The organism is Peribacillus sp. Bi134 (genome assembly GCF_918698065.1).
GTDB lineage: Bacteria > Bacillota > Bacilli > Bacillales > DSM-1321 > Peribacillus.
In genome coordinates this window covers 115,344-230,686 of sequence record NZ_CAKKLN010000003.1, presented here as the reverse complement: position 1 = coordinate 230,686, position 115,343 = coordinate 115,344, and the positions used below count along the sequence as shown (strand labels likewise).

Annotated in this window: 110 protein-coding genes and 2 pseudogenes (2 of these 112 cut by a window edge); 91 read left to right on the top strand and 21 right to left on the bottom strand. The window is 40.4% G+C overall.

Annotation, left to right across the window (positions count from 1 at the left end; translation table 11 throughout):
- The 7 genes from acnA to LQ188_RS06980 form a co-directional block, all read left to right on the top strand.
- Nucleotides 1-1,716, top strand: partial view of an aconitate hydratase AcnA gene (gene acnA / locus LQ188_RS07010; protein WP_101221896.1) — the 3' portion only. It extends 996 nt beyond the left edge of the window; 1,716 of the gene's 2,712 nt are visible here — the last part of the coding sequence; its start codon lies beyond the left edge, outside the window; it ends in the stop codon at nucleotides 1,714-1,716.
- A gap of 206 nt (nucleotides 1,717-1,922) precedes the next feature.
- Nucleotides 1,923-2,456, top strand: a complete 534-nt coding sequence (locus LQ188_RS07005; RefSeq protein WP_230176397.1) for a TlpA disulfide reductase family protein — start codon at nucleotides 1,923-1,925, stop codon at nucleotides 2,454-2,456.
- Between the two features lie 816 nt (nucleotides 2,457-3,272).
- Nucleotides 3,273-3,401 carry an FbpB family small basic protein gene (locus tag LQ188_RS07000; protein WP_072272906.1) on the top strand — a complete coding sequence of 43 codons (129 nt, stop codon included), beginning with the start codon at nucleotides 3,273-3,275 and terminating at the stop codon, nucleotides 3,399-3,401.
- Between the two features lie 142 nt (nucleotides 3,402-3,543).
- On the top strand, nucleotides 3,544-3,687 hold the full coding sequence (locus tag LQ188_RS06995; RefSeq protein WP_057275900.1) for an acid-soluble spore protein N: 144 nt from the start codon (nucleotides 3,544-3,546) through the stop codon (nucleotides 3,685-3,687).
- Nucleotides 3,688-3,749: 62 nt separating this feature from the next.
- A complete protein-coding gene (tlp, locus tag LQ188_RS06990) occupies nucleotides 3,750-3,995 on the top strand; it encodes a small acid-soluble spore protein Tlp (protein ID WP_230176396.1) in 246 nt (81 codons plus the stop codon).
- 158 nt (nucleotides 3,996-4,153) lie between these two features.
- Complete coding sequence (locus LQ188_RS06985) at nucleotides 4,154-4,585, top strand: thioesterase family protein (RefSeq protein WP_230176395.1); 432 nt, start codon at nucleotides 4,154-4,156, stop codon at nucleotides 4,583-4,585.
- Between the two features lie 25 nt (nucleotides 4,586-4,610).
- Complete coding sequence (locus LQ188_RS06980; protein WP_101221898.1) at nucleotides 4,611-4,904, top strand: hypothetical protein; 294 nt, start codon at nucleotides 4,611-4,613, stop codon at nucleotides 4,902-4,904.
- A 54-nt stretch (nucleotides 4,905-4,958) separates the two neighbouring features.
- Here the strand turns inward: LQ188_RS06980 and LQ188_RS06975 are convergent, their stop codons facing one another.
- The gene (locus LQ188_RS06975) at nucleotides 4,959-5,255 is read right to left on the bottom strand and encodes a HesB/YadR/YfhF family protein (protein WP_101221899.1); all 297 of its coding nucleotides are present in this window, start codon (nucleotides 5,253-5,255) and stop codon (nucleotides 4,959-4,961) included.
- Nucleotides 5,256-5,346: 91 nt separating this feature from the next.
- Between LQ188_RS06975 and LQ188_RS06970 the strand changes: the two genes are divergently transcribed.
- Nucleotides 5,347-5,832, top strand: a complete 486-nt coding sequence (locus tag LQ188_RS06970) for an NUDIX domain-containing protein (RefSeq protein WP_230176394.1) — start codon at nucleotides 5,347-5,349, stop codon at nucleotides 5,830-5,832.
- 162 nt (nucleotides 5,833-5,994) lie between these two features.
- Complete coding sequence (locus LQ188_RS06965) at nucleotides 5,995-6,111, top strand: helix-turn-helix transcriptional regulator (RefSeq protein WP_230176393.1); 117 nt, start codon at nucleotides 5,995-5,997, stop codon at nucleotides 6,109-6,111.
- 82 nt (nucleotides 6,112-6,193) lie between these two features.
- Here the strand turns inward: LQ188_RS06965 and LQ188_RS06960 are convergent, their stop codons facing one another.
- The gene (locus LQ188_RS06960; RefSeq protein ID WP_065310839.1) at nucleotides 6,194-6,343 is read right to left on the bottom strand and encodes a YycC family protein; all 150 of its coding nucleotides are present in this window, start codon (nucleotides 6,341-6,343) and stop codon (nucleotides 6,194-6,196) included.
- Between the two features lie 326 nt (nucleotides 6,344-6,669).
- Here LQ188_RS06960 and LQ188_RS26825 point away from each other — a divergent pair, with 326 nt between their 5' ends.
- Entirely contained in the window at nucleotides 6,670-7,968 is a 1,299-nt protein-coding gene (locus tag LQ188_RS26825; protein WP_290370102.1) for a globin-coupled sensor protein, read from the top strand.
- 44 nt (nucleotides 7,969-8,012) lie between these two features.
- On the opposite strand, the gene plsY is transcribed toward LQ188_RS26825, so the two are convergent.
- Nucleotides 8,013-8,600, bottom strand: a complete 588-nt coding sequence (gene plsY / locus LQ188_RS06945) for a glycerol-3-phosphate 1-O-acyltransferase PlsY (protein ID WP_230176392.1) — start codon at nucleotides 8,598-8,600, stop codon at nucleotides 8,013-8,015.
- Nucleotides 8,601-9,082: 482 nt separating this feature from the next.
- Between plsY and LQ188_RS06940 the strand changes: the two genes are divergently transcribed.
- The 26 genes and pseudogenes from LQ188_RS06940 to LQ188_RS26820 all read left to right on the top strand — a co-directional run bounded on the left by LQ188_RS06940 (nucleotide 9,083) and on the right by LQ188_RS26820 (nucleotide 39,134).
- The gene (locus LQ188_RS06940) at nucleotides 9,083-9,493 is read left to right on the top strand and encodes a CoA-binding protein (protein ID WP_230176391.1); all 411 of its coding nucleotides are present in this window, start codon (nucleotides 9,083-9,085) and stop codon (nucleotides 9,491-9,493) included.
- A 364-nt stretch (nucleotides 9,494-9,857) separates the two neighbouring features.
- Nucleotides 9,858-11,843 (top strand): DNA topoisomerase IV subunit B, encoded by a 1,986-nt coding sequence (parE, locus tag LQ188_RS06935; protein WP_101221904.1) that lies wholly within the window; start codon nucleotides 9,858-9,860, stop codon nucleotides 11,841-11,843.
- A complete protein-coding gene (gene parC, locus LQ188_RS06930; protein WP_101221905.1) occupies nucleotides 11,833-14,277 on the top strand; it encodes a DNA topoisomerase IV subunit A in 2,445 nt (814 codons plus the stop codon). Before parE ends, parC begins: the two co-directional genes overlap by 11 nt.
- Before the next feature lie 314 nt (nucleotides 14,278-14,591).
- On the top strand, nucleotides 14,592-16,193 hold the full coding sequence (locus LQ188_RS06925) for a long-chain fatty acid--CoA ligase (protein ID WP_230176390.1): 1,602 nt from the start codon (nucleotides 14,592-14,594) through the stop codon (nucleotides 16,191-16,193).
- 39 nt (nucleotides 16,194-16,232) lie between these two features.
- Nucleotides 16,233-17,384 (top strand): acyl-CoA dehydrogenase family protein, encoded by a 1,152-nt coding sequence (locus LQ188_RS06920; RefSeq protein WP_063233560.1) that lies wholly within the window; start codon nucleotides 16,233-16,235, stop codon nucleotides 17,382-17,384.
- Nucleotides 17,385-17,410: 26 nt separating this feature from the next.
- Nucleotides 17,411-18,586: an acyl-CoA dehydrogenase family protein gene (locus LQ188_RS06915; protein WP_057277806.1), complete on the top strand. Its 1,176-nt coding sequence runs from the start codon at nucleotides 17,411-17,413 to the stop codon at nucleotides 18,584-18,586.
- Between the two features lie 20 nt (nucleotides 18,587-18,606).
- Entirely contained in the window at nucleotides 18,607-19,371 is a 765-nt protein-coding gene (locus LQ188_RS06910) for an SDR family NAD(P)-dependent oxidoreductase (protein ID WP_230176389.1), read from the top strand.
- An 18-nt stretch (nucleotides 19,372-19,389) separates the two neighbouring features.
- Nucleotides 19,390-19,842: a MaoC family dehydratase N-terminal domain-containing protein gene (locus LQ188_RS06905; protein WP_101221909.1), complete on the top strand. Its 453-nt coding sequence runs from the start codon at nucleotides 19,390-19,392 to the stop codon at nucleotides 19,840-19,842.
- Entirely contained in the window at nucleotides 19,839-20,240 is a 402-nt protein-coding gene (locus tag LQ188_RS06900) for a MaoC/PaaZ C-terminal domain-containing protein (protein ID WP_057914834.1), read from the top strand. Before LQ188_RS06905 ends, LQ188_RS06900 begins: the two co-directional genes overlap by 4 nt.
- Nucleotides 20,241-20,368: 128 nt before the next feature.
- Nucleotides 20,369-22,066, top strand: coding sequence for a sigma 54-interacting transcriptional regulator (locus LQ188_RS06895; RefSeq protein WP_230176388.1), 1,698 nt, complete (start codon nucleotides 20,369-20,371; stop codon nucleotides 22,064-22,066).
- 793 nt (nucleotides 22,067-22,859) lie between these two features.
- Nucleotides 22,860-23,723 (top strand): branched-chain amino acid ABC transporter permease, encoded by an 864-nt coding sequence (locus tag LQ188_RS06890; RefSeq protein WP_230176387.1) that lies wholly within the window; start codon nucleotides 22,860-22,862, stop codon nucleotides 23,721-23,723.
- Between the two features lie 28 nt (nucleotides 23,724-23,751).
- Entirely contained in the window at nucleotides 23,752-24,720 is a 969-nt protein-coding gene (locus LQ188_RS06885; protein WP_230176578.1) for a branched-chain amino acid ABC transporter permease, read from the top strand.
- Between the two features lie 2 nt (nucleotides 24,721-24,722).
- Nucleotides 24,723-25,487: an ABC transporter ATP-binding protein gene (locus LQ188_RS06880; RefSeq protein ID WP_230176386.1), complete on the top strand. Its 765-nt coding sequence runs from the start codon at nucleotides 24,723-24,725 to the stop codon at nucleotides 25,485-25,487.
- Nucleotides 25,480-26,187 (top strand): ABC transporter ATP-binding protein, encoded by a 708-nt coding sequence (locus tag LQ188_RS06875; protein WP_101221913.1) that lies wholly within the window; start codon nucleotides 25,480-25,482, stop codon nucleotides 26,185-26,187. Before LQ188_RS06880 ends, LQ188_RS06875 begins: the two co-directional genes overlap by 8 nt.
- A 22-nt stretch (nucleotides 26,188-26,209) precedes the next feature.
- Nucleotides 26,210-27,391, top strand: coding sequence for an ABC transporter substrate-binding protein (locus LQ188_RS06870; RefSeq protein ID WP_101222243.1), 1,182 nt, complete (start codon nucleotides 26,210-26,212; stop codon nucleotides 27,389-27,391).
- Between the two features lie 272 nt (nucleotides 27,392-27,663).
- Complete coding sequence (gene murQ, locus LQ188_RS06865) at nucleotides 27,664-28,572, top strand: N-acetylmuramic acid 6-phosphate etherase (protein ID WP_230176577.1); 909 nt, start codon at nucleotides 27,664-27,666, stop codon at nucleotides 28,570-28,572.
- 11 nt (nucleotides 28,573-28,583) lie between these two features.
- Nucleotides 28,584-29,441, top strand: coding sequence for a MurR/RpiR family transcriptional regulator (locus LQ188_RS06860; protein ID WP_230176385.1), 858 nt, complete (start codon nucleotides 28,584-28,586; stop codon nucleotides 29,439-29,441).
- A 32-nt stretch (nucleotides 29,442-29,473) separates the two neighbouring features.
- The gene (locus LQ188_RS06855) at nucleotides 29,474-30,844 is read left to right on the top strand and encodes a PTS transporter subunit EIIC (protein WP_230176384.1); all 1,371 of its coding nucleotides are present in this window, start codon (nucleotides 29,474-29,476) and stop codon (nucleotides 30,842-30,844) included.
- Nucleotides 30,841-31,497 (top strand): annotated as a pseudogene (locus tag LQ188_RS06850) (MupG family TIM beta-alpha barrel fold protein); the annotation flags it as partial. The gene LQ188_RS06855 and the pseudogene LQ188_RS06850, both read left to right, overlap by 4 nt.
- Complete coding sequence (locus tag LQ188_RS06845) at nucleotides 31,495-31,851, top strand: DUF871 domain-containing protein (protein ID WP_290370111.1); 357 nt, start codon at nucleotides 31,495-31,497, stop codon at nucleotides 31,849-31,851. The pseudogene LQ188_RS06850 and the gene LQ188_RS06845, both read left to right, overlap by 3 nt.
- Before the next feature lie 211 nt (nucleotides 31,852-32,062).
- Nucleotides 32,063-34,003 carry a glycoside hydrolase family 3 protein gene (locus LQ188_RS06840; protein WP_290370101.1) on the top strand — a complete coding sequence of 647 codons (1,941 nt, stop codon included), beginning with the start codon at nucleotides 32,063-32,065 and terminating at the stop codon, nucleotides 34,001-34,003.
- 22 nt (nucleotides 34,004-34,025) lie between these two features.
- Nucleotides 34,026-35,255 carry a DUF1343 domain-containing protein gene (locus tag LQ188_RS06835; RefSeq protein ID WP_101222244.1) on the top strand — a complete coding sequence of 410 codons (1,230 nt, stop codon included), beginning with the start codon at nucleotides 34,026-34,028 and terminating at the stop codon, nucleotides 35,253-35,255.
- Nucleotides 35,256-35,445: 190 nt separating this feature from the next.
- Nucleotides 35,446-36,921: an N-acetylglucosamine-specific PTS transporter subunit IIBC gene (gene nagE, locus LQ188_RS06830; RefSeq protein ID WP_230176383.1), complete on the top strand. Its 1,476-nt coding sequence runs from the start codon at nucleotides 35,446-35,448 to the stop codon at nucleotides 36,919-36,921.
- A 337-nt stretch (nucleotides 36,922-37,258) separates the two neighbouring features.
- Nucleotides 37,259-37,687 (top strand): DUF1801 domain-containing protein, encoded by a 429-nt coding sequence (locus LQ188_RS06825; protein ID WP_230176382.1) that lies wholly within the window; start codon nucleotides 37,259-37,261, stop codon nucleotides 37,685-37,687.
- Nucleotides 37,688-37,732: 45 nt separating this feature from the next.
- Nucleotides 37,733-38,776 (top strand): oxidoreductase, encoded by a 1,044-nt coding sequence (locus LQ188_RS06820; RefSeq protein ID WP_230176381.1) that lies wholly within the window; start codon nucleotides 37,733-37,735, stop codon nucleotides 38,774-38,776.
- Nucleotides 38,777-39,002: 226 nt separating this feature from the next.
- Complete coding sequence (locus LQ188_RS26820) at nucleotides 39,003-39,134, top strand: hypothetical protein (protein ID WP_260357528.1); 132 nt, start codon at nucleotides 39,003-39,005, stop codon at nucleotides 39,132-39,134.
- A gap of 129 nt (nucleotides 39,135-39,263) precedes the next feature.
- Here LQ188_RS26820 and LQ188_RS06815 read toward each other — a convergent pair whose 3' ends face one another.
- Complete coding sequence (locus tag LQ188_RS06815; protein ID WP_230176380.1) at nucleotides 39,264-40,451, bottom strand: MFS transporter; 1,188 nt, start codon at nucleotides 40,449-40,451, stop codon at nucleotides 39,264-39,266.
- A gap of 122 nt (nucleotides 40,452-40,573) precedes the next feature.
- On the opposite strand from LQ188_RS06815, the gene LQ188_RS06810 reads away from it, so the two are divergent.
- From LQ188_RS06810 to LQ188_RS06775, 8 genes are all read left to right on the top strand, one after another.
- Nucleotides 40,574-41,020, top strand: coding sequence for a MarR family transcriptional regulator (locus tag LQ188_RS06810; protein WP_101221922.1), 447 nt, complete (start codon nucleotides 40,574-40,576; stop codon nucleotides 41,018-41,020).
- Nucleotides 41,021-41,311: 291 nt separating this feature from the next.
- Nucleotides 41,312-42,901 carry a long-chain-fatty-acid--CoA ligase gene (locus tag LQ188_RS06805; protein ID WP_230176379.1) on the top strand — a complete coding sequence of 530 codons (1,590 nt, stop codon included), beginning with the start codon at nucleotides 41,312-41,314 and terminating at the stop codon, nucleotides 42,899-42,901.
- A 914-nt stretch (nucleotides 42,902-43,815) separates the two neighbouring features.
- Complete coding sequence (locus LQ188_RS06800; protein ID WP_230176378.1) at nucleotides 43,816-44,919, top strand: amidohydrolase/deacetylase family metallohydrolase; 1,104 nt, start codon at nucleotides 43,816-43,818, stop codon at nucleotides 44,917-44,919.
- Nucleotides 44,897-46,006, top strand: a complete 1,110-nt coding sequence (locus tag LQ188_RS06795) for a DgaE family pyridoxal phosphate-dependent ammonia lyase (RefSeq protein WP_230176377.1) — start codon at nucleotides 44,897-44,899, stop codon at nucleotides 46,004-46,006. Before LQ188_RS06800 ends, LQ188_RS06795 begins: the two co-directional genes overlap by 23 nt.
- On the top strand, nucleotides 46,003-46,758 hold the full coding sequence (locus LQ188_RS06790; protein ID WP_101221925.1) for a KDGP aldolase family protein: 756 nt from the start codon (nucleotides 46,003-46,005) through the stop codon (nucleotides 46,756-46,758). The genes LQ188_RS06795 and LQ188_RS06790 overlap by 4 nt, the downstream gene beginning before the upstream one ends.
- The gene (locus LQ188_RS06785) at nucleotides 46,751-47,764 is read left to right on the top strand and encodes a sugar kinase (protein ID WP_230176376.1); all 1,014 of its coding nucleotides are present in this window, start codon (nucleotides 46,751-46,753) and stop codon (nucleotides 47,762-47,764) included. Before LQ188_RS06790 ends, LQ188_RS06785 begins: the two co-directional genes overlap by 8 nt.
- Before the next feature lie 16 nt (nucleotides 47,765-47,780).
- Nucleotides 47,781-48,503 (top strand): GntR family transcriptional regulator, encoded by a 723-nt coding sequence (locus LQ188_RS06780; RefSeq protein ID WP_101221927.1) that lies wholly within the window; start codon nucleotides 47,781-47,783, stop codon nucleotides 48,501-48,503.
- 60 nt (nucleotides 48,504-48,563) lie between these two features.
- A complete protein-coding gene (locus tag LQ188_RS06775; RefSeq protein WP_101221928.1) occupies nucleotides 48,564-49,889 on the top strand; it encodes a gluconate:H+ symporter in 1,326 nt (441 codons plus the stop codon).
- Between the two features lie 213 nt (nucleotides 49,890-50,102).
- On the opposite strand, the gene yppF is transcribed toward LQ188_RS06775, so the two are convergent.
- A complete protein-coding gene (gene yppF, locus LQ188_RS26970; RefSeq protein ID WP_101221929.1) occupies nucleotides 50,103-50,285 on the bottom strand; it encodes a YppF family protein in 183 nt (60 codons plus the stop codon).
- A 259-nt stretch (nucleotides 50,286-50,544) separates the two neighbouring features.
- Nucleotides 50,545-51,837, bottom strand: coding sequence for an MFS transporter (locus LQ188_RS06770; protein WP_230176375.1), 1,293 nt, complete (start codon nucleotides 51,835-51,837; stop codon nucleotides 50,545-50,547).
- 1,159 nt (nucleotides 51,838-52,996) lie between these two features.
- Here LQ188_RS06770 and LQ188_RS06765 point away from each other — a divergent pair.
- The 11 genes from LQ188_RS06765 to LQ188_RS06715 all read left to right on the top strand — a co-directional run bounded on the left by LQ188_RS06765 (nucleotide 52,997) and on the right by LQ188_RS06715 (nucleotide 64,256).
- Complete coding sequence (locus tag LQ188_RS06765) at nucleotides 52,997-53,812, top strand: IclR family transcriptional regulator (RefSeq protein WP_101221931.1); 816 nt, start codon at nucleotides 52,997-52,999, stop codon at nucleotides 53,810-53,812.
- A 274-nt stretch (nucleotides 53,813-54,086) separates the two neighbouring features.
- A complete protein-coding gene (locus LQ188_RS06760) occupies nucleotides 54,087-54,620 on the top strand; it encodes a cupin domain-containing protein (RefSeq protein WP_230176374.1) in 534 nt (177 codons plus the stop codon).
- Between the two features lie 122 nt (nucleotides 54,621-54,742).
- Nucleotides 54,743-55,681: a VOC family protein gene (locus LQ188_RS06755; RefSeq protein ID WP_101221932.1), complete on the top strand. Its 939-nt coding sequence runs from the start codon at nucleotides 54,743-54,745 to the stop codon at nucleotides 55,679-55,681.
- A gap of 101 nt (nucleotides 55,682-55,782) precedes the next feature.
- The gene (locus tag LQ188_RS06750) at nucleotides 55,783-56,574 is read left to right on the top strand and encodes an SDR family oxidoreductase (protein ID WP_101221933.1); all 792 of its coding nucleotides are present in this window, start codon (nucleotides 55,783-55,785) and stop codon (nucleotides 56,572-56,574) included.
- Nucleotides 56,575-56,604: 30 nt separating this feature from the next.
- Nucleotides 56,605-58,293: a thiamine pyrophosphate-binding protein gene (locus LQ188_RS06745; RefSeq protein WP_230176373.1), complete on the top strand. Its 1,689-nt coding sequence runs from the start codon at nucleotides 56,605-56,607 to the stop codon at nucleotides 58,291-58,293.
- A gap of 12 nt (nucleotides 58,294-58,305) precedes the next feature.
- Nucleotides 58,306-59,751, top strand: a complete 1,446-nt coding sequence (locus tag LQ188_RS06740; RefSeq protein WP_230176372.1) for an aldehyde dehydrogenase family protein — start codon at nucleotides 58,306-58,308, stop codon at nucleotides 59,749-59,751.
- Nucleotides 59,752-59,767: 16 nt separating this feature from the next.
- A complete protein-coding gene (gene nadX, locus LQ188_RS06735; protein WP_101221936.1) occupies nucleotides 59,768-60,553 on the top strand; it encodes an aspartate dehydrogenase in 786 nt (261 codons plus the stop codon).
- Nucleotides 60,554-60,591: 38 nt separating this feature from the next.
- The gene (locus LQ188_RS06730; protein WP_230176371.1) at nucleotides 60,592-61,893 is read left to right on the top strand and encodes an aromatic ring-hydroxylating dioxygenase subunit alpha; all 1,302 of its coding nucleotides are present in this window, start codon (nucleotides 60,592-60,594) and stop codon (nucleotides 61,891-61,893) included.
- Nucleotides 61,894-61,915: 22 nt separating this feature from the next.
- Nucleotides 61,916-62,425 carry an aromatic-ring-hydroxylating dioxygenase subunit beta gene (locus LQ188_RS06725; protein WP_076371322.1) on the top strand — a complete coding sequence of 170 codons (510 nt, stop codon included), beginning with the start codon at nucleotides 61,916-61,918 and terminating at the stop codon, nucleotides 62,423-62,425.
- Nucleotides 62,426-62,467: 42 nt separating this feature from the next.
- Nucleotides 62,468-63,256 (top strand): SDR family NAD(P)-dependent oxidoreductase, encoded by a 789-nt coding sequence (locus LQ188_RS06720; RefSeq protein ID WP_230176370.1) that lies wholly within the window; start codon nucleotides 62,468-62,470, stop codon nucleotides 63,254-63,256.
- A 40-nt stretch (nucleotides 63,257-63,296) separates the two neighbouring features.
- A complete protein-coding gene (locus tag LQ188_RS06715) occupies nucleotides 63,297-64,256 on the top strand; it encodes a VOC family protein (RefSeq protein WP_230176369.1) in 960 nt (319 codons plus the stop codon).
- A gap of 279 nt (nucleotides 64,257-64,535) precedes the next feature.
- Here LQ188_RS06715 and LQ188_RS26965 read toward each other — a convergent pair whose 3' ends face one another.
- The 3 genes from LQ188_RS26965 to LQ188_RS26960 are packed head-to-tail and all read right to left on the bottom strand — an operon-like array spanning nucleotide 64,536 to nucleotide 65,160.
- Entirely contained in the window at nucleotides 64,536-64,940 is a 405-nt protein-coding gene (locus tag LQ188_RS26965) for an FCD domain-containing protein (protein WP_363320583.1), read from the bottom strand.
- A 14-nt stretch (nucleotides 64,941-64,954) separates the two neighbouring features.
- A complete protein-coding gene (locus tag LQ188_RS26815) occupies nucleotides 64,955-65,077 on the bottom strand; it encodes a hypothetical protein (RefSeq protein WP_290370100.1) in 123 nt (40 codons plus the stop codon).
- On the bottom strand, nucleotides 65,050-65,160 hold the full coding sequence (locus LQ188_RS26960) for a GntR family transcriptional regulator (protein WP_363320572.1): 111 nt from the start codon (nucleotides 65,158-65,160) through the stop codon (nucleotides 65,050-65,052). The genes LQ188_RS26815 and LQ188_RS26960 overlap by 28 nt, the downstream gene beginning before the upstream one ends.
- 594 nt (nucleotides 65,161-65,754) lie before the next feature.
- Between LQ188_RS26960 and LQ188_RS06710 the strand changes: the two genes are divergently transcribed.
- Nucleotides 65,755-66,750 carry a D-cysteine desulfhydrase gene (locus LQ188_RS06710; RefSeq protein ID WP_230176368.1) on the top strand — a complete coding sequence of 332 codons (996 nt, stop codon included), beginning with the start codon at nucleotides 65,755-65,757 and terminating at the stop codon, nucleotides 66,748-66,750.
- Between the two features lie 158 nt (nucleotides 66,751-66,908).
- On the opposite strand, the gene LQ188_RS06705 is transcribed toward LQ188_RS06710, so the two are convergent.
- Complete coding sequence (locus LQ188_RS06705; RefSeq protein ID WP_363320571.1) at nucleotides 66,909-67,217, bottom strand: amidohydrolase family protein; 309 nt, start codon at nucleotides 67,215-67,217, stop codon at nucleotides 66,909-66,911.
- Nucleotides 67,218-67,538: 321 nt separating this feature from the next.
- On the opposite strand from LQ188_RS06705, the gene LQ188_RS06700 reads away from it, so the two are divergent.
- On the top strand, nucleotides 67,539-68,042 hold the full coding sequence (locus LQ188_RS06700) for a DinB family protein (protein ID WP_230176367.1): 504 nt from the start codon (nucleotides 67,539-67,541) through the stop codon (nucleotides 68,040-68,042).
- A gap of 629 nt (nucleotides 68,043-68,671) precedes the next feature.
- Nucleotides 68,672-69,319, top strand: coding sequence for an RNA polymerase sporulation sigma factor SigH (gene sigH, locus LQ188_RS06695; RefSeq protein WP_230176366.1), 648 nt, complete (start codon nucleotides 68,672-68,674; stop codon nucleotides 69,317-69,319).
- 245 nt (nucleotides 69,320-69,564) lie between these two features.
- On the opposite strand, the gene LQ188_RS06690 is transcribed toward sigH, so the two are convergent.
- Together LQ188_RS06690 and LQ188_RS06685 are read right to left on the bottom strand one after the other, a co-directional pair.
- Nucleotides 69,565-69,879: an iron-sulfur cluster biosynthesis family protein gene (locus LQ188_RS06690; protein ID WP_230176365.1), complete on the bottom strand. Its 315-nt coding sequence runs from the start codon at nucleotides 69,877-69,879 to the stop codon at nucleotides 69,565-69,567.
- Between the two features lie 309 nt (nucleotides 69,880-70,188).
- Nucleotides 70,189-71,097 carry a LysR family transcriptional regulator gene (locus LQ188_RS06685; protein WP_101221955.1) on the bottom strand — a complete coding sequence of 303 codons (909 nt, stop codon included), beginning with the start codon at nucleotides 71,095-71,097 and terminating at the stop codon, nucleotides 70,189-70,191.
- A 324-nt stretch (nucleotides 71,098-71,421) separates the two neighbouring features.
- On the opposite strand from LQ188_RS06685, the gene LQ188_RS06680 reads away from it, so the two are divergent.
- Together LQ188_RS06680 and cysI are read left to right on the top strand one after the other, a co-directional pair.
- Nucleotides 71,422-73,236, top strand: coding sequence for an assimilatory sulfite reductase (NADPH) flavoprotein subunit (locus tag LQ188_RS06680; RefSeq protein ID WP_101221956.1), 1,815 nt, complete (start codon nucleotides 71,422-71,424; stop codon nucleotides 73,234-73,236).
- 26 nt (nucleotides 73,237-73,262) lie between these two features.
- A complete protein-coding gene (cysI, locus tag LQ188_RS06675) occupies nucleotides 73,263-74,981 on the top strand; it encodes an assimilatory sulfite reductase (NADPH) hemoprotein subunit (RefSeq protein WP_101221957.1) in 1,719 nt (572 codons plus the stop codon).
- A gap of 501 nt (nucleotides 74,982-75,482) precedes the next feature.
- Here the strand turns inward: cysI and LQ188_RS06670 are convergent.
- The 4 genes from LQ188_RS06670 to LQ188_RS06655 form a co-directional block, all read right to left on the bottom strand.
- Nucleotides 75,483-76,034 (bottom strand): Rid family hydrolase, encoded by a 552-nt coding sequence (locus LQ188_RS06670; protein ID WP_230176364.1) that lies wholly within the window; start codon nucleotides 76,032-76,034, stop codon nucleotides 75,483-75,485.
- Between the two features lie 223 nt (nucleotides 76,035-76,257).
- Complete coding sequence (locus tag LQ188_RS06665) at nucleotides 76,258-77,343, bottom strand: Ger(x)C family spore germination protein (protein ID WP_230176363.1); 1,086 nt, start codon at nucleotides 77,341-77,343, stop codon at nucleotides 76,258-76,260.
- Nucleotides 77,340-78,431, bottom strand: coding sequence for a GerAB/ArcD/ProY family transporter (locus tag LQ188_RS06660; protein ID WP_101221960.1), 1,092 nt, complete (start codon nucleotides 78,429-78,431; stop codon nucleotides 77,340-77,342). Before LQ188_RS06660 ends, LQ188_RS06665 begins: the two co-directional genes overlap by 4 nt.
- Before the next feature lie 18 nt (nucleotides 78,432-78,449).
- The gene (locus LQ188_RS06655; protein WP_230176362.1) at nucleotides 78,450-79,976 is read right to left on the bottom strand and encodes a spore germination protein; all 1,527 of its coding nucleotides are present in this window, start codon (nucleotides 79,974-79,976) and stop codon (nucleotides 78,450-78,452) included.
- A 208-nt stretch (nucleotides 79,977-80,184) separates the two neighbouring features.
- On the opposite strand from LQ188_RS06655, the gene LQ188_RS06650 reads away from it, so the two are divergent.
- The 3 genes from LQ188_RS06650 to LQ188_RS06640 are packed head-to-tail and all read left to right on the top strand — an operon-like array spanning nucleotide 80,185 to nucleotide 83,814.
- Nucleotides 80,185-81,639 carry a spore germination protein gene (locus tag LQ188_RS06650; protein ID WP_230176361.1) on the top strand — a complete coding sequence of 485 codons (1,455 nt, stop codon included), beginning with the start codon at nucleotides 80,185-80,187 and terminating at the stop codon, nucleotides 81,637-81,639.
- Complete coding sequence (locus LQ188_RS06645; protein ID WP_101221963.1) at nucleotides 81,611-82,705, top strand: GerAB/ArcD/ProY family transporter; 1,095 nt, start codon at nucleotides 81,611-81,613, stop codon at nucleotides 82,703-82,705. Before LQ188_RS06650 ends, LQ188_RS06645 begins: the two co-directional genes overlap by 29 nt.
- On the top strand, nucleotides 82,702-83,814 hold the full coding sequence (locus LQ188_RS06640; RefSeq protein WP_230176360.1) for a Ger(x)C family spore germination protein: 1,113 nt from the start codon (nucleotides 82,702-82,704) through the stop codon (nucleotides 83,812-83,814). Before LQ188_RS06645 ends, LQ188_RS06640 begins: the two co-directional genes overlap by 4 nt.
- Nucleotides 83,815-83,906: 92 nt before the next feature.
- Here LQ188_RS06640 and LQ188_RS06635 read toward each other — a convergent pair whose 3' ends face one another.
- Nucleotides 83,907-85,355 carry a flavin monoamine oxidase family protein gene (locus tag LQ188_RS06635; RefSeq protein ID WP_230176574.1) on the bottom strand — a complete coding sequence of 483 codons (1,449 nt, stop codon included), beginning with the start codon at nucleotides 85,353-85,355 and terminating at the stop codon, nucleotides 83,907-83,909.
- A gap of 364 nt (nucleotides 85,356-85,719) precedes the next feature.
- Here LQ188_RS06635 and LQ188_RS06630 point away from each other — a divergent pair, with 364 nt between their 5' ends.
- The 17 genes from LQ188_RS06630 to LQ188_RS06550 all read left to right on the top strand — a co-directional run bounded on the left by LQ188_RS06630 (nucleotide 85,720) and on the right by LQ188_RS06550 (nucleotide 103,316).
- Complete coding sequence (locus tag LQ188_RS06630) at nucleotides 85,720-87,081, top strand: cytochrome ubiquinol oxidase subunit I (protein ID WP_101221965.1); 1,362 nt, start codon at nucleotides 85,720-85,722, stop codon at nucleotides 87,079-87,081.
- Between the two features lie 15 nt (nucleotides 87,082-87,096).
- The gene (locus LQ188_RS06625) at nucleotides 87,097-88,143 is read left to right on the top strand and encodes a cytochrome d ubiquinol oxidase subunit II (RefSeq protein ID WP_230176359.1); all 1,047 of its coding nucleotides are present in this window, start codon (nucleotides 87,097-87,099) and stop codon (nucleotides 88,141-88,143) included.
- 28 nt (nucleotides 88,144-88,171) lie between these two features.
- Nucleotides 88,172-88,927 (top strand): hypothetical protein, encoded by a 756-nt coding sequence (locus LQ188_RS06620; RefSeq protein WP_101221967.1) that lies wholly within the window; start codon nucleotides 88,172-88,174, stop codon nucleotides 88,925-88,927.
- A gap of 210 nt (nucleotides 88,928-89,137) precedes the next feature.
- Nucleotides 89,138-89,749 carry a TetR/AcrR family transcriptional regulator gene (locus LQ188_RS06615; protein WP_290370110.1) on the top strand — a complete coding sequence of 204 codons (612 nt, stop codon included), beginning with the start codon at nucleotides 89,138-89,140 and terminating at the stop codon, nucleotides 89,747-89,749.
- 60 nt (nucleotides 89,750-89,809) lie between these two features.
- Entirely contained in the window at nucleotides 89,810-90,952 is a 1,143-nt protein-coding gene (locus LQ188_RS06610) for an acyl-CoA dehydrogenase (protein WP_230176357.1), read from the top strand.
- Nucleotides 90,953-91,076: 124 nt separating this feature from the next.
- Nucleotides 91,077-92,714 (top strand): AMP-binding protein, encoded by a 1,638-nt coding sequence (locus tag LQ188_RS06605; protein WP_101222250.1) that lies wholly within the window; start codon nucleotides 91,077-91,079, stop codon nucleotides 92,712-92,714.
- 12 nt (nucleotides 92,715-92,726) lie between these two features.
- The gene (locus LQ188_RS06600) at nucleotides 92,727-94,076 is read left to right on the top strand and encodes an acetyl-CoA carboxylase biotin carboxylase subunit (RefSeq protein ID WP_230176356.1); all 1,350 of its coding nucleotides are present in this window, start codon (nucleotides 92,727-92,729) and stop codon (nucleotides 94,074-94,076) included.
- Nucleotides 94,077-94,106: 30 nt separating this feature from the next.
- Complete coding sequence (locus LQ188_RS06595; protein ID WP_101221971.1) at nucleotides 94,107-94,319, top strand: acetyl-CoA carboxylase biotin carboxyl carrier protein subunit; 213 nt, start codon at nucleotides 94,107-94,109, stop codon at nucleotides 94,317-94,319.
- 17 nt (nucleotides 94,320-94,336) lie between these two features.
- A complete protein-coding gene (locus LQ188_RS06590; RefSeq protein WP_230176355.1) occupies nucleotides 94,337-95,236 on the top strand; it encodes a hydroxymethylglutaryl-CoA lyase in 900 nt (299 codons plus the stop codon).
- 19 nt (nucleotides 95,237-95,255) lie between these two features.
- Nucleotides 95,256-96,038, top strand: a complete 783-nt coding sequence (locus LQ188_RS06585; protein WP_230176354.1) for an enoyl-CoA hydratase — start codon at nucleotides 95,256-95,258, stop codon at nucleotides 96,036-96,038.
- 23 nt (nucleotides 96,039-96,061) lie between these two features.
- Complete coding sequence (locus LQ188_RS06580; protein ID WP_230176353.1) at nucleotides 96,062-97,591, top strand: acyl-CoA carboxylase subunit beta; 1,530 nt, start codon at nucleotides 96,062-96,064, stop codon at nucleotides 97,589-97,591.
- 193 nt (nucleotides 97,592-97,784) lie between these two features.
- On the top strand, nucleotides 97,785-98,549 hold the full coding sequence (locus tag LQ188_RS06575) for an NUDIX domain-containing protein (RefSeq protein WP_230176352.1): 765 nt from the start codon (nucleotides 97,785-97,787) through the stop codon (nucleotides 98,547-98,549).
- A 15-nt stretch (nucleotides 98,550-98,564) separates the two neighbouring features.
- Nucleotides 98,565-99,116: a cysteine hydrolase family protein gene (locus LQ188_RS06570; RefSeq protein ID WP_230176351.1), complete on the top strand. Its 552-nt coding sequence runs from the start codon at nucleotides 98,565-98,567 to the stop codon at nucleotides 99,114-99,116.
- A gap of 60 nt (nucleotides 99,117-99,176) precedes the next feature.
- Complete coding sequence (locus LQ188_RS06565; RefSeq protein WP_230176350.1) at nucleotides 99,177-100,646, top strand: nicotinate phosphoribosyltransferase; 1,470 nt, start codon at nucleotides 99,177-99,179, stop codon at nucleotides 100,644-100,646.
- 34 nt (nucleotides 100,647-100,680) lie between these two features.
- Entirely contained in the window at nucleotides 100,681-101,511 is an 831-nt protein-coding gene (gene nadE / locus LQ188_RS06560) for an ammonia-dependent NAD(+) synthetase (RefSeq protein WP_230176349.1), read from the top strand.
- 127 nt (nucleotides 101,512-101,638) lie between these two features.
- Nucleotides 101,639-102,664: a serine hydrolase gene (locus LQ188_RS06555; RefSeq protein WP_230176348.1), complete on the top strand. Its 1,026-nt coding sequence runs from the start codon at nucleotides 101,639-101,641 to the stop codon at nucleotides 102,662-102,664.
- Nucleotides 102,665-103,022: 358 nt separating this feature from the next.
- Nucleotides 103,023-103,316: a hypothetical protein gene (locus LQ188_RS06550; RefSeq protein WP_063593415.1), complete on the top strand. Its 294-nt coding sequence runs from the start codon at nucleotides 103,023-103,025 to the stop codon at nucleotides 103,314-103,316.
- A gap of 150 nt (nucleotides 103,317-103,466) precedes the next feature.
- Here LQ188_RS06550 and LQ188_RS06545 read toward each other — a convergent pair whose 3' ends face one another.
- Complete coding sequence (locus LQ188_RS06545; protein ID WP_101221979.1) at nucleotides 103,467-103,871, bottom strand: hypothetical protein; 405 nt, start codon at nucleotides 103,869-103,871, stop codon at nucleotides 103,467-103,469.
- Between the two features lie 363 nt (nucleotides 103,872-104,234).
- On the opposite strand from LQ188_RS06545, the gene LQ188_RS06540 reads away from it, so the two are divergent.
- The 9 genes and pseudogenes from LQ188_RS06540 to LQ188_RS06500 all read left to right on the top strand — a co-directional run bounded on the left by LQ188_RS06540 (nucleotide 104,235) and on the right by LQ188_RS06500 (nucleotide 110,879).
- Nucleotides 104,235-104,483, top strand: coding sequence for a hypothetical protein (locus tag LQ188_RS06540; protein ID WP_101221980.1), 249 nt, complete (start codon nucleotides 104,235-104,237; stop codon nucleotides 104,481-104,483).
- Nucleotides 104,484-104,722: 239 nt separating this feature from the next.
- Nucleotides 104,723-105,151: a DUF5082 family protein gene (locus LQ188_RS06535; protein ID WP_101221981.1), complete on the top strand. Its 429-nt coding sequence runs from the start codon at nucleotides 104,723-104,725 to the stop codon at nucleotides 105,149-105,151.
- A complete protein-coding gene (locus LQ188_RS06530) occupies nucleotides 105,151-105,441 on the top strand; it encodes a YwqI/YxiC family protein (protein WP_101221982.1) in 291 nt (96 codons plus the stop codon). Before LQ188_RS06535 ends, LQ188_RS06530 begins: the two co-directional genes overlap by 1 nt.
- Nucleotides 105,438-107,363, top strand: a complete 1,926-nt coding sequence (locus LQ188_RS06525) for a T7SS effector LXG polymorphic toxin (protein WP_101221983.1) — start codon at nucleotides 105,438-105,440, stop codon at nucleotides 107,361-107,363. Before LQ188_RS06530 ends, LQ188_RS06525 begins: the two co-directional genes overlap by 4 nt.
- A complete protein-coding gene (locus LQ188_RS06520; RefSeq protein ID WP_101221984.1) occupies nucleotides 107,363-107,971 on the top strand; it encodes a hypothetical protein in 609 nt (202 codons plus the stop codon). Before LQ188_RS06525 ends, LQ188_RS06520 begins: the two co-directional genes overlap by 1 nt.
- A 438-nt stretch (nucleotides 107,972-108,409) precedes the next feature.
- Nucleotides 108,410-109,210, top strand: a complete 801-nt coding sequence (locus LQ188_RS06515; protein WP_230176347.1) for a DNA/RNA non-specific endonuclease — start codon at nucleotides 108,410-108,412, stop codon at nucleotides 109,208-109,210.
- Nucleotides 109,211-109,621, top strand: a complete 411-nt coding sequence (locus LQ188_RS06510; RefSeq protein WP_101221985.1) for an immunity protein YezG family protein — start codon at nucleotides 109,211-109,213, stop codon at nucleotides 109,619-109,621.
- Between the two features lie 534 nt (nucleotides 109,622-110,155).
- Nucleotides 110,156-110,562, top strand: a pseudogene (locus LQ188_RS06505) (RNase A-like domain-containing protein); the annotation flags it as partial.
- 17 nt (nucleotides 110,563-110,579) lie between these two features.
- Entirely contained in the window at nucleotides 110,580-110,879 is a 300-nt protein-coding gene (locus LQ188_RS06500; protein WP_230176346.1) for a contact-dependent growth inhibition system immunity protein, read from the top strand.
- A 415-nt stretch (nucleotides 110,880-111,294) separates the two neighbouring features.
- On the opposite strand, the gene LQ188_RS06495 is transcribed toward LQ188_RS06500, so the two are convergent.
- Nucleotides 111,295-112,179: an iron-hydroxamate ABC transporter substrate-binding protein gene (locus LQ188_RS06495; RefSeq protein WP_353616215.1), complete on the bottom strand. Its 885-nt coding sequence runs from the start codon at nucleotides 112,177-112,179 to the stop codon at nucleotides 111,295-111,297.
- Here LQ188_RS06495 and LQ188_RS26955 point away from each other — a divergent pair.
- Together LQ188_RS26955 and bla are read left to right on the top strand one after the other, a co-directional pair.
- Nucleotides 112,145-112,246 carry a hypothetical protein gene (locus LQ188_RS26955; RefSeq protein ID WP_353616210.1) on the top strand — a complete coding sequence of 34 codons (102 nt, stop codon included), beginning with the start codon at nucleotides 112,145-112,147 and terminating at the stop codon, nucleotides 112,244-112,246. The genes LQ188_RS06495 and LQ188_RS26955 overlap by 35 nt on opposite strands.
- Before the next feature lie 323 nt (nucleotides 112,247-112,569).
- Complete coding sequence (gene bla, locus LQ188_RS06490) at nucleotides 112,570-113,370, top strand: subclass B1 metallo-beta-lactamase (protein ID WP_363320582.1); 801 nt, start codon at nucleotides 112,570-112,572, stop codon at nucleotides 113,368-113,370.
- Between the two features lie 366 nt (nucleotides 113,371-113,736).
- Here bla and LQ188_RS06485 read toward each other — a convergent pair whose 3' ends face one another.
- Entirely contained in the window at nucleotides 113,737-113,982 is a 246-nt protein-coding gene (locus LQ188_RS06485; RefSeq protein ID WP_101221991.1) for a hypothetical protein, read from the bottom strand.
- 328 nt (nucleotides 113,983-114,310) lie between these two features.
- Nucleotides 114,311-115,343 carry the 3' portion of a SpoIIE family protein phosphatase gene (locus tag LQ188_RS06480; protein WP_230176345.1) on the bottom strand. Its footprint extends 179 nt past the window's final position, so 1,033 of the gene's 1,212 nt are visible here — the last part of the coding sequence; the start codon falls outside the window, past its right edge; its stop codon occupies nucleotides 114,311-114,313.

Sequence of the window (115,343 nt, the reverse complement as noted above, 5' to 3'; positions counted from 1 at the left end):
GGCCGTGATGAAAAACAAATTAAAGTGGTTGAATCTTACTGCAAAGAAAATGGATTGTTCTACTCTCCTGAAAACGAAGATCCAGCATACAATGATGTTGTGGAAATCGACCTTTCAGCAATTGAACCAAACCTTTCAGGCCCTAAACGCCCGCAAGATTTGATTCCACTTTCTCAAATGAAACAATCTTTCCATGATGCTATCAATGCACCTATGGGTAACCAAGGTTTCGGCATGGACAATTCTGAATTGGATAAAGAAGTAACTGTTAAATTTGCCGATGGTAAAGAAACGGTAATGAAAACAGGTGCGATCGCAATTGCTGCAATCACAAGCTGTACAAATACTTCTAACCCATACGTAATGCTTGGGGCAGGTCTTATTGCTAAAAAAGCAGTTGAAAAAGGCTTGACTGTTCCGGATTATGTAAAAACATCATTGGCACCAGGTTCTAAAGTTGTTACTGGTTACCTTCGTGATGCAGGTCTTCAACCATACCTTGATCAATTAGGATTCAACGTAGTTGGTTACGGCTGTACAACATGTATCGGTAACTCAGGTCCATTGGCTGATGAAATCGAAGCAGCTGTTGCTGAAGCAGATCTATTAGTAACTTCAGTACTTTCTGGTAACCGTAACTTTGAAGGTCGTATTCACCCACTTGTAAAAGCAAACTATCTTGCTTCACCTACTTTGGTTGTAGCTTATGCTCTTGCTGGAACTGTGGACTTCGATCTTAACAATGATTCTCTTGGTAAAGACAAAGATGGTAACGATGTATATCTTGCTGATATCTGGCCATCACAAGAAGAAGTTAACGCTGCTGTTAAAGCAACAGTTACACCGGAATTATTCCGTAAAGAATACGAAACAGTATTCAACGATAACAAACGTTGGAATGAAATCCAAACAAGCAACGAAGCGATTTATGCTTTCGATTCTAAATCAACATACATTCAAAATCCTCCATTCTTTGAAGGATTATCACCAGAACCAGGTTCCGTTAACCCGCTTTCCGGCTTGCGCGTAGTAGGTAAATTCGGTGACTCAGTAACAACTGACCACATTTCACCTGCAGGTGCAATCGGTAAAGATACACCAGCTGGTATTTACCTTCGTGAAAACGGAGTGAAACCACGTGACTTTAACTCTTACGGTTCTCGTCGTGGTAATCATGAAGCAATGATGCGCGGAACATTCGCTAACATTCGTATCCGTAACCAAGTTGCTCCAGGTACAGAAGGTGGTTTCACTACTTACTGGCCAACTGGCGACGTAATGGCTATCTATGATGCTTGTATGAAATACAAAGCTGATGGAACAGGTCTTGCTGTAATTGCTGGTAAAGACTATGGTATGGGAAGCTCTCGTGACTGGGCTGCAAAAGGTACTAACCTTCTTGGCATCAAAACAGTTATCGCTGAAAGCTTCGAACGTATTCACCGTTCTAACCTTGCGTTAATGGGTGTTCTTCCTCTTCAATTCAAAGAAGGCGAAAACGCTGAAACACTAGGATTGACTGGTAAAGAAGCGATTGCAGTTAAAATCGACGAAACAGTTAAACCACGTGATATCGTAACAGTTACAGCTACTGATGAAGCTGGAAACGTAAAAGAATTTGATGTACTTGTTCGTTTCGATTCCGAAATTGAAATCGACTACTACCGTCACGGTGGTATCCTTCAAATGGTATTACGTAATAAATTAAAAGGCTAATTTCAGCTTTTAGGAAGCGGTAAACCTACTTATCAGGTTTACCGCTTTTTTTGTGTCAAGTTTATGAAACAATGTGATATCATGTTATGATTTAAAGGAATTGCACTTTTCCGGAGGTCCTTTTATTGTTAAGATGGAATAGGGAAGTTGTTCTATTTCTGGAAATGGACTAATATTTTTATTGTAATGGGACTAGGGGGACGAGTATGTTTAAAAAAATTATTGCTTCGGTGGCCTTACTATCACTTATTACTGTAGCGATTGTGCAGGCGATGGATAATGACTCAAAGGAAAATAACGAAAAAGATGCTTTGGGCGGATTGAAAATTGGAGCTAAAGCACCGAATTTCTCCCTGAAAACTTTGGATGGGAAACAAGTTGAATTATCGGATTATAAGGGCAAAAAGGTAATGCTGAATTTTTGGGCAACCTGGTGTCCGCCTTGCAAGAAGGAAATGCCGGATATGGAGAAATATACACAGCAAGCGGGTGATGATGTCGTCGTACTTGCCGTCAATATTGACCCTGAAAATGATGTACAAGCATTTGTAGAGGATAATGGAATTACTTTTACCATACCGCTGGACAGTCAAAGTGCCAAAAATCCAGTGAATGAGCGCTACAAGATTCTTAGCATACCGACAACGTACTTCATCGACAAACAAGGCATCATCAGGAATAAGGTAATTTCAGCCATGCAATTAAAAGATATGGAACGAAATATAAATAGTATGCAGTAGGGGAACTTTATGAAGTTCCAATAGTATTGAAGGAATTAGCGAAACTCGGTGACCAAACCCGGCTAGATGCATGGGGCTAGGAGACTTGGAGGCAGTCGGACGGAAAATTACAAACTGAAACGGAACCTATAAAGGTTCCGTTTCAGTTTGTAGACAAGAGGGGGGCGGAATTAAAAAATTCCGAACCCTTTTGTCAATGGCAGCCTCCATTTTACGTGGCACCAGTATAAAGTAATCATTTCCAGTTCGATCTCGCTGAATAGAATCATGTTTAGAAAGTATCCTCATCACCTCAAGTTTTATTAATTCTATTTTAAGGCAGTGAAGACTTTAGGCAAAAGGGTTCTATCTAAAGTTAAAACAAAGTTGATTGGAACGGAAGGTACGAGACTCCTGCGGGAAAAGCGAGTCCAGGGGAGACCCGCAGGCGCAAAGGCGCCGAGGAGGCTCCAGGACCGCCCGCGGAAAGCGAGTGCCTGGAGAGGAAATCAACGTACATTGTACAAACCAAAAAAACTGTAGACAACCTCGATTTTCATCGAGGTTAGTCTACATTCTGACTGAACCCTTATGAAGTTCTGTTTTATTATTTGTTAACAAAGTTGTCAAACTTTAATGAAAAAATCAAAAAATTTAAAAAATTATGGTTAATGTTCATGAAAAAAGGGTTAAAGTATAGAGAGCGGATAAATGGAATTTTAATCAGGTTAAAAATCTGATAATTATGACAATTAAAGGGATGTAAACCATATAGTCATAATTTTACGTTAATTTGGCAATACTGAAAATTATATTAAAAATAAGTAGGTGAAAAGTATGAAAAAAAGAAAAAGGACATTTGAAGAATTAATTAAAGAAAATAAAAGGGAATTATTGATGGACGTTAAGCAAATGGAAAGACTTGAGGAACGTCTTGAAAAAAAACATATGCAAAAGGCTGAATAGGTTTATGCTTAAAAAGAGCCAGTGCCATGAAGGTCCCTTCTAGGTGCTGGCTCTTTTTTTATGGCTTTTTCAAAAACTGGCATTCATGAATTTCCTCTTTTTTATCCATGATAAGAGAAGGATAAGAGAAGGAGGCGATAAAATGGGTAATCCAAAAAAAGATTCCAAACACTTTAGACCGAGCCATCTAGGGACACAACCAATAGCAGCAGGTGGGAATAACGGTAAGAAAATGCAGGACAAATCCGGGAAACATCCTCAGGTCATTCAAACTAAAGGCGAGTAATCAAGGCTTAATAAAGTAATCGTAATAATATTATGTAAATAAAAAAACATGAGGTGAAATTAATGGGCACAAATAAGCACAATCCGGATAATCGTTTGGATAATGTTGAAAAAATTCAAGATGCAATAGAAAATACGGAAGAGAACATTATCGCAGCAAATGAAACGTTATCATTCTCTTCAGGGGAGGAAAAACAGGCAATTCAGGCTAAAAATGAACGAAGAAGAAAGAGCATTGATGGAATGAAGGAAGAAATGCAAGATGAGCAGGAAGCACGGGAAAGCGGTTATAGTAACGATAATATGTAAACAACTAGGTAAAGGGGAGAAAGAGGCAAGAAATCTTTCTCCTCTTTTATTTAGGTTCATTGAAGGGAAGCAGTCCAGATTAAGACAGCTTAAATGAAATTTGCACAATTGTTATGGTAAAATGTTTATTGCAATAGAAATGAAAGTGGGGAAACAAAATGTTCATAGCTGAAAACGAAATTGAAGTGCGGTATGCAGAGACAGATCAAATGGGTGTTGTTTACCATGCGAATTATTTAATATGGATGGAACTAGGCAGGACAAAATTGATAAATGATTTAGGGTTTTATTATGCTGATATGGAAGCGGATGGCATCCTCTCACCTGTTATGGATATTCAGGCTTCGTATAAAACCCCTGTTAGATATGGTGATAAGGTAAAAATTAAAACCTGGATTGAAAAATATGACGGCTTGCGGGTCGTTTATGGGTATGAGATCGTTAATGGGAGAAATGAAGTGGCGGCTACAGGTCATTCTTCCCACGTTTGCGTTAAAAAGGAGAGCTTCCGCCCGATATCCATTAAACGCATGTATCCTGAATGGCATGAGGCCTATGAGAAAAATAAAAAGCAGGATGAATTGGTTTAATTATAATTATTGAGGTGATCAAAAGATGGCTTTTGGGATTAAACGGGTAGACGTAGTAGCCTGGAAGCAGAAAATCGATCAAGGCCAAATTGCTTTTTTAACTCATTATTGGCTGGATGACCGATTTCCCGGTTGCAAGACGGTTACAAAAGTGGGATGCAAAGATTTACGGCGTTTATCGGAGTGGGGTAAGCAATACGGGCTTAAAAAAGAGTGGATTCATCACAGGAAGGATGGCTATTCACATTTCGATCTTTTAGGGGAAAAGCAAGCGGAAATTCTTAGAGCGGAAGATATTAAAGAGCGTCTGCTCGATTGAACAAGAAAAAACAGCTGAACAAGAAAAAACAGCGGTTACACCGCTGCTTTATTGTCAAGCACTCTTTTCATAGTGAAATTCTGGTTCAGTCAGTTTTTCATTAAAAGTAATAAGTAAATCGTGACCATCAAAGTACCATAAATCCTTTTCTTCTACATAAAAATTAATCTCATTCATAGTTGTTGCGGCTGCTGCAGTTTCAGGTTCTTCCTGCATGATACCTAATGAAAAGCCGCTTTGGACGGTACTATGCCCGCCATATCTTACATAAAAGCGTAAATGAGAGCCTTCTTGAAGCCCCAGCTCATCAATATACCACTTAGCTGCTTGATCGGAAATGGTCAGTTTCATACTCATTCTCCTTCCTAGAGGTTCGTTATTTAAGTATAAAGTAATTATGAAGTAGATGCGAATAATGTGCGTTCAAGAAAGGATTTAACCCATGGATATTATCTATAATATTTGTTTCATAACTCGAAAAAAATTCAACGAAGTCGAAGTGTTGATGTTATTTCGCCAAAAGAATCCCAATAAGCATAAATGGAATGGCATAGGCGGGAAGATAGAACAAGATGAAACCATCGATGAATCGATGGAACGCGAAATTCTTGAAGAAACTGGATTGAAAGTAAGGGGGATGGCCTTTCGAGGAATCGTGACATGGAATCAAACGGGTGGAATGTATGTTTACAGAGCTGAAGATGCAGGGGGCGGGCTATCTGCCTGTGATGAAGGGGAACTTGCCTGGAAGCCATATCAATGGGTTATGGAGGCAATTGATGTCGTGTCCAACATAAAGTATTACCTAAAAGATATATTACAGGATGAACCACCACAAGAATTCGTCTGTACCTATGAAAATGAACAATTAATATCAGTCAAGAAAAAGCCTTTGCCTGATTGGGCAAAAGAATTGACTTTCAATTAAAAACCGCCTATGTGCGGTTCTTTTGCTTTTTTTTGATTCCTAAGCTAAATATCACACAGAGTAGCAGAAGAATATTAGTGATTTTGGTATTTTTTAGCAAGGTTCTGAAATTATTTATTGGTGAGGATTTACGGAAAACGAGATGATAAAAGGGAGTACGAGGTGCTATTGTCATTATTGGCTCAAAAGGATATTTATGGGTATGAGATCATCCAGCACAGTCGGTTAAGTGGGGATTATTTACAATATAAAGAAGGCATGTTATATGCCGATTTATAAGGCAAGAGTATTTAATTAGTTACTGGCAGGATTCCATAGATGACAGAAAAGGAAATACAAAAATAGCTGCAGATTCCTGCAGCTATTTTGTATTTCCTTTTTCTTTTGCTTCAGCCTCGGCAAGCTTTCTCAGCAAAACGGGTGTAGGCATATGCATGATTTGCTCTAAAGGCAAGTTTAGTGACTTGGATAACTTTAATGCGGTTTCCGGTGATATTTGCAATGGCTTCATGGCACTTTCTCCTATCGTATATAATAGCTAGTTCCAGTGTAGCCTCTGTTCTTCAATTATTCAATCCTTACTTGACCATTTATCCATTAAACGAAAACCATACTATTGATTTGATGGGAAGTTAATGTAAAAGCATTTTAGGGCTTTTTACCTTGACAAAAGACTTGGAATGAGGCCAAAATAAAATGAATATAGTCCAAATGGATTATTATTTTTATATGAATCTGGTTCACTTTAAATGGTATGGATATAAAGACCTGTGTGGTATTGGGTAGAATATCTTGGATCCGCTTTATCGTGAATTACAAAATCAGGGGGAGTGGGATATGGGGATCTTCATAAAAGCGAAGCCGGAAAAAGCAATCTGGTTTCAAAAAGCAAAAGAAACAGAGGGCATATTGGATGTAAGCAGTGAACAGGTGAAAATGCAGGTGACTATCATCGATTTAACGGAATTCGATTTAAAGCTGATACATGCCTTTAGAGATGCAATCGAGCCCCAGGTAGAGGGAGTTGTTGATGCCTTTTATCAAACGATTCTGCAGGTTCCTGAATTGAAAGGGATAATCACTGAACACAGCACGGTGGGAAAATTGAGGAAAACGTTAATTACCCATATGCTATCTTTATTCAATGGTGTGATTGACGATGATTTTGTTAAATTGCGGACAAAGGTGGCGAAGACTCATTATCGTATTGGCTTACAGCCCCGGTGGTATTCATCCGGTTTTCAAAATGTACAGAATCACTTGCAAAGAATTGTCTTTGAACAAACCAAGAATGAAGATGAGCAGCGGGCATTAATATCAGCGATAGGAAAGATACTAAATCTCGAACAGCAATTAGTCCTTGAGGCATATGAAGTTGAACATTTAAAAGCTAGGGAAAATCAATATAAAGAAATAAAAGAGGAAGTAAAAAGGAAAATCTCGTTAGTTAGTGAAGAAGTCTTGTATTTAAGTGAAGAAACGGATGCTTCCGTTAAGCAATTGATAGAAAACGGGCAATTTGTCAAAATGCAGATCGCAACGCGCGCTGAACAATCACTTCGTTCAAAAACAATGGCTGAAGAGGGGCAGAAGCGCATGCTGATCTTAACGGAAAAGATACAAAACCTTGTTAATTTCATGAAAAATGTTGATGAAAAGATCATTTTATTAAACCAATCTTTCTTAAGCATCACCGAGTTTGTTAAGCTTGTACAGGGAATGGCCGACCAGACAAATTTACTATCATTGAACTCAGCCATCGAGGCAGCACGGGCAGGTGAACATGGTAATGGATTTGCGGTTGTTTCGAATGAGGTCAGGAAACTTGCTGAACAGACTAAAAAGTCGATAGCTGAAATAGATGCAATCGTGCAAACATCAAATGAATATATGAAGGATGTTGTTGATTCTGTCCTAAGGGTCAAGGAAGTAGTTCAAGCAGGTGAGAAAGAATCTGAATTGACAGAAAATTCATTCAATGAAATAATCGGAGTCATCAACGGGAATATAGCGGATTCTGCAGAAATGGAAATGACAATTAAGGAATTAGTGTCAATCATCCAGGAAATAGGAAACGCTACTGAAAAAGTTTCGAGGCATGCGGATATCCTGAATAACACGGCTAATGAATTGTAGAATGGAAAATAGGCCCATGCATACGGGCCTATTTTTACATGTTCTTATAACCATTTTACTTTAGGTTCAGTTTTATCGATAATCCGCTTGATGTTTGCGCGATGCCGGTAAAAAATGAAGATCGTTATTATACTGATTACAATAATGAGCGCCAAATCATCAATATGAAAAACTAAACTGTAGATGAGAGCAAGTAGACAAGCAATCATGGATGAAAGCGAGACATATTTGGATATGTATAAGGATATAAAGAAAATGATGACGGCAAAGACAAAAAACCATGGTTCATAAGCAAGAATGACACCAGCAGAAGTTGCCACCGCTTTTCCGCCCCGAAAGTTTGCGAAAATGGGAAACATATGACCGACTACCGCAATAACTCCGGCTAGCAATAAATGCATGTCCACGCCTAGCATATACGGAAGAAAAGTTGCCAGGGTACCCTTAAGTATATCCATGATAGTAACGGTAAGCCCTGCCTTGACACCAAGTGTCCTGAAGGTATTTGTCCCGCCTAGATTCTTACTGCCATGCTCCCGGATGTCGATTTTGTAGAAAGCTTTACCGATTATTAAACCGGAAGGAATCGAACCGATCAGGTAGGCAGCCAGTATAGTGATAAATGTAAGCATTCTATTACCCTTTCTTTTAAGAATTTTTATCACGTTCAGGGGCGATTGTTCCCTTTTTCAAAAATAAACGTGTAGAAATAGCCAAAAACAGCTTTAAAACACCTGTTAAGCTTTTCTTATTGTAACATTTTCGTGACAAAATGGTACGGCTGTCCAAAAAAAAATCCACTAAAAAAATGATTTTCCTTGATGAACTTACATCTTTTGATATACGTTAAGTTCATGACGGGTGAAAGGTTTAGGGTTCCTTATTTTCGTAAATATAAAATGAAGGATGCCTCCTTGTATAAATTGTTACAATCCGTGGTAGTCTGTATGAACATAAAGAAAGTTAAGTGAGACATGCCTTTTCGAAACTTATTCTTTCTTGTATAATGGTTTTTCTTAATAATGGTAATAAACAGCTTCCTCTGTAAAATACCTTTTTTAAGGAATATTCTTTATTCAAATATTACATTTTATTATAAAGGGGATTGAAAAGAATGATAGAAAATCCGAGCAGAGAAGAAATGGGAAAGATGTTGAAAAAATCGAAGCGCATAGCTGTCGTTGGTTTATCTAATAACCCTGACCGTACTTCTTATATGGTATCGAAGGCCATGCAGGATAGCGGTTATGAAATCATCCCGGTAAACCCTGCTGTATCTGAAGTGCTGGGTGTCAAGGCGGTTAAAGCCCTGAAAGATATTGAAGGGCACGTCGATATCGTCAATGTTTTCCGCCGTTCAGAGTTCCTACCGGAGATAGCCAAGGAATTTGCAGAAATCGATGCTGATATCTTTTGGGCCCAGCAGGGTGTGGAAAATGAAGAAGCCTATAATTTCTTGAAAGAAAAAGGATATACTGTCATCATGAATCGATGTATAAAAGTCGAACACGCCCTTACTAAGTAAAATGAAGAGCGGATCTTCCGCTCTTTTTGTTAAGGTGTGGCTGTATTTCGACCGAAAGAAGTCAAAAGGCAGGGCAAATTTAAGCCATGGACGTTTAATTTGATTAAAAATAGTAAAAGTATATTTGCCAAATGAAAATTTACCGCTACAATTAGAAAGGTAGCTATGATACGTTTTGTTCCACATAAATGTGCTAACGCTAATAAAAAGGACAAAAAAATAGAACACTTGTTCTTTGTTCGTAAAAGTATTATACTTTTTATATGATATTAACGTATTAATGGATTTGTTTAGCTAGTGAGTCATTTCATTGCAGTATGATTTGGCCCGGAAATTGTGTTTTAGTAAGGAAAGGGGAATTTCTGTGGCAAAGAAAGTAAAAACAATCGAGTACAATGATGATGCAATTCAGGTACTGGAAGGACTCGAAGCGGTCAGAAAACGTCCCGGTATGTATATCGGCAGTACTGATGCACGCGGACTTCATCATTTAGTGTACGAGATTGTAGATAACTCCGTAGATGAGGCTTTAGCTGGATATGGAGACCAAATTAGTGTGAAAATACATAAAGATAACAGTGTAAGTGTGTCTGATAAAGGGCGCGGAATGCCTATTGGCATGCATAAATTAGGTAAACCGACGCCTGAAGTCATTTTGACGATTCTTCATGCTGGAGGTAAATTTGGACAAGGCGGATATAAAACGAGTGGAGGGCTTCATGGAGTCGGTGCTTCGGTCGTTAACGCGTTGTCTGAATGGCTTGTCGTGACAATCAAAAGGGACGGGTTCATTTACGAACAACGGTTTTTCAATGGCGGAAAGCCAGAAACCACTCTGGAGAAAATCGGTAAAACCAATCAAGCCGGTACCAAGATCCACTTCAAGCCCGATCCAAAAATTTTCTCGGTGACTACTTTTAATTATGAAATCCTATGTGAGCGTCTTCGCGAATCAGCCTTTCTTTTAAAAGGCATGAAGATAGAATTGACGGATGAGCGTAACGACCATAATGAAGTTTTTTACTATGAAAATGGCATTGAAGCGTTTGTCGATTATTTAAATGAAGAAAAAGAGACCCTTCATAGTGTAGTCAGCTTAGAAGGGGAACAAAATGGGATAGAAGTCGAACTAGCCTTTCAATTCAACGATGGCTATTCAGAGAATATTTTAAGCTTTGTAAATAATGTTCGTACAAAAGATGGAGGCACCCATGAGATTGGCGCAAAAACGGCCATGACACGGGCATTTAATGATTATGCCAGAAAGATGGGGCTATTGAAGGAAAAAGATAAAAACCTCGAAGGTACCGATATACGTGAAGGCTTGTCTTCAATCATTTCAGTACGTATCCCTGAAGAACTTCTTCAATTCGAAGGACAAACCAAGAGCAAGCTTGGAACAAGTGAAGCCCGTTCTGCAGTCGATTCCATCGTATCAGAGCACTTAGCCTACTTTTTTGAAGAAGATCCGACCACGAGTACCCTATTGGTAAAAAAAGCGATTAAAGCGTTCCAAGCAAGGGAAGCGGCACGCAAGGCTCGCGAAGACGCAAGAAGCGGGAAGAAAAGGAAAAAATCCGATGCCATCCTTTCTGGGAAATTAACACCAGCTCAATCGAAAAATCCCGAACGGAATGAACTGTATCTTGTAGAAGGGGACTCTGCTGGGGGATCCGCTAAACAAGGACGCGATCGCCGATTCCAAGCAGTGCTGCCATTGCGGGGTAAAGTTATTAATACGGAAAAGGCAAAACTGGCGGATATTTTTAAAAACGAGGAAATAAATACGATCATCCATGCAATCGGCGGAGGTGTCGGTGCGGAATTCAATACGCCTGACACTAACTATGATAAAGTGATCATCATGACTGATGCCGATACCGATGGAGCCCATATCCAAGTGCTGCTGCTGACATTCTTTTATCGCTATATGAAGCCGTTAATAGAGGCTGGAAAGGTTTACATTGCCTTGCCCCCTTTATATAAAGTGAGTAAAGGGACCGGGAAGAAAGAAGTCATTGAATATGCTTGGAGCGACGAGGAACTTCAAGGAGCGATAGACAAGGTGGGGAAAGGCTATATGATTCAGCGCTATAAAGGGCTGGGTGAGATGAATGCCGATCAATTATGGGATACCACCATGAACCCGGAAACAAGGACATTGATACGTGTGAAGATCGATGATGGTGCCCGTGCGGAAAGACGTGTGACAACGTTGATGGGAGATAAGGTTGAACCGCGTCGTAAGTGGATTGAAGCCAATGTCGCTTTTGGTCTCGAAGAGGAATCGAATATTTTAGATAATGAAAATATGTCGATTGAAGAGGAGGTCATTAACGATGGTATTTGAAGAAACGTTTCGAGATTTGCCGCTAGAAGAGGTAATTGGTGACCGCTTCGGGCGTTATAGTAAATATATCATCCAAGATCGGGCACTTCCAGATGCAAGGGACGGTTTAAAACCGGTGCAGCGCAGGATATTGTATGCGATGCATGTTGAAGGAAATACTCAGGAAAAAGGATTCAGGAAATCCGCAAAAACGGTCGGTAATGTAATTGGTAACTATCACCCTCACGGAGATTCATCCGTTTATGAGGCAATGGTTCGGATGAGCCAAGACTGGAAGCTGCGGAAGGTAATGGTCCAAATGCACGGAAACAACGGTAGTATTGATGGCGATCCGCCTGCTGCGATGCGGTATACGGAAGCAAGGCTTTCATCGATTGCCTCCGAGATGCTGCGGGATATTGAAAAAAGGACGGTCGATTTTGTACCGAACTTTGATGATACTTCAGAGGAGCCCATTGTATTGCCAGCAATGTTCCCTAACCTGCTTGTAAATGGCTCTACAGGAATTTCAGCAGGCTATGCCACTGAAATCCCGCCACATCAACTAGGTGAAGTCATTGATGCGGCCATTATGCGAATCGATAAGCCGGAAGCGACTGTCGCTGACTTAATGACGGTCATTAAAGGGCCGGATTTTCCTACTGGCGGTATCATTCAAGGCATTGAAGGCATTCGTAAGGCCTATGAGACAGGTAAAGGGAAAATAATCATTCGCGGGTTGGCGGAAGTGGAAACGATTCGGGGGGGCAAACAGCAAATCGTCATCACTGAAATCCCATATGAAGTCAATAAAGCAAACCTTGTTAAGAAAATGGATGAATTCCGTCTGGACCGGAAAGTGGAAGGTATCGCCGAAGTTAGGGATGAGACCGACCGTACGGGACTGCGGATTGTCATCGAACTGAAAAAAGAAGCAGATGCAAATGGAGTCCTGCATTATTTATACAAAAATTCCGATCTTCAAATTGCATACAATTTCAATATGGTCGCGATTTATAAAAAACGGCCAACATTGATGAGCCTGCCAAAAATGCTAGATGCATATATCGAACACCGTAAAGAGGTAATCGTGAACCGTTCACGTTATGAGTTGCAAAAGGCACATGACCGGGCACATATCGTCGATGGTTTAGTGAAGGCTTTGTCCATATTAGATGAGGTCATTGCTGTCATCCGGGCATCTAAAGACAAACGGAATGCCAAAGATAACCTCATTGCTAAATTCGATTTTACAGAAGCGCAAGCTGAAGCCATTGTCTCCTTGCAGCTATACAGGCTGACAAATACGGATATTACAGCACTTGAAGCAGAGGCGGCGGAATTGAAAAACAAAATTGAGGAATTGACAAAGATTCTTGGCAGTGAAAAAGTTCTTCTTCAAGTAATTAAAAAAGAACTTCGATTCATTAAAAAGGGCTTTGATGACGGACGTCGTTCCAAAATCGAAAAAGAAATTGAAGAAATCAAAATCAATCTTGAAGTATTGATTGCGAGTGAGGACGTGATGGTGACCGTGACGAAAGAAGGCTATGTAAAACGGACTTCGTTACGATCCTATGCAGCATCAGGCGGTCTTGATTTTGGCATGAAGGATTCCGATCGCCTGCTCCAGAGGCTGGAGATGAATACAACTGATGTCCTGTTGCTGTTCACATCCAAAGGGAACTACCTCTATTGTCCAGTTCATCAGCTTCCTGATATTCGCTGGAAGGAAACCGGTCAGCATATCGCGAACATCATACCAATCGACAGGGAAGAACAAATCATAAAAGCGATTCCAATCAAAGAGTTTGCCGTGCCGGAATTCTTATTGTTCATCACGAAAAATGGTATGGTGAAAAAGACAGAATTAGCTTCCTATAAAGCCCAGCGTCATTCAAAACCGCTGGTTGGTGTCAATTTAAAAGGTGACGATGAACTTGTCGATGTCCATCATACCGATGGACAGGCTGACCTTTTCCTGGTCACCCATAATGGCTATGGTTTATGGTTTGATGAAGAGGAAGTAAGTGTTGTCGGTGTTCGGGCAGCAGGAGTCAAAGGGATTAATTTGAAAGAAGATGATTATGTCATTGGCGGAAAGGTTTTGGCCAAGGATAGTAAAGAATCGATCTTTATCGTTACACAGCGCGGGGCCATAAAGAAAATGAAATTAACCGAGTTTGAAAAAACGAGCCGGGCAAAACGCGGTGTCGTGGTCTTGAGGGAATTGAAATCGAATCCTCATAGGGTCATTGGATTTGATATCATTAACAAAACGGACAGCCTATTCATTCTTTCTGAAAAGGGAACCATTGAAACGATTCATGCCGCTTCATTAAAAAATCATGATCGATATACGAATGGATCATTTGTTTTTGATGAAACGGTCAGTGGAAAAGCGAAAGAATTATGGAAAATATCATTGGAAGATGACTCCGCCATAGAGCAGTGAATCATTTTTTAAAACGGGATGCTGATCTTGATCAGCATCCCGTTTTATTTTCAAATAATATCCTTCTCCACATGCCCCGTACTACAAGTTGATACCTTTTACGAAAGCATCTCTAAATTCAAAAATGACTTATTGAGTCAATTTTAAATCCTAGCATTATGAACCTAATATTATTAAGGGCGCAGCAAATAATTCAATTTTGAATTTTAACATTGAATGAATCAGCGTAACATAACGATTTATTTTTGGCACACTCCTTGCATATTGTTTAGTATGACTTCTTTATTTTTTTGAATGAAGAAAGGGGAGGGCCAATGGATAGACCTTGGAAAAAACATGTCCCGCAAGGAAACCCAAGCGAGATTGATATTCCTGACATGTCTTTGACGGAACTATTTTATCAATCAGTCGAACAATATTCGGATAAAACAGCGGTTACGTTCAGGGAGCAGAGGTATACATATTCAGAGTTGGGGACATTAGTGAAAAGATGTGCCCGCTTGCTTGCTGCTGAAGGGATTGGAAAGGGAGATCGAGTGGCTGTTATGCTTCCTAATTGTCCACAATATCCAATTGGTTTTTTTGGAACTCTTTTGAATGGAGCCATTGTTGTCCAAATCAATCCAATGTATAAGGCGAACGAATTAATACATGTCCTGAAAGACTCAGGTGCAAGGCACATCATTGTGCTAGATGATTTAAAACCAATAGTTGAAGCCGTTATAGCTGCAACCGATGTTGAAAAGGTGTTAAGCGTGTCGCTGGAAAAGGGCAAATGTGAAATGACAAAAAAACTGCTAACAGTAACAGAAGCGGATTTCAGTGTGGAGATTGATCCTGCTAGAGATGTCGCCGTCCTCCAATATACAGGAGGAACGACAGGGCGTTCTAAAGGGGCGATGCTAACACATCGTAATATAGTAGCCAATACGCTGCAGAGTGCAGCCACTTCAAGAATCAATACTCAAAAGGGTAAGGAAAGGGTACTTGGCGTTTCCCCATTATTTCATGTTTACGGCATGACTTCAGGGATGAACCTGACATTTTATAATGGCGGGGAATTAATTCTTGTATCCAAGTTTGAGGTGACGGAGATCGTCGATATTATCAATGATCTTAAACCGACTATTTTTCCAGGGGTACCGACGATGTACATTGCTTTATTACAATATTACCAGTCCCATCCATTTGATTTGCATACATTGAAATCTTGCGTTTCGGGTTCGTCACCATTGCCATTGAATGTATTGTCAAGGTTTAACGAACTGAGCGGGACAAAGATTGCAGAAGGCTATGGCCTGTCCGAGGCGTCACCAGTCACGCACCGGAATCCAGTTAGCGGCCTGCAAAAACCCGGAAGTATCGGGATTCCGATACAAAATACGGATGCCGCCATAATTGACAGTATTACAGGAGAGCCTGCCCTCTTGGTTGATACACCAGGTGAATTGGTCATAAAGGGTCCACAGGTAATGAAAGGTTATTGGGGCATGCCTGAAGAAACGCGGCAGACGATTCAAAACGGATGGCTGCATACCGGTGATATTGCCAAGATGGATGAAGATGGCTTCTTTTACATTGTGGGACGGAAGAAAGAAATGATCATAGCAGGCGGGTTCAATATATATCCAATAGAAATTGAAGATGTCTTATACAGCCATCCTAAGGTTCTGGAAGCTGCCGTCTTTGGCGTTCCCGATCAATATCGCGGTGAAACGGTACATGCAGCGGTAGTTCTAAAACCAAGTGAAAGAATAACTGAAAACGAATTGAAGGATTATTGCCGAAAGCAGCTCGCTGCCTTTAAAGTCCCAAAAGCAATCACATTTGAAAGTGAACTTCCTAAGACGGCAGTAGGTAAAATCTTAAAACGCAAACTTCAGGAAAAACATATCGCTTATTCGGATAATATATGAAAGCGCTAACAACCAATTCGAAGATAAAGGGGAATGCAAATGGACTTTCGCTTAGATGAAGACATCCTGTTATTAAAAGAAAATATACGCCAGTTTATCGAAGAGCAAATCGATCCATTTTCCATGCAGATAGAGGATGAAGATCATATCCCGGAATCCATTATAAATTTATCGAAGGAAATCGGGCTATTCGGGCTTAGTATCCCGGAAAGGTATGGCGGGCTCGGAATCGGGATGGTGGGAAAATGCGCTTTATATGAGGAAATCGGCAAAACACATAATGGATATACCACTCTGATTGGGGCCCATACCGGCATAGGGACGGTAGGGATAGTCGAAATGGGCAATGAAATGCAAAAGGAAAAGTATCTACCAGATATGGCAAGCGGTAATAGAATTGGTGCTTTTGCTTTAACTGAGCCTGCAGCGGGGTCACATGCTACGAACCTCAAAATGACGGCAGTCAAAAATGGCGATAAATATATACTTAACGGGACTAAGCATTATATAACGAATGCTGATGTAGCAGATATTTTTACGGTTATGGCCGTAACGGACAAAGATAAAGGGGCAAAAGGAATCACCTCATTCATAGTAGAAAAGGATTTTCCGGGTTTTAGAGTTGGTAGCCTGGAAAGGAAGATGGGTCTTCGAGGCTCACATTCTGCCGAATTGGTTTTTGAAGATTGCGAGGTTCCTGCCGAAAATGTACTGGGGGACGTTGGACAAGGGTATGTAAATGCATTGAAGATCCTTGCAAATGGCCGGGCAGGCCTTGCTGCCCGTAATTTAGGGTCCTGTCAGTACTTGCTCGATCTCTCTACTAAATATGCCACAGAACGTGAACAATTTAATGTGCCGATCATAGATCATCAAGCTGTATCCCATATGATTGCCGAGATGGCAATGGAAATAGAAGCACTTCGCTCATTCACATACCGGGTTGCATGGATGGTCGATCAGAAAGAAAAAATCATTAAAGAAGCGGCAATGCTAAAGTTGTATGGTTCGGAAGTATATAATCGTGTCGCTGATAAGGCCGTTCAAATTCATGGCGGTATGGGATACATGAAGGATTATCCAGTTGAACGTTTTTATCGGGATGCCCGAATCACTAGAATATATGAAGGCACGTCCGAAATCCAAAAAAATATCATTACCGGACAATTGAAGAGAAAATATCAAAACTAGTCTAATTGGAAAGCGGAGGGGTTAATATGGATTTAAGACTATCAGATGAACAAAAAATGGTACAAAAAACAATACGCAAGTTCGTGGAAAATGAATTGATACCCTTGGAAAATGAAGTGCTTCGCAATGAAATGGCAGGGAAGCCTAGTTTACCAGAGGGAACATTGAAAGATTTACAGGAAAAAGCAAAAAAAGCTGGGTTTTGGGGCATCAATACCCCAGAGGAATATGGCGGGGCAGACTTAGGGCAGCTTATGATGGCAATTGTCTTGATGGAAGTATCAAAAACGTTTGTACCATTCAGCTTTGGAGGTTCGGCTGATAACATACTTTATTATGCAAATGAAGAACAGAAACAGAAATATCTGATCCCTACTATTAATGGTGAGAAAAAGTCCTGTTTTGCCATGACGGAGCCGGGGGCTGGGTCTGATACGCGAAATATTAAAATGACGGCAGTAAAAGAAGGGAATGAATGGGTGCTTAACGGAGAAAAAACATTCATCACTGGAGGAAATGATGCCGATTTCGTCATGGTCATTGCTGTAACTGACAAAGAACGTCATCAAGCAACCGGGACGGAAGGGGTAACCTGTTTCATTGTAGACCGTGATATGGGCTGGAGATCAGAATATATCAATACGATGGGAGAATGGGGACCGGCAGGTTTAGTTTTTGATAATGTCAGGGTACCCGAAGAAAACATCTTAGGGGAAGTGCATGGCGGTTATAAACTAGGCTTGGAATGGATTGGGTTTGCAAGATGGATCGTGGGCGCACGTGCTGTTGGTTCGGCAGAAAGATTGCTGCAAATGGCTATAGAATACGCTAAAGAACGAGTAACTTTCGGTAAACCGATCGCGGAGCGCCAGGCCATTCAATGGCAGATAGCTGATTCGGCCGTAGAAATTGAAGCTGCAAGATGGCTTGTATTGAATGCGGCTTTTACACTTGATAATGGAGAAGACAATCGCCATTTAGCTTCAATGGCTAAACTCTATGGAGCCAATATGGGGAATCGGGTCGTTGATCGTGTATTGCAGATTCACGGTGGCATGGGCTATACGAAGGAGCTTCCCATCGAACGTTGGTACCGCGAAGCCAGGCTTTGGAGGATTTATGATGGTACGGATGAAATACAGCGTATGATCATTTCCCGAAATTTGATTAAGGGACATGTTAAAGTAGGGCAATTTTTATAATAGATTAGGAGGAAACGATTATGACAGGGAGATTTTCAGGGAAAACGGCATTAGTTACAGGTGGAAGCAGGGGGATTGGCCGGGCGATCGTCGAACTATTTGCCAGTGAAGGCGCAAACGTAGCGATTATCGATATCAACGAAGAGGTTTTGACATCAACGGGAAATGAATTAAGGGATAAGGGTTATACCATTTTTACAAAAGTGGCCAATGTGGTCAATCCCGAAGAAGTGGAAGTATCCATAACAGAAATAGCCGACACATTCGGATCACTTGATATTCTCGTGAATAATGCTGGGGTCATCCGGGATAATCTACTTTTCAAAATGACCGATTCAGATTGGCAGACGGTAATGGATGTGCATTTAAAAGGTACTTTCAATGCAGTACGTGCTGCCCAGAAGCATATGGTTGCAAATAAATACGGAAGAATCATCAATATATCATCCACCTCGGCCCTCGGGAACCGCGGGCAGGCTAATTATTCAGCTGCTAAAGCCGGACTTCAGGGGTTAACAAAAACACTGGCAATCGAACTGGGCAAATACGGGATAACGGCTAATTCGGTAGCACCAGGTTTTATCGAAACCGAAATGACGAAAGAAACAGCTAGGCGGGTGGGAGTGAGTTTTGAGCAATTCATCCAGGACAGGGCAAACAGTATTCCTGTTGCCAGAAGCGGTTTGCCAAGTGATATCGCTCATGCTGTTGCATTCTTTGCCGATGAAGCATCCTCATTCATTAGCGGGCAGGTTTTATATGTTGCGGGCGGTCCAAAAAATTAAGGGAAAAGGCGGGATGTTATGTTCAACGAAAGTATTGGAAAACGATCCAACCCCGTTAAAAATATAGTTGAACGGGGAGCCGTTAAAAAATTCGCATTATCGATTGGTGATCCCCACCCAATTTTCATAGATGAAGAAATAGGCAGGCAATCAAGGTACGGAACGAATATCGCTCCACCAACTTTCCCAAGGGTCTTTGATTTTGGGACGATTGAAAGCTTAAATCTACCGAATAAAGGGTTGATTCACGGTGAGCAGATATATCGCTATAACAGGCCGCTGAAGGTAGGGGAAGAAATCACCTGTTATACGGAAGTGAAAGACTATTATGAGAAAAAAGGAAAACAAGGGGAAATGGGATTTCTAGCCTTTAAAAATTATGGGACGGATGCAAATGGGGAAATCGTCTTCACTGCTGAACAGCTTGTCATTATAAATGAAACGATCAGAAGGATGGTGATGAGTAAGTGACGACATTAACCGAACTGCATATTGGTGACTCGTTACATTCCATCGAGCTTGCGCCTGTAACGCGACTGGACCTCATTAAATATGCCGGCGCATCAGGTGATTTCAATCCCATTCATACGATTGATGAGGAAGCAAAAAATGCTGGTCTTCCCGGTATCATCGCGCATGGAATGTGGACGATGGGAAACCTCGCAAAGCTTTTCAGTAATCTATATGAAATTGGTTTTATCGAAGAATACAAGATTCGTTTCAAAGGTATGGTTTTCTTGAATGATGTCATAACTCTTCAAGCGGATCTAAAAGAAAAAAATGGGGATAGATATTTTTTCAACGTTGCGGCCACTAACCAGTCAGGTAAGGAAGCAATCAGTGGAGAGGTTATTTTTAAGACTTACTGAGGGAAAGTAGTGATGAAAATTATTTCATCACTACTTTTTTTGGAGCGAAATTCGACAATTTTAAAGGAGTTTCGAAAATTATCCAGAATTGTACTTAAAAAGAATTCTTTTTGCGGCGGTGAATAGTAATGAATCAAGTGAAACAGGATTCTCGGATTAATTTGCTCAAAGAGTCGACCTTCCCTGCACTAGTCGTGGATTCTGAAAATCGGATAAAGGATTGGGGCAACTATTTTAATCAATCGTTAAGTCAGGATGGTAATAATACACTAACCGAACAATTCGATGAGTGGCAATTTCTCGATAATAAAAGGCTTGCAGCTGCAAGGCTGCATGATAAGCGGTATTTATTTTTATTAATGAAACAAATGGATGCTGACAATATTCTATATATAGGCAGTGAAACAGAATTTTTGGACGATTTATTGATTGATGCGCATGAAACGGATAAATTGAATCGCGCACTGGATGCCATTATCGAAAACTCCTATGATGGAATATACATCACCGATCAAGATGGAATCACGCTTTATACCAATTCGGCAATTGAACGGATCACGGGCATACCAAAAGAGTATTATATCGGCAAATCGGTGGACCAATTAATTAAACGCGGCATACTGAATGCTTCGGTGACGCATAAGGTAGTGAAGCTGAGACGAACGGTATCAGTCGTACAGGATAATTTTGCTGGAAAGGAAACATTGATTACAGGAAGTCCCGTTTTTAATGCAGAAGGGGAAATAGAGCAAGTCGTTACGAATATAAGAGATTTATCCGATTTAAATGAACTGATGCACGAGTTGACGAAAGTAAATGAACTGAATAATCAATATAAGCAGGAAATTGAAAAACTGCGGAAGATAACAAGCAAGGATGGAGTCGTATTTGTCAGTGATAAAATGAAAATGATTTATGAAATTGCTGAAAGAATATCGGATATTGATGCGACAGTACTCATTCTGGGAGAAACGGGTGTTGGAAAGGATGTCCTTGCCCGCAATATTTATAATCGGAGCATCCGATCTAAAAAAGGAGATTTCATCAAAATAAATTGTGGGGCAATTCCTGCTGATTTATTGGAATCCGAGCTCTTTGGATATGAAGGAGGGGCATTTACCGGAGCCAATCAAAAAGGCAAACCAGGGATGTTTGAGCTTGCAGAGAGTGGGATCTTATTCCTGGATGAAGTTGGTGAGCTTCCCCTGCAACTTCAAGTGAAGCTGCTTCGGGCCCTTCAGGAAAGGGAGATTCAAAGAATCGGTGGAACAAAGCCAAAGAAGATCGATGTTCGCATAATAGCAGCCACGAACAGAAATCTATCGGAAATGGTCAAAGCGGGTGAGTTTCGTGAAGACCTCTTTTATAGGCTGAATGTCATTCCGATTACGATTCCTCCTCTACGGGAAAGAAGAGAAGATATCTTGGCATTGACTGACTTATTTTTAACAAAAGCAAACGAACAATATAAATTCTCAAAAGAAATAGATTCGCGGTTGAAGGAATATTTTTATCAACATGATTGGCCAGGAAATGTCCGTGAATTGATTAATATAGTGGAAAGGCTCGTCGTGCTGACGGATAATCAAATAGTATCGATTAACGACCTTCCGGAAGAATATCAGCCGCAAAATCGGAATCAGCATAACCTCAATGCTACCCTAACTTTAAAAGAAGCGGTGGAAAGAGCCGAAAAGGAAATCTTGACGAAAGCGGCTCAAACCTACCAAACTACATATGAAATCGCAGAGGCCCTAGATTCCAGTCAGGCAACAATTGTGAGGAAACTTAAAAAATATCGATTAAAGGTCAGCGGAAAAGAATAGGTGAGTTTGAACAGCACCTCCATTGTTGGAAACCATCCAACAATGGAGGGTGCTGTTTTTTTGTGCATTTTAACCTGGACTTGCTTAAAACGATTAAGGTTGTGAAGGTTATTATTGGATTCCTTTCATTTAATGTCTTCATTTAATTATTTTATTGATTCAGAAATGATTTTTTCAGTCAATAGTGAATGACGGACATCCCGTATGGAATCGTTACTTTTGATTTTTACAATTCAATAATGAATTCACTGACTGGTGAATAGCCTAATTGTCGGTGAGTTCATGTTGGCACGGCACTTGCATTTATAATACAAGAAATAATCTACATACAAGAAATAATCTACATACAGGAAATTAATCTGCGTAATGGTCCTTTAGTGGTGTGGAAGGGGTGAACGAACAAGACGATTACCATGGGTAAACCGTTATTAAAAGAGAAGTTGTAATCATTTGGCTATCCCTAAAATCAGCATCTGCTTGTCTGCACAATCGTACAGCCTAGATTCATAAGGCAGAATGAATGAGGACAAAACGTCATGTACTGTAATAAGTTGTCATTATAAATGAAAGCGCTAACAAACAATCGGGTGTTTTTTTCGCTACACCTAATCTTTATCTGTAGGTAGAGAATATAGGGAAATAATACTTACTATTCCTCCCCGGGAGGTTGAGCCTGTGAGGGAAAAATTAAAGTGTTTTTCATCACAGAGGTGTGCTTTCAAAAGTTGGACAGGATGGTAGGCCAGGGAATGAACAGCAAAGTGAAATTCAATATTTTTCAAGGAGGAAGTAAATGGAAATTTTGATCCAGCAGCTTTTTAATGGTTTGACGATTGGCAGCGTATATAGTCTTGTTGCCCTGGGATTGACGCTAGTATATGGAATATTGCATATCCCGAACTTTGCCCACGGTGCCCTATATATGTTGGGTGGATATATCACGTTATCAATGATGACCTTATATGGGGTCAATTACTGGATTGCCATGTTCGTATCCATTATCGTTGTTGGTTTGTTGGGAGTCCTTTTGGAACGTTTCGTGTTTCGCCTGTTAAGGGAGGCACCTCCATTGCACGATAAGATAGCGGCAATCGGAATTCTCCTTTTTCTTGAAGCCTTTGCCCAATTTGTCTGGGGTGCCGACTTCCATACAATGACTTCTCCATACGGCCAAGTGGTCAATATCATGGGCCTGACGTTCACACTTCAGCGATTATTGATCATCATATCAGCTATCGCAGTGATGGTTTTACTTTACCTTTTCCTAAAGAAAACTTATGCCGGCTCGACGATTATAGCGATGTCCCAAAGCCGTGAAGGTGCTTCATTAGTGGGAATCAACATTAATAAAGTCGCAATGCTTACCTTCATGATATCGGGAGGATTAGCAGCCATCGCTTCATCCCTTGCATCACCGATTAACCTTGTTTTTCCCGGCATGGGGCATTTAGTCATCCTAAAAGCATTCGTCATTATCATATTGGGCGGGATGGGGAGCATCCCGGGGGCGATCGTAGGCGGATATATCCTAGGTTTCAGTGAGAGCCTGGGCGCAACTTATATTTCAAATGATTATAAAGACATCATTGCATTCATTCTTTTAGTCGTAATATTAACCGTGAAACCAACAGGTCTTTTTGCCAAGGGGGAGAGGTAGCGTGAAGATATTAACGAAAAGAAATGGGATTATCGCTCTTATCATCTTTGCTTTTTCATTCCCCTTTATCGCTCAAAACGATTATTATCTCCATATGCTGACACTTTCGTTCATCTGGGCGATAGCTGTTTATGGAATCAATTTATTATCAGGATATACTGGATATCTCTCGCTTGCACATGCTGGATTTTTTGCGATTGGAGCATATTCACTTGGCCTCCTGACGGTAAAAGCGGAAATGAACTTTTGGCTGGCACTTGTATGTGCATGCTTAATCACATGTGCAATTGGGTTTTTAATCGGTTTGATCGCGCTGAGGACAAAGGAACACTTTTTCGCGATTTATACCCTATGTGTGGGTTACATCATATATCTGGTCATCGATAAATGGGAAGGACTTACAGAGGGGGTTAGGGGATTGATCGGTATCCCTGCTCCTGGCAATATAGGGCCGATCACCTTCGATACTGCAGCATCCCAATATTATCTAGTCCTCATTTTCCTGCTTGCAGTGATTTTAGTCGTGTATCGAATTATACGCTCGTTGACCGGCAGGACGTATATGGCCATCAGGAACAGCGAGGACCTTGCAAAAACCATTGGTATATCCACAATGAAGAATAAGTTAACCGCATTTGTCCTTTCCACATTCTTTGCAGGTTTGGCAGGTGCTTTGTATGCTTCATTCATTCGTTTCATTGGACCTGATATCGGATCAACTGCCATAATGTTCGATCTATTGATGTATTTATTGGTTGGTGGAATCGGGACACTTTCAGGTCCTTTGGTAGGAACATTATTGTTAGTAATCCTTTCGCAAAATCTGCAATTCCTTCAAGAATATCGAATGTTGATATTCGGGCCATTGCTTACGGTGATCATTATCTTTTATCCGCGCGGAATCGCAGGTGCCTTCTTTGATTGGAAAAGAAAGCGAAAAGATAATGAACTATCCAGGGTGAGAAGCGAAATGCACATAAAAGCTGAGGAGGGATGAATTTGCTAATCGAAACGAAGAATTTGACAAAGCGGTTTGGAGGATTGGCGGCCGTCAATAATGTGGATTTTACGATTGAAAAAGGTAGAATCAATGCAATAATCGGACCAAATGGTGCAGGAAAATCAACTTTTTTCAACTTGATCAGTGGCTTTCATCGACCAACTTCCGGGACGGTCCTATTTAAGGGGATTGATATCACCAAACTTCCTGCCAATGAAATAGCGGGGCTCGGAATTTCAAGAACCTTTCAAACGACAAGCCTTTTTGATCAAACGACCGTGTTGGATAATGTCATTGTCGGTCATAGGCTGCGAACCAAATCCAATCTGGTGGATGCCATTCTAAGAACAAAACGTTTAAAACGGGAGGAAGCGGCTTGCAGGGATAAGGCAATGGAGGTTCTTGATATTGTCGGATTGACGAAATCGGCTGACAGAATGGTCTCCAGCATCTCGCAGGAGGAAAAGAAACGGACAGCCATTGCCCTTGCCCTTGCGACTGAACCGGAAATTATCTTTCTTGATGAACCTGCTGCGGGAATCAACCCGGATGAAACGGAAGGCTTGACAGAACTGATTAAAAAATTGAATCGATCGGGACTGACCGTTTGTTTAATCGAGCACAAAATGCATATGATCATGAACTTGGCAGACCACATCATGGTCCTTAATTACGGAGAAAAAATTGCCGAGGGCACACCTAAGGAAATCCGCGGAAATGAAGCGGTGATTAAAGCCTATTTAGGAGGGAGTGCCAGTGCTTAAGTTAACCGATGTCGCCGTGAATTATGGAAGTTTCACTGCGATAAAACATGTGAATATCGAAGTTGCCAAGGGAGAGATCGTTGTTTTGTTGGGAGCTAATGGGGCAGGAAAAAGCACGACTTTTCGTTCCATAAGCGGAATCAGTAAGCTGTCCAAGGGGGAAATTCATTTTCTGGGCATGCCGATAGCGGGCCGTGCCCCGGATAAGAATGTTCGGGAGGGAATCGTCCAGTGTGCCGAAGGACGTAAACTGTTTCCACAAATGACCGTCCAGGAAAATCTGAGGATGGGTGCTTATGTGCATCGAAAGAAGAAAGCGGAGATCAAGGATTCCTTGGAATACGTCTATCACTTATTCCCGATTTTAAAAGAAAAGCATCATGATGAAGCGGGAAGCCTGAGCGGCGGCCAACAGCAAATGCTCGCAATTGGAAGAGCTTTGATGTCGAAACCGAAATTGTTGATGCTTGATGAGCCTTCGGTGGGACTCGCTCCACTTATTGTTGAACAAATGTTTCGGGTCATTGAAGAAATAAACCGCGAAGGAATCACGGTCCTGCTTGCTGAACAAAACGCGAATGCTGCTCTCGGCATTGCAGATAAAGGATATGTTTTTGAAAATGGGGAAATTGTCGTTCAAGGGACAGCAAGTGAGTTATTAGCCAATGATGAAGTAAGGAAAGCGTATATTGGAGCCTGAAAAAATTGAATGGGGGATTTTCATGAAAAAACTGAAAGTATTATTTATTTTTCTCCTGCTAATGATCACTGTGTTGACTGGGTGCAATAAAGGGGATAGCACTGTGTCAAGCAGTGGCAGTAAAGGCAAAAGTGATAATGTCGTTAACATCGGTTTTAGCGGTCCTTTAAGCGGTGCGGCAGCGTTATATGGGAAACGGACATTGAATGGTGTAGAAATGGCTGTCAATGAAATTAATGATGCTGGTGGGTTTGAAGTAGATGGTAAGAAATACACATTGAATTTAGTTTCGTTGGATGATAAATACCTTCCAAATGAAACAGGGTCGAATGCTAAACGGTTAATTCAGGAATATGATACGCCGATCATTTTCACGCCTCATAGCGGAGGTGTGCTGGCACTTCAGGTTTTTAATGAACAAGAGGAATTCATAATTGGGGCATATACGAGTGAACCGGCAGTGACCGAAAGCGGAAATTCATTAACCGTTCGAATTCCACCGAATTACGAGGGGTATATTGAACCTTTTACAACATATGCAATGGAACATTTCGGCAAGAAGATTGCCGCTTTGCCAACATCTTCGCAATACGGTAAAGACTGGACGGAGGCCGTGCTCCCACATTGGGAAAAGCAAGGCGGAAAAGTCGTTTATAATTCATCGATTGATTTCGCCAAAGAAACCGATTTCTTTACGATTGTCACCAATGCCTTGAAAAAAGATCCTGATGTGCTATTTATCGGTGGTGCTTCGGAACCTACGGCAAAAGTAGCGAAGCAAGCTCGGGAGCTAGGATTTAAGGGTGGTTTCATCATCATGGATCAAGCAAAGCTGGATCAAATGAAGCCGATTGCAGGGTCATATGAAACATTGGAAGGCTCGATTGGCGTTTTGCCACTGATGGATTCAGATGAAGAAGCAATACCTGCTTTCGTTGAGAAATATCAAAAGAATTATAAGGAAGATCCAAGCTCAGAAGTAGGATTGAATTATATCGCCATGTATGCGTTTGTGGAAGCGATGAAATCTGCAGGCAGCGTTGATGATGCCAAGGCCATCCGTAAGCATATGCAAGATGGACTTTCCAATATAGGGCCAGATCAAAAAATATACGATATTCCCTCGATTGATGAAAATGGAGGATTTGCATCAACTATTGTCGTCGGTGCAGTAGAAAACGGGAAAGTAGTCCCTATTCGTTAACTGGGTAAAGGAATGAGGTATCCTGGGGCCGAAGTAGTATACTAGTTTGGCATTTTATTATATAACTTGTGCGTGTATCGTTCCCAAGTTTGGGGACGGTACACGTTTTTTTATTGTTGAAAAAATCCTGTGGTGCAAGATCACCAAAAATATCTTGTATCCGAGTAATGAAAACGCTATCATTGAATATAATATGAAATATAATTTCATTATTTTCTATTAAAAAATGAAATTATATTTAAGTAATTGTTTATGGGAGGATTTAATTGTCTATGGAAGAACATTTGCGTTCATTAACGACTGAATTACGGAACGAAAAGACAATGAATATCGACAGTGTAAATACGATGGAAATCATTTCTGCAATCAATAAAGAAGATTTTAAAGTGGCAGCAGCGGTTGAGGAGGTATTGTCAGAAATTGAAACGGTGGTTGAATGGGCTTGCGAATCGTTAAAAAAAGGGGGGAGGCTCATTTACATCGGAGCAGGAACGAGCGGAAGACTCGGTGTGCTTGATGCAGTGGAATGTCCCCCGACTTTCAGCACACCGCCTGATAGGGTACTGGGAATAATCGCAGGAGGGGAAAAGGCGTTTGTTCGGGCTGTTGAAGGAGCAGAGGATAAAGAAGAGTTTGGGGAATGTGATCTGATGGATGTGGGCCTTACAGCAAATGATACGGTTATTGGCATTGCGGCAAGCGGTCGTACCCCTTATGTGAAGGGCGCTTTACGTTATGCAAGAAAAGTCGGGGCTAAAGCGGTTGCTTTATCATGCAATAAAAACGCGAGCATCACAGAAGCAGCGGATATAGGGATTGAAGTGGTTGTCGGACCGGAAGTGTTAACAGGATCCACGAGAATGAAAGCCGCAACCGCACATAAAATGGTACTCAATATGATTTCAACGGCAACCATGATCCGGCTGGGAAAAGTCTATGAAAATCTGATGGTAGATGTAAATGTCAGTAATCAAAAACTGAAGGACCGTGCAATAAGCATCATAGAAACTGTAACGAATGCTGACTATGATCAAGCATTGAATACGCTTGAAAAGGCAAATAATCAAGTTAAGCCAGCGATTGTCATGATAAAAACGGCAACAGATTATGAAAAAGCAATGGAGTTACTGGAAAATGCTGATGGAGATGTCAGAAAAGCCATCTCAATCTATGAAGATTAAGGAGGGAAGAAATGGCTACAGGAGGATTATCAATCATACAGACAATGTTGAGCAAGCTGCCGCAATCTGAACAAAAACTAGCAGAATATATTCTCAAGAATCCTCATGAAGTTGTGAACAGCACTGTACAGGAATTAAGTACGTCTGCCCAAACAAGCGGGGCTGCTGTTATTAGGTTGTGTAAGTCGCTTGGCATAAAAGGATTTCAAGATCTGAAAATAAGGATTGCTGGAGATTTGATGAAGACCGTTGAACAGGGCTACCGGGATATCGAACCTTCCGAATCACTGTATCGGATTGTTGAGAAAACAACGAGTAATTCGATTCAGACCATCCGGGACACATCTGAAATAATCGATCACGATAATCTCAAACATGCGATAACGCTGATGCTGAATGCTAAAACTGTCCACTTTTGCGGTGTCGGTGCTTCGAATATAGTTGCGGCTGATGCTCAGCAAAAATTACTTCGCATCAATAAAGGGGCAACGGCTTTTACAGATATGCATTTAGTTGCAACCTTGATTGCAAATGCTGATGAAAATGATATCGTTTTTACCATTTCATTCTCAGGGGAAACACCTGAAGTTGTCAATATATTGAAGCTGGCAAAAGAACGTGGGGTAAAGACGATTGGGCTGACTCATTATGGCCAAACAACGGTATCTTCTTTGTGTGACGCTACACTGTATACATCCTTTTCGAATGAAGCACCGTTTCGAAGTGCAGCCACATCCTCACGATTGGCACAATTATATATGATTGACATTTTGTTTTTGGGGATGGCTTCAGAGCAATATGAAGAGACTGTCCAATATATTGATAACACCAGGTCTGCCATTAAATCGATGACAGATCGATATAAATGATTGATACGAGATTTGACAAAGGGGGCTTTTGAATGGGTAAGAGGGATAAGTACGCCAGTTTAGCCGAAGAATTATTGGGGAAATTAGGCGGGGCATCAAATGTTGCCGATGCTGCACATTGTATGACCAGACTAAGGGTATTGCCAATCGATCGTTCGAAAGTAAAAATGGAAGATATAAAAAATACTGAAGGCGTTTTTGGCGTCATTGAAGAGGAAACGATACAAATCGTCCTCGGTCCAGGCGTGGTGAACAAGGTTCATGCAGAATTTGAAAAGCTTTTGGAAGATTATTCAGGCAATTTGAACTTAAAGGAAGTAGCCTCGAAGAATAAATCAGAGATTGATAGGAAAAATGCAAAACCTTTTAAACTTTTTTTACGCAGGATTGCAAGTATTTTCATCCCTTTAATTCCCGCCCTAGTGGCATCAGGTTTGATAACCGGTATTACAAAAGCAATCGTTCAAGCAGGCTGGCTAGCAGCAGAATCACAATTAGCCATCATTTTAACCGTTATCGGATCGGGGCTGTTTGCCTACTTGGGGATTTTGGTTGGGACCAATGCAGCAAAAGAATACGGTGGATCACCTGCACTAGGTGCACTTGCAGGCATTTTGGTCATCAACCCCGCTGTAGGTGACATTTCATTGTTCGGTGAAAATTTGCTCCCTGGCCGCGGTGGGTTGATAGGAGTCCTCTTTGCAGCTATTTTCATAGCCTTGGTGGAAAAACAGGTCAGGAAATTCATTCCTCAATCACTGGATATCATTTTGACGCCAACCATCGCTTTACTCATTACTGGGATTGTCACTTACATTGTATTTATGCCGGTAGGTGGGTTTTTATCGGATGCCATTACGACTGGGTTATTGAATGTATTGGATTTCGGCGGTGTTGTAGCTGGATTCGTCCTTGGTGCAGCCTTCCTCCCTCTCGTCATTACTGGTTTACATCAAGGTTTAACGCCTGTCCATCTAGAATTGATAAATTCGATTGGAGATGATCCACTGCTTCCCATTTTGGCGATGGGTGGCGCGGGCCAAGTGGGAGCGGCATTTGCCATCTATATGAAAACGAAGAAAGCAAGTTTGAAGAGAGCAATCGGAGGAGGCCTTCCTTCCGGGATGCTAGGTATCGGCGAACCTCTTATATTTGGAGTGACCCTGCCATTGGGCCGGCCTTTCTTAACGGCATGTTTAGGTGCAGGAGTAGGCGGAGCATTCCAGGCTCAATTCGGAATCGCAACGTCGTCCATCGGTGTGTCCGGACTGCCGCTTACCTTTTTAGTTCATCCAAATCAAATCGCTCTGTTCCTCGCTGGACTGTTCATTTCCTATATAGCAGGATTTATTTTTACTTATCTGTTTGGATTTAATGATGAAATGGCGGTTGAATTCAAGTGATCGGAATCTCTTTTTATCTACAAGACCCGCATGCAGAAACACAAATCAAACATGCTGCTGACCTGGGAGTGAAGAGAGCATTTACCTCGCTTCATATTCCTGAAGAAAAGGGCGAACTGGTAAAGAGAATGATCAGGCTTTTAAAGCTTTCAGAGTCCTGCGGAATGGAAATCCATGCAGATATCTCAATAAAAACGCTTGATCATTTGGGGATTAGCAAATTTACGGATTTATGGAGATTAGGTATTAAAGGTATTCGCCTTGATGATGGATTTGATAAAGAAACGGTCATATCCTTATCCAAGGTGTTTTCACTTTCACTGAATGCAAGCACGTTGAATGAAGATGAACTTTTAGCCGTGCTTGGAGGCGGTGTGGAACCGGAAAATCTGATAGCTTGGCACAACTTTTATCCAAGGCCTGAAACGGGCCTTGAGGAAGAATTCTTTCATGAACAAAATTAAATGTTCATGAAATACGGCATTCCGATCTTTGCTTTCATCCCAGGTGCAGGAAGTAAACGCGGTCCAATTCATGAAGGTCTTCCAACGCTTGAAAAACACAGGTTGATGAATCCTTACGCTGCCGGTATCGAGCTGTTTCAGCATGTGGAAGGAGTTTACGTTGGAGATCAAGGAACGGAGAATAATCTGCTTGAGAATCTGACTGCCTATAAAAATCAAAATATTCTAACTGTTAGAGCGGAATCCCGACTCTTACAAAGCGGTCAGTACGAATTGAGGCCAGATGTTTCTCAAGATGTTTTCCGGCTGCAGGATACCCGGGTCACAGCAAATGTTGAGCCGAGTAATACAGTTGCACGCAGCCTTGGATCCATAACGATGGACAATGATGGTTACGGAAGGTATCGGGGAGAGGTCCAAATTTGCAAGAGAGACCTAGAAGCAAATCATCGAGTTAATGTGATTGGGCGAATTATAGAAGAAGATATTCCCTTGCTGTTCCTTCTAAAGCCTGGTCAAACGATAAAACTTATAATTGAGTGACCAATTGGGCTCTATGAATCAATTATACGGGGATAATAGGATATATTTCATGATGGCTTGTTAAAAGAGGCGGCAGACGGGATTCCCAATGCTGCCTTGGTTTCTTTATAGGATCTATATAGTTCTTTTCCATTCATTTATACCCCTTCATGGAAGTGGTTATGGAATTGCTGCTAACAGAACTAGAAAGTATACAAGGGAGGAAGCCTAAATGATAAAAAGGATATGTGCCCCTGCTGGAATAGCATTATTCTTGGTTTTATCCATTCTGGGAGGGAATGCGACAGCAAAAGGATCAGAGACTGAAAAAACGGTATCGGATATTCAGGGAATCGTAGCAAACATGACAGTCGATGAAAAAGTCGGTCAAATGCTCATGCCTGATTTTCGTAATTGGCAAAAACAAGGAGAATCGAAGACGACGGGGTTTATTGAAATGAACTCAGAAGTTGCAAGCATCATCAAAAAATATCATCTGGGCGGTGTTATTCTGTTTGCAGAGAATGTAGTCGATACCGAACAAACGGTACGGCTAACCGATGGTTTGCAGATGGCAAGCCCGGACCTTCCGCTGTTCATAACGATTGATCAGGAAGGTGGAATCGTAACTCGCCTTCAAACTGGAACGAACCTTCCTGGCAATATGGCACTTGGTGCAGCCAGAAAAGAAAGTTATGCTTATCAATCCGGAGAAATCATTGGCAAGGAACTGTCGTCACTTGGCATAAATGTCAATTTCGGGCCGTCTGTCGATGTCAATAATAATCCTGGAAATCCCGTTATTGGAGTTCGTTCCTTCAGTTCTGATCCGGAACTTGTAGCAAAGCTGGGCATTCAAACGATAAAAGGATTGCAAAATCAGAACACGATAGCAACGACCAAGCATTTCCCCGGCCACGGAGATACAGCAGTCGATAGTCATTATGGTCTTCCCCTTGTTTCTCATGAAAAAGAACGTTTGCGTTCCATCGAGTTGATGCCTTTCCAAAGGGCCATTGATGCTGGAGTTGATATGATGATGACTGCACATGTTCAGTTTCCTGCATTCGATGACACTACCTATATCAGTAAAAAAGACGGTCAAGAGATTATGGTTCCTGCAACGTTGTCACATAAAGTCATTACGGGTCTATTACGTGAAGAAATGGGTTTTGACGGTGTTGTGGTTACAGATGCATTGAATATGAAAGCCATCGCGGACAACTTCGGACAGGAAGAAGCCGTAGTCCTTGCCCTGAAGTCTGGTGTTGATATTGCATTGATGCCTGCACAGGTTAATTCGCTTCAAATGGAAAAGAATTTAACCTCTGTATTCAATGCAGTGAAGGCAGCAGTGGCAAGCGGGGAAATTCCTATAAATCAAGTCAACCAATCTGTAACGAGGATCCTGGAACTAAAAGTGAAAAGAGGGATATTAAACCCTGATGAAACTCCGATCGATAAAAAAATCGAAACCGCGCTTCAAGTGGTAGGGAATGAAGATCATTTGAAAAAAGAACGGAAAATCGCGGAAGATGCCATCACCTTATTGAAAAATGAAGACAAAACATTGCCTTTCAAACCTAAGAAAAATGATAAAGTTTTAATTCTTGCTCCTTTTGATGACCAAGTTGAATCCATGTCCAGGAGCATCAGCGAATTAGCTGATAAAAAGAAAATAAAGAAAGTCCAAATAACGGGTATGAGTTTTTCAGGAAAGTCATTTACTGATCAAGTGGCAAGGCTCATTGATGAATCGGACTTTGTCATAACTGGTTCCTATGTTGTCAAAAACGATCCGGCTGTCAATGATGGAGTGATCGATGATAGCATTCAAGATTCTTCGAAGTGGGCAACAGCCTTCCCTAGAGCGGTCATGAATCATGCTAATAAGAAAGATAAAGAATTTGTATTAATGAGTTTAAGAAACCCTTATGATGTTGCAAACTTTGAAGAAGCGAAAGCGGTTCTTGCTGTTTACGGGTTCAAAGGGTATTCGAATGGGCGTTATAGACAGCCGAATATCCCGGCAGGAATTTCGGCCATTTTTGGAGTATCAAAACCTAAAGGTACGTTGCCGGTTGATATACCATCAGTAATTAAGCCCTCTGAAAGTCTTTATAAATTTGGATATGGATTAGATATTAAATCTGGAAGACCCATTAGAAAATAGGGAGGGAAGCAGTTTGAAAAGAATGATAATCCTATTTACCATTTGTCTGTTGACTTTCGGCATTGTTTCCTCAAAAAGTGTAACCGCTGTTAAAGAGAAGAAAAAACAAAAGGTCAGTCCCGGTATTGAAGTCCTTTTAAAAGAAGAAAAGAACGTGTTAAGCGGAAAGAAAGTCGGCTTGATTACGAACCCAACTGGCATCGATTCAAAATTAACCAGCATCGTCGATCTACTTCATGGTGATCCAGACATTAATTTGACAGCGTTATTTGGTCCTGAACATGGAGTGCGTGGAGATGCGCAAGCTGGTGCAAGCGTTGAATATTATATTGATGAAAAAACAGGGTTGCCTGTTTATAGCTTATATGGCAAAACGAAAAAACCGACGCCTGAAATGTTAAAGGATGTGGAGGTCCTTGTTTTTGATATCCAGGATGTCGGAACACGCTATTACACTTATATCTACACGATGGCATATGCAATGGAAGCAGCCAAAGAAAATGATATCCCCTTTATCGTGCTGGACCGGCCGAACCCACAGGGCGGGGAGTCGGTAGATGGGCCGGTACTTGAACCTGAATTCTCATCGTTTGTCGGTTTGTACCCAATACCGCTAAAGCATGGGATGACAGTTGGGGAACTCGCGACTTTGTTCAATAAGGAATTTAATATTGGTGCAGATCTAAAGGTCATCAAGATGAAAGGCTGGAAGCGAGATATGGACTATGATGATACTGGTCTCCCTTTTGTCTTGCCGTCACCGAATATGCCCGCAGTTTCCACTACTTTCGTATATCCGGCTACAGGCTTGATCGAGGGAACGAATGTCTCGGAAGGCAGAGGGACGACTAAACCATTCGAGTTGATTGGTGCTCCTTATATAAACAGTGATGAGCTTGCTGGGAAATTAAATGAATTAAGGTTACCTGGCGTAAAATTCAGGGCAGCCTCCTTTACACCTACATTTTCAAAACATGCAGGCAAACTCAGCCACGGAGTGGAAATTTATATAACGGATAGAGAGGAATTCAAGGCTGTCCCTACTGGACTTCACATCATCAAGACCATTCAGGATCTATATCCTGATGATTTCGAATTCCTTGCAGCCAAAAATTTCAATTTATTGATTGGCAATGGCTGGGTAATGTCCAGAATTGAAGAAGGTTCATCAGTAAATGAAATCATGAAGGAGTATCAAGTAAAGCAGGATGCTTTTAAAAAGGTTCGTAAAAACTACTTGCTCTATAAATAAGTGAAAAAGGAAAAGTCCGGTTGGACTTTTCTTTTTTTTATGAACTTTTGATGGAGGAGTAAATCGCTAAGACTTTATTTCTGAATATAGCCAACTTTATATATGAAATGAAGTTCTAAAATGGAAGGAACCGTTGTCTAATAGAATATGGGGTTTGCCCTAAATCAGTAATTGACAGGAGGAAAGCGGGATGAAAAAATATCTTCAAAAAATTGGACGTTCCTTGATGCTGCCAGTAGCCGTATTACCGGCAGCCGCCATTTTAATGGGGATCGGTTATTGGATAGATCCGGCAGGATGGGGAGCGGGAAGTCCTTTAGCGGCTTTCTTAATAAAAGCAGGTTCTTCGATTATAGACAATATGGCTATATTGTTTGCTGTTGGAGTGGCGTTGGGGATGTCGAAAGGAAAAGATGGAGCCGCCGCTTTAAGCGGGCTGGTAGCCTATCTGGTTGTAACGACATTGCTTTCCACGGACTCTGTAGCGATGCTGCAGGGAATTGATGCAAAAGATGTAAATCCAGCATTTGTGAAAATAGAAAATGCATTTGTCGGAATCCTCTCGGGCCTTATGGCGGCAGCTATGTATAATCGGTTCAGTAAGGTCGAGCTGCCGGATGCACTCGCTTTCTTTAGCGGTAAACGCCTTGTCCCGATCCTTACTGCGGTTGTCATGTTACTGGTTTCCCTATTATTATTCTTCGTATGGCCGCTCATCTATTCCTGGTTAGTTATATTTGGGGAAGGAATAAGTGAATTAGGAGCTGCTGGAGCAGGACTCTATGGATTCTTTAATCGGCTTTTGATACCAACAGGTTTACATCATGCGTTAAACTCCGTATTCTGGTTCGATGTGATAGGACTTAACGATATCGGTAAATTCTGGGCTGGAACAGGAGTAAAAGGAACCACAGGCATGTATCAAGCCGGATTCTTTCCCGTCATGATGTTCGGTTTGCCGGCAGCAGCTCTTGCCATGTACCATACGGCAAAATCACGGAAGAAAAAACAAGTTGCCTCATTAATGCTCGCAGCCGGTTTCGCTTCATTTTTCACAGGAGTTACTGAACCGTTGGAATTTGCTTTCATGTTTGTTGCACCAGCCCTATTCGTTGTGCATGCCTTATTAACAGGAATATCATTAGCTATTGCTGCGACTTTCCAATGGACAGCAGGTTTCGGTTTTAGTGCAGGATTCATTGACTTTGTTTTAAGTTCAAGGTTGCCATTGGCAAATGAACCGTATATGCTACTTCTTCAAGGACTGGCTTTTGCTGTCATCTACTATTTCTTATTCCGATTCTTGATTACAAGGTTCAATTTAATGACTCCCGGCAGAGAAGATGATACAGAAGATGAGCTTGATGGCGGAGGAGCGACTGCGGAAGCAGACAGCAGTCAAGGCGGGAATAATGAGAGTAAATTCTTTGGAATGGCTTCCGCTATTTATGAGGGATTAGGCGGAGACGCAAACGTTACATCTGTAGATAACTGCGTTACCCGTTTAAGAGTTGAAGTGGAAAATATGGGAGCTGTCGATCAAAATAAAATCAAATCAACAGGGGTTGCTGGAATCAATATCGTGGGTCCCCAAAGTATTCAAGTCATCGTAGGGACACAGGTACAATTCATAGCTGATGAAATTGAAAAAATCCGGCGGCAATAGGTCTGGATAAACTGCATTTTGCCTTTTAATGCAAAAATCTACGATCAGAATTATATTTTCTGATCGTAGAGATTTTTATGATAAGTACCGATTTTTAACGCAAAAAAGATTTATCTATATAACTCTGCTCTTAAAATAGAATAAAACGAATCAATGTTCTATAATATATAAGGGTATTGAATGAAGGATTTGCCATGAAGCGTGGAGAACTAGTAATGAAGATCCGCCAATCATTGATACATCGATGATGAAGGCTGTATACATATCAATCTAAAATACTGTGCAAGCGATATCTTATGAATTTTTTCTACCTTTTAATAAAAGGGAGGTTCCGGTCATGTATAAACAAAAAACCAAAGAAACTGACAGTAGTGTCATTGAGTTCATTGAGAACGTCGATAATCCGAAAAAACGTGAAGATGCATACGAATTGTTGGATGTTTTTACCGAAACGACAGGTTATGAGGCAAAGATGTGGGGACCGAGCATAATTGGGTTCGGTACCTATCATTATAAATATGAATCAGGTCACGAAGGCGATGCCCCCCTGGTAGGCTTCTCGCCTCGAAAAGCAAAAATCAGTTTATATTTTGCTACGGGAGACAAAGAAAGAGAAGAATTGTTACAGGCATTTGGTAAACACACTTCCGGAAAAGCGTGTGTGTACATCAATAAAGTGGCAGATATCGATATTAACGTATTGAAAGAATTGATTAATCAATCTGTCAAGTTTTTGAGAGATACATACCCGGACAATGAAATATAATAAAATGTATGTTTAAGAGGAACAAGAAAGCGAGTGGGAACGAAAATGAGAAAAATTAAAGTGGGCATAGTTGGATACGGATTGTCAGGAGCTACTTTTCACGCGCCGTTACTAAGTGTTTTAGGGCAGTTTCAAATAGCGAAAGTTGTCAGCTCCAATAAGGAAAAAGTCCAAAAAGATTTGAAAGATGTTGAAGTGGTAAGCAGCTTAGAGGAGATTCTTGAAGACCCATCCATTGATTTGGCTGTTATTACGACACCGAGTGGTTTACATTATGAAATGGCCAAGCAAAGCATGTTAGCAGGGAAGCATGTCATTCTTGAAAAGCCAATGGTAGTGGAAGCAGGGGAGGCGGAGGAGCTCATTAAGATTGCCGAGGAAAAGGATCTGCTATTAAGTGTCTATCATAACCGGAGATGGGATAATGACTTTTTGACCGTGAAAAAACTTATGGATGATGGAGTGCTTGGGGAAATCAATACATACCAAGTCCATTATGATCGATACCGGCCTGTGGTCAGGGATAGATGGAGGGAAAAACCAGGGCCGGGATCAGGCATGCTTTATGATTTAGGATCACATCTCATCGATCAAGCACTTCATTTGTTTGGATTGCCGCAATTCGTTTGGGCAGATGTATTTTCCCAAAAAGAAAATGCAGAAACGGATGATTATTTCCATGTAATATTAGGATATGAAAAGCTGAGAGTTATCTTGCATTCAGGCTCAATCGTTCCGTTTAATGGACCGCGCTATCAGGTGCATGGAAGTAAAGGATCATTTATCAAGTACGGTCTTGACTGCCAAGAGGCAGCCCTAAGTGAGGGAAAAAAACCGTTGGATGACTCTTGGGGTGCAGATGAACCCGAATTCTATGGTAAGCTGGTTACGGTTGAAGGTGAAAATGAGACACATGAAACCATTGAAACACTGAATGGATCTTATTTAACATATTACCAGGCAATTGCAGATAGTATATTGAGCGGAAAAAAAGCTCCAGTAACCGCCCAAGAGGGATTATCGGTCATTAAAATCATTGATGCAGCTTTTGAAAGCAGTAAAGGGAAAAAAGCCGTATATATTAAATGAAAATCATTTTCCCCTAATAACAATATAAATGAGAAAAACTGAATGATAAGCGGCCTTATTCTCTATTAGAGGAAAAAGGCCGCTTTTTGTTTTGGTCAAATAAAATCATTAACTTAAGAAGCAAAGGGTTTCGATTGTTACGCAAGATTTTGAGCTGTTTCCGCATGAAAATGGAGCGAATATCCAAGAGATTGAAGCGTTACTCGTGAATTAGAGCCATTTACTCGTGAATTCGGATCAAATACTCGTGAGATTCATCCATTTACTCGTGAATTTGACGCATTTACTCGTGAATTTGAATGTTACGGAAGATTTAGAGCTGCTTCCGGAAAATGGAGGGAATATCCGCGAGATTTAACTTTTACTTGTGAATATACAGTTTTGGAGGATTTCAATTGATATAAAAATCATAAATGAAAAACCCCCGAATGGCGGCTGCTACTCGGGGGTTTTGTTAAGGCATGAAACTTGAAATGCCTTCTAAGCTCTAGGATAATGCCTTCGCATGAAGAGATCGCTTTTGCCAAGCCATGGTAATCATCAAAGTAATGAATAAAAGGATAAGGCCCAACATGAACGGATAGGTAATGTGGACATCATACATCATTCCGGCAAGTGTAGGTCCGAGCACATTTCCAATGCTCATATACGCATTATTCATACCCATTGCAAAGCCCTGTTCATTCCCTGCCATCTTGGAAATCAGTGTGTTAAGAACTGGACGCAAGATGGAAGTGGAAAGGAAGATGATAAGCGAAATCAAAAAGAAAATCAGGTAACTTGTAGCAAAAAGTGATAGAAGGAAACCGATTGCTGCAACACTGATAAAGATATTCAGCACATTCACTTCCCCGAAACGCTGTACAATCCGGTCGACGACAAACAGTTGCACTATTACACTGACGATACCGGTGGCTGTAACCATGACGGCGATGTCCTTAGGACTTGAATTGAATTGATTATCAAGATAAAGACCAATTACAGATTCATATGCCATTAGGCCAAAGCTCATTACAAGAGTAATGATGAGTGGGATGAAATAAGGCATTTTCACGGATAAGGCAATCTTCCGAATCATTGTTTCAGTTTTTGCATCCATGGATTGTGGAACCTGTGCCGTTTCGCTTTCTTTTAAAACAAAAATCGAAAATACAACAGCTGATAGGGATACCAGAGCAGAAATCAAAAAGGGAAACTTCAAGCCAAAGTCAGCTAAAAAACCTCCAATTCCCGGACCGACTACAATTCCCAGGGACATGGCGGCAGATACTAAACTATTGCCTTTGGCGCGTTGATCAAATGTGGTGATATCGGCTACATAAGCAAAAATTGCGGGTATAAGCAAAGCTGCCCCGATCCCGCCGATGATACGTGAAGCATATAATAACCAAATGGAATTGACTGCATAAAAAATAAACATGGATAATGTCAAACCGACCAATCCATAAATAATCATTTTTCTGCGCCCGAATTGGTCAGTCCATTTTCCGGCAATTGGCGAAAAGATAAGTTGTGCACCCGCGAAAATGGCGATCATTAGGCCAGCGGCGGTTCCGCCTTGATTAATGGAGGCCAGGTATGCTGGTAAAATGGGAATGATGATACCGAAACTTCCTATTGCTATAAACATATTGATCATGAGGATAATGATCTTTTTGCGTTGTTCTGCTGACATGGACAGCCTCTCTCTCTCTTTAAAAAATCAATAACCAATTTAATTCGCATGGTTAATTTTTTGATACGTTAATTATGTTATAGTTTTAGATAGATAGTGTCAATAAGAAAGGATTGTCAAACATGAATTCAAGTGAATTGTATAATTTACATCTAGAGATCAGGGAACTAAGCAGACTATCACAAGAATTGGTTGAACCGTTATTGGTTAAATATGATTTAACTTCTGTACAGTATCGCGCATTGCAATTAATAGTCTTGAATGAATCCATAGCTGTTAAAGATGTTTCGAATCATTTGAAGATTAAACCTGCGGCAGGAACTGCACTAATTGATCGGCTTGAACGGAAGAAGTTGATTGAGAGGGTACATAGTGAGGATGATCGGCGGGTAGTTTTTATCCAATCCACTGAAAGTGGAAGGAATACCTATCATTCCATCAATAAGTGTTTTACCAAAATCTTTCGTGACTTTTATAGCGTCCTAAATGGAGAGGAAACGGAACGTCTCAAACAAATCGTTGGGAAGCTTACCGAACATCTGTCGTCATGCATAGAGAATAAAATATAGTCTTCCTGACGTGTACAGTTTCCATTATAATAGAATGAAGATGCACTATATATTTATTAAAGCAGTGAATTTCACTGTTTTAGGAGATTAATTATCAGAATAATTAAAAAATTTTTAGGTGAAAACGTCATTCAATGATTTTATTTTGGTGTAAGGAATCCATTAAAGAAGATATGTCGGCTGGAAAATGAATATGTATTAAAAGGATAAGAAGTTTTTTTCTCAGGATTCATCATGACGAACCAGGCAGGGTGCTGAATACAAAGAATCTGAAAAGAAGGAGATGGTAAAATGTTTTCCCCATTAACTCCAATGGATTGGAAGCGCAGGGCCGTAAAATATTATCCTCAAAAAGTGGCAGTCATTGATGAAGAGAAAGAGTTTACTTATAAGGAATTCGGGCAGCGAACAGATCAACTTTCCAAAGCATTGCATTCTTCGGGAATTGAAAAAGGCGACCATATTGCAGTAATGTTGCCAAATACGCATTATATGTTGGAATGTTTTTATGGCATTTGTCAAATGGGAGCGGTAATGGTTCCTTTGAATTATAGGCTTGCTGCAGAGGATTTGGAATATATCATCAAGCATAGCGATTCAAAAATGTTGATAGTCGATGAAGAATTCACCGCTCCAATCGAAAAGATCATTACTAGACTATCATTGGAAAAAATCATTATCGTGCCTGTTGAAGGACATGAAACCACTTTACCTGGGATAGACTATGAGAATTTCATTTTGCATGTAAATGATGGTGGTCTGCCAGAGGTTACAATCGATGAAAATCAACTTTTGACTATAAATTACACGAGTGGAACTACTTCAAAACCAAAAGGGGTAATGTTGACTCATCGCGGGAATTACATGAATGCCGCTAATTTCATTTATCACCTTGGAGTGAAGCATGACGATGTATACTTACATACCTTGCCGATGTTTCACGCTAATGGCTGGGGAGGTGTATGGTCGGTAACGGCTACTGGCGGGACCCATGTATGTTTAAGGAAGGTCGATCCCCCTCTTATCCTCAAATTATTCAGCCGTCATAATATTACATTGTTATGTGGAGCACCTACTGTCGTCAATATGTTGGTAAATGATCCTAAAGCAAAAGAAACAAATATCAAAGTGCGTCCAAGGATGGCAACAGCTGGTGCTCCTCCAGCAGCAGCGCTTATACAAAAGGCACAAGAAATCCTTGGTTTGAATATGATCCACGTATATGGATTAACAGAAACTTCCCCTTTCATCCTATATAACGAGTGGAAGGATGAGTTTGAAGCTAAATCGGCGGACGAACAAGCAATAATAAAGGCAAGACAAGGTATTGAATTGGTTTTCAATGGGGAAACGATGGTGGTCAATCAAGAAGGGAAAGAAGTCGCTTGGGATGGAAAGGAACTGGGGGAAATCATCACTCGCGGCAATGTTGTAATGGAAGGATATTATAAGGATCCGGAAAAGACGGCCGAAGCAATTAGGGATGGCTGGTTTCATACCGGGGATCTGGCAGTTACCTATCCTGATGGATATATTGAGATACAGGACAGGGCTAAGGATTTAATCATTTCCGGCGGGGAAAATATTTCTTCAACAGAGGTAGAAGGGGTATTGTATAATCATCCAGATGTTTTGGAGGCTGCGGTCATTGCCATCCCAGACGATAAATGGGGAGAAACGCCTAAGGCAATCATTGTGCTGCAGCCCAATGCAAAAGTGACAGAAAAAGAGATCATTACCTTTTGCCGCTCAAAAATGGCTCATTTTAAAGCACCGACAAAAGTTGAATTCGTAGAGTCTTTACCGAAAACGGCAACAGGTAAGCTACAAAAATACCGTTTGAGGGAAATCCATTGGAAAGGATCAAAAAAGGTAAATTAAAGGCTTTCATCGGAACGGGATATATATTGAGGGGGTGTCATAAAAAGGTAAATCAAATGAAGTACGGCAATTAACAAGACCAAGAATGCTTTTAAATAAGCATTCTTGGTTTTTATATTATGGAAAGCAACATTTCCTCTGTAATACTAGGAGGGGATAAATTAATTAACGAGGGCTTCTAAATGAAAGATTTGACTTAGTGTAATATATATACGTATTTTAGATAAACTTGGTTTATTACAACTAGCATAACTGATGCATGATAGGCGTGCTTTCCGGAATAATATGCTGCTATTAAACTATTTGGACTGCAAGCAAGTGCATCAGGATGTCCTCAGTAATAATAGCTGATCGAAATTAATTTTAAATGTAAAACATAGACATATTAATTTTATTTATAGCAATAATTATTGGATTAATTATATGGTTGAATAAAAAGAAAAAAGGATCTAAATCAGTTTATAGACAAAAGGGGTTCTATCTAAATTTTGAAACAAAGCTGATTGGAGCGAGTGTCTTGAGGCAATGTTCAAACCCCCTTTTGTCTGACTTAGAGTTAGTTTTTTTAAAAAAAAACTTATATCAATGGATTTTTGTGAATTCGTTAAAAAAAGGGCGGGAAGAAAAATAGATAATTTTTCTTCCCGCCTTTTTTATGAAAAGCACGAAAATTTTTAAAAAGCCTAATGAGATCATATTATATGAAGAAACTAAGAAGCACATAGAAAAACAAACGATATTCTATTAAAAATTCTGTAAACTTAAATCAAACATTATAACGTTATATTGATTAGTTCAGTGAAATATGATAATCTATTTTTGTAAAGAGAAATGAAATGAATTCTTATACAATTCAGTGTAACCGTATACAAAGTGCTTGCAATCGGTAGGAAGTATCGAAAAGGATGAGGGAAATGACAGATACGTTAGTTCTGAAGAATGTAAAGATGTTAGAGGGAAATGCAGCGGATATCATACTGGAAAATGGGATGATTAAAGAAATCGCACTTCCCGGAACTGCAACAGGCAATAAGATAATAGATTATGATCAAAAAGTTTATGTTTCGAGCGGATGGATTGATATGCATGTACATGCTTTCCCGGAATTCGATCCTTATGGTGATGAGGTTGATGAGATTGGATATAAAACTGGTGTAACAACGGTCATCGATGCGGGAAGCACGGGGGCAGATAGGATATCTGATCTAGTTATCAGTTGTGAAAATTCCAAAACGAATGTTTTCGCCTTTCTGAATATTTCGCGGATAGGTTTGAAAAGGATTGATGAGTTATCGGATATTTCATGGCTGGACGAAGGGGAATTAAGGAAGGCAATTTCCAAGTACGGGGAGTTTATCGTTGGACTTAAAGCGAGAATAAGTAAAAGTGTGGTTGGTCCAAATGGTGTCGAGCCATTAAAAATCGCTAGGAAGTTTTCGGCTGAAACTGGTTTACCATTAATGGTTCATATCGGTTCAGGGCCGCCTGATATTAAGGAAGTCCTTGATTTACTTGAGGAAAAGGACATTATTACACATTTCTTAAATGGTAAAGCGAATAATTTATTTGATGTAAGAGAAGAGCCACTGCCTGAGTTAAGTAAGGCGATTGAACGTGGTGTTCATTTGGATGTAGGTCATGGAACGGCAAGCTTTTCTTTTAAAACTGCCGAAATGGCAAAAAAGCGGGGGATCCGTTTCAATACGATCAGTACGGATATATATCGTAAAAACAGGGAGAATGGGCCAGTTTTTAATATGGCAAATGTGCTTACAAAATTTTTGTACCTCGGTTATCCATTAAAAGAAGTAATAGATGCCGTTACGGTCAATGCAGCAGTTTGGTTGCATAAACCAGAGCTTGGCAGGATTTCAACTGGGGATATTGCGAACTTGACCTTATTCTCGATCGAGAATGAGCCGACTCTTTTAGTTGATTCCGAAGGTGAAAAAAGGATGGCAGAAAAAAGAGTTGCTGTAAAAGGAGTGGTTATAAATGGAGAATACATTGAACGCTAAATACGGTTTGAAAAGAGTCATCAATGCAAGCGGAAGAATGAGCATATTGGGGGTTTCTGCCCCAACTGACACAGTGATGGACGCGATGAAAAAAGGTGGGCAAAATTATGTTGAAATTTCTGATTTAGTCGATAAGTCAGGCCAGCATATAGCGAATTTGCTTCATTCCGAAGCAGCGGTCGTCGTAAACTCAGCTTCAAGTGGAATTGCGCTTTCCGTAGCGGCGATCGTGACTGAAGGAAACAGAAGGAAAAGTGAAAGGCTTCACCAAGATCCCATTCAAAAGAATGAAATCATCATGCTGAAAGGCCATAACGTTCAGTATGGTGCACCGGTTGAAACCATGATTTACCTTGGTGGAGGAAACTTGGTGGAAGTTGGGTATGCAAATGAAGGGAAGGCAGAGCATATTGCTGATGCCATAAATGAAAATACTGCCGCCATTTTATATGTGAAATCGCATCATGCTGTTCAGAAAAATATGATATCGGTCGAAGAAGCGTGGGAAGTGGCCAAAACGAATAATATCCCTCTGATTGTCGATGCAGCAGCTGAGGAGGATTTGGAAAAATATGTACAATTCTCCGACTTGGCGATCTATAGTGGATCAAAAGCCATCGAAGGACCCACATCAGGTATCGTTGCTGGCAGAAAAAAATATATCGAATGGGTAAAGGTTCAACTGCACTGTATCGGAAGAAGCATGAAGGTTGGAAAGGAAACTACCTTTGGGCTGCTTCAGGCATTGGATGAGTATTTTGACAAGACAGATAATAGCGAAAAAGAAAAGGCTAGTTTACAAGTTCTCACATCACTTGACTCCATTGATGGCGTAAAAGTAACGATAGTACAGGATGAAGCCGGCCGTGCCATTTATAGAGCCCGCATTTCCATTGATCCTTTGATAACGGAAATAACGGCGAAAGAAGTGAACGAGCAGCTCAAAAATGGGGATATTGCCATTTATACACGTGATTATGGGATTCGGCAAGGCTTTTTCGATATAGATCCGCGTCCATTGCAAGGTGATGATATACATGTCATTGAAGCACAATTAAGAACAATATTAGGAGGAAAACAAGGATGACAAACATAAACAAACGGTTATTGAATGATCGTGTAGCCTTAAATGTACTTGCAAATAGTGTAGAAAATGCAGCGGAAGTCTTTGAAGCAGCGGAAGGCCATGTATTGGTGGGTGTACTCTCAAAGGATTATCCAACTGTGGAAGCTGGTGTTACAGCAATGAAAGAATACGGAGAAGCCATTGATGAGGCCGTTTCAATAGGATTGGGCGCGGGCGATAATAGACAGGCAGCAGTTGTCGCAGAAATAGCAAAATACTATCCAGGTAGTCATATTAACCAGGTTTTTCCGGCTGTTGGTGCCACCAGGGCCAATTTAGGTGAGAAGGATAGCTGGATAAATTCACTTGTTTCTCCAACTGGGAAAGTCGGTTATGTGAATATCTCCACTGGTCCAGTAAGTGCAGGTGCAAGTGAAACTGCCATTGTGCCTATAAAAGCTGCCATTGCGCTTGTTCGTGATATGGGAGGAAATGCATTAAAATACTTTCCGATGAAAGGCCTGAAGCATGAAGATGAATATCGTGCTGTGGCAAAAGCTTGTGGTGAAGAGGGATTTGCTTTGGAACCAACAGGTGGAATCGATTTAAATAATTTCGAGACCATTTTAGAAATTGCATTAGAAGCAAAAGTGCCTAAAGTCATTCCCCATGTATATTCTTCTATCATCGATGAAGAGACTGGTAAAACGAATGATGAGGATGTACGGAAATTATTGGCCATAACAAAAAAATTGGTTGAAAAATATGCCTAAAAGGATTGTGGCATTCGGGGAAGTTATGATGCGTTTGCAGGTACCAGGGTATGAATTACTATCACAGGCTAACACTCTGCAATACTCCTTTTCAGGCACGGGAGTAAACGTAGCTTCTGCGATGACAAAGCTTGGACATGATGGGTATGTTGTGACCAAGTTACCGGATAACCCCCTCGGGGATTCAGCGATCTCTGCTTTGCAGCGCTTAGGAATTGGAAGGGGCTACATCTCCAGAGGCGGCAAATACATGGGGATGTACTTTTTGGAAAATGGATTTGGACAGCGGGCGAGCCGTGTCACATATTCCAATCGACTGGAAAGCAGTTTTAATACAGCCACCTTATCCGATTATGATATGGATATGATTTCGGAAAGTACGGATATTATCCATTTTTGCGGAATCACGCTTGCAATGGCGGAAAATGTACGGGAAAGTATGAAGGCGCTGGCTGGAAAAGTCAAAGAAAAAGGCGGTACAGTCTGTTTCGATTGCAATTACCGTCCCTCTTTATGGGAGAGAGGTTATTCTGACGCAAAGCCTCATTATGAAGAAATGCTTTCTTTGGCTGATATCGTCATGATGAATGAGAAAGACGCCCTATATATTTTAGGAATGAAGTCAGAAGGCTCCACAAGGGAAGAGCAGCTTATTGAGTTGATCCCTGAAGTGACCAAGAAATTCAATATTCAATCGATAGCAGGGACACATCGTTCAATCAACAGTGATAATAGCCATACGCTGAGGGGGTATATATACAAAGAAGAGACATTTTACTTTTCCGATATCCTATCATTTTCCGTATATGATAGAATAGGTTCAGGCGATGCTTACACAAGCGGAATCCTGCATGGCGAATTGCTAGGATATTCCCCTGAAAAGACAGTTCGGTTTGCGGCTGTATCAGGAATGCTGGCATGTACTGTCGTTGGAGATACTCCTTTGGCAACCGAAAAGGAGATACTCTCGGCAATGGAAGGTAAAATGGAAGATATTAAGAGATAAAGGCAGGAGATTAGGAATGAATGTGAACAGAAAAAATGGACCGATGTATTTACAGATAAAAGAAATATTAAAGGATCGTATTTTACATGGGGTTTATGCCATCGACACAAACATTCCCTCTGAGCCTCTTTTGGAAGAAGAATTTAACGTAAGTAAGGTCACTGTCCGTAATGCAATCAAAGAACTCGTTCAAGAGGGGTATGTTGAAAAGAAAAGCGGCAAAGGCACTAGAGTCATAGCTAATGGTTCGATTGTCAAACTTTCCAAAGGAAAGCGTTTCACAGAGCTTTTGGTGGAGGAAGGGCACTCAATTTTAAAAAAGGTGTTAAATATAAGTCATGTTGACCTTTCTTCAGACTCTAAGCTGCATTCTTTATTTGGTGACCATTGCTTAAGTATTGAACGGATATATTTATTGGACAATGAGCCTTATATTTACTTTACACATTATGTTTCACTGGATTTAAACCAAGAAGAAATAGAAGAGGTCCAGATCAATTCTTTGTACCGCTTTTTGGAAGATCAAAACGTCAAACTTGAAATTTTCAGAGATGAGTTTGCCGTTGCTATCGCTCCGGATCACATTTGTGAAACACTGAAAATCGAAAACAATAGTCCAGTACTAAAGAGGATTCGGATTTCCAGTGATGGGGACGGAAATGTTATGGAATACAGTGAAGGATATTACAACACGGCTAAACAGAACTACATTGTGACATATAACGAGCCGGTACAATAATCCCATTTATTGTATTGGTTGGTTTGATTGTAAGCGATTTCTTGGGAATGGGGAGAACATATGGATCTATATTTATTAGGAATCACGCTGATAGCAATCGTAATAGTTATTTTGGGGGTATCATGGTGGAAATGGCATGCATTCATTAGCTTGACTGTAGCCAGTTTATTTTTAGCGGTTTTTTCCGGACTGCCAATGGACAAGATTGTTGGGGCTTATGAAACGGGTGTCGGAGCGGTCCTTGGTCACCTTATTGGAATATTGGCATTGGGTACCATCTTAGGAAAGATGATGTCCGACTCTGGAGCTGGTATGCAGGTTGCTGACTTTTTCATTAATAAATTTGGTGTGAAAAAACTGCCATGGGCCATGCTCTTATCTGGTTTCATCATTGGCATTCCGGTATTTTTCGAGGTTGGTTTAGTAATATTGCTTCCTTTGGTCATTTCCATTCGGAAATCTACCAAAGTGAACATCTTGTTAATTGGTATTCCAGTACTTGCTGGCTTATCGATCGTACATGGGCTGGTACCTCCACATCCTGGAGCCATGACAGCTATTGGAATTTATAATGCTAACATGGGACAAGTACTTCTGTACTCATTGATCATTGCATTCCCGACTGCTGTTATTGCGGGACCACTATTCGCAAAATGGATTCATAAAAGGGTTATTCCTGTCGGAGAACCGGAATTGATCCGGGTGGAAACAAAGACAAGTGGATTACCAGGCACTGGAGTTTCGTTCTTCATCATCCTATTGCCGGTATTGTTGATGGTTTTAACTTTAGTGGCGCCCTATCTGCCGATACCGGGTTCCATTGAAAAAATCCTATTGTTTATCGGAAGTCCAGTGATCGCCCTATTAATCTCCTGTTTTGCAGCTTACTATTTCTTGGGCTACAGACAGGGAATGGACAAATCGCTAATTAAAAAGTTGACGGAAGAATGCTTATTGCCATTAGCTTCCATAATCCTTATTATCGGTGCTGGCGGAGGCTTCAAGCAAATTTTAATTGATAGTGGCGTAGGGACTGCAATCGCTTCCATGTCAGAGGAAATTTCCTTGTCCCCAATCGTTCTTGCATTCCTTGTGGCCGGATTAATCCGGGTTGCCACAGGTTCTGCAACCGTCGCTTTGACCACGGCGGCAGGGATCGTTTCACCGGTCGTTGCCAATATGACGGGTGTTAATCTAGAATTGCTCGTTATTGCCACGGGAGCAGGCTCACTTATGTTTTCCCATGTTAATGACGCCGGTTTCTGGTTAGTAAAAGAATACATGGGATTAACCGTTAAAGAAACTTTCAAAACATGGACAGTGATGGAAACATTACTTTCCTTCGTGGCATTCGGTTTGGTTTTAATTTTCGATATATTCATATAATTAAAGAAAATTTTTGCAAAACCTGATTATGTAGCATTTACCTCCGTGAACTGTATTGTTGTGACAGTTCACGGAGGCTTTTATTTAGTTATGAACATACTGGGGAGGGAGAAAAGGACCGGCTGTACTCTTAAAGATAGGTCGTTGCAGAAAAAACAGTAATAAAATTCATTCAAAATCGTAGTTATTTTTACTATTGACAAGGGTGTAGTTTCATCCGGGTGACGTTTGTTTGGCTCCTCGAAGATATAAGTCCTGACAGAGACTTTTATATTGCAAGATTGACAGCTTGCCGTTTACATATTCATTCTGAATATAATCCAATAATTCATTGGCATGGTTAGGCTTTTGACGTTTTTCCTGAATATAATGGAGAATTAAAACTTCTATATTCACACACTCACCTTACTTGACAAGTATTTTTTTCCATTAACAATATAACATGGGTATTCAAAAAAATATCATTTTTTGAATATTTTAACTATCGACATATTTATACAAATAAAGGATTGATTCGGAATAAGCGGTGGAAAATTTTATCGGGAAATGCAAAAAGAACGATATTGTACCGACTTGATTTTAGGCACAAAAAAGCCCTTGATAATTCAAGGGTTTTTTTGTTGATTTAGGTCATAAAACTGATTTTGCAACGACTTCATGCTTGTATCTTTTGTACAGGTAAAGGTGATAAGCGCAGTTCTGCGGATTCTCTCTTAATGGAGAATAAATAAGCTGCCAAACCTAAGAAGGCTGTAAAAATCAGCATGGCGATCGATGAACTGAAGTCCCCGCCGGACAAGTCACGAAGCCATCCCATGATATAGCTCGAAAAGCCGCCCATGATATTCGTGAATCCAATTAGACCAGCGGCTCGTCCTGCTGTTTCAGGTGTTGAGTATTTTACCATGAGCATATTACTTAGATGGAACACACCGCCTTGACATCCCATTGCCAGTCCCATACATAGTCCGGCCAAAATAGGATTCGGGATGAAGACAGCTACCGTCAAAAAGACAGCCGTCAATGAAAATAGAATCGTGGCCATCAAACTTGGACGTCTGGTTTTGTCAGCCAGAAAACCGCACGCCAAGACAAATCCTAGAGCGAATAGCCAGGAAAGAGAAGTAATGCTCGACATTCCTTCCTTTTCGAATCCTTTTGCTTCAATGAGGTATGTAGGAAGCCAAATGCTGATTCCGAAAAATAAGAAGGAGCATACGAGCATGCCGAACCAAACGATCCAGAAACGATAATCTTGTGCGAAACTCTTCTTGTTCTCGGAGGGGGCGGTTTCTTTCATTTCATCATCCGTTTGGCGAATGAAAGCCAATTCCTCCTTACTTATACGGGGATGCTCTTCTGGTGTATTCCTCGTCATAAAGATGAACATCGGGATATTTATAAATAAGTTGAATGCTGCAAGCATAAAGAAAGCTGCTTGCCAGTGGAGTAAAGATATCACGAGCACCAAAAATACGGCTCCCATTGCCGGTCCTAAATAGTTTCCGGTAAGCCAAGATGCCTGGGCCCTACCCAATTCGCGTTTATTAAACCAGTTAGAAATGAGCTTTCCGGAAACCGGAATCATCATCCCTTCACCAAAACCAAGAATGATCCTGCTTATTAAAAACATTTCATATGAATTTGCCAGTCCTGACGTGATCATCGTGAGTGTCCAAACGAATAAACCGGCGATGGCTGTTTTTCGGGCCCCTAATTTATCAATGATGAAGCCCCAAAAAAGATTTGAAACTCCATAAGCAATGGTGAATACAAAAGATAGAAGACCGATCTTTGCATTTTTGTCATCGCCTGTCATACCGAGTGCATGCAAGAATTCCGGATCTGTTTGAATGATGGAAATGCCAACTTTATCAATTTGTCCAAAAAACCAAAAGAAAAAAATTGGAACGGCAATATACAACCATCTTTTTTGCCCATTTAACATAATACCATCTCCTTATCGCTTTTTAACATTCCTTAAAACGCTTACATTTGAGAATAAGTGTTTTTTCGGTTATCCCTTTAGAAAGGTACTAGTTTTGAATATTCATTTAAGAGCTATATCCCGCCTTTCTTTATAATTTTGATAGATAAAAAGGAATAGTGTGTTTTGTAAGGAAAACAAAGTTTTACTTTCTTAACGATAAATTAAAATAATTTGATTGTCAATTTAATATTTTGATAATTTTCTATTTTTAGAATATAAGCGCTTTCAGTTCGATATCGAACTTTGTTTCATCCTATGGAGTAGATGGAACTCTATCAAGCAAGGACTTAAAATGGAATTAATTCTACTTCTTTGTGTCCAAAAAACAAATTATTATCAAATTATCAAAAATTCTGACTTGTTGATGTTGAATTTAAAATCAGGAAAATCTATAATTCATTTATATTGTTTTGTATATGAAATACTTAATACGGAAAATTTCGTGATTTGACAGGGAATATCGAAGTATGAAATTTTTTTTATTTGTTTTTACCGCTGTGATTGGTTATATTTGGTTATATAACAACGAGCTTTTCTATCGAAACGTCAATTAAGCTAGGCCTTCCAAATAGTTTTATATATGTAAATATGCTTTAATTGACACATAAACACTATTCTATTTATACATGAAGAGTAAAGGATTGTAAGGTAGTAATGGTTGCCAATTTGCGATACTGATTCTTTAACAGGAATAGGGATAAGGAATAGCGCTTAAAGACCCCAGCTCGGTTAAAAGTTCCCGGCTTTTACTAGCCGTTTTCCGGAAGTGGTGAAAGCCTTGATTATATCTGATGTGACTCGTAGACCAGCTGTTGTTAGCAGGAAAGAAAGAAAACGGAAACTTCTGAATTGATTACAATCCATCGAAATATGATTGGAAGAACTTGCAAAGCAAAGGCCAGTGCATGCTACTGGCGCCAAAGTTCCTGTCTAGTTAAGGTAGCAAAAGAAAATAGGCAACGATTGAAGTATGCATCAAAACATCCACCAAATGAACGATCGGAAAAAAATGTACATATACACTTAAAGTTCTTCTTTCTAGGTACGAAGAAAGCTTTACTGAATGGGTTATAGTCAGGAGAAAATGAGATTTATTCACAACGGGGGGAATACTCGAATGGCAAGCGAAGAAAAAGAGAAAGAGAAATATAGTGCTAATTCATTGGTTAGGGGCTTGGAAATCATTAAGCTCTTTAATGAAGTACAGCCGAGCTTGTCTCTTTCAGAAATAGCAAAACAACTCGGAGTAAGCAGAACAGTACCATATCGTTTATTATTCACATTACAAAATATTGGTTACTTGTCTCAGGATGAACATACCAAACGTTATAGTTTAACTCCTAAAGTTCTTGAATTGGGATTCAGCTATTTGAATAGCTTGAAATTCCAGGAAATTGTCCAACCTTATATGGAGACCTTGCGTGATGAAATCGGAGCCTCCTGCCATCTTTCCATTTTGGATGGACAGGAAGTTGTTTATGTTGGAAGTGCCCCGATCAGAGGTGTATCCGCTGTCAATGTGAACATAGGTTTGCGGCTGCCGGCACATGCTTTGGCCAATGGAAAATTACTTTTGGCATATCAACCGAAAGAATTGCTCATGCAAATGTTCAAAATCTCAAACCTTACTCCTTATACAGACAAAACACTCACCGCGCCTGGTGAATTTCAAAAACAGCTGGAATCGATTCGGCAAAATGGTTATTCGATGACAAGCGGGGAATTCCACCCTGGCATCCGTTCCGTTGCCGCCCCGATCTTTGATAGGACTGGGAAAGTATTGGCTGCCTTGAATGTCGTAGCAACAGAATCTGCTTATCAAGAGGATTTCATCGATAAAATTGCCTTGCCGAAACTGTTGGAAGTTTCTCGTCAGTTATCCGTTTATATGGGATATAGCGGGGTTAAGCCTTATCAACACGAAGATGTCTGAACGATTTAAAATCGATTAATAAGTGAATAACCTCTTTCGAAAGTGTGGATCTCCCAATAGAGAAATCCACACTTTTTTTGTGTTAAGAAAAGCAAATCGTTACAAGTTTTTCCTATAGTGGTGAACGTTCGGATTATAAAAATAGTTTTAAATATTCTAAAAACTCATTGACAATGAAGCGGTTTCATTTTAGACTTAATTCATAGACAAAACAATGTTTTGCTTATGAAACATAATTCGGTTTAGAAACAACAAATAAGGGAGGAATTTTAAAATGACAAAAGAAACTTTCTCAGTGAAGGATTTTGAAAAAAAATATGTTGCCCGATTGAAAGACCGTACTCTTGATTGGAATGTCTTGAAGTTCCAAGAAGAAATTGATTCCGCTTATAGACGCGCACAGATGAGATATATCGGACGTGGTGCCACTGCCAATAACGATACGAATGTAATTGCAGGTGAACATTTCACTTTAAGTACGATGGTGCTTCCTCCGGGATGTATCGGTCCTTTGCATCTTCATGACGATGTTGAAGAAGTGTTTTTCATTCTTGAGGGTGAAGTCACGGCATTAATTCAAGAGGACAGCTACAGTGAAGTGCATGAAATTAAATTAAGTGCGAGAGACTGCATAAGCAGCCCACCAGGGGTTTATCGCGGAATTAGGAATGACGGGGATGTAGAGGCACGCATGCTCGTGATGCTAGGGGCAGTGAAGCCTAATTTACCGACTTATCCTGAAGGCAGTGAACTGGAAGAACTGCGTAAACAACGCTCTAAAGAAAGAGAAGCCATCATTAAAGATTGATCATTTAGCCGAAAGGGCACCTGCATTATGAAAATTAATGAGGCGCCCTTTTCGATTAGATTGTTAAATATGGCCAATGCGAATGATCAAAAGGGCAATCTAAATTATGGGAGGTATAAAAAATGCTTGGTATTACTCATTTACGACATATAAGCATGATAACTCCGAATTTCGACGATCAAGCAGAGTTTTATGAAAAGGTTTGGGGTCTGGATAAAGTGGATGTTCCGGAAGAGGAGAATACGGTTTATTTCCGGGGGGCTGGACCGGAACATCATATTCTTAGCCTTCACAAGGGAGAAAAACGAGGGTTGCACCATATAGCTTTTGGCATGGTCGATAAAAATGCGGTGGACCGTGCAGCAGGGATATTACAATCGAAGGGCGTTCGAATTATTGAACCGCCTGGATATTTGGATGAAGCAGGTGCAGGTTATGGCCTTCGGTTTATTGATCCGGAAAACCGCGTGATCGAGCTTTCGGCTTGGGTGGAAGTGCAAACGTCTATTTGGAGCAAGAAAAATGTTGATCCAGTGAAATTGAATCATGTTGTAATGAACACGAAGAACTTAGATATGATCGTTGAGTTTTATACGGACGTACTCGGTTTTAAAGTTACTGATTGGAGTGAGCACCAAATGTCATTCCTGCGGTGCAACAGGAAGCATCACTCCATTGCCTTCAATCAAGATGAGCATGCGTCAGTCAATCATATCGCATACGAAGTCGATTCCGTGGATGAACTGATGCGAGGAATAAGCAATGTCCGAAAAGCGGGCTTGTCAGAACTTTGGGGACCTGGGCGTCATGGGCCTGGAGACAATATTTTCTGTTATTTTCAAGACCCAGGCGGTTTTGTTATGGAGTATACATGTTATCTGGAAACGATCGAAGATGAATCTGAGTGGAGAGCACGTGTATGGAAACGGGTTCCGCATTTAATGGATCAGTGGGGGATTGCAGGGCCGCCGAAACCTGAAGCCCGCAAAGCAATGGGAGGAGATCCCGATCCAGGATGGGTTGATTCTCATATAGATGGTTCTGTCATGGCGGAAAAATGAGGAGGATTTTGATTTCCTCCCATGATTCTTGCGCGTAGTTAGCTTCTTGTAGATTAAAGGACAGCATTTGAGGAAAATGGCTTTGAAAAGGAGTGAAGAGAGTGGATTTAGGATTGCAAGGAAAAGTGGCTGTCATTATGGGCGGCACGTCGGGCGTGGGATTAAAAACAGCAGAAATGTTTTTAGCTGAAGGAGCGAAAGTGGCTATTTGCGGCAGAAGCGCTGAGCGTATGGAAAGTGCACAAAGTCAATTACTCTCATTTGGTGAAAAGGCAGATATTTTTGCATCAACATGTGATGTCACCTCAAAATCGGATGTGGATTCTTTCATTAATGGTACCGCTGAGAGGTTTGGCGGAATCGATATATTGGTGAATGCAGCCGGTCAAAGCGTGATGGGTCACTTTTTTGACATAACGGATGAGCAGTGGGAAGAACAGATTCAGTTAAAGTTCTTTGCCATCATATATGCAGTTCGTGCTTCGCATCCTCATTTAGTGAAAAGGGGAGGAGGGCGGATTATTAATATTAATGCGACGCTTGCTAAAGAACCTGAACGTCATATGGTAGCGACTGCAGCAGCAAGGGCTGGCCTCCTTAATTTAAGCAAAACCTTGTCCCAGGAATTGGCCTTTGACAATATATTGGTCAATTCAGTGAGTCTTGGATTGATCCGGACTGATCAATGGGAGCGAAGAAGATTGAAAAATGCGCCTGATATGGACCCTGAAGAGTATTACGGGGACCTTGCGAAAAAACGGAATATCCCCCTCGGCCGCGTAGGCGAAGCGGAAGAAGTGGCCAGTGTCATTGTTTTCCTTGCTTCAGACAAAGCAAGTTATGTAGCGGGTTCGACGATTGAGACGGCAGGAGCGATTGGAAAGGCACTATAAATATATTACTAAAAAAGGTAGGATAACGCGATGAAAATAAAAGAAGAAATAGAGTTTACGACCGCCGATTCCATCGTAAAGGAGCTTGTTCAAGCAGGAGTGGAAGCAGCTTTCGGGATTGTCAGCATTCACAATATGCCCATCTATGATGCAATTCTTAGAGAAGGGAGCATCAAACTCATATGTTCACGCGGTGAGAGCGGTGCCGTAAACATGGCTGATGGATATGCCCGCGCCACTGGGAAATTGGGTGTAGTGATTACCAGTACTGGAACAGGGGCAGGAAATGCTGCTGGTTCCTTGGTGGAAGCTTGGGCAGCTGGTGTTCCCCTTCTTCACCTTACAGGTGAGGTGGCTTCTTCTTATCTTGGTACAGGAAAAGGATACATACATGAGTGTAAAGACCAGCTTTCAATGATGAGCGGGGCTTGTAAAAATGCAGTGAGGCTTAGAAACCCTGATCAAACCGCAGCAGTAGTTAGGAAGGCAATCGAAGAAGCGTTAACTGCACCAACGGGCCCGGTTACATTGGAAATTCCCATCGACTATCAATCGGCGATCATAGAAGATCTTTCACTCGAAGGGCTACGAGCTTCAACATCTGAAACAAATCCATTGCCATTCATTCCTGAACAAGCTGTGCAAAAAATGGTGGGGGCACGCCGTCCTGTGATATGGGCCGGTGGTGGAGTCATCAGTGCCAATGCTTCGCAAGAGCTGCAAAAATTAGCGGAAATCCTTGGTGCAGCGGTTATAACCAGTCAGTCAGGAAAAGGTTCGATTCCAGAAAACCATGAACAATGCATAGGACATTTTGCGGCATATGAAACAACTAAAGAGTTTTTAAGAAATGCAGATTTATTGATTAGCGTAGGTGTTAGGTTTAGGGGGAATGAAACATCCAACTGGAAAGTGCCGGTGCCACAAGAACATATAGCGATCGATGCGGATTGGCAGGCCATTAACCGGAACTATAAAGCCACGTTAGGATTGGTTGGCGATGCAAAAGATATGCTTGCTGCCGTCATTGAAAAGCTTGAAGAACATTCAGTTCATGCGGAGCCATCTTATTTACAAGAAGTTCTTTCGCTTAGGAATGAAGTACGTGCCCAACTCAGGGAAACGCTTGGACCTTATGAGCAATTTGTGGATGGCATGAGGGATATATTACCAGACGATACTATTCTAGTCCGTGATGTAACCGTTCAGGCAAACGTTTGGGGCAGCCGTTTATTTGAAATCTATAAACCGAGAACATCCATTCATGCATCAGGGGGAGGAATTGGTCAAGGTCTTCCAACAGCAATCGGTGCCCAAATGGGTTGTCAAGATAAAACCGTCGTTCTTATGGCTGGAGATGGTGGGTTCATGGTTAACGTCGGGGAAATGGTTACGGCAGCCGAAGAAAACTTACCAGTTATTATCGTATTATTCGATGACTCAGGGTATGGGGTTCTTCGCAATATTCAAACAGCCGCATATGGCCGGCAGGTAGCCGTGGATTTATTGAGCCCTGATTTTGTGAAACTGGCTGAGTCCATGCATTTTGAAGCGGTGCGTATTGGTTCTGGAGATGAATTCATATCCGAACTGAAAAAGGCTAAGGAAAGACGTAAACCTTCAATGATCGTTGTTGATATGGAAGCTGTGGGGCCAATGGCCAAGCCATTTGGCGGACCGCCAGGAGCTGCAGAAGCATTCAAGCCAAAAAAACTATAAGGAGGATTGAGAATGATTTCGACATACCTATTTGTTTCAGGAAAATATCTAGTTAATGGAGAATGGAGAGAATTACCGGAAAAAGTCGATGTAGTGAATCCGGCAAATACATCGGAAGTAGTTGGCCAGGTGGCAAAATGCTCTGAAGAAATCGTGAATGACGCAATTGAAGCGGCGGAAAATGCTTTTGATACGTGGTCCCGCTCTGATATCGGGGAACGGGCAACCCGTATGAATACTGCGGCAGAAGAGCTTTCAAAAGTTATCGAGGAAAATGTTACAGTGTTTGTACGTGAAAATGGCAAAACACTTGTTGAAGCTAAAAAGGATTTATTGCGCTGTGTTGAAGTCATGAAGGGCTGTGCAGCAGAGTTACTTGATTGGTGGAAGCCTGAAGTCCTCCCAGGAAAACAAAAAGTCCAAATCCGAAGAAGGGCAAGAGGTGTCACGGCAATAATCACACCATGGAATTCTCCGATGATATTAACCTTTAAAAGGGTCATACCTGCGGTTTTGGCAGGCAATGCCGTTGTCGTAAAACCTGCAACGAATTGTCCCTTAACGATCATGACCTGTTTAAAAGTAGTTGCCGAACATTTTCCTCCAGGAGTCATCAATATAGTCTCAGGATCTGGAAAAGCAATCGGCGACACACTATGTACCGATTCACGCGTACGGACATTGGCGTTTGTCGGAAGTACGGAAACCGGGAAAGATATCATGCAGAAATCATCTGGAAATCTGCAAAAAGTATATATGGAACTTGGCGGCAATGATCCTGCCATCATTTTGGAAGATGCCAATATGGATGAAGCGGCTATCAAACGTTTGAGGATGGGGATTTTACGAGCTGCGGGTCAGGTCTGTTCTGCTGTAAAAAGAGTGTATGTCCAAGAATCACGTTATGATGAAGTTGTGGAGAAGCTGACCAAAGAGTTTAGCCGGATGGTAATCGGTGATGGCATTCAGCCTGATGTAACTATGGGTCCATTGAATAATAAAGCACAATATGACTTTGTGAATAGCTTGATCGAACGTACCGCTAAGTCAGGAGGAAATATAATCACAACCGGCATCCAGCTGAATCCGGAAACTTGGGATAAAGGTTATTATATGCTTCCTTCCATTATTACTGGCGTCAATCAGCAGAGCGAATTGGTTCGAGTGGAACAATTCGGGCCCATCATTCCAATTTTACCTTTCAAAGATATTGATGAAGCTGTAAAATTAGCGAATGATAGTGAGTTTGCGCTGCGTGCATCTGTTTGGACCGAGAATGAAGATAGCGCTGTCGAAATGGCAGATCGTCTTGAAGCTGGTGCTGTTTTCCATAATAATCATACCGTTTTCAGCGACTTGGCCCTGGATTTCCCTGGCTTAAAAGAAAGCGGTGTTTCTCGGGAAACAAGACATTGCGGGTTGGAATTCTTTGCGGACTCATACGGGTTTGCTGATTGAGGAAGGATGAAACTACATGAAGTTAGGTTTAATAGGGTGCGGTAATATCGGAAAATTTCTGCTTCAGGCCATTAATAACGACGGGCTTCTTCCAGGTGGGAGAATCGTTGCGATTTATGCCCGCCGTGAAGAAATTGCCTCACAATTAGCAGAAGAATTCAGGACACAGTCATATGGTGATGTCGACGAACTTCTTGAATCCGATGTAGATTTAGTCATAGAGGCTGCAACGATTGAAGCAGCTGAAGAGTATGCATTGAAAGTGCTTAAAAGCGGGAAGGATCTCTTGCTAAGCAGCATTGGCGTTATGGCGAATTCTGCCTTTGAAGAACAATCAAACCAGATTTGTAAATTGAATAACGTGAATATTCTCCTTCCGTCTGGTGCGATTGGAGGTCTCGATTTACTTAAATCGGCAAAAGCGGTGAATGGCCTTGAATCTGTTTGCATCACCACAAGAAAACCGCCAAACGCATTGCCCGCAGGGTCTTCAGTGACAGAAGAAACGTTATTATTTGAAGGATCTGCTGCAGAAGCGATAAAACAGTTTCCGAGAAACATTAATGTTGCGATTGTGCTGTCTATGGCTGGTCTTGGATCAGAAAAGACGAAAGTGAAAATCATTGCCGATCCAAATGTGTTAAAAAACAATCACCTGATAGAAGCGTCAGGTTCGTTCGGGAAACTGAAACTGGAAGTGGAAAATGATCCGATGCCTAATAATCCGAAAACGAGTTATCTAGCGGCATTAAGTGTTTTGGCGACTCTGCAAAATAAGGAAAAGAGCGTTCAAATCGGGTAATGCATTATGATGTAAAGCTTGGAAGGGAGAGAAAAAGTATGCTTAAAACTGAAAAATCCTTAGAAGAAATGTCGAAACAGCAAGTTGTTAACTATTTGAACGAAACGGTTAAACCAGAGGAAGGCGTTATACCTGCATACCTCCTTGGAGACCCAAAAGTTTATGATATAGAACATGAAAAAGTGTTTTTGAAAACATGGGTTTTTATCGGTCATGAATCTGAAGTACCGAACAAAGGAGACTTCATGACCCGTGAACTTGCTGGCTACTCGCTCATCATAACTCGTGATGCTGAAGGGGAAATCAGGGCGTTTTATAATATGTGCACCCATCGCGGAATGAAACTATGCCGTGCAGATAAAGGGAACAAGTCATTATTTACGTGCCCTTACCATGGGTTTAATTTTAAAAACACTGGTGAGCTCGTAGGAGTGCCATTACAAAAGGACATATATGGGGGGAACCTTGACCGCTCGGAAATGGGACTCCACAAAGTGAAGCTTGAATCCTATAAAGGTCTTTTATTTGGAACTTGGAATGAAGATGCAGAGCCACTTGAAGAGTTTCTTGGAGACATTAAATGGTATTTGGATATCCTTGTAGGACGTGCAGAAATGGAAGTGATCGGGGTTCCGCAAAGATTCGTTGTTAATTCCAACTGGAAAGTTGGTTCCGATAACTTTGTTGGTGATTCCTATCATACGATGGTCACACACGGATCCATTGCAAAACTGGGCATGGTGCCCAATGCTACCTATTCAAAGCGCGGTTTTCAAATCCATACGGATAACGGGCATGGACTAAACTTAGGGACACCTAATCCTGACTTCGCTTTCCCGGAAGAATTGAAAGATGAATTTAAAACTAATTTGTCTGAAGAACAATATGGAGTGTTATCAAACTTAAAGAATATGATTGGGAATGTCTTCCCTAACTTATCATTTTTAATATCCCATACAAAAATCAAAGACCAATTCATCTCCAACACTTCAATAAGGATGTGGCGGCCAATCGGTCACAATAAAATGGAAGTGATCGCTTGGATGCTCGTGGAAAAGAACGCCTCCCAAGATTGGAAAGATAGATCAAGAGATTCATTTATCTTGACTTTTAGTCCATCCGGTATTTTTGAACAGGATGATACGGAAGTTTTTACGGATATTACTGAAGCAGCCCAAGGCCCAATGCCTTTCCTAAAGAATCTAACCTACAATTATACAATGGGTCTTCATCGTGAACCAGTTGATTTTATAGGACCTGGTGTTGCATACGATGATAAATTCACTGAAGCGAGCCAAAGGAATTTTTACAAATACTGGCTTGAATTGATGACGAAATGATAAGTGGGAGGGGGGAACGGAAATGAATGTGGAGAAAATGTTGCTCAAATGTGAATTTGAACAGTGGCTGTATGATGAAGCTCAATTATTGGATGATATTGAATTTGATGATTGGTTCGATTTAATGCACTCGAGCTTACGCTATCAAATGCCTGTACGTGTTAATAAAGAAGGGGTGGAACGCCCGGATTATTCAACGGAAATGTTTACATTTAATGATGATATTGAGCTGCTGAAACTGCGAGTGGATCGTTTGAAAACGGATTATGCATGGGCGGAAATACCGCCATCAAGAACACGGCGTTTTGTCTCAAATGTACGCGTTAAAGACTATGTTGAAGGTGAAAAGGCAGTCGTCAAGAGCTATCTGCTTATCTATCGGAGCCGCAGCACGGATATTCAGCATGATTTGATTTCAGGGGAACGAAATGATGAATTCATTTTCGAAGAAGGTAAATGGAAACTTTCAAAACGGATATTCATTGTTGATCAATCAACGATAAATACCAGAAATCTTGCTATCTTCGTATAATATTGACTTGAATAAAAAGAGATAACAAGGAGGCTGGTTACAATGGCAATGGCGTTAAAGGATAAAGTAGTGTTGATTACTGGAGGCAATTCAGGTATAGGAGAGGCTGTCACTAGACGTTTTATACAAGAAGGGGCAAAAGTCAGCATTATCGGACGCTCGATAGAAACGCTAAATAAAATGAAAGAGGAATTTGGTGAAGAAATCCTCATTAACCAAGGTGATGTAAGTAAATATGAAGACAATGAGAGGGCTGTTCAGGCCACTGTCAAGCAATTTGGAAAGCTGGATGTTTTCGTTGCCAATGCAGGAGTCTTTGATGGATTTGCAAAATTTGCCGACGTAACGCCAGATGCACTTTCAGAAGCATTTGATTTTCTGATCGATATTAACGTTAAAGGATCTTTCTTTGGTGCTAAAGCCGCTCTTAAAGAACTGCAAAAATCGAATGGCAATATTATTTTCACCGTATCCGGTGCTAGTTTCTATCCGGATGGCGGCGGGGTTTGGTACACAGCAAGCAAGCATGCCCAAATAGGGCTGATGCGCCAACTTGCTTTTGAACTTGCTCCTGACATAAGGGTGAATGCTGTAGCGCCTGGTGGCACTCTGACAGCATTATCGGTCATTCCTCCCCTACGTCCATTCGTTAAAATCGTGGATAATGAAACGAAGGCCAATAGCATTAAAAAAAGAAACCCTCTTCAGCTTGCACAGATGCCCGAAGATCATGTAGCTGCTTATGTCCTGTTAGCATCTGACGCTGCTCGTGCCATCACCGGCGAAGTCATCTCCAGTGATGGAGGATTGTCAGTTCGCGGATTAGGTTGAGTTCATAACAAAATAAACTACCGGAAGAAGGTTTATAGGTATGACTGAATCACTATTGGGCAATAGGATCATTAATCAACTCGCATTTGTTGTAAATGATATTGATGCTGTTAATCTAGCTTTCACAAGATTGCTGGGCATTAAGAAGGCAGAACCGTTTCTAACTGGTGACAGTTCTGTTTCGAAAGTCACCTTTAGAGGTGTACCAACGGAATCACAATCCAAACTGGCTTTTCTGAATACACCAACCGTCCAATTTGAACTAATAGAACCCGATAAAAATCCAGGAACGATGCGTGAGTTCCTGGATGAAGTAGGTGAAGGGATTCACCATATTGCTTTTGATGTAGACTCTATCCAAAAAAGGCTGCCAATAATGGAGAAAAGTGGATACCCAGCTTTGCAAACGGGAGAATTCACTTCAAGTGACGGCCGATATGTATATGTGGATACACTAAATGATCACAAAACGTTAATTGAAATGCTTGAAAGTGCGGAGCCGAGAGAAACGGAATGGGAAAGACCAGAAGATGCTAGCGTTCAGCCGCTAATAGGGACTAACAAAGTGGAACAGATTGCGTTAGTTGTAAAAGACCTCGATGCGGCTGCAGAAGCATATTGTAAGTTGTTGGGGATTGAAAAACCTCAAATCATCCATTCTGGTTCAACCGATATTACAAACGTGATTTACAAAGGGAAGCCCACTGAAGGTAAGTCAAAATATATGTTCATCGATACGCCGTTAATTCAAATTGAATTAATCGAGCCGGGTGAATCACCCAGTACGTGGAAAGACCATCTTGAAACATATGGTGAGGGTGTTCACCATATCTCTTTTGTCGTTAAAGACATGGAGGCTAAAATGAAGATGTTAGAAGAAATGGGCTATCCGGTCATACAGACAGGTAACTTTTTTAACGGAAAAGGCCGTTATGCCTATATGGATACAACATCGACATATAAAGTCATTATTGAATTGCTAGAACGTTTTGATGAGTAAACATGTACCAATTGATCATCAAAAGGTGTTCTGGATGCAATTGTCTGGGCATTTGGAACTTACATAATTTAAAATAATGAACTCCGCAGGTCATTAAATCAAAACCTAGCAATTTTTCCACCTAATCAGCTGATTAACTTACTAGTAGTGAAAACGTAAAAAGTATACAAGGCAATGGGCAGGAAGGGGACTTCAACCATGGCCTTGTACGGTTGGAATAAAAGTGAAAAATTTAACAACAAATGGGGAAATGAAAAATAATTCATAATATTAATATTATTAAAAAACACAAAAAGGAACCCATTTATTAAATTTTATTGTGATACAGGCTTTATGTAATCTAGGTAATATCATTTGGATATGGATCGTATTGACCTTTATTGCTTTTTCTGCATCTTTGTCACGAATGGCATGGATTACCTGTAAGTGCTCGTTGTTTCGTTCCTCATACCAAGATTTATCAACCATTGTAACATCTTCATTACGGGCGGATAAAAAGGAAATTCGAAAAGAAAGCCATAATGAATCCGTAGTCCTTTGGAGAAAGTTATTTCTCGAGTAAGAATATAATAAGCGGTGAAATTCAATGTTCGCACGGCTTGCCGCTATTCGTTCATTACTATTAATTGCCTGTTGCAGTTTATCCGTTGCCCATTCCAGTTTTTTAAATTCCTCTTCCGTAATTCCTTCACAAGCTTTTATATCGAATAGTTTTCGAGCATTTTCCTGAATTCCAATTCCTGCTGTAAAAGTTCAATATCCACATTGGATATGACCATCCCTATACCAGGTTTCACCTGAAGCAAATTTTCCTGTTCCAATTCCTCAAAGCTTCACGAACCGGTGTACGGCTACAATTGAATTGCTGGGCGATATCATCTTTCGTTAAACGGTCTCCAGGCAAAAATATCCCTTCAATGATCGCATTTTTGATAACAAAAAATATTGCTCCCTTAAGGGCTTAGAAGAATAATGTTCTATTTGATCAGTAATAAATTGATAGTGATTGGTTTCCATGGTGCTCCTTTCTAAAATCCAATTATATACAAGTGTATTTATTTTATCTTAAACCGATTTAAGTCATTTCAATGCTTCATACTTTTGATTATTTATACAATTCAATTGGATGGATGAAACTATTATTGCTAAAGACTCTCACAAGGCTATCTTTACATATTGGCAGGGGATAAAATTCATGGAATCCCCATCCATGCTGAAATTGGGGAACTGCTGATACTTTTGGGGAACCAAGGGTGTCATAAAGTAAGAGGAAGCTCACAGTTGTTTTATTATCATCGGTTTATATTGGTAACATTGCCGTGATGAATGATGTATATGGGGATTCTTTTTACAGATAACCATACAAGAGGTGAGATTCATGTTGCTCGATTACATAAAGATGCTATGATTGAAATCGAAGCTTATACTAAAGTAAAGAATACATCAGATTGATATTTTCTTTAATATACTACATAGAGGATACAGGAGGAGTTTTAAAATGAATTTAGCACAATTTCCTAGAAAGCGATATACACCGACATATACACCAATTGAGAAATTAGGTCATTTTTCTGAGGTTCTTGGGGGACCATCCATTTACGTTAAACGAGATGATATGCTTGGTTTGACGGCTGGGGGAAATAAAACAAGAAAACTGGAATTCCTTGTTGCCGATGCATTGGAAAAAGGTGCGGATACGTTGATTACATGTGGAGGAATTCAGTCAAATCATTGCCGCTTGACACTGGCTGCTGCGGTTAAAGAGAAAATGAAATGCATCCTTGTTTTGGAAGAGGGACTTTCAAAAAATTCAGAGCCGGATTTTAACGGTAACTATTTTCTCTATCATTTATTGGGGGCTGAACAAATTATAGTTGTACCTAATGGAGCGGACTTAATGCAAGAAATGCAGAAAGTGGCTAAAGAGGTAACAGAGAAAGGACACCGACCTTACATCATTCCGGTTGGGGGATCCAATGTCATTGGTGCAACCGGATATGTTGCATGTGCTCAGGAGATCTTGGCACAGTCCTTTGAGCAAGGAATTGATTTGAAAGCAGTTATTTGTGTAAGCGGCAGTGGGGGAATGCATGCTGGCTTGGTGGCAGGATTTCATGGAAATCAAAGTGGAGTATCAGTAATTGGAATAAACGTAAGCAGAGGAAAAGCGGAACAAGAAGAGAAAGTTTTTCAGCTTGTTAAAGAAACTTTAACACATATCGGCATTCCAAATTCAATTCCTCGTGAAGCTGTTACATGTTTTGATGAGTATGTCGGGCCGGGTTATGCTCTGCCTACACCTGAAATGGTGGAAGCAGTCAAGCTCATGGCAAGAACAGAAGGGATATTGCTGGATCCGGTATATACGGGTAAAGCGGCAGCGGGACTCGTAGATTTAATACAAAAAGGCACATTTAAGCCGGAGGATAACATCTTATTTGTTCACTCTGGTGGTGCTTCATCTTTATATGCCAATACTTCTCTATTTAATTGAAGTACTGATCATGCAGGAGGCTTAATCTCACATTTTTCAATAAAGTAGGCATGGTTATTAAGCGAAAAACATATGTCTAACGCATTGGCAGCGGATAGACAATTGTCCATGGTCAAAAGAGGATTCTACAGTTGTAGAATCCTCTTTTAATGACTATTTTACTTATCGATTAGAGTCGTCGAATGATCAAAAACAACTTTTCCATCAACGATCGTTAGCTGTACCTTTGTATTAGGGATTTCCTCTGCCGGTACTTCAAAGAGATTTCGTTCTAATACTATGATATCAGCAAGTTTGCCTACTTCTAATGTACCCAGCTCCTCATCTCTAAAAGAACCATAAGCGGATCCGGCTGTATAAGCTTTCAATGCTTCGGACAGTGTGATGCACTCATGTGGATGCCATACCGTTTCACCGCTGCTGTCGAATCTCGTTACTGCACGACCTATACTAAGCTTATTTTGCATGGCTTTATCTCCTAACCAACACTGAATTTATAATATATTAATAACATAATTACCCACTATTATTAAGTAGTGATTCTTGTTGTGTATAGCTGGTAGTAGGAAGATTTGTACCACGTCCATAAAATTGCAGTCACAAACTTACCGTCCAGTATTCGATTTAAACTTGGTTATCCATTTAAATATAAAGTCAATGGACGTTCAAAAAGACTGAAAGTTTAATCTCAAAATAAAATGATTAATAAGGAATTTGTAATGAGGGAACGTATGTTTTATAATGTGCTTTGAGAAAGTAATTATCTAACGGAATAGGGGAGGTATTATATGTATAGTACAATTTCGGATTTTATTAAAGAATGGAATAAAGAAGCCATACTGACTCAGAATGTTTTGGATAGTTTGACAGATGATTCATTAGAACAACAAGTGTATCTCGAAGGTCGCACTTTAGGAAGAATTGCCTGGCATTTCACTACGAATATTCCAGATTATCTAGCTCATTTCGGGTTAAAGATAGACCGGATAGAAAGTTCGGAAAACGTCCCATCTTCAGCACAGGAAATTGCTATCACTTTTAAAAATGTAAGTTCTCACGCAGCCAAAATAATTGAACAACAATGGACGGACGCATCCCTAGAGCAAATACAAGAAGCGTTTGGTAGACAGGAAACAAATGCTTCCATCCTTATGGGGCTAATCAAGCATATTGTTCATCATCGCGGACAAGCTACGGTTCTGATGCGTCAAGCAGGAATAAAACCTTATGGGGTATATGGACCGCCAAAAGAAGATTGGATTCATCTAGGTGTGGAGAGTCCACCACTTTAATAACTTATGCATGCTTAAGTAATGACCTTAACTAACGGGGCCATTAGCGAATAATTAAATCCCAGTTTCAATTTTATAACCGAGTTAAATAATATGTTAAAGCATCCTTTGAAGGGTGCTTTCTTATTTTGTCAAGAAGGGTTTAAATAAAACCTGCTAATTAGAGAAGATGTTTTAAATGGCATTTTCCTTTTTTTAATTAAAGCTATTGAAGTAAATGTAAAAGTAAAAGGTGGAATGGGTTCCAGTCTTTCCCTTTGAATAGGCTATGTTAAACCATTATTGCAGAATAGTTCTTAAGTAGTATTATTTATAATTATGCTATATTAAGCTTCCATATCCTGAACCCCACCGTAATTGCCACAACCATCGGCACAACTATATCCGTCAATGATAAGGAGTTAAACAAAACGACTATAATGACGAGATCTTTACCAAATCAATTAAAGCTGACTGAAAGTGTATAGATATAGTGCAGGACTTATAAATATCAGTATTTTGTTGAAAAATGTCGTTATTTGCGAATATCATTATCGTCATTTCTGAGATATTATTATATTGAATTAACACATTGAAGTGATAATGCAACTTTTATGTCGGGGCTCAATTAAGTGAGTGGGGGAAAATAAATGAGTGTAATCATCGAGAAGAAACGAGTGGAAAACTATACTCATATGGAAGATGTAATGTTGGTTGGGAAAATCCATAATGGTGATGAAGATGCACTGGACTTTTTAATTAAAAAATACAGATGTGTCGTTCAATCAAATGCTTTGAAGTATTTTTTAACGGGTGGAGATAAGGAAGACGTCTATCAGGAAGGGATGATTGGACTATATAAGGCCATTCGGGACTACAAGAATTGCAAAAAGTCATCTTTCAGATCATTTGCGGAACTGTGTATTACAAGACAAATCATAACGGCTGTTAAAGCGGCTATTTGCCAAAAGCACTCTCCCTTAAATAATTATGTTTCATTGTATAAGCCTAATCAAGGGGAGTCGGAACAGTGCCTAATTGATCTAATCCCTGAAAAGAGACAAAATGACCCAGTCACGATCTTAATTAAATCAGAAGAAATTTGCGATATTGAGCTAATTTTAACGGAAGTCCTTAGTGAGTTGGAAACTAGTGTTGTGGACTTGTACCTGGAAGGAAAAACTTATTTTGAAATATCAAAGGAATTGAATGTTCCAAAAAAGACGATCGATAATGCACTTCAGCGGGTAAAAAGGAAGTTGGAGCGGTACTTCGAGTCCAGGAGGTTGGAAGCATAATAACTATAATTCTTTGAATTTTCATTCATTATTATTTGCAAAACTTCGAAACGATTCAGTAATAAAAAATAGAATGGATAAAAACAATAGTTAAATGCATACATTCCTGGTAATGGGGCTATTAGTGCAGTGCTATCCTATGAGAAAATAAAAATCCCTCTAGGTAAATGCCGATGATAAATTCCCTGAGTATAAACACAAAAAAGCCCAACTGAAACAGAAGGGCTTTTTACTATATTCATTTTTTAATCCACTCTATTCAACTGTAGATTGTATCTCAATGTTTCTTCGTCTGAATATAATTTGTATCCAAGTCCATCACTGTAGTTAAGAAAGACTTTATCTGGAAGATGCTTTTTAGACTCACTTGATATTAAGATGGGGACCCCATTAATTATGAATCTCTCATCATCTTCATTCTTATTATCAATTTTCAATTCGTGTTCCACATAAATCGAACAGCTTCCAATATAAATGGCTTCGATACGAACACCTTCATTCTCTTTATAATCCACTTTTAATAGTTGCTCAATCGCTGCTTCTTTAATCTCAATATTCATTAAACCCGCTCCCATACAAAATTGATATTATTTTTATCTATACAAGGAAAACAAAAATCAAGCCAAAAAAGATTGCTCTAGTTATTCGTATACCCAATTGTTTATAAGTTAATGTGTATAAGAAAGACAAGTTGGGATTTACTCAGACTTCTTAATTAAGTATATTTCCTTAACGTAGGCAAACCTCGGCTTTATTGTCGAAATTTACTTAATGCAACTTTTTCCCGTTTTGGTTACATAAGCAACCTGTTAACAGCGTGCTCCCGGATTTCCCAGTCTGTAACTTTATAACAGCAATCTTCGCAAAGATCATCCTATCGGCTTTGCTTTCATGGGCCATTTTTTGTTTAATTCAGTTATAAAAGTCTTGACATTCTTTTTATCTTCCATAATTGGGGAATAGACGTACGAAAGTGTCCTGTTAAAGGATTCATTTTTTACCTGAATAATAGAAAGGATTTTATTTTGTACATCCCTTTCAATTACACTTCGGGAAAGCAGAGCCAGCCCTGCGCCGTTTTTTATAAGTGTTTCTTTAATTCCTTGATTACTGCTTATCGTGAGTATCGATTTAATTTTCAATCCGTTTGATCGTATGACGTGATTAAGGTATTCACGAGTACCAGATCCAACTTCCCTGGTTACCCATGCTTGGTCATGTAAATCAGTAATCTCCACTTCTTCTTTATTAGAGAGTACATGATTGTTAGAAGACACAATGAATAGCTCGTCTTGCATGAATGGGTGGACAGAAAGCTCTTTTTCATTAGTTTGACCCTCGATTAAGCCAATATCCACTTTGTATAGCCGAACGGCTTGAACGATTTCTTCCGTGTTTCCAATTACGACTTGAAGTTCGAGTTCAGGATAGTCCTCTTGAAGGTCGATGAGTAAAGAAGGAAGGATATACTCTCCTATTGTAAAACTTGCCCCTATCTTTAATTCGCCCTTGATTGAACTATCGTGTTCCTGAATGTCTTGTCTGGTCTGTTCATAGATTGTGATCATTTGCTTGGCCCGGTCGTAAAGAATTTCTCCCGTCAAGGTGACTTTTAGGAATTTAGGAGAACGGAGAAATAATTTCGTTTGGAACTCTTCCTCCAATTTTTTTATATGTAAACTTACACTTGGTTGGGACATAAGAAGCATTTCTGCTGTTTTTGTAAAATTCTTGACCTCTACAAGGGTCACGAATGTTTTTAGAGCATCGTAGTACATAGAAATTTCTCCTTATTATTAATATTCTTAATAGTTACAATAAATTATATATATTTTACTAATGATGTGACTTCCAGTAAAGTTTTAATGAGAAACTTATTTTAGGAAGAGTATAGGCTGAGGAAGACTATTGTCCTTTATAACCTTATTTTTTATTTGTTGCGAGCTATGAACCTATATGACTATTTTTTTTGCAGTTAAAACCGACTTGGTCTATAGGAGTAAACGAGTTAATTAATTTATGGATATAAAAATGATCAAACCCACTCGTTATACATAATAGTCAACTAAGATAAGTTAATATCCCTTTGTGAGGTGGAAATCGTGCAACTTCAGGTAAGTAACAGTCCCTTTAATCAAGAGCAGGCAGAGCTCCTTAACAGCCTACTGCCAAGCTTGACAGAAACACAAAAAATTTGGTTGAGCGGTTATCTGACTGCATCTTTGTCAGTTTCGAATATCAGTTCAGCCGTCGCCCCGGTACTGGAAGCTCAAAGCGGCGGGAAGACAATATCAAAAGAGGTGACCATCCTTTTTGGTTCACAGACGGGTAATGCTCAAGGGCTGGCAGAAAAGGCGGCGAGTAAGCTTGAGGGTAATGGCTTTCAGGTTACCATTTCATCCATGAGTGACTTTAAAGTCAACAATTTGAAAAAAGTCAAAAATCTTCTGATTGCCGTTAGCACGCATGGAGAAGGTGATCCTCCGGATAATACATTGTCCTTCCATGAGTACCTTCATGGCAGGAGGGCACCAAGCCTTGAAGGTCTCCGCTTTTCGGTATTGGCGCTAGGAGACAGCTCATACGAGTTTTTCTGTGAAACGGGAAAACAATTCGATAAACGCTTGGAGGAACTTGGCGGGACACGTTTATTTCCGAGAATGGACTGTGACCTTGATTATGATGAGCCTGCTAGCGAATGGCTGGATGGAGTACTTTCTAGTTTAAGTGAAGGGGAAGTCAGTTCAATTGCTGCTGTTCCCGCATCGAAAGCCTCAGTAAGTGAACAAACGTATTCGAGAACAAATCCGTTTAAAGCGGAAGTGTTGGAAAATATAAATTTGAACGGCCGTGGCTCCAATAAAGAGACACATCATCTTGAGTTATCTCTTGAGGGCTCAGGTCTTACATTCGAACCTGGTGACAGCCTTGGTGTTTATCCGAAAAATGATTCGGATTTAGTGGATATGCTTCTTACGGAACTCAATTGGGACCCTGAAGAAACCGTGAAGGTCAATAAGCAGGGAGACCTTCGACAGCTTAGGGAATCGCTCATCTCCGATTTTGAAATTACGGTTTTGACAAAATCGCTCATTGAACAAGCGGCACAGCTTTCAGGTAATGAGGATTTAAAGGAGCTTTTAGAGCCTGGTAATGAAGAAAGGTTAAAAGAATATCGTGAAGGCCGTGATTTGCTTGATTTTGTCCGTGATTTTGGCGCATGGGGCGAATCGGCGCAAGAGTTCGTATCGATACTCCGGAAAATGCCAGCCCGTCTATATTCGATTGCGAATAGCTTATCCGCATATCCGGATGAAGTGCATTTGACAATCGGAGCTGTCCGGTATGAAAGTCACGGACGGGAAAGAAACGGTGTCTGCTCCATTTTATGTGCGGACAGATTACAGCCAGGGGATACGCTGCCCGTTTACATTCAGCATAACCAGAACTTCAAGCAGCCGGAGAACCCAGACACTCCAATTATCATGGTTGGACCGGGAACGGGCATTGCTCCGTTCAGATCCTTTATCCAGGATCGCGAAGAAGCTGAAGCGACAGGAAAAACGTGGCTCTTTTACGGCGATCAGCATTTCGTGACGGATTTCCTTTATCAGACTGAATGGCAAAAGTGGTTGAAAACAGGTGTACTTACGAAAATGGATGTTGCCTTTTCACGAGATACTGATGAAAAAGTGTATGTTCAAAACCGGATGCGCGAGCACAGCGGGGAATTATACGAATGGCTTCAAGAAGGTGCAGCTGTATACATTTGCGGTGACGAGAAAAACATGGCACATGATGTGCATAATACGCTTATTGAGATCATTGAAAAAGAAGGCAATATGAGCCATGCTGATGCGAAGGCTTATCTTGAAGAAATGCAACAGAATAAACGCTATCAACGTGATGTGTACTGAAATTTGAATGAAAAGGAGATAACAACATGGTGAAAACACTATTAAAAGCACCAGAAGGCCCGCCCAGTGATGTTGAGCAAATTAAAGAAAAAAGCGATTATTTGCGAGGTACACTTGGAAAAGTGATGCAGGATCGGATCAGCGCCGGTATTCCGGATGATGACAACCGATTAATGAAACATCACGGCAGCTATTTACAGGATGACCGGGATCTGCGCAATGAGCGTCAAAAACAAAAGCTTGAGCCTGCCTATCAGTTTATGTTGCGTGTCCGTATGGCCGGCGGGGTAGCACAGCCTTCTCAATGGCTTGTTATGGATGACCTCGCTCAGAAATACGGAAACGGAACTTTGAAATTGACAACAAGACAGACGTTTCAAATGCATGGTATTTTAAAATGGAATATGAAAAAAACCATTCAGGAAATCCATGCTTCCATGCTGGATACAATCGCTGCATGCGGAGATGTAAACCGGAACGTAATGTGCAATTCGATTCCATTTCAATCCGAAATCCATTCTGAAGTATATGAATGGTCAAAAAAATTGAGTGATTATCTATTGCCGCGTACAAGGGCGTACCATGAAATCTGGCTGGATGAAGAAAAAGTGGTTGGTTCTCCTGAAGTGGAGGAAGTCGAACCAATGTACGGAAAGCTTTATTTGCCAAGGAAGTTTAAAATAGGCATTGCCGTACCACCATCCAATGATATTGATGTTTACTCCCAGGATCTTGGCTTCATAGCAATTGTTGAAAATGGAAAACTCGTTGGTTTTAATGTAGCGATCGGCGGAGGAATGGGAATGAGCCACGGTGACAAGGCGACATATCCTCAACTAGCCAAGGTAATCGGCTTTTGCCAGCCAGACAAAATACTGGATGTGGCTGAAAAAATCATAACGATTCAGCGAGATTACGGGAACCGATCCGTACGGAAAAATGCTCGGTTCAAGTATACGGTAGACCGGCTTGGGCTCCAAGCGGTAAAGGCTGAACTGGAAAATCGTTTAGGCTGGAAGCTGGAGGAAGAGAGAACATATCATTTTGATAATAATGGTGACCGCTATGGTTGGGTAAAAGGAATGCAAGGAAAATGGCATTTTACACTATTTGTCGAGGGTGGCCGAATTGCCGATATCAATGATTACAAGCTGATGACCGGTTTGCGCGAGATCGCAAAGATCCATACGGGTGATTTCCGTTTGACGGCCAATCAAAACCTTATTATTGCAGATGTGTCAAGCCAGAAAAAGAAAAAGATCATAGAATTGCTTGAAACATACGGTTTGACGGATGGTGCGCATCATTCGGCGCTCCGACGCAGCTCGATTGCATGCGTGGCGCTTCCAACATGCGGGTTGGCAATGGCCGAAGCAGAGCGTTATTTGCCGGTTCTGCTTGATAAAATCGAGACCATCGTTGATGAAAACGGCCTGAGGAACGAAGAAATCACAATTCGCATGACCGGTTGTCCGAATGGATGTGCCCGGCATGCACTTGGGGAAATTGGTTTTATCGGTAAGGCACCTGGCAAATATAATATGTATCTAGGTGCTGCATTCGATGGAAGCCGATTAAGTAAAATGTACCGTGAAAACATCGGTGAAGAAGAGATATTAAAAGAGCTGCGTGTACTTCTTTCCCGTTATGCAAAAGAACGTCAGCAAGGAGAGCATTTCGGCGACTTCGTCATCAATGCAGGCATTGTCAAAGAAGTGACGGATGGAACGAATTTTCATGATTGATTAAAACAAACGAGAGACAATAGAAGTTCGGAATGCTTTCACCCCGAATATAAAAGAAAACTTGATTTTCCAACATGATTTTTTGCTTAATTGTATGATGAAAACCTCTCTAGATTAAAGAAATATGCGACACTCCTGCCGAAAAACTGGCTAGCCGAGACCCCACAGACGCTTGCTTTGATGAGGCTTGGCAGACAGTCGGCGGAAAGGGAGCGAATTTCAGAAATCAGCTGGAACTTTTATAACAGGAAAATTTGAAGGTGAACTGGTTCTTCTCTCAGTTTGTAGACAAAAGGGGTTCTATCTGTATTTTTAAAAAAAGTTGATTGGAACGGAAGGTACGAGATTCCCGCGGAAAGCGAGTTGCCCTACGTTCCAAACAACGTTCAAATTGTACAGTCTGTGAGACAGGAATAGCTTCCTGTCTCTTTTGGTATTCGAAGGTTTTCCGAAGTGCCTGGAACCCCGATATGCTCAATCATGACCATACACATCTATCGCCTATTTATTTGACTTGCTGCTATTTTGATAGGCTACTTCTGCTTCAATCTCAATGAGGAAATCCGGCGAAACCAGACTTTGCACCCCTACAGTAGAACGGGCAGTTTTCACTGGATTTTCTTTTGTATTAAAGAACTGAGCATAGGCATCGAACCAACCTTGATAGTCTGGTGCATCTCCTTTGTTCGGATCTGGCGCGACATACACACGCAGAAAGGTTACATCAGCAAGGGAAAGTCCTTTTGTTTTCAGATCTGCTCCTAATTTCTCTAAAATTCCGATTGCCTGCTTTTCTGTATTGCCATACCTCTCATAAGTGGTTTTTCCATCCTTGTTTAAAAGAGGGGCTACTGTACCGCTAAACAATATCCGGTTATAACTTTGAGGTACAGCAACTGAACTGGAAATCTCAGAAGTTGGGGACCCAAAGAAGGTCACTTTATCCGATTTCAATTCATCTTTTTCGTTATCTGCGGAAGCAAAAGAGAATCCTGCGATTAAACTCACACTTAATACTGAGGCAGCGATGATCGGTTTCATAGGTGTTTTCAAAAAGTCACCTCCTGTTATTTATGTAACAACGATAGGTAAACGAATCTGATTCATTTTTGCTGCTATAGAAGGGACTTTACCTTCCTTTAATAATTCTGCAGGAATCCGGCTAACCATGTTTCAAATGCACCTGCAGTCAACCAGTTACTTCGCTGTTCACAATTTGATTTGAAAGTAGTTTTCCAAACAGATGAAGAATATTAAATGGCCTATCGATATTTCATCATTCTGAGACCCCGGTTTGGATGATGTTAACTTTAGTTTCTATATTAATGTCCATCACCGGATAAATCTTTTTCCAATGTTCATAGGTCAGTTTTTTATTTTTGGCGTGATATTTTTCCTTAAGGCCAATCGGATCAAGGGATTTTTTCTGAAGATCTTTAATAAGTCGGTTTGCTTGCTTGGTTAAATCAGCTTCCATTTCCTTTTCAATTTTCTTAATCATCTTTCTATTGGTTAGGTTTTCACTGCGCATGGATTCCTTGATTTGTCCTTTAATTTTGATCTTAATCGTGATAGAGGGATTTCTCTCTGAACTTGATACCTCATAACTTGAACCGCTTCGGATACTTTCCACTACGATATCGCTTTCTTTCTTATCTTTTAATTTGAATTTATATATTCCCCGCCTATGATGCTGAACTAATGTTTTGAAAATGAACATATCATCGGTTCGAACTTTCGTGACCATCTTATTTTCATGAAATAGGGCCACTCCAGAAACAGCAACTTCATTATTAATTAATTTAATTAAAGGAAGATACGAATCGCCGCCAGTTTCTAGAGCGTTTCCTAAAAAAAGATGGAGGTTAGTATCGGGTCCGTTCCCCGTTTCATTTTGTTGATTAATCAAATCCGATAAAAAGATTCCAATATTCACATTCGTATTTGGTGGTTTCGTATTTATGACATTCTTGACCTTTCCTTCAACGATGGCCAAAATGACCCTGTTTCCAAGTTGCGGCTCACGGTAGAGATAATCGGTCAGTTCTGTCATTCCGATTTCACGAACCATTTTCTCGCTGAATAAAATGATGCGTGTCTGTCCAAGCAATACCGGCTTATCCGCTTTTTTGGAAACGACAGCCTGGACATCACTCGTTGTCGTCGATGTTCCAGTTAAGGTTTGATATTTACCCATCTTGTCCTGCTGGAAGATAGGGATGACGAACATTCCTTCGACATGATCATTCTTCAGTATATCGTAGCCAATGGCTTGGGACATATTGACTTCGTCAACCACCCTCGGCTGGGCGCAGCTGCAAAGGAGGGGAAAAGTCAAGATAACAGAAAATAATTTTCTCATATACGTTTCCTCATTTTCTTTATATAGATGATGACCAAAAGAAGAGGCAAGTATAAAGCAATAAAGAGTACGCCGTATGGATCGATTATTTTATTCAAGAAATATAGGGAATCGATATCAAAAACAAATATATTGGTAAGCAGGATAATAATCGACATCCCCCATAATGGATACTTTTGCTTAACATTGAATAAACGCTTGAAACCCCTGCTCGCTGCCCAAAAGGCGATGGTCATGTTAGGTATGATAACGATGGCCCACCAAGAAACGTCTATATATTCAAATCGCTGGATAAAGGGCAATTCGACAATGCTGGTCAATGACAGCGTCGGCCATATAGTCAGTTCCAACTGTTTTTGTGAATAAAAAACAAGTGAAACCAAATAAACGAATACGGTCATTAAGGTTGTCGTTAAGGCCCCTCCATGAGCATATTTTTGTGAAGTTTTGGCATCTTTAATGAACGGATAATACATCACGATCATTTCAAAACCAAGCAGCGTTAATGAAGTGCTCCTGGTTCCTTTCAATATATCCAATAGAGTGTGGTGGAAAACAGGAAGCAAATTGGTGAATTCAGAGTATTTCATGGCATAGAATAGGACAAATAAAAGCCAGTATGTCAAAATGACGCTTAAAAAGGCAATACCCGTAATCGTTCGGAATCCTCCCGTATGAATATAATAAATCAAAACTAGGAAGACCACTGAAAACGCCCAAGTTGGTACCTCTTCAAACATCCATACATGTATGACATTTATATAGCTAATCATGACAGTCAACCCAAGGATCAAAAAGTAAAGAATGAATAATAGACTGAAGAAATTCCCTATCCATTTCCCGAATGCTTGATTATTTGCAGAAATGATATCCCCAGGAACGATACTGAAGATTTTATATATGACCCAAATCATTATATGGACGATCAGGCCGGCTAGCAGTATCGAAATCCAGCCATCCGTTCCCGTTGACTTCGCTAAAACTCTTTGAAAACTCAAAACGCCTACTCCTGTTTGCATGGAATGCACTAAAAAATACACATAGAACGGTGACACTTTATACTTTTCATTAACTCCAGCTTGGTTCATATAGGACCCTCGTTTAGATCATTCATTAAAATCATTTTTTTTGATTCTTGCTTTTTTGGGCTGTTGCTGTCTGGATATATCATCAGGACGTAAATTTACAGGCCGTGACTTGAAAAGATTAAAAGGAAGCCGAACAAAGCTGTCTTTCCAATCTTGCATGCGAAATGGGTATATCGGTTCGAGGTACGGGTGTCCCATTGACGTTAATTTGATAAGGTGGGTCATCAAAAACACGGCTGCTATGGTAATGCCCAGCAGTCCCCAAATTTGGGCCCCGATTAAGAAAGGGAACCGCAGCAGCCGAATGGCATTACCCATTTTATAAATGGGAGTAACAAATGATGCCAATGCCGAGAGGGCAACGATGATCAATAAGATATTACTGGTCAAACCAGCAACAACGGCTGCTTGACCGATAACGATACCGCCGACGATACCTAATGTCTGACCAACCTTTGTTGGCAGCCTGGCAGCCGCTTCCCGTAATAACTCAATGGAAATCTCCAGGAATAGTGCTTCAATCAATGGCTGAAAAGGTATTAAGTTCCTGGAAGTGACGATCGTTTCCAAAAGATCTTTAGGAATGAGTTCATAGTGATAGGTCAGCACGGCTACATAAATGGGAGTGGCAAATATCGAAAAAGCTACCGCGAATATCCTTAATAAACGAAATGCAGATGCGGGAATCCACGGCATATTATAATCTTCCATCGTGATAAAGTATTCCAACAAAATGGTTGGAGTAATAAGGGCAGAGGATGACCTATCGATCAACAGGGCTACTTTACCTTCAGCCAATGCACTTGCGATGCGATCAGGTCTTTCCGTATTTAGAAAAAGGGGAAACAAGGTATTTGAATTATCATAAAGCATTTGCGCGAGATAGGACCCGTCCAATATTTCATCAAACTCTACGTCGTTGATCCTTTGGATAACATTATCAACATTTTCCTGATCAACGATCCCTTCTAACGATAAAACTGCCACTTTCGTTTTAGACAATGATCCCACAGTCATTTCACTTACTCGCAATCCAGGGATAGGAAGCCTTTTTCTGACTAAATTCAGATTGATATCAAGATCCTCAACAAATGCTTCTTGAGCACTTATGATTCCAAATTCAAGTTCAGGTTTCTCAACTTGTCTTCCTTGTTGGGCCGCAACATTGATTAATAGGCATTCATCAAGATTTCCATCTAAACGAAGTGCAATTTCGCCTCTCATGATCCTGTCTTCAATTACAACCCTGGTACTGGTGATCAGTGTATTTTCAATAGGGACGTTTTCTTTTATTTGCTCCAAATTTATCGTTTCCAGAGTCGGTATGACAGAAAGAATACTTTCGTGAAGTACCTGTGCATCGATTAAAGAGCGATAAAAAGAGACCCAATAGCCTATGCCATTATATATTCCTTGATGGTTTATGAAATCATTGGATGAAGATAGGGTATTGAATAGGTCCCTTACTTCCGAAACTTTATTTAATTCTTCATTTTTTCCGTTTGGTTGATTTGGCTTTTTTTTGAACGTTCTGCGGTTAAACAATGTTGTCACCTCTGCACTAAAGCTTATAATCCTAGCATTTGCAATTTAATTACAAATTAACCATTTTGGATGCTAATGTCGCTCGCTATAGAAAGGGATATCATTAATAAAATGGTGTAAAAGCTGCCTCCATATCCTGTTCGCATAAAAAAAATGAAAATAGAGGAAACTGATACAATAAAACCCCATTTAACCAAAGGAGTTCTCCATGAAAAGTAAACTCTTGCATATAAAATTGGATCAAAAACAGGAAAAATTGAAATCTGAATTGAATATGCAGGCTGATGTCGTTTTTAAAGAGGTATTCATTCCCGGTTATGAAATTTCAGGATTATTCGTATTTTTAAATGGAACGATGGATTACCCTGCATTCAATGATATAGTCCTGGATTTATCAGCTGCGCAAGTCGAAACATCGCACCCGGTTTCAATCGAGCAGCTCGTCATTTCCAAAATCTGTTCAGTCAGGGAACAGGATGTTGAAACATATGAAAAAGGCATAGAGTATATTTTTGATGGGAAAACGCTTTTATTTATAGATGGAATTGTAAATGGTTATGTCTTGAATCTGGAAAAGGAAAAAGTTCGTACACTGGGTGAACCTTCAACAGAGAGGGTTGTCAGGGGACCGAAGCTTGGGTTTATCGAAAGTCTTCAAGAAAATATCGGCTTGATAAGGCAATATTCGAACCATCCCAACCTTATCGTCCAACAACAGAAGTTCGGGACGATGGAAAAACGGGAAGTTGCATTGATCTATTATGAAGGAAAAGCTAGCGATTCTTTGCTAAAAGAAGTGAATAAACGGATAAATGAAGTGAAAGCTACTGATCTCCAAGACTCGGGGATGCTCGAGGAATTAATTGAAGATACAGCGTTAACCCCTTTCCCGCAAATCCAAAATACGGAGCGTCCTGATAAAGTATTGGCTGCACTGCAGGAGGGAAGGGTGGTCATCATGGTTGACGGCTCGCCATTTGCGCTGATGGCACCAACGACGATGACGATGTTGCTGCAGTCACCTGATGATTATTATGAAAGGTGGGTAGCGGGTTCTTTTCTACGTATACTTCGCTATTTATCATTATTTGTTACCGTATTTCTTTCAGGGATTTATATCTCCTTGGTTTCGTTCAACCCTGGATTGCTTCCGTCAGAACTGGCGATGACGATCGCGGGTACAAGGGAGAACGTTCCCTTTCCGCCGTTTGTTGAAGCTATCATCATGGAATTGACGATTGAACTGCTTCGCGAAGCAGGTATTCGGCTCCCATCGCCCATTGGTCAAACAGTTGGATTGGTTGGCGGGGTCATTATTGGACAAGCGGCAGTTCAAGCCAATATTGTAAGTTCCCTGATGGTCATAATCGTTTCGATCACGACGATTACCTCTTTTACGGTCCCGCAATATAGCTTTGGACTGGCGTTCAGGGCATTAAGGTTCGGGGCGATGATTTTTGCCGCCGTTTTAGGTTTATACGGAACCACATTATTCTTTATCATCGTTATCAGCCATTTGTCAAAATTGACGAGCTTCCAAGAACCTTATTTTCAACCAATGGATTTTATCGGTAAAAAGACCTGGAGAGATGCGTTCCTGCGGTTACCGAAGCGGAAAAAAGGGGGGGATTCTTTTGAGCCAGTCCGACGGCAAAATTCTTAGTGGCGAATTGGCTGCGATCATTTCTTGCAGTATGTTAGGAATTGGAATGCTGACCCTTCCGAGAACGTTAACGGAAAAAATCCATTCGACCGATGGATGGATCGTCTTGATTTTAAATGGGATCGCTATTGCCCTTTTGTTATGCTTATTGGTTGTTCTGTTAAAAAAACATAAGGTCGCTAACTATTACACGTACATGGAGGAGGCATATGGAAAGTGGCTCTCTAAACTTATTGGGTTGGTAGTGGTGGTGTACTTTATAGGCGTGGCCAGCTTTGAAGTTCTTGCGATGAGTGAAATGGTGCGGTTTTATTTGTTGGAGGAAACACCAGTTGAAATCGTGATACTTTCCATGATTTTAGCGAGTGTGCATCTTTTGACCGGCAAAATAAAAGCCATAGCAAAGGCTTGTGTCTTCTTTCTTCCTTTGACAATCGTCATCGTCTTGCTCATTTATTTGTTCAGTCTCAGGATAGTAGAGTTAAAAAACCTCCAGCCTGTTCTTGCGAAAGGATTTCTACCTGTCATGAAAGGAATGGGCTCCGGAACTTTGTCTTTTTTTGGAATTGAACTTTTCATCTTTTTGTTTGGCGTCGTTAAAAATCAAAACAAGATAAAAAGTGGCGTTTTAATCGGTTTTTTCATACCGCTGATTTTATATGTGATTACATATGTATTGGTAGTGGCTACACTGACTGTCCCGGAAGTCAAAGCGGTTACTTTGCCAACCATTTCTTTTATTCAGTCCTTTGAAGTAAAAGGGATATTTTTAGAGCGTATGGAACTATTTCTCTTAATCACTTGGATTCTTCAGTTTTTTTTAACACATGCAATTTACTTTTACTTTGCAGCAGAAGGAATGACGAAAATATTTAGCAATTCATATACAACGAACCTTATTGTTTTGGTTCCCGTCGTTTTTCTTCTGGCCAAAATCCCTAAAGATATAACTGGAATTTTAAAAATGAGCGATTTGCTAGGATATCTATTTCCGGTTATATTGATTGGCTTACCAATTATTACATTCGTAATCGTTCAATTGAAAAGGAGTAGAAGAAGCGGATGAAAAGATTATGGTTGATCTTGCTTATTCCTTTGCTTACAGGCTGTTGGGACAGTAAAAATATTGAAGAGTTATCCCTTGTAGTTGGAGTGGGGATCGATAAAAGCAAAAAGAAGGACGAAATCATGTTAACACAGCAAATTCTGGTGCCTCCAGGAAATAGTGTTCAGGAGAATCAGGCCCAACTAAAATATAAAAATGTTACCGTCAGTGCCAAAACACTTCATGAAGCAATTAGGGATTCTTTACTCATAACCAATACGGTATTAACCAATCATCAGCGTATCATCCTTATTAATGAAGATGTATTAAAGAAAATCCCGATGGAAGCGATCATTAATCAGTCAATACGCGATAATAATACAAGGAGAAGCTGTCATGTTTATTTAACAAAGAGACCGACGAAAGAAATTTTGGGACGATCCGAAGATGGGGAAATCCCTTCGAATGTAATCTATGAATTGAAAGATAATGAGAACAGAACGAATAAGATACTTCCGCCTTTAACACTGGGCAAAGCATCCTCAAATTTGCAGTCAGATGGAAGCTTTGCCATTCAGGCCGTTGATATTAGGGGCGGGAAATTAATTTTGGAGGGTGCAGGGGTAATCAACAATTCAAAGTTGGTCGGGGTCATGAATGATGAAGATATAGCTGCATTAAATTGGTTGAACGGAGAAGTAAAGGGCGGAATAATCGAAGCGGTCCAACACGGTAAGCCTTTAAGTGTTGAAGTGATCAATAGGACAAGGAGGAAAATCACGACGGAATTGAACGGTGATCATTTGACGATCAATATTGAGGTCGGGTACACAGGAAGACTTTCGGAAGATTGGTATGGTAAGGAGAATTCTTTTGAAAAAGCCTATTTAAAAGAGGTTGAGCGTATTGCCGAGGATGAAGTGAAAAAGGATGTAAGGAAAATCGTATATAAATTACAGCATGATTATAAAACAGGGGTAGCAGGATTGTATCGTTATGTGCAAAATCAGCATCCAAAGTTTTGGGAGAAAAATAAGAATAAATGGGACGAAGTTTTCAGTAAAGCCGATATTAATTATGAAGTGGACATAAGGATCGTAGACTTTGGTTCAAAAGGAGGGATAAAGTGAATGATCATAAGAAGAAAAACCTTCCAAATGGAAGGTTCTTCTGTCAATGCACTTAAGTTATCGTTTATTTAATGGCCAAAGAAAAGGAACAGTCAAGGCAGACCGAACGTTCTTGGCAAATTCGTCACTTCATGTGCAACCCTGATGCCGGATTGAATGGCTCCTTCAATCCAAGCAGGTACGGTTGATGTATGCTCACCAGCGAAGTGGACCCTTCCTTCAGGGGTTGGGATGTATGGAAACAAGTCCGTCTCCTGACCAGGTTTAAACATGGAGAAAGCGCCGTAGGAATACTGATTCAGTGTCCAGCTATAAGAAGCTCCTGATAAAAAATGATCATATACTTGTTTTCCATGGATCACTGCCAAATTTTTCAATGCATGTTGTATACGATTATTTTCTGGAAGGATATCCCATAAAGTGGCGTCATCTTCCCATGTATAACTTGCTAAGATGAGACCGGATTCACTCTGGTTACTAGTTTGGCTGGGGTAATAAGAAAATCTAATTGGTAAATCAGTCGTCAATTTACCGCCGAAGATTCCTTCCTTTTCCCAAAACCTATGCGTGAACTGGAGTCCAATTTTTGTGGAAGCGGCATAATGGAGTTCCCTTATTGCCTTCCACTTATTATGGGAAAAGGAATTCCGGGGTTCAATATCTATAAATTGCAGCAATTGAAGAGGGATCGTCACGATGGCAAGGTCACCAGTAACCGTTAAGGGGTTTTGGCTTTGAGTATGTTTGGAATGGATGGTGACTTGATTATCATGTTGGATGATCTTTGTCACTTCATATCTGAAGTTTAAATTATCCTTCAATTCCGGTAGAAAAGCATATGGAAGCCGGTCGTTTCCTCCGTCGATTGCATAAAATTCTATGTCTGGATTAAAGAGCGGCATTAGCTCCCGAAGTATGGCAGGAAAAGAAAGTTCCGGGAATCCTTCTAAACCCATCAGGACTTTGATGCTTTCAATCGCCCCTGTTGAAAGACTGATTCCGACTGGATTGTACTGCAAAAAGAAGCTCATGGAATACTTATCAAACTCTTTAATGACTATTTCCCAATTTCTGCGTGGGTTTTGAATGATGAAGTCAGTCACAGGCTTAATTGCCATGTTGAGTAATTCTTCAGCTGTTTTACCTCTTTCATGGGGAGCTACAGGGTACCTAAGTATATCCGGGTTCCGTTGATATATGGCAGCGGTCGTCTTGATTCCATTGGCATAAATGGGGTCATTAGGAGTCGCATTCACAAAAGTGTTGACACGTAAACCATACTTCTTGATGTATTCAGCAACTAAGTAATGATAATTCGGAATGCGCATGGCACCGGCTTCAAGGTAGGAACCTTCTGAAAATGGCTCCCGTATGGTCAAAACACGCCCTCCGACCCTCCCGGTTGCTTCCAATATTGTTACTTCGTGCCCCGCTTTTTTTAAAAGCGATGCTGCAACCAACCCAGACATGCCGGCACCAATGATAATGATTTTTTTGGGGATTGGAGAAGGCCCCAGGCCATTTCTGATCACAGCAAGCATTTGATCGGGTGATAGCGGATCTTTGAAAAAGGACAAAGTGTTTTTCTCCTCTCTTGTTACACTTTCTATATGGGATTTACGCTATCTTATTCCTATAGGGTCACCTTTTATGAAGAATCTTCAATAATTTGTCATCTAAATGCTTAGTGAAATTTTATTAGCGCATTGCTGAAATCCACCACGTAATATATATACCAAAAATAACCTCGATAGAATATATTCTAAACATTCAACCAAAAACATCATTAAGGAAAAAGCTGACCTTCTGTAAAACCTATGAAAACTTAGTTTGTGGAATATTATTAAATATTTTCCTTTCTAGAGGAGATACTACCAAGAGACAAAGGTTAGAAAGGAAGACAGTATGGATCATATACAAATGGCCCGTGCGATGTTCGGGACGAATATGGCTGTACATATCATATTTGCAACGATCGGCGTCGGGTTGCCGATGATGATGTTGGCAGCGGAATTGATGTATCAAAGGACAAAGGATTTACAGTATGTCGTCATGGCTAAACGCTGGACGAAAACATTAGGGGTTCTGCTTGGGGTCGGCATTCCGACTGGTACGATTGCTGGTGTGCAGCTGTCACTATTATGGCCTGGGTTCATGGAAGTGATTGGACGTGTCATGGCGCTTCCATTCCAGATCGAGATTTATGCATTCATGGTTGAAGCGCTGTTCATGTCAATCTACGTGTATGCTGCTGAAAAAATCAAGCCATGGGCCCGAATCGTGAGTTTATTCTTTGTTGCATTCGGAGCATTGGCTTCGGCTGTATTGATTTCGAATGTCCATGCTTTTGAGGGGACACCGGCTGGGTTCCGGTTTGAAAATGGGGAGATCGTCGATGTCGATCCTTGGGCGGCATTTTTCAACCCAAGTTTCTTGGTGACGGCGGGACATACGGCCCTGACTGCTTATACTACAGGCGCTTTTGTCGTAGCATCCGTTGCAGCCTATAAGATGCTGAAAAATAAATATGGCACTGCTGAATTTAACTTTCACCAAAAAGCACTGAGACTCAGTATTGTATTGGGTTTGGTTTTTTCTTTTTTGACGGCATTGAACGGTCATGCGACTACACAGCATTTATATAGGGAACAGCCGGAAAAACTGGCGGCGGCAGAAGGGTTGTTTGAAACACAGGACCATGCCGGACTTACCTTGTTTGGTTATACCGATAGGGAAGCACAGGAAGTGAAGTATGGGATTGAATTCCCATGGTTATTAAGCTTTCTATCTGGTAATAGCTTTGATACGGTCGTGACCGGTTTAAACGATTTTCCGGAAGAGTATTGGCCCCCGCTTTATGTCCATATCTTGTTCAACGCCATGGTCATCATTGGTTCAGGCTTAATCGCGTTGGCACTGTTTGGATTGGTATGGAATAAATGGCTGAAAAAGGAGACATATCCGAAATGGATTCTTTGGCTGTTTGTTGCGTCAGGGCCGCTTTCTGTGATTTCAATTGAATGCGGTTGGATTTTTGCCTGTACAGGCAGACAGCCATGGACGATATACAGGATGCTGACCACGGAGGATTCAGTCACTTCGTACGAAAACCTTGGATTTTTATTCACGATGTTCATTATTGTATATATCATTTTATGCGTTTCTGTCGTGTTTACACTTTTGTATTATTTCAAACGTCATTCCGTGATGGATGATATATATAAGGCCGAACAGAAAGATGTAAGGCTTTTCGATTCGAATTCATAAAAGGGGGGAAGGCGAATGAGTGATGCTCTTCTTGCAATAACACTGGTCTGGGGCTTTATTTTTCTTTATGCCATCATGGCCTCTATGGATTTCGGCGCTGGCTTCTGGGCAATGACTTACATTAAAAAGGAAGAAACGAATGCTACCAAGATCGCAAATAGCTATTTATCACCAACTTGGGAAGTGACTAATACTTTTGTCGTTGGTCTTGTCATTGCGATTTACAGTTTATTTCCAGGTGCGGTTTTCCCGATAGGGGTAGCCTTGATCGTTCCTGCAAGCCTGATACTTGTCCTGCTATGTATTAGGAGTGCTTTCTTGGTTTTCTCGCATAGCGTAGACAAATATGAAAAAGCGTTAACGTATATTTCAGGATTGACGGGATTGATCATACCCGGGCTATTAATCAGCGTATTGCCAATCACCCACCTTGGATTTGTTGAAGGTGTAAGAGGAAATGAAGAATTGAATCTATCTAAACTATTCACGAGTCCAAATGAGTATGCATTTGTGGGGTTCGGAATTATGAGCACGCTTTTTTTATCATCTTTGCTCCTGTCCGATTACTCAAAACAGGCCGATGAAATGAAAGCATACAAAATATATCGCAGAGATGCGATGATAACGGGCCCGCTTATGTTGGTCATGGCTTTGTTGGTTATGCTCACGTTAAGAAACGAAGCGAATTGGATTTACCAAGGAATGATGAAAAACTCTGGATTGTTATTCGTCTCGCTCATTTTTTTCGTCATTAGCGGGATAGCACTGTACTTACCCTATTTTTCTAAGCAGGAGGTTAAAGGGATGCCTCGCCTCGCTGTAATAGCGATCATCATACAGTATTTAATCGGAAGCTATGTTTATGGTATCGCACATTTACCTTATATCATATATCCAAATGTCACGATTCTTTCAGGATTTACCGATCCAACCTCATTCCGGGCCGTGTTTGCCACTTATATCGTGGGCTTTGCGATATTAGTGCCAGGGTTCTATTATTTCTGGTCCATCTTCATGAAAGATCAGCGTCGAAAGTTCAAACGGCGACAAATGTCAAATTAGTTCATCTTTGAAAAGCGAGGTTATCACTATGAAAAAGTTAGATCTGCTAAAATATGCGGTTTTAGTCATCTCACTATTTTTGAGCTATCAAGCGGTTGAAGCCCATGATAAAAATTTTCAGGTAGATGGCACATATATTTCAACAAAAAGAGATGTAACAGGTGACCAGAAAATAGACATCATCCAGGTTCAGGGACTGCCATTTGAGGAAGGAAGCAAGTTTCTGAAGAAAATTGAGTTAAGTGTGGAAAGCAATCGCCGTACAATCAGCGTCCCGCTGGAAGCGGGGTATACTCCAGACCTAAAGGTGGCGGACTTGAATAATGATGGAGTCCAGGATGTATTGGTCACGGTTTTGATGGAAGGCAGAGAGCGGTTGATATCCAGTTACGCCTATACGTTCAAGGATGGAAAAGTGAAGGAACTGGAAGTCCCTCCATCCGTTCCCGTAATAGCACAATTTCTTGACGGATACAAAGCGGAAATCATTATCGAAGGTCAAAAGCCTGTGGTGATAGATGTCAGTTCCAGAAAACAAGCGTACGATGAATTAGGCATTTATCAAAATGGAAAACTAAATGAACCGACAGAGCTTTTGGTTGATCCATACTCCTCATTGGATCCCAAGACCGTTTTTGGAAAAGGAAAAGCACTTATGGGAGTCCAAAACGTAAAAGGTTCCGATGAACTTGTTCCGATTTTGAAGATTAAATCAGTATGGAAGTATGACAATGGATGGCAGCTTGTAAAAGCACAGGTTAAACCGGTCAAGGGTAGTGAATGACAATATGTATCGCTGCATTACTAAATAAAGTAGGTTGACAGCTCTTGGTTTTGAGGGCTGTTTTTTTATTGATAATTAAAAATTGACAATTTTTAAATATTTGGTAAAATCTAAATAAATCCAGTTAACTACATAACCACATCTTCTTTATGTTGTTAAATGTAAGCGGATACAAGAAGGAGGTGCAGTCTTACGGAGTTAAAAGAAAAAATAATTGAAACATCGTTGACGCTCTTCGATCAGCATGGTTTTCATGGTGTCTCCGTTAACGAAATCGTTAAGGCTTGCGGAACTAGCAAGGGAGGTTTTTATCACCATTTCTCTTCCAAAGATGAACTTTTATTTGTCATCCATGATTACTTTATTTCATATGTTTTAACAAAAGCACAGGAAGCCATCTCAGAAAGTACCCATCCAACAGAAAAAATGCAAAAGATCATTCAATCATTTGTTAAAGTTTTTGACCTCTATAAACCACACATCTCAGTTTTCTATCAAGAAAGCATTTACTTAAAACCGCCCTATGTTGAAGCAATCAAAAAAAAGCGCCAAATGTATAAAGAAATCATTTTTTCCGTTATCCAAGAAGGTATTGACAAGGGAGTATTCCGCAGCGAATTGCCAGTGGAAATTACCGGAATGTCAATTCTGGGCATGGTGAACTGGTCCTACAAATGGTACAAAAGGGACGGTGGAAAAACGATAGATGAAATCGGTGATATTTACGTAGATTTAATTCTGAATGCCCTATTGATAGATAAACAAAAAGAAGCGGAAATCACCCAGCCATTTTTACTGAAGAACCAAGTTGTTATGGATTAAACTATAAACTTGATTTGTACAGACCAACTAGTCGGTCTCAATAGAAAGGGGAAAGAATATATGGATTTTTCACTTACAAAAGAACAGCAGATGATTAAGGAAATGGTTAGGGAATTTGCCGAAAAGGAAATTAAACCCATTGCTATAGAGTTGGATGCAAAGTCCATGTTTGCGGAGGATGTATTCAAAAAAATGGGGAAACTCGGGTTGCTTGGAATTCCGTTTCCTGAAGAATATGGCGGTTCGGGCGGAGATACGGTTTCGTATGCCATTGCAGTTGAAGAGGTTGGAAAGGCATGCGGGGGAACCGGCTTAAGTTATGCAGCAGCCGTTTCGCTCGGGGCAAGTCCAATTTACTATTTTGGAACCGAAGAACAGAAGCAAAAATATCTGGTTCCAATCACGACCGGTGAAACCCTGGCAGCTTTCGGGTTAACAGAGCCTAATGCTGGTTCCGATGCTGGCGGTACGAGAACTACTGCCGTGTTGGAGGGTGATGAATATGTGATTAATGGCGAGAAAACATGGATAACAAATGCCAGCTATTCAAGAACGGTTACCGTCACGGCTGTATCGGGCAAAGATTCCAAGGGCAAAAATATCATCTCGGCATTCATCGTGCCAACCGATACCCAAGGGCTGACGATCAATAGCAATTATGAAAAAATGGGAGTTCGAGCTTCCAATACTTGTGAAATCATTCTGGATAATGTCCGGGTGCCAAAGGAAAACTTACTGGGAGATCCAGACAAAGGGTTCAAACAATTCTTATTCACGCTTGATGGAGGAAGGATTTCCATTGCTGCTTTGGCCGTCGGTATCGCCCAGGCTGCCTTTGATAGAGCTTTAGCTTTTTCAAAAGAGCGCGTTCAATTCGGTAAAACCATATCCAATTTCCAGGCCATTCAATTCAAGCTTGCAGACATGGCGATGGAAATTGAATTGGCGAGGAATATGGTATATAAGGCTGCATGGTTAAAAGACAATAAAAAAACTTTTGCAAAGGAAGCGGCATATGCCAAGCTTTTTGCAAGTGAGACCGCGTTCCGGTCCAGCAATCAAGCTATTCAAATACACGGCGGATCTGGTTACATGCGTGAATATGAGGTGGAGCGCTATTTAAGAGATGCTAAGTTATTGGAGATTGGTGAAGGTACATCCGAAATTCAAAGACTCGTTATCGCCAGGCAATTAGGCTGTTAATCTTTACGGAACGTAAAATGAACAATGATGCTTTGGTTCATTTTGGTGAAAAGCAGATGTTATCTATACAGCAAAAAGCGTTCATTCTTACTTTTATTTGATTAGGAGGAGTTTGATGTCTGATTTGCTAGATGTTACTATCGGGAAACTGCTTGAAAGGACAGCTGAACAATATGGTGATAATGAAGCGGTTGTTTACCATGAGCTAGGCATGCGCCATTCCTATCGCGAATTTGAAAAGATTTGCCGAAAGGCTGCCAGGGCGTTCATGTCACTAGATATAAAAAAGGGCGAACATATCGCCATTTGGGCATCCAATAAACCGGAATGGCTTATATCCCAATTTTCGACCGCGAAAATGGGCGGAGTGCTGGTAACGGTCAATACTAATTACCGTACAAGTGAACTGGAATACCTGCTCAAGCAATCCGATTCGACGACGATCATCCTGATGGAACAATATAAGGATCATTCATATATAGATACGCTGTACGAAATCGTTCCTGAATTGAAAAATGCAGAACCAGGAAAATTACAATCTGAGAAACTGCCAAAATTGAAAAATATCATCGTTTTAGGTGAAAAGCGTTATCCCGGAACGTTTTCGTGGGATGAAGTCATTAGCAGGAGCGAATCCGTTTCGGAGGAATCGCTGGACATGAGGATGGAGGAATTGGCTCCCGGTGATGTGATTAATATGCAATATACATCAGGGACGACAGGATTTCCAAAAGGAGTGATGCTGACTCATTCCAACTTGGTCAATAACGGATTGAATGTCGCGGAATGCATGAAGCTTACCGAAGCTGACCGGCTTTGCATCCCGGTTCCGTTTTTTCATTGTTTCGGCTGTTCCCTTGGCACGATGGCCTCTGTTTCAGTAGGGGCAACAATGGTGCCAATCGTGGAATTTAACCCACGCGTTGTCCTTCAGACGGTTGAAGCTGAAAAATGTACGGGGCTTCATGGTGTTCCGACGATGTTCATTGCTGAACTTAATCTCGATGACTTTGACCAGTATGATTTAAGTTCGTTACGGACTGGTATCATGGCAGGATCCACATGTCCGATCGAAGTCATGAAAAGCGTGGTGAATAAGATGGGCATCTCGGAAATTACGATTACTTATGGTCAAACGGAATCTTCTCCAGGAATTACGATGACAAGAACGGACGATCCGATCGAACTTCGTGTTTCTTCAGTGGGAAGGGCTTTGCCGAAAGTGGAAGTGAAAATTGTCGATCCAGCTACCGGGGAAGAAGTCCAGCGGGGCAAACAGGGTGAACTCTGTTCTAGGGGTTACCATGTAATGAAGGGATATTATAATAACCCGGAAGCCACTGAGCAGGCGATTGACCGGGAAGGCTGGCTTCATACGGGAGATTTGGCGGTGATGGATGAAAGGGGTTATTGCAAGATTACAGGCCGGCTGAAAGATATGATCATTCGCGGAGGGGAAAATATTTACCCCCGTGAGATTGAAGAATTCCTCTATCAACATCCTGCAATTGTCGATGTCCAGGTACTCGGCGTTCCGGATCAGAAGTACGGGGAAGAGGTAGCGGCATGGATCATTTTGAAAGCAGGAGAAACTCTTACGGAGAAAGAATTGATAGAGTATTGCAAAGGGAAAATATCTTTTCATAAAATTCCCCGTTACATTCAATTTACCGATGCTTATCCAATGACTGCATCCGGAAAAATCCAAAAGTATAAGCTTCGGCAACAAACTCTTGACCTACTAACGGAACGCACTAAATAAGGAGGATATCGAATGATTCGAAAAATTCTTATCGCAAACAGGGGAGAAATAGCATCACGCATTATTCGTACATGCAAAAAGCTGGGAATACTTACTGTCGCTGTCCATTCGGAAGCAGATTCGGATTCGCCTTTTGTGGGATTGGCGGATGAGGCATATTTATTGGGTGGCCCGAGAGTACAGGAAAGCTATTTAAACGTAAATAAGATTTTGGAAATAGCTAAGGAAACCGGAGCGGAGGCCATTCATCCTGGATATGGTTTTCTTAGTGAAAATGCAGATTTCGCACGTTCATGCGAAGAAGCCGGCTTGATATTCATTGGTCCCAAACCAGAGATCATCCAGCAAATGGGCAATAAAGTCGAGGCGAGGAAAAAGATGGAGCAAGCGGGACTTCCATTGGTGCCTGGATTTTCACGTCCGTTAATTGATAGTGCAGAAGCGGCAGCCGTTGCCGAAAAGATTGGCTATCCAGTCATGTTAAAAGCAGCAGCAGGCGGCGGGGGAATCGGCATGCAGGCGGTTGCTAATGAAGATGAACTTACCAAAGCCTTCGAAGGGAATCAAAAACGTGCCCAATTGTTTTTTGGCAATGGAGATATGTTCATAGAAAAATTGATTGAGAAGCCTCGTCATATCGAAATTCAGGTATTGGCGGATTCCTTTGGGAATGCTGTTTACTTATGGGAAAGGGAATGCTCCGTTCAAAGGCGCCACCAGAAGGTCGTGGAAGAGGCTCCATCTTCTTTCCTTGACGAAGAAACAAGAAACAGGATGGGAATGGCTGCAGTGAAAGCAGTAAAATCCATCGGTTATAGCAATGCGGGCACCCTCGAATTTTTAGTTGATGCAGATAAAAACTTTTATTTCCTGGAAATGAATACACGCCTTCAGGTAGAGCATCCTGTCACCGAAGAAATTACGGGACTGGATTTGGTTGAACAGCAAATTAAAGTTGCCTCTGGCGACAAATTGGAATTCACGCAAAGTGAGATTAAACAGGATGGACACTCCATTGAAGTGCGCATATATGCTGAAGATCCGAAAACCTTTTATCCAGCACCGGGGAAAATCACAAGCATGGAACTTCCGAAAGGGGAAGGGATCCGTCATGAATTGGCTGTTCATGGAACTTCGGTCGTATCCCACTTTTATGATCCGATGATCGCCAAATTGGTGGTGAGCGGTGATTCAAGGGATAAAGCGATCGAGAGATTAAGAGAAGCGCTCGCAAGCTATAAAATTGAAGGAATTAAAACAAACCTTCCTTTGCTGATGGAAATCATTTCTCATGAAGCTTTTTCCCAAGGAGATACGACTACGGATTTCATTGCAAAATATATAAAAAAACTGACTGTATAAATAAAACATAATGATCAGGAGGAATGTAAGATGACAGAATTAAAGGCAAGCATGGCAGGAAGCGTTTGGAAAATCGTAGCGAACGAGGGGCAAAGTGTAACAGACGGACAGGATATCATTATCTTGGAATCTATGAAAATGGAAATCCCCATTGCAGCCGAGGAAGCTGGCACCATTAAAGAACTTAAAGTGAATGAGGGGGATTTCGTGAATGAGGGCGACGTTTTGGCCGTCATTGAATAAGGGGACGGAGGGGTAAGATGAATTGGCCTGAAAAAGTGACAATTAAGGAAGTGGGTCCGCGTGACGGACTGCAAAATGAAAAGGTCATAATACCTGCAAAAAGCAAAATGGATTGGATCGATCAGCTCTCTGATACAGGTTTATCTTATATAGAGGTGACTTCTTTCGTCCATCCAAAGTGGATTCCCCAATTGAGTGATGCTGCCCTGGTGGCTAAGGGAATTAAGCGCAATCCCGGTATCACTTATGCGGCCCTTGTACCCAATCAAAGGGGACTGGAGTCGGCTCTAGAAGCCAATATCGATGAAATTTCCGTGTTCATGTCATCCAGTGAAACGCATAATCTTAAAAATATCAATAAGTCGATTTCCGATACCTTTCCAATAATGAAGGATGTTATCGGGACAGCAGCTAACAGCGAGAAAACGGTTAGGGGCTATATTTCAACCGTTTTCGGCTGTCCTTATGAAGGGGAGGTTTCGACCGAACAGGTTTTCCGTGTTTGTGATCAACTTTTTGAATATGGAATCAATGAAGTCTCATTGGGTGATACCATTGGGGTCGCTTCTCCAAGACAGGTTGCACTGTTCCTGGAACAAGCTGTAAAAAGATATGATATAAGCCGGATTGCCCTCCATTTTCATGATACAAGGGGAATGGCACTCGCAAATGTTCTAGAATCACTTAATTATGGTGTGGATACTTTCGACTCTTCGCTCGGAGGTTTAGGAGGATGCCCGTATGCACCAGGTGCGAGCGGAAACGTGGCAACGGATGACCTAATTCATATGCTACATAAAATGGGAATTCACACGGGAATCAACTCAGAAAAACTAATGAAGGCTGCGGCCAAGATGCAGAACTTTTTAGAAAAACCATTGCCAAGCCATCAGATGGCTGTTTATAACGCACAATAAGAGAAATTGAGGTGAAATTATGACTTCATTAGTTGAAATAAGTACTGAGGAAAAGGGAATTGCCCTTGTGACTTTGAATCGGCCGGATGCTGCTAATGCCTTATCCACAGAATTGCTTCATTGCTTGGTTGAAGGGCTGGAGGAATTGAAAAGTGATTCCAATTTACGAACAGTCATTATAACGGGGGCAGGTGAAAAGGCGTTTTGTGCAGGTGCGGACCTTAAGGAACGAGCAGGTATGAATGAGGATAAAGTCAGGGAGACAGTCAAGTTGATTGGAGATACGATTACGGCTGTAGAAAACCTTCCAGTTCCGGTCATCGCCGCGATTAACGGTTCGGCTTTTGGCGGAGGGCTGGAGTTGGCACTCGCTTGTGACATACGAATCGCATCGGAAACGGCGAAGGTGGGACTTACAGAAACATCGTTAGGCATCATCCCAGGCGCCGGCGGTACTCAGCGCCTGCCGCGGATAGTTGGAATGCCGACAGCGAAAGAACTGATTTATACGGCAAGGAGATTGGATGCAAAAACGGCACATGCCTTGAAAATCATCAGTCATGTATATTCACCCCAGCATTTACTTGAGGAAGCGAAAAAATTGGCTAAGGAAATTGCGGTCAATGCCCCATTGGCACTAAGGGCTGCAAAAGCGGCAATCAATCAAGGGGCTGAGACTGACTTGAAAACAGGATTGCAAATTGAAAAAGACTGCTATCAGACAACTTTAAAAACCCGTGACCGACTGGAGGGTCTGTCAGCATTCAAGGAAAAGCGCAAACCGGTATTTAAGGGCCAATGATTTCAATTGAAGGAGGAACAGGGATGGTAACGACGGATAAACTAACCGAAACGGTTGAGACGATTAAAAAAGGCGGTTTAGAAAAATATCATCAGAAAAACGCTGAAAAAGGAAAGCTTTTCGTACGTGAACGGCTCGAGCTGCTTTTCGATGAAGGGGTTGAAATAGAGGACGCTTTCTTTGCTAATTGTGCCAGTGAGGGTCTGCCTGCGGATGGTGTGGTTACAGGCATCGGGAAAATCAATGGTCAGAGGGTCTGTGTCATGGCCAATGATTCGACTGTAAAAGCTGGTTCCTGGGGAGCAAGGACCGTCGAGAAAATCATTCGCATTCAGGAAACAGCTGAGAAGTTACAGCTGCCCCTTCTTTATTTAGTCGATTCTGCCGGGGCACGAATTACAGATCAAGTAGAAATGTTTCCGGGACGCCGCGGAGCAGGACGCATCTTTTACAACCAAGTAAAGTTATCAGGAAAAGTCCCTCAAATTTGTCTATTGTTCGGTCCGTCTGCCGCCGGCGGGGCATATATCCCAGCTTTTTGTGATATCGTCGTAATGGTTGATGGCAATGCATCCATGTATTTAGGTTCACCGAGAATGGCAGAAATGGTCATTGGCGAAAAGGTGAGTGAAGAGGAAATGGGCGGGGCGAAAATGCATTGTTCCGTTTCAGGATGCGGGGATGTGCTTGTCAAGTCAGAAGAAGAATCGATCGCGTTCGCGCGCAGGTACTTAAGCTATTTTCCAGGAAATTATCAAGAAAAGCCTAAAGCCACAAAGCCTGAGCTGCCTGCGGATTTCGAAAAAACATTGGAAGAACTGATTCCAAAAAATCAGAATGCAGCCTTCAATATGTATGACCTGATCGATAGGATCATAGACAGGCAATCGTTTTGTGAAATCAAGAAGCTATTTGCTCCTGAATTAATTACTGGGCTTGCAAGGCTAAATGGGCAAACGATAGGGATCATTGCCAATCAGCCGCGAGTCAAGGGCGGCGTCCTGTTCCATGATTCAGCTGATAAGGCAGCCAAGTTCATCAATTTATGTGATGCTTTCCATATACCGTTGTTGTTCCTGGTGGATATTCCAGGATTCATGATCGGGACTAAGGTCGAACGGGCAGGGATCATTCGCCATGGTGCAAAAATGATTTCGGCCATGAGTGAAGCCACGGTTCCCAAGATTTCTGTCATTGTCCGTAAGGCCTATGGTGCTGGACTATACGCGATGGCCGGTCCAGCTTTTGAACCGGACTGCGTTCTGGCCTTACCGACGGCATTGATAGCGGTCATGGGGGCAGAAGCTGCGGTCAATGCAGTCTATGCCAATAAAATCAATGCAATGGAACCAGAAGAGCGCCCTAAATTCATCGAACAGAAGCGCAATGAGTATAATGAAGACATCGATATTTACCGCTTAGCCTCCGAGATGATTGTTGATGGCATCATCCAGCCAAATGACTTGCGTGATGAATTGTGCGCCAGGTTTGAAGCATATAGCAGTAAACAATTGACATTCACCGATCGTAAACATGGAGTCTATCCCGTTTAAAGAAATCGATAAACAAGCCCGGTCATCATGACCGGGCTTGTTTTCATGTGAAAAATAAATGATTATTTAAATAATTAGAAAATTTTTCTGATTTAGAGTTGCTAAATCAGACAAGGAAGAGTACTATAATTAGTAATTAATGATTTACTAATTACTTGAATTCCATACTTAGTGAAAGAAAGTGAGAGTTGCCATGGCTCAGCAGGAAAAAAAGAAATATATTACTCCAGATGGATATACGGCAGATATTGCGATCTTTACGATTACTACGAAGAAAACGGCAGAGAAAGCTCCGCCTGAAATGTTTTTGAAGCTATTATTAATCAAACGTGCCACAAAAGATAAGGAAGGAAGCCCGAATGTTGAAGGAGATAAATGGGCTTTACCCGGAGGTTTCGTCAATGCTGGCGAGACTGCTTATGAAGCTGCCAAAAGAGAATTGAAAGAAGAAACGGGCGTAACTGGATTCCATGTCAAGCATTTCGGGGTTTATGACCGGCCAGGGCGCGATCCCAGGGGATGGATCATATCCAATGCTTTTTATGCAATTGTCCAGGAAGAGTTTCTTCATCAAAGAAAAGCGAATGACGATGCAGCCGAGGTTGAATTGTTCACGATTCAGGAAGCCTTACAATTAGATCTTGCATTCGATCATTATACAATTATTAACGATGCGATGAATTTAATGAAAAAAGAAATGGTGCAAACGACGATAGCCCAAAAATTCCTGCCGGATGAATTTACACTTTCTGAGCTGCAACGGGTTTTGCTGACAGCCAGAGATGATGCAAAAATCAGTGCAGACTCACTTTTTTATGCAAAAGCCCCGAAGCTCCCGTTTCTGGAAAAAGTCTTGGATGAAAAGGGAATGCATAAGAAAACGAAACGGAATTCGTATCGGCCTTCACAGCTTTACCGATTTAATGCAGAGGTTGTCATGGACTCTATTTACTATTGAGGGGGAATTGATGATATGGGGAAAAAGGCATTGATCAATATAGATTATACGTATGACTTCGTGGCAGACAGGGGTTCCTTGACCTGCGGGAAGCCAGGTCAGGATATCGAGAAGGAATTAGTCAATATAACCAGGGATTTTATAAAAAGCGGCGAATATACGGTATTCGCGATTGATTTACATGAAGAAGGAGACCGCTTACATCCCGAATCGAATTTGTTTCCACCGCATAATATTAGCGGTACAATGGGTAGAGACCTATATGGGGCGTTAAAAGAAGAGTATGAAACAAATAAAAATCAAAAGAATGTTCATTATATAGATAAAACGCGTTATTCGGCATTTGCAGGAACGGACCTAGATATCCGCCTAAGGGAACGCCACATTACTGATGTATATTTAGTTGGGGTTTGTACAGATATTTGTATTTTGCATACGGCAATCGACGCTTATAATCTAGGCTATAATATCTTTGTATATGAAAATGCAGTGGCCTCGTTCAATGATGCCGGTCACCATTGGGCGCTTGGACATTTTAAAGGATCTCTTGGAGCAACCATTCTATAATATCCATTCAAGCAACAGAATAGAAGGGAAGCGATGCTTCTCTTTTGGGAGGAACTATCCATGGAAAAAAAGTACAACGACGACAGTTACGCATTACACACTGACCTTTACCAAATCAATATGGCCCAAACTTATTGGCAGGACAAAACGCATAACCGAAAGGCAGTTTTCGAGATATTTTTCAGAAAGCTTCCATTTAATAGCGGATATGCGATTTTTGCGGGACTTGAAAAAATTGTCCATTACCTTCAAAACTTTTCCTTCTCGGAAAGTGATATCGACTATTTAAAAAATGATCTGCACTATGATGAAGAATTTTTGGATTATTTGAAGAACATTCGTTTCACGGGAGCGATTCGCTGCATGAAAGAGGGAGAGCTCGTTTTCGGCAATGAACCGATATTACGGGTGGAGGCACCGCTTGGTGAGGCTCAACTCATTGAAACTGCGTTGCTTAACATTGTGAACTATCACACACTCGTGGCAACAAAAGCTTCACGCATCAAACAGGTAATCGGTGAAGAATCTGCCCTTGAATTCGGTTCAAGGCGGGCGCAAGAAATGGATGCTGCAATTTGGGGAGCGAGAGCGGCCTATATTGCTGGCTTTGATTCCACTAGTAATGTACGTGCTGGAAAGCTGTTCGGCATTCCGGTTTCAGGGACGCATGCACATTCCATGATCCAAGCTTATAAAGATGAATATACAGCTTTTCATAAATACGCTGTTTCCCATAAAGACTGTGTATTCTTGGTTGATACTTATGATACATTGCGTTCTGGCATCCCGAATGCAATCCGTGTTGCCAAGGAATTGGGCGATAAAATCAACTTCATTGGCGTTCGTCTTGACAGCGGTGACTTAGCTTACTTATCAAAAGAAGCACGGCGTATGCTTGATGCTGCAGGGTTCCATGATGCGAAGATAGTCGCTTCCAATGACCTTGATGAATATACGATCATCAATTTGAAACAACAAGGAGCAAGAATTGACATTTGGGGCATCGGAACCAAATTGATTACGGCTTATGACCAGCCAGCGCTCGGTGCCGTTTATAAAATGGTTTCAATAGAGGGCGAAGATGGGAATATGAGAGATACCATCAAAATTTCTTCTAACCCTGAAAAGGTTACGACACCTGGCTTAAAACGAGTATACCGAATCATCAATAAAGTGAATCATCATGCTGAAGGTGATTATTTGGCGATGGAATATGAGAAGCCGCAGGAACAGGAAAAATTAAAGATGTTTCATCCTGTCCATACCTTCCTAAGTAAATTCGTCACGGATTTCGATGCAGTTGATCTGCACGTGGATATTTTTAAGGATGGAAGTTTGATTTATGAATTGCCGACCATAGATGAAATTAAGGCCTTTACGCAAAAAAATCTCCAAGTATTATGGCCGGAATACCTTCGTGCACTGAATCCTGAGGAATACCCGGTAGATCTAAGCCAGGATTGTTGGGATAATAAAATGAGGAATATAGATGAAGTTAAAGCAAATGTAGAAAGAATGCTAACGAAATGACCAATCTATTTTATTAGAAAGCGGGGCTATGCCAATGCGTCCATTACAAAAAGAAATCGTAAAAAAATTACTTGTCCAACCAACGATCGATCCTGAAGCCGAATTCAGGAAAAGTGTTGATCTTTTAAAAGGGTATATGAAGAAAAATACGTTTCTGAAAAGTTTTGTACTTGGGATATCCGGAGGTCAAGATTCAACACTGGCGGGGTATATTGCTCAAACCGCTGTCAATGAATTGAATGAAGAAAAAAATGGCAGCGACTATAAGTTTGTTGCTGTAAGCTTGCCATATGGAGTACAGGCTGATGAAGATGACAGGCAGCTGGCTTTAAAATTCATCAAGCCAAGCCAAACGGTTACTGTTAACATCAAGGAAGCGGTGGATGCTTCAGTAAAAGCTGTGGAAGAAGCGGTTTCTGAAAAGCTATCGAATTTCTTAAGGGGAAATGTCAAAGCACGTGAGCGAATGAAGGTACAATATGATTTAGCCGGACTGTATAAAGGCGTTGTGCTTGGTACGGACCATGCAGCTGAAGCGATCACAGGTTTCTTTACGAAACATGGTGATGGTGCAGCGGATATCCTACCTTTATATCGCTTAAATAAAAGGCAAGGAAAAGAAATCCTCAAATTCGTCGGTGCTCCTGAGCGTCTTTATACGAAAATACCAACGGCAGATTTAGAAGATGACAAACCGTTACTTCCTGATGAAGTGGCTTTAGGCGTTAGCTACGATGAAATCGATGATTATCTTGAAGGCAAGGAAATCAGAACGGAAGCTGCCGAAATCATCGAAGGATGGTATACTAAAACCGAACATAAACGCAATGAAGCCATTAATGTTTATGATACTTGGTGGAAATAAAAGAACGAGTGAAATCTGAAATAAGTTATCCCGCATCACATAAGATGCGGGTTTTTTGGCAAGACCTAATGAGCACCTTGGCCAACACATCGGTTATGAAAATTTTACCGGCAAGGGGGAAAACGAAATGTCGACTCTACATATGGATATTTCCAGGATTATTGAAGAAACATGCAAGGAAATTGAATTCTCGGGTGTTATCGGTGTGAAAGCGGGAGATGACCTGATTCATAGCTCAGCACATGGCTATACCAATCGAGCGGATGAAATCATGAATACGGCCGAAACAAGATTCGGAATTGCTTCCGGTTGTAAACTGTTTACGGCGGTAGCCATTTGCCAGTTAATACAAAAAGGAGAACTTAGGCTGGATTCTAAGCTTATAGACTGTCTTCCTATCGTGTTTCCTGATTTCCATCAAAATGTAACCATTCATCACCTCTTAACACACACTTCGGGCATTCCTGATTACTTTGATGAGAAAGTGATGGATGATTTTGAAGAGCTTTGGCAGAAAAATCCGATGTACCATATCAAAAGATTAAAAGATTTCCTCCCAATGTTTCAAGATGATGTGATGATGTTTGAACCCGGGGAAAGATTTCATTACAATAATGCAGGCTATATTTTATTAGGATTGATTGTTGAGGAACTAACCGGACTTCAATTTTCTGAATATATCGACAAGAACATCTTTCTTCCTTGTGAAATGATAAATTCCGGTTATTTTTCCATGGACCAGCTTCCTAAAAATACTGCATTAGGGTACATTGACGAAGAAAATGGAGCATGGAGAACTAACGTTTATTCCCTTCCCATCAAAGGCGGTGCGGATGGAGGAGCGTATATTACCGCATCAGATATGTTCAGGTTTTGGGATGGGTTATTTTCCAATCAGTTACTGAATCAAGAATATACCACTCTCTTATTGGAAGCCCATATTGCAACTGGAGATGAAGGGGAATACTATGGATATGGTATATGGATCCGTAAAAAAAATGACGGGATTTTCAAATATCATACTATAGGGTATGACCCGGGTGTAAGTTTCAATTCTGCGGTATATCCGGCAAATCGATTGAGAACCGTCATTACTTCAAATAAAAGCATGGGTCCATACCATATTACTTCCGCGATTGAGGAAGAATTGTAAAAACAAATGGAACCTTTCCACTAATGAAGGGTTCCATTTATTTACAGTCGATGTGAATTCATTCAGTATTTTTTAAGAAAGGGGCGAATTAGCATTCAATTGCTCCATTGGTTCCAAAACTTCTGGATTTTAAAAGGGATGAAACTTCACCTGGACCTTTATTCAAGAACGAGGCTTTAATGATATGGTTCATCACTTTTCCATATATGGTCTTGTGAAGCTCGTTAAGGAGGTAGATTTCTTTAGGTTTCAAGGCTTTTCTAAACAAAGAATTTGTATATTTAAATATCTTGAAGTAGAGTATATTTAATATACATTATTTTAACCGGTATTTTCCGATGGAGGTTCTTTTTACTTTATGAAGGCAAGATATGAACTCGCGAATATGAACTTAACAGTAAGCAATGTGACTTTACGTAATGCTGCGGATAGCTATGTCCTCTTGAAAGCTGCAGATGATCAAAATAATGAAATCACGATCAAGCTTTCCCACGAACAAGCGGAATTTCTGGAAGCGGAATTAAGGGAAGTAAATCGCCGCCGCAGGGAAAATAGTCCTGATATAACAGGAAATGACCAGGAACGTATTAATGACGACGATTCTTTTAATCTGTTCAGTATTGATTTATTCAATGAAAATGAATCGAAGTAATTCCCCGAATCAAATTTGCTTCTCTGTAACCTTCCTTTTCATTTAAGATGCTGCTACAGAGAATTTATCATTCCCGCCAATACAAAATCCGAATTTCCAGTTATTGAAAGGCATTAGGAATGTTTTAAGCAAGGTGACCTATCGTTACCTTTATTTTGATTGCTTGAATAAATTCTTCACCAATAGGAATATGGATGATAGTACAGCAAAAACCATGAAAAATACGATGAACCCCCATAGGCCTATCGCCGCATCTTGAAACTCCATATTTCCCCTGCTGGTAAGGGCTTGCTGTATCTCAATGGCAAATACTAAAACAACCATGACTGTAAAGGTATAAAGGAAAGAGAGTATCGTTATCCCAAAACGCATCCGGGCAATTAAATTAGATAAAAATAACACGAACAAAAATATGATGATACCGATGATTCCCATTATCCAAAAATGCAAATCTTTGTCCGTTGCATTTGAATTTAATGTGTCACTTACAAAGAATAGGATGAAATCGTGAAGATTATTGACGATTTCAGCTAATATCTGGATGATTTCTTTCATTTTTTCACACCTCCAATCCTTAGATTATAGCAGGTTATAAATCTATATAGAAGAGGGAAGGTCCTCGGGGTTGCCAGACTGACCTTTGGTGGAAGTAATGTGTAATCTTACACATGCTAAGAGAAGTATATTCTGGGAAACGTATAAAAAGCATATGTGAATGAAGAAGTCAGGACATGCAAGTTCAGTTAAATAAGGGGAGATTGAACAAAATACATAGAAAAATAAAGTAATTCATGGAAAGCAGGAGTACCTATTTCCAATGTTTTTAATGCCTTTAGCAACCTTAGCCATGATTGTTTGATCGGTTTCTTTATTTATAAAGTTAGTAAACCTTAATGCTTAGAGTTGGAGGAAAAAAGGATGAATGATATACATAATCATGTGTTAACAGTAATTGATTTTATGAAAACCGGACACAAAACTTGTTTTGTGAAAGTTATCGGTTTTGATGCTGAATCCGGACAGGATTTTGAAGGTGAAGTTAAATTTGTCGGTGATTTGCCTTTTGGCGATTTGATACATCCCGAGCGGTCACATTTATCTTCCTCTTGCAGGGAATTTGTTCGGGATGACTTACTGCGCAGATACAGTCAAGGGCAGTTTGAATGAAGTGTCGGAAATTTTTATAGAGAATCTAATAAGATGACATTCTGCTAACTTGTTTAAAATTGGTAAAATGCCGGGTATAAAGAATATGGTATGTAGGAACTTTTGTATGCCAATCTTCTCTTTTAACTGACAAAATAGCATATTTCTCCCTATTTAACTCTCGGACTATAATCCTTATAATATTAAATAGGAAAATATGACATTTAGTGTAGGATTATACTGTTTCTGAGGTGAGTTTCATGGTTTATGCAGATATTTTGAGTAATATACACTCTGCTATCTCCGGTAAAAAAGCTGATTTGAATGTGAAAATAGAGCGTTTAGAAAATGCGAAGAACGATATTATAAAAGAGCAAAGCATGTGCTTAAGCGAGATTAGGAAAATAAAAGACCCTGAGCTAGGTGGCAGCTGGACAGGGAATCGCTCGGATCAATTTCAGGAAGCCCGTCATGATGCCTATAATGTGATGTTTAGTATCATTCATGACGATTATGATGATTACCAATGGAAAATCGAAGCGATGATTACAAAGCTGAATGCAGAGAACACGCTTCTGAGCATAGCGGGGAATATAGCCCAAGAAGCCGATTCCCTTTTGAGCAAAGGTGAAGAGGCATTTGAGCAGCTGGAAAGTAAAATATCCGATTTAAAAAGGCGGTTGTTTTAATGACGACAATCAAACTGAATCATCCTGCCGTAACGAAGCAAGTCGATCAGGTGAAGACGGCACTTGGTACAGTCACGCTTGGAAATTTGCCGGCAGGCGAGCTGGGCAACAATAAATTGGAATTCACTTCGAAATGGATCGACCGGGAAACGAACTTGGAGAAGGTCTTTGAACAATATATCAAAATCGTCCAGAAAAATGTGGAAGATACCCGTGCCAACATTGACTTATTAAAAGAACAGGATGAAGCCATCGCCCATACGTCTTCACATGGGTATCCTACGCGATGAAAATATATGAAGCCGAGACATTGACGGCCGCAACCAAGTCGCGCGCCAAGCAATATGAAGAACTAAAAAAGGAAGTCGCAGCCCTGAAAAAGGAATTTCAGGGCATCGTCGGCTTGGATAACGAGTTTCAGGGAGCCGGTGCTACCGCCATCAAAAGCTTCTATGAAGCGCAAATCGAGGTGGCGGACGCCTGGATGGAACTATTCACGACCCAGATCAGTTTTTTGGAAGGCATACCTGCCACCCTGGAAGAGGCGGACCTCTCCGGAAATACGGTGGTCGAGGTTCCCTTTTTAGATGGCGAAGTGTCAAACGGCATCAACCAAGCGAAATCGCTTGTCGATGAACAAGCGAACGATCTCCAAAGAATCCTGAACAGCATTGACGATATCCTGCCTCTTGATATGTTCGATCAAAAGGACTTTAATGAAAAAATCACGCTGGCCGGACATAGACTGGATGACACCGTGACAAAGGTCGAGAATGTCGACCGGCAATTGGTCGAGGAATATGATTTGTCCGTTGGACAGGAAAACGTGGCCGTTGGCCTCTTCCGTGCCTTGCTTGATGCCACCAAACAGGACGGCAACGTTTCGCCGATGACATTCAATCAATCGGCATTCAAAAGCAGTGATGTCTATCAAGTGAAGGATGAAGTCGCCGGTCAGATGAAAGACTATCAAACCTTCAAAAAGCAGCAAGCCGAAGCCCGGAAAATCGAACAAGAAATGGAAGAACTCGAAAACCGCCCATGGTACGAAAAAGCCTGGGATACGACAAAAACCTTTACAGGGGAATTCACGGGATATTATGATTCTATCAGGGCCTCAACCGGAGTCGATCCAGTAACGGGCCGCAAGCTGTCCGATGCCGAACGAATCGCCGCAGGCGCCATGGCCGCCGCTGGATTCATCCCCGTCGTCGGCTGGGCCGGCCGGGCCATCAAAGGCGGAAGCGCCCTATACAAAACGGCCAAAGGACTCAACGCAGCGGACCACGCGCTCGATGCCTATAAAACGACAAAAGGCTTTAGCCTCCTCCAGAAAACCGAATATGGAATATACGGACTCCTCGCAGCCAACGGCCTCGGCGAAGCGGCCACAGGCAAAGACATGTTCGGCAACCAACTGACCGAGGAACAGCGCCAGAACGGGCTGTTGATGGCACTCGGAATCGGCGGTGTGGCAGGTGCTGCTAAAGTCGCCGATAAAGTAGCAAGTGGTACAAAATTCGTCCCTTACAGCAAGGAATTTGCGCAAAAGCAGGTTCAGAAGGTTCAAGCTACAATAACAGACATAGCTAGATCAGGAAAAACCACGTTAAAAAATATAGTTAATGAAATAGGTAAGAAAGAAATCCCTAAACGGATAAGTATGGAACAAGTTTCCCTCGCAGGAGGACCAAGCCTTCCCCACATTGTGATGGAAAAGCAGACAATTAAGGAAGCCTATCAGAAATTTACTGTTAAGGATAGCAAAGTAGAGGCTGCTTCAGGCGAGAGTGTTCCTAAGGGTAAGGTTAAGGGTATTACAAAAGGTGAATATAAAAACCTGAGGAAAAAGACACCAAGTAACGAGATAAGAAAAATGGTTAATCCAGATGGTCCTAAAGTAGACCCAGTATACGGGTATGAAGTTGAAAAGTTTGAAGCAGACCATATTGTTTCAATGAAAGAAATAACTGAAATCGAAGGATTCAGTAGGTTAACTAGAGAACAACAGATAGAAATTCTAAATCTAAAAGATAATTTTGTTGGTCTTGGGAAATCTTCGAATGCCTCTAAGGGGGCTCATAGTTGGGCTGATTGGAAAGGACATTCTAAGATGGGAGAGGTTCCTGTTAATGTTAGAATGGAGATGCTAGAAAAAGAGGAACAAGCTAGAGAAGCGCTAAAAGTAGCTATAGAGGAGCGGTTGAAGTAATGAAGAAATTTGAAAAGATTATTATGGGTAAAACCATTGTAGTGACTGCCGAAAAAGAATTAGAACCTCAAATAGAAAATTTGTTTGCTATATTAGAAAAGGTAGATTGTAATAAATTAATTCATGGATTCTCTCTTCAAGTTGGTTGGTCTGTCTATTATTTACATGAGAGAGAAACCGGGAATTTTATATTGACTTCTCCTGATTACTCTAGAAATCCATTTGAAGATATAACAGAAGATTTAACTTTAGCATTGTGGGTACAACTAGAACAAGGTCATTTTTTGAGAAAGATAAATGTCAATGGTTTATCAATAAAATTTAGTGATAAAATCATACTTACTAAAGGTGTACTAGAACTTGAGAAAATATATTTACAAAGAAATGGAGATGTTGAAAAAGGAGATTCAGGTTGGTATATAGGTCCTGTAGAGGATAATAATACTACAGAGTTGTATGCTCTATATGCTTATCAACTACTAAAAATTAAACCAGAAATCATTCAAGTTCTTGCTTTACCAAATGACTATATGGTTGTTTTTGAAGGTAATGAAATAGAAGCAGTATTAAACGAAAACGATGTAGATGTTTTTAAAGGCTCTATATAGATTTCATTTACGGGAATTTAAGTTACACAACTAAACTATACAGGAAGTAAAACATTGAATAAAGCACTTGATTGTCAAACGGACAACAGGTGCTTTTTGTTTTATGTGAGAAATTGCTATGGACGACATAAAAAATGCTAATGAAAAATTCATAACTCATGATAGTTGTACCATCAAGGCATTCTGTTTTAATACTTGGTTTGTGAAAATAATAAAGATAAATAGGCGAGATGACATTTTACATGGCTGGATGTGCAGTTTAATCGGCTAAGAGAGCTTACCGAATAAGGTGCAACTTGTTTTTCTTTTATATGACCTTAACCCAAAAGTTAAGGTCTTTTCACTTTTGATATGAATATGTATCATCTTAAGCCATACAGGTTCCTCAGATAATAGGCCGTGAGGCCTTAAAATCATATAGAATTACTTCAGGCAAGTGTGGCTAAGAAAAAAATAGCAAGTGGTACAAAGTTCGTCCCTTACAGCAAGGAATTTGCGCAAAAGCAGGTTCAAAAGGTTCAAGCTACAATAACAGACATAGCGAGATCAGGAAAAACCACGTTAAAAAATATAGGTGAAGCAATCGGTAAAAAAGAAATCCCTAAACGGATAAGTATGGAACAAGTATCCCTCGCAGGAGGACCAACCCTTCGCCAAGTTATGATGGAAAAGCAGACAATTAAGGAAGCCTATCAGAAATTTGCGGTGAAGAATAGCAATGTAGAGGCTGTTTCAGGGGAGAGTGTTCCTAAGGGTATAGATAACGTTAGATATGGTGAACAATACACGAAAGTAAATCGTAAGAAGACCTTAAAACCCAATGTAGAGTATACAACAAAAGAAGGATATAAATATACCACTGATGATAACGGACGTATTGCGATTGCTGAAGCTAAATTAGAATTGGGTAAAGCAAAACGAGATCCTTATGCCCAAAGAAAGGTTGGAGGAGACGATAGACTATCAAACGATGATGGTGGACATTTAATTGCAAGTATCTTTAAAGGTTCTGGTGAAATAGATAACTTAGTACCCATGAATGCTACTTTAAATAGGAGTGAAAATAAGACTCTAGAGAATACATGGAAGAAGGCTTTAGTAGAGGGTAAAGAAGTAACCATTAAAGTAAAACCCATATATGAGGCACAATCAGCTAGACCAAGTGAGTTTAAAATCAACTATGTAATAGATGGTAAAAAATATTCAGATAGATTAACTAATTATTTAGGAGGTAAGTAGATGGAAACCAAAATAATGGAGCAGACATATCAACAAATTGCGAATACATTAATTAATATAATTCCAGAGGATTGGAAACAAATCTTTTTATACGCTGAATTTAGAGAAGGTTATAAAAAAGTTTTTTTCTATTATTACCCTGAAACTGGAGGGGAACCAGTATATAGTCTGGATATAACAGATTTATTTAATGTTGATGAGGAAGAGTTTGATGGGCTTGATGATGATTTGTATAATTATTTTTCAAGATTGCGTGAAGAATTTAAGGAGCAAGAACAGGAACTATGGACAAACCTAACTTTCATTTTAGATAACACAGGAAAAATGAAAATTAATTATGGATATGAGGATATTTCAGAACTTAGCCCAGTAGAAAAACAAGATAAATGGGAAGCTGAATATCTAAAGTAAAACATTATATAGAATGAAACCCCTTGATTGGCTAAACACCTTTCAAGGTTTCTTTTTTTGGGAGCTACCTAGTGCCGAATAAATAGTTTGGTACTAAGAGAGTAGAGATAACACTTATTAGTTATAAATAATGTTTGACAAAAATTTATCGTACATAAAAACAACTTTAAAAACAGGTACCCTATTTAAGCCCTATGGGTACCTCAGATAAAAGGCCGTCAGGTCTAAAGTGGTACAAAGTTCATCCCTTACAGCAAGGAATTTGCGCAAAAGCAGGTTTAGAAGGTTCAAGCTACAATAACAGACATCGCGAGATCAGGAAAAACCACGTTAAAAAATATAGGTGACGTACTAGGTAAAAAAGAAATACCTAAACGAATAAGTGTGGAACAAGTTTCACTCGCAGGAGGACCAAACCTTCCCAAAATTGTAATGGAAAAACAGACAATTAAGGAAGCCTATCAGAAATTCACGGTGAAGGATAGAAAAGTAGAGGGTGTTTCAGGGGAGAGTATATCTAAGGGTATAGATAATGTTAAACCAGGAGATAAGAGTTCTCTTGCACCTGGTGGTGGACTGGCTGTACATGAGTCAAGAGGTGGGCATTTGATTGAAAGACATGTTGGGAAAACTGATGAAGAATTATTTAGAAAGGATAAGAAATAATCCAAGAATTACTGGTTCTTCTACTTTTATAGATAGGCATACAGCTGAGAAAGTTGCTTATACAGTCTTAAACAATCCCAAAAATATTGAGAAAATACAAAAGTGGCTTTCAGAACCTAATAGTAGACCTACATTACCATTAAGATACAAGGGTGATGGAGAGATAGTTGGTAGCAAGAAACTCCGAAGTTGTAGAGAATGTTACAAATGCAAAAATTGTACTTAAAAAGGATTCAAACGGTAATTTTATTCTAACAGGATATCCAGAAAAATAATGAAGCGAGGAATTTAAATGGACGAAAGTTATGATTACTTAGAAGAGTTAGAGGATTTTTTAGGTGGAACATTCCACCAGGATATTAGTTCGCCTGAACAAGCATTAGCTGAGTTTATAAACGAAGCTAATAAAGAATGTTTGCTTTTTACAATAAAGTATTGTGACGATTTTCTAACTAGTAATAGAACAAAACAAGAAAAGGAAAACTATATTCAAACTAATGCTGAAATTTATTATCCCGCAATTGGATTAACTCCTATACAGTGGCTTAATAATGTCGTAGAACAAATAAAAGAAGCTGTTAAATCAAAATAGTATTTTTTTGAAAATCTTGGTTGGTAAATAAAAGGACCTTAACGTATGTTGTTAAGGTCCTTTTATTATAGTGACTGAAGGACTATAGCCTCCTCCAGAAAGCCGAATACAGGATATACGGACTACTCGCAGCCAATGGCCTCGGTGAAGCAGCCACCGGCAAAGACATGTTCGGCAACCAGCTAACCGAGGAACAGCGCCAAAACGGCCTGTTGATGGTGCTCGGAATCGACGGTGCCAAAAACTAAGCATTTTAGTTTAAAGATAATGTTTGTAATGAGTTAATTTATATAGCTAATAATAAATCACCAGTTTGCCTTTTAGGCAACGTTGCTTTTTATTTATTCTGAGAAGCAATTCAAGTATAAAACACATTAAAAAAGGAATTCTCATTTAAAGAATTCCTTTTTGCATATTATTTGTCAAGAAATGATTTTTCGAAAAATTTCAGAAGGTGCTCTAAAGTGATTGGATCACTGTAGGTAGATGCTTTACTATTTATTTCAAATATACGATCGTTTTTAACAGCAGGTATATTTTTCCACGTTTCGGTCTCCACAAATGAGTTAACCACATCTGGGTTTTTACTAAAGATAATATAATCTCCAGTATACTCAGGAAGCACTTCAGATGAGAGTACATAAATGCCGGATTTAAGTGCCTTTTCTTTTACTTTTTCAGGCATTTTCAAATCCATTGCTTGATACAATATTTCAGTTCCGCGTGCATAGTTATTTCCAAATACATAAAACTCCTTAGCATCATTTTCAATCACAGAAACGGTTGCATCTTCACCAATTTTTGCACGTATCGCTTTTCCTGCGGATTCTGCACGCGTTTCGAAATCATTAACCCATTCTTTTGCTTCCTTTTCTTTATTTAAGAGTTTTCCGATTTCTATTTGCTGTGATAAATAATCTAATTTTCCCCAAGTGAATACTACAGTTGGAGCAATTTCATTTAGCTTTCCAATATTTTTCATTTCGGATCCCGCTATGATTAGATCCGGTTCCAGTTCAATGATTTTCTCGAGGTTATCTTCTGATACGACTTCCACTCCCTTTAGTCTTTCTTTAAAAAGGGGATTCATATTAGTCCATTGGTCTATCCCAACGACATTACCTTCTAAAGCCAATACATTAGGTCCATTAGAGAGAGCAATTATTCTTTTTGGTTTTTTAGGAATCTCAATAGGGCCAGTTTCTGATTGATATGTAACTGTTTCTTTTTTAGCCTTGGATGCATTATTTTCGTTCGCTGTCTCTTTGCTCCCACAGGCACTAAGAATAAGTACGAACAAGAGTAGGAAGGGGATGAATAGCTTTTTCATTCTGATTTTGCTCCTTATTAATTATAGAGTAGGTTAAAAACATACCAAAAAATGTCTAATTAATAATGATATTCATTTTCAGTGACTACATCAATATATTAATAGTAATGATAATCATTGTCAATAACTTTCGCCAGATGGCTAAACTCTGTGTACTACAAAATTTCGGTGTTCGCAATCATCATTTTCTGCCTGCGTCGTTAAATACTTGATGTTGAAGTCTTCCGTTAAATTTTGATTAATCTATAATATTCAATTTGATAAGTAATTGTTTACATAACTATATTATGGTCTAATCGTTGAGAGGTCATATATATTTAAACTGAAATTTGAAAGTATATATAATTCTATAAATATAGTATAGAAAGGAATAATTATATTAAAAAGTTAAAAAAAGGGTTTTTAATCGGGTTAGCAAGTTTTTGTTTTTCAATACTAAACATTTCGACACCGGTTTCAGCTCATGAAGCTAAATCAAAACGAACGGTAATAACCAGTGAGGATGGATCAGTAGTTCTAACTCAAACAAAAAAGGATGTATGGGTACATACAACATATACGGAAATCCAAGGTAATAAGATTGGTGCGAATGGTCTGGTTCTTAATACTTCAAAAGGAATCCTCTTAGTTGATGCAGCTTGGGACGATACACTGGCAAAGCAATTATTGGATATGATAAAAAAGGAATTCAAAAAACCTGTCAAACTGGCTATAATAAGTCACCACAATTACGATAGAATCGGTTGTATACAGGCATTATTGGATCAAAAAATAAAAACGGTAAGCACTTCTGAAAAAGCAAGGTTGGCAAGAGAGTTCAACTATCCTATGCCTGATCCTTCACTGGATTCAATGGCATCAACTTTAAAAGTTGGGAATATGAAAATCGAAATTTACTTCCCCGGGGAAGCCCATACTTCTGATAACATGACGATATGGCTTCCAAAGTATAACTTATTATTTGGTGATATGATTTTTGCACTGAAACAAAAGAATTCGGGGATCATTGATGAAGCTAACATGGAAGCTTGGCCAAATACGATGAAGAATTTAATGTATGTGTATAAAGATGCGAAAATCATAATTCCTGGTCATAAAACTTGGGGAGATTTCAGTTTGCTTCCACATACATTGGAAATTGTCCAGGATCATGGAAAATGAATTAATTAATTCTCATTCACTTCTAATCTTTAAGCAACTTGTCCACACCTTCCATCAGTCCAAGCATATACAAGAGTAAGGAGGGTGTTAGTATGCAGATAAATTGTTGTTATGAAGAAAAATGTTTTGAGAACAATGACCCAAGTACAGTATGGTTTCCTGGAAATCGTTGTAAATGTAAGTGCAAATGCAAAAAAAACAGGCGCCGTTTTTATTAATCACTAAATGAATGACTGGACATGAGTTGTTCAACAGAGGCAGGCCTAGTGGCTGCCTTTTTTATTTGGACTTGAAGTTGATGGTGAGTAATGCTCTGAAATATAAAAGCTTAAAAACACTCAACCATGATGGCTGAGTGTTTTTAAGCTAGTCTTTCTTAAGGATCTGCCTGCTTTGCTGAATGATTTCATTATTTTTATTAATCGCTTCAACATTGTTTAATTTAACATGGTCATTGATCATTTCATTGTCTTCCATATATTCAAGTAACAGTTCGACGGATTTATCCAATAATCTTTCCAGTGGGATTTCCCTTTCTTCTGCCAAATGAGTGAGCCGCATGTTTAAATGAGAAGCGAGTGAAGAAACGAATGGATCTCTACCTTCGTTCATTTGCCATGCCCCCTTCCTCTTTAATAGCTTCATTATATTATGGAAATGATTGGAAGGCAAATGGGACAAAATTAATGAAAAGCTGTTTAGATCGATTGAAAGTGTGCTGGTAGCTGGATGATTTTTGGATTGGTTTTTGATAGTTATTTTGCATAAAAAATAGAAGCTACCCAAAATAGATAGCTCCTCATTTGTTTTATTTTATGACAATTACAAAACTGGTCCATTAAGACTCTCGGTTTTCGAACCGACTATATTAGTATCTACTACCTGAAGTCCCAAGAAATTGAACAGCAGTTTATGTAACGGATAGCACAACCCGAAAGTCTTATTTTAGTTTAACCAAAATAAGACTTTGGTCATCTTTACGTTGGTCAGTGTCCTCTTCATTTCTAAGCGATTGTATAATTTCCTCTTTAAGTGTAGATAAAGGGGCAGCCGAAAAGGTCTTTAACAATGAGCATAAACGGTCTGAACCTAGAGGTTCTTCAACTCCATCTGTATAAAGGCACAGCATACTGTCCTTATTGTATGTAAGGGTATTTGTTTTAAAAATAATTTCTTCAAACATCCCGAGTGGAGGCCGATTAGAACGCAACTGATATTGTTTTCCGTTTATATCCTGTAAAAGAACGGAAGGATGGCCTGCATTGATATAATTAATTTCTCTCTTATCAGTATCGATTAAAAGGTAGACGGCTGTGCAGTAATGCCAAGTTTCATTTGTGTTTTTGAATAAAGAATGAAGGTGATCATCTAATTCCTTCATCACAGTTTTCACTTCAGAACCTTTTAAAATTAATCTCTGAAATATGGAATGAAGTGACATGGTTATGAGAGCTGAAGAAAGACCGTGCCCCATCACATCAAGTAGGATAAGTCCATACCGTTGGGCGTCAATTTGATAAAATCCATATAGATCACCTGATAATTGATTGGAGCCTTTATAATATGCTTGAATTTCAAGATGTTCATTAATAATAGGAACTGGTAATAATGTCTCTTGGATTTTTTTGGCAAGACCCAGTTCTCTTTCTGTATCTACTTTGTATTTTTCATTTTTTTCGTTTAATTCACTAAGTTTATCCTTTTGAACTTTCATCGTTTCATGAGCATTCTCTAAATCAGAATAAGCCTTATTCATACCATTTAGAGCTGTCACTGCCTCTTTTTTCGCTATAAGAAGCTCATTTTCTAATTCGTTTCTTTTTCGCATTGGAATCACCACACACTCAATAATAGTTCTTCCATCACGCTCTCTTTGAACAGCGTTTAGTAACACAGGTATTTCTTCATCGTCTTCAGACTTTAAGGATATGTATATTTCCTCAATCTGATTTTCTAACTTGATCAGAGGAACC

Coding starts and splice junctions, on each gene's coding strand:
- LQ188_RS07005 (WP_230176397.1), top strand. CDS start 1,923: ATGTTTAAAAAAATTATTGCTTCGGTGGCCTTACTATCACTTATTACT.
- LQ188_RS07000 (WP_072272906.1), top strand. CDS start 3,273: ATGAAAAAAAGAAAAAGGACATTTGAAGAATTAATTAAAGAAAATAAA.
- LQ188_RS06995 (WP_057275900.1), top strand. CDS start 3,544: ATGGGTAATCCAAAAAAAGATTCCAAACACTTTAGACCGAGCCATCTA.
- tlp (WP_230176396.1), top strand. CDS start 3,750: ATGGGCACAAATAAGCACAATCCGGATAATCGTTTGGATAATGTTGAA.
- LQ188_RS06985 (WP_230176395.1), top strand. CDS start 4,154: ATGTTCATAGCTGAAAACGAAATTGAAGTGCGGTATGCAGAGACAGAT.
- LQ188_RS06980 (WP_101221898.1), top strand. CDS start 4,611: ATGGCTTTTGGGATTAAACGGGTAGACGTAGTAGCCTGGAAGCAGAAA.
- LQ188_RS06975 (WP_101221899.1), bottom strand. CDS start 5,255: ATGAAACTGACCATTTCCGATCAAGCAGCTAAGTGGTATATTGATGAG.
- LQ188_RS06970 (WP_230176394.1), top strand. CDS start 5,347: ATGGATATTATCTATAATATTTGTTTCATAACTCGAAAAAAATTCAAC.
- LQ188_RS06960 (WP_065310839.1), bottom strand. CDS start 6,343: ATGAAGCCATTGCAAATATCACCGGAAACCGCATTAAAGTTATCCAAG.
- LQ188_RS26825 (WP_290370102.1), top strand. CDS start 6,670: ATGGGGATCTTCATAAAAGCGAAGCCGGAAAAAGCAATCTGGTTTCAA.
- plsY (WP_230176392.1), bottom strand. CDS start 8,600: ATGCTTACATTTATCACTATACTGGCTGCCTACCTGATCGGTTCGATT.
- LQ188_RS06940 (WP_230176391.1), top strand. CDS start 9,083: ATGATAGAAAATCCGAGCAGAGAAGAAATGGGAAAGATGTTGAAAAAA.
- parC (WP_101221905.1), top strand. CDS start 11,833: ATGGTATTTGAAGAAACGTTTCGAGATTTGCCGCTAGAAGAGGTAATT.
- LQ188_RS06925 (WP_230176390.1), top strand. CDS start 14,592: ATGGATAGACCTTGGAAAAAACATGTCCCGCAAGGAAACCCAAGCGAG.
- LQ188_RS06920 (WP_063233560.1), top strand. CDS start 16,233: ATGGACTTTCGCTTAGATGAAGACATCCTGTTATTAAAAGAAAATATA.
- LQ188_RS06915 (WP_057277806.1), top strand. CDS start 17,411: ATGGATTTAAGACTATCAGATGAACAAAAAATGGTACAAAAAACAATA.
- LQ188_RS06910 (WP_230176389.1), top strand. CDS start 18,607: ATGACAGGGAGATTTTCAGGGAAAACGGCATTAGTTACAGGTGGAAGC.
- LQ188_RS06905 (WP_101221909.1), top strand. CDS start 19,390: ATGTTCAACGAAAGTATTGGAAAACGATCCAACCCCGTTAAAAATATA.
- LQ188_RS06895 (WP_230176388.1), top strand. CDS start 20,369: ATGAATCAAGTGAAACAGGATTCTCGGATTAATTTGCTCAAAGAGTCG.
- LQ188_RS06890 (WP_230176387.1), top strand. CDS start 22,860: ATGGAAATTTTGATCCAGCAGCTTTTTAATGGTTTGACGATTGGCAGC.
- LQ188_RS06870 (WP_101222243.1), top strand. CDS start 26,210: ATGAAAAAACTGAAAGTATTATTTATTTTTCTCCTGCTAATGATCACT.
- murQ (WP_230176577.1), top strand. CDS start 27,664: ATGGAAGAACATTTGCGTTCATTAACGACTGAATTACGGAACGAAAAG.
- LQ188_RS06860 (WP_230176385.1), top strand. CDS start 28,584: ATGGCTACAGGAGGATTATCAATCATACAGACAATGTTGAGCAAGCTG.
- LQ188_RS06855 (WP_230176384.1), top strand. CDS start 29,474: ATGGGTAAGAGGGATAAGTACGCCAGTTTAGCCGAAGAATTATTGGGG.
- LQ188_RS06840 (WP_290370101.1), top strand. CDS start 32,063: ATGATAAAAAGGATATGTGCCCCTGCTGGAATAGCATTATTCTTGGTT.
- LQ188_RS06835 (WP_101222244.1), top strand. CDS start 34,026: ATGATAATCCTATTTACCATTTGTCTGTTGACTTTCGGCATTGTTTCC.
- nagE (WP_230176383.1), top strand. CDS start 35,446: ATGAAAAAATATCTTCAAAAAATTGGACGTTCCTTGATGCTGCCAGTA.
- LQ188_RS06825 (WP_230176382.1), top strand. CDS start 37,259: ATGTATAAACAAAAAACCAAAGAAACTGACAGTAGTGTCATTGAGTTC.
- LQ188_RS06820 (WP_230176381.1), top strand. CDS start 37,733: ATGAGAAAAATTAAAGTGGGCATAGTTGGATACGGATTGTCAGGAGCT.
- LQ188_RS06815 (WP_230176380.1), bottom strand. CDS start 40,451: ATGTCAGCAGAACAACGCAAAAAGATCATTATCCTCATGATCAATATG.
- LQ188_RS06810 (WP_101221922.1), top strand. CDS start 40,574: ATGAATTCAAGTGAATTGTATAATTTACATCTAGAGATCAGGGAACTA.
- LQ188_RS06805 (WP_230176379.1), top strand. CDS start 41,312: ATGTTTTCCCCATTAACTCCAATGGATTGGAAGCGCAGGGCCGTAAAA.
- LQ188_RS06800 (WP_230176378.1), top strand. CDS start 43,816: ATGACAGATACGTTAGTTCTGAAGAATGTAAAGATGTTAGAGGGAAAT.
- LQ188_RS06795 (WP_230176377.1), top strand. CDS start 44,897: ATGGAGAATACATTGAACGCTAAATACGGTTTGAAAAGAGTCATCAAT.
- LQ188_RS06790 (WP_101221925.1), top strand. CDS start 46,003: ATGACAAACATAAACAAACGGTTATTGAATGATCGTGTAGCCTTAAAT.
- LQ188_RS06785 (WP_230176376.1), top strand. CDS start 46,751: ATGCCTAAAAGGATTGTGGCATTCGGGGAAGTTATGATGCGTTTGCAG.
- LQ188_RS06780 (WP_101221927.1), top strand. CDS start 47,781: ATGAATGTGAACAGAAAAAATGGACCGATGTATTTACAGATAAAAGAA.
- LQ188_RS06775 (WP_101221928.1), top strand. CDS start 48,564: ATGGATCTATATTTATTAGGAATCACGCTGATAGCAATCGTAATAGTT.
- LQ188_RS06770 (WP_230176375.1), bottom strand. CDS start 51,837: ATGTTAAATGGGCAAAAAAGATGGTTGTATATTGCCGTTCCAATTTTT.
- LQ188_RS06765 (WP_101221931.1), top strand. CDS start 52,997: ATGGCAAGCGAAGAAAAAGAGAAAGAGAAATATAGTGCTAATTCATTG.
- LQ188_RS06760 (WP_230176374.1), top strand. CDS start 54,087: ATGACAAAAGAAACTTTCTCAGTGAAGGATTTTGAAAAAAAATATGTT.
- LQ188_RS06755 (WP_101221932.1), top strand. CDS start 54,743: ATGCTTGGTATTACTCATTTACGACATATAAGCATGATAACTCCGAAT.
- LQ188_RS06745 (WP_230176373.1), top strand. CDS start 56,605: ATGAAAATAAAAGAAGAAATAGAGTTTACGACCGCCGATTCCATCGTA.
- LQ188_RS06740 (WP_230176372.1), top strand. CDS start 58,306: ATGATTTCGACATACCTATTTGTTTCAGGAAAATATCTAGTTAATGGA.
- nadX (WP_101221936.1), top strand. CDS start 59,768: ATGAAGTTAGGTTTAATAGGGTGCGGTAATATCGGAAAATTTCTGCTT.
- LQ188_RS06730 (WP_230176371.1), top strand. CDS start 60,592: ATGCTTAAAACTGAAAAATCCTTAGAAGAAATGTCGAAACAGCAAGTT.
- LQ188_RS06725 (WP_076371322.1), top strand. CDS start 61,916: ATGAATGTGGAGAAAATGTTGCTCAAATGTGAATTTGAACAGTGGCTG.
- LQ188_RS06720 (WP_230176370.1), top strand. CDS start 62,468: ATGGCAATGGCGTTAAAGGATAAAGTAGTGTTGATTACTGGAGGCAAT.
- LQ188_RS06715 (WP_230176369.1), top strand. CDS start 63,297: ATGACTGAATCACTATTGGGCAATAGGATCATTAATCAACTCGCATTT.
- LQ188_RS06710 (WP_230176368.1), top strand. CDS start 65,755: ATGAATTTAGCACAATTTCCTAGAAAGCGATATACACCGACATATACA.
- LQ188_RS06705 (WP_363320571.1), bottom strand. CDS start 67,217: ATGCAAAATAAGCTTAGTATAGGTCGTGCAGTAACGAGATTCGACAGC.
- LQ188_RS06700 (WP_230176367.1), top strand. CDS start 67,539: ATGTATAGTACAATTTCGGATTTTATTAAAGAATGGAATAAAGAAGCC.
- sigH (WP_230176366.1), top strand. CDS start 68,672: ATGAGTGTAATCATCGAGAAGAAACGAGTGGAAAACTATACTCATATG.
- LQ188_RS06690 (WP_230176365.1), bottom strand. CDS start 69,879: ATGAATATTGAGATTAAAGAAGCAGCGATTGAGCAACTATTAAAAGTG.
- LQ188_RS06685 (WP_101221955.1), bottom strand. CDS start 71,097: ATGTACTACGATGCTCTAAAAACATTCGTGACCCTTGTAGAGGTCAAG.
- cysI (WP_101221957.1), top strand. CDS start 73,263: ATGGTGAAAACACTATTAAAAGCACCAGAAGGCCCGCCCAGTGATGTT.
- LQ188_RS06665 (WP_230176363.1), bottom strand. CDS start 77,343: ATGAGAAAATTATTTTCTGTTATCTTGACTTTTCCCCTCCTTTGCAGC.
- LQ188_RS06660 (WP_101221960.1), bottom strand. CDS start 78,431: ATGAACCAAGCTGGAGTTAATGAAAAGTATAAAGTGTCACCGTTCTAT.
- LQ188_RS06650 (WP_230176361.1), top strand. CDS start 80,185: ATGAAAAGTAAACTCTTGCATATAAAATTGGATCAAAAACAGGAAAAA.
- LQ188_RS06640 (WP_230176360.1), top strand. CDS start 82,702: ATGAAAAGATTATGGTTGATCTTGCTTATTCCTTTGCTTACAGGCTGT.
- LQ188_RS06635 (WP_230176574.1), bottom strand. CDS start 85,355: ATGCTTGCTGTGATCAGAAATGGCCTGGGGCCTTCTCCAATCCCCAAA.
- LQ188_RS06630 (WP_101221965.1), top strand. CDS start 85,720: ATGGATCATATACAAATGGCCCGTGCGATGTTCGGGACGAATATGGCT.
- LQ188_RS06625 (WP_230176359.1), top strand. CDS start 87,097: ATGAGTGATGCTCTTCTTGCAATAACACTGGTCTGGGGCTTTATTTTT.
- LQ188_RS06620 (WP_101221967.1), top strand. CDS start 88,172: ATGAAAAAGTTAGATCTGCTAAAATATGCGGTTTTAGTCATCTCACTA.
- LQ188_RS06610 (WP_230176357.1), top strand. CDS start 89,810: ATGGATTTTTCACTTACAAAAGAACAGCAGATGATTAAGGAAATGGTT.
- LQ188_RS06600 (WP_230176356.1), top strand. CDS start 92,727: ATGATTCGAAAAATTCTTATCGCAAACAGGGGAGAAATAGCATCACGC.
- LQ188_RS06595 (WP_101221971.1), top strand. CDS start 94,107: ATGACAGAATTAAAGGCAAGCATGGCAGGAAGCGTTTGGAAAATCGTA.
- LQ188_RS06590 (WP_230176355.1), top strand. CDS start 94,337: ATGAATTGGCCTGAAAAAGTGACAATTAAGGAAGTGGGTCCGCGTGAC.
- LQ188_RS06585 (WP_230176354.1), top strand. CDS start 95,256: ATGACTTCATTAGTTGAAATAAGTACTGAGGAAAAGGGAATTGCCCTT.
- LQ188_RS06580 (WP_230176353.1), top strand. CDS start 96,062: ATGGTAACGACGGATAAACTAACCGAAACGGTTGAGACGATTAAAAAA.
- LQ188_RS06575 (WP_230176352.1), top strand. CDS start 97,785: ATGGCTCAGCAGGAAAAAAAGAAATATATTACTCCAGATGGATATACG.
- LQ188_RS06570 (WP_230176351.1), top strand. CDS start 98,565: ATGGGGAAAAAGGCATTGATCAATATAGATTATACGTATGACTTCGTG.
- LQ188_RS06565 (WP_230176350.1), top strand. CDS start 99,177: ATGGAAAAAAAGTACAACGACGACAGTTACGCATTACACACTGACCTT.
- nadE (WP_230176349.1), top strand. CDS start 100,681: ATGCGTCCATTACAAAAAGAAATCGTAAAAAAATTACTTGTCCAACCA.
- LQ188_RS06555 (WP_230176348.1), top strand. CDS start 101,639: ATGTCGACTCTACATATGGATATTTCCAGGATTATTGAAGAAACATGC.
- LQ188_RS06550 (WP_063593415.1), top strand. CDS start 103,023: ATGAAGGCAAGATATGAACTCGCGAATATGAACTTAACAGTAAGCAAT.
- LQ188_RS06545 (WP_101221979.1), bottom strand. CDS start 103,871: ATGAAAGAAATCATCCAGATATTAGCTGAAATCGTCAATAATCTTCAC.
- LQ188_RS06540 (WP_101221980.1), top strand. CDS start 104,235: ATGAATGATATACATAATCATGTGTTAACAGTAATTGATTTTATGAAA.
- LQ188_RS06535 (WP_101221981.1), top strand. CDS start 104,723: ATGGTTTATGCAGATATTTTGAGTAATATACACTCTGCTATCTCCGGT.
- LQ188_RS06530 (WP_101221982.1), top strand. CDS start 105,151: ATGACGACAATCAAACTGAATCATCCTGCCGTAACGAAGCAAGTCGAT.
- LQ188_RS06525 (WP_101221983.1), top strand. CDS start 105,438: ATGAAAATATATGAAGCCGAGACATTGACGGCCGCAACCAAGTCGCGC.
- LQ188_RS06520 (WP_101221984.1), top strand. CDS start 107,363: ATGAAGAAATTTGAAAAGATTATTATGGGTAAAACCATTGTAGTGACT.
- LQ188_RS06510 (WP_101221985.1), top strand. CDS start 109,211: ATGGAAACCAAAATAATGGAGCAGACATATCAACAAATTGCGAATACA.
- LQ188_RS06500 (WP_230176346.1), top strand. CDS start 110,580: ATGGACGAAAGTTATGATTACTTAGAAGAGTTAGAGGATTTTTTAGGT.
- LQ188_RS06485 (WP_101221991.1), bottom strand. CDS start 113,982: ATGAACGAAGGTAGAGATCCATTCGTTTCTTCACTCGCTTCTCATTTA.